General features: G+C 76.5%; 111 protein-coding genes (1 of these 111 cut by a window edge). 30 read left to right on the top strand and 81 right to left on the bottom strand.

What is annotated here, in order from left to right; translation table 11 throughout:
- The 8 genes from argF to pheS all read right to left on the bottom strand — a co-directional run.
- Positions 1 to 933, bottom strand: partial view of an ornithine carbamoyltransferase gene (argF, locus tag LY71_RS06890; protein ID WP_106276189.1) — the 5' portion only. It extends 15 nt beyond the left edge of the window; 933 of the gene's 948 nt are visible here — the first part of the coding sequence; the start codon lies at positions 931 to 933; its stop codon lies beyond the left edge, outside the window.
- Entirely contained in the window at positions 930 to 2111 is a 1182-nt protein-coding gene (locus LY71_RS06885) for an acetylornithine transaminase (RefSeq protein ID WP_106276188.1), read from the bottom strand. The genes argF and LY71_RS06885 overlap by 4 nt, the downstream gene beginning before the upstream one ends.
- The gene (argB, locus tag LY71_RS06880; RefSeq protein WP_211297179.1) at positions 2108 to 3121 is read right to left on the bottom strand and encodes an acetylglutamate kinase; all 1014 of its coding nucleotides are present in this window, start codon (positions 3119 to 3121) and stop codon (positions 2108 to 2110) included. The genes LY71_RS06885 and argB overlap by 4 nt, the downstream gene beginning before the upstream one ends.
- Complete coding sequence (argJ, locus tag LY71_RS06875; protein WP_106276187.1) at positions 3118 to 4269, bottom strand: bifunctional glutamate N-acetyltransferase/amino-acid acetyltransferase ArgJ; 1152 nt, start codon at positions 4267 to 4269, stop codon at positions 3118 to 3120. The genes argB and argJ overlap by 4 nt, the downstream gene beginning before the upstream one ends.
- Complete coding sequence (argC, locus tag LY71_RS06870; RefSeq protein WP_245887727.1) at positions 4266 to 5306, bottom strand: N-acetyl-gamma-glutamyl-phosphate reductase; 1041 nt, start codon at positions 5304 to 5306, stop codon at positions 4266 to 4268. The genes argJ and argC overlap by 4 nt, the downstream gene beginning before the upstream one ends.
- Before the next feature lie 206 nt (positions 5307 to 5512).
- The gene (locus tag LY71_RS06865; protein ID WP_106276185.1) at positions 5513 to 6325 is read right to left on the bottom strand and encodes an SDR family NAD(P)-dependent oxidoreductase; all 813 of its coding nucleotides are present in this window, start codon (positions 6323 to 6325) and stop codon (positions 5513 to 5515) included.
- On the bottom strand, positions 6325 to 8799 hold the full coding sequence (gene pheT, locus LY71_RS06860; RefSeq protein WP_106276184.1) for a phenylalanine--tRNA ligase subunit beta: 2475 nt from the start codon (positions 8797 to 8799) through the stop codon (positions 6325 to 6327). The genes LY71_RS06865 and pheT overlap by 1 nt, the downstream gene beginning before the upstream one ends.
- On the bottom strand, positions 8800 to 9867 hold the full coding sequence (gene pheS / locus LY71_RS06855; RefSeq protein WP_106276183.1) for a phenylalanine--tRNA ligase subunit alpha: 1068 nt from the start codon (positions 9865 to 9867) through the stop codon (positions 8800 to 8802).
- 141 nt (positions 9868 to 10008) lie between these two features.
- Here pheS and LY71_RS06850 point away from each other — a divergent pair, with 141 nt between their 5' ends.
- Positions 10009 to 12324 (top strand): diguanylate cyclase domain-containing protein, encoded by a 2316-nt coding sequence (locus LY71_RS06850; protein WP_281261589.1) that lies wholly within the window; start codon positions 10009 to 10011, stop codon positions 12322 to 12324.
- A gap of 25 nt (positions 12325 to 12349) precedes the next feature.
- Here LY71_RS06850 and LY71_RS06845 read toward each other — a convergent pair whose 3' ends face one another.
- The 6 genes from LY71_RS06845 to LY71_RS06820 all read right to left on the bottom strand — a co-directional run bounded on the left by LY71_RS06845 (position 12350) and on the right by LY71_RS06820 (position 16079).
- Positions 12350 to 12940, bottom strand: coding sequence for a DinB family protein (locus LY71_RS06845; protein WP_106276181.1), 591 nt, complete (start codon positions 12938 to 12940; stop codon positions 12350 to 12352).
- 17 nt (positions 12941 to 12957) lie between these two features.
- Positions 12958 to 13749 carry a TrmH family RNA methyltransferase gene (locus LY71_RS06840; protein WP_106276180.1) on the bottom strand — a complete coding sequence of 264 codons (792 nt, stop codon included), beginning with the start codon at positions 13747 to 13749 and terminating at the stop codon, positions 12958 to 12960.
- 174 nt (positions 13750 to 13923) lie between these two features.
- Positions 13924 to 14310 (bottom strand): 50S ribosomal protein L20, encoded by a 387-nt coding sequence (rplT, locus tag LY71_RS06835; RefSeq protein WP_091367035.1) that lies wholly within the window; start codon positions 14308 to 14310, stop codon positions 13924 to 13926.
- Positions 14311 to 14344: 34 nt separating this feature from the next.
- Complete coding sequence (gene rpmI, locus LY71_RS06830; protein ID WP_091110808.1) at positions 14345 to 14539, bottom strand: 50S ribosomal protein L35; 195 nt, start codon at positions 14537 to 14539, stop codon at positions 14345 to 14347.
- Positions 14540 to 14637: 98 nt separating this feature from the next.
- A complete protein-coding gene (gene infC, locus LY71_RS06825) occupies positions 14638 to 15237 on the bottom strand; it encodes a translation initiation factor IF-3 (protein ID WP_106276179.1) in 600 nt (199 codons plus the stop codon).
- A 341-nt stretch (positions 15238 to 15578) separates the two neighbouring features.
- The gene (locus LY71_RS06820; protein ID WP_106276178.1) at positions 15579 to 16079 is read right to left on the bottom strand and encodes a PH domain-containing protein; all 501 of its coding nucleotides are present in this window, start codon (positions 16077 to 16079) and stop codon (positions 15579 to 15581) included.
- A gap of 32 nt (positions 16080 to 16111) precedes the next feature.
- Between LY71_RS06820 and LY71_RS06815 the strand changes: the two genes are divergently transcribed.
- From LY71_RS06815 to LY71_RS06800, 4 genes are all read left to right on the top strand, one after another.
- Entirely contained in the window at positions 16112 to 17161 is a 1050-nt protein-coding gene (locus tag LY71_RS06815; RefSeq protein WP_211297178.1) for an MBL fold metallo-hydrolase, read from the top strand.
- A gap of 100 nt (positions 17162 to 17261) precedes the next feature.
- The gene (locus LY71_RS06810; RefSeq protein WP_106276176.1) at positions 17262 to 17969 is read left to right on the top strand and encodes a GAF and ANTAR domain-containing protein; all 708 of its coding nucleotides are present in this window, start codon (positions 17262 to 17264) and stop codon (positions 17967 to 17969) included.
- Positions 17969 to 19402 carry a PP2C family protein-serine/threonine phosphatase gene (locus tag LY71_RS06805; protein ID WP_106276175.1) on the top strand — a complete coding sequence of 478 codons (1434 nt, stop codon included), beginning with the start codon at positions 17969 to 17971 and terminating at the stop codon, positions 19400 to 19402. The genes LY71_RS06810 and LY71_RS06805 overlap by 1 nt, the downstream gene beginning before the upstream one ends.
- Positions 19403 to 19478: 76 nt before the next feature.
- Positions 19479 to 20612 (top strand): uroporphyrinogen-III synthase, encoded by a 1134-nt coding sequence (locus LY71_RS06800; protein ID WP_106276174.1) that lies wholly within the window; start codon positions 19479 to 19481, stop codon positions 20610 to 20612.
- Positions 20613 to 20718: 106 nt separating this feature from the next.
- Here LY71_RS06800 and LY71_RS06795 read toward each other — a convergent pair whose 3' ends face one another.
- Positions 20719 to 22101 (bottom strand): MFS transporter, encoded by a 1383-nt coding sequence (locus LY71_RS06795; protein WP_106276245.1) that lies wholly within the window; start codon positions 22099 to 22101, stop codon positions 20719 to 20721.
- A gap of 146 nt (positions 22102 to 22247) precedes the next feature.
- Between LY71_RS06795 and LY71_RS06790 the strand changes: the two genes are divergently transcribed.
- The 4 genes from LY71_RS06790 (at position 22248) to LY71_RS06775 (ending at position 25515) form a co-directional block, all read left to right on the top strand.
- On the top strand, positions 22248 to 23036 hold the full coding sequence (locus LY71_RS06790) for a hypothetical protein (RefSeq protein WP_106276173.1): 789 nt from the start codon (positions 22248 to 22250) through the stop codon (positions 23034 to 23036).
- Positions 23037 to 23093: 57 nt separating this feature from the next.
- Positions 23094 to 24068: a methyltransferase gene (locus LY71_RS06785; protein ID WP_106276172.1), complete on the top strand. Its 975-nt coding sequence runs from the start codon at positions 23094 to 23096 to the stop codon at positions 24066 to 24068.
- A gap of 43 nt (positions 24069 to 24111) precedes the next feature.
- A complete protein-coding gene (arr, locus tag LY71_RS06780) occupies positions 24112 to 24567 on the top strand; it encodes an NAD(+)--rifampin ADP-ribosyltransferase (protein WP_245887725.1) in 456 nt (151 codons plus the stop codon).
- A 114-nt stretch (positions 24568 to 24681) separates the two neighbouring features.
- Positions 24682 to 25515, top strand: a complete 834-nt coding sequence (locus LY71_RS06775; RefSeq protein ID WP_211297177.1) for an SCO6745 family protein — start codon at positions 24682 to 24684, stop codon at positions 25513 to 25515.
- Positions 25516 to 25633: 118 nt separating this feature from the next.
- Here the strand turns inward: LY71_RS06775 and LY71_RS06770 are convergent, their stop codons facing one another.
- Genes LY71_RS06770 through LY71_RS06760 form a run of 3 tightly spaced genes read right to left on the bottom strand, consistent with a single transcriptional unit; the run spans position 25634 to position 31082 of the window.
- Positions 25634 to 25975 carry a Rieske (2Fe-2S) protein gene (locus tag LY71_RS06770; protein WP_106276170.1) on the bottom strand — a complete coding sequence of 114 codons (342 nt, stop codon included), beginning with the start codon at positions 25973 to 25975 and terminating at the stop codon, positions 25634 to 25636.
- Entirely contained in the window at positions 25972 to 28497 is a 2526-nt protein-coding gene (nirB, locus tag LY71_RS06765; RefSeq protein ID WP_106276169.1) for a nitrite reductase large subunit NirB, read from the bottom strand. The genes LY71_RS06770 and nirB overlap by 4 nt, the downstream gene beginning before the upstream one ends.
- On the bottom strand, positions 28497 to 31082 hold the full coding sequence (locus LY71_RS06760) for a molybdopterin oxidoreductase family protein (protein ID WP_245887724.1): 2586 nt from the start codon (positions 31080 to 31082) through the stop codon (positions 28497 to 28499). Before LY71_RS06760 ends, nirB begins: the two co-directional genes overlap by 1 nt.
- 130 nt (positions 31083 to 31212) lie before the next feature.
- On the opposite strand from LY71_RS06760, the gene LY71_RS06755 reads away from it, so the two are divergent.
- Positions 31213 to 31872, top strand: coding sequence for a GNAT family N-acetyltransferase (locus LY71_RS06755; protein ID WP_106276168.1), 660 nt, complete (start codon positions 31213 to 31215; stop codon positions 31870 to 31872).
- A 3-nt stretch (positions 31873 to 31875) separates the two neighbouring features.
- Here the strand turns inward: LY71_RS06755 and arfB are convergent, their stop codons facing one another.
- Together arfB and LY71_RS06745 are read right to left on the bottom strand one after the other, a co-directional pair.
- Positions 31876 to 32316, bottom strand: a complete 441-nt coding sequence (gene arfB, locus LY71_RS06750; RefSeq protein WP_106276167.1) for an alternative ribosome rescue aminoacyl-tRNA hydrolase ArfB — start codon at positions 32314 to 32316, stop codon at positions 31876 to 31878.
- A 24-nt stretch (positions 32317 to 32340) separates the two neighbouring features.
- Complete coding sequence (locus LY71_RS06745) at positions 32341 to 33006, bottom strand: winged helix-turn-helix transcriptional regulator (protein WP_106276166.1); 666 nt, start codon at positions 33004 to 33006, stop codon at positions 32341 to 32343.
- A gap of 80 nt (positions 33007 to 33086) precedes the next feature.
- Here LY71_RS06745 and LY71_RS06740 point away from each other — a divergent pair, with 80 nt between their 5' ends.
- Positions 33087 to 33668 (top strand): dihydrofolate reductase family protein, encoded by a 582-nt coding sequence (locus LY71_RS06740; RefSeq protein ID WP_106276165.1) that lies wholly within the window; start codon positions 33087 to 33089, stop codon positions 33666 to 33668.
- A 38-nt stretch (positions 33669 to 33706) separates the two neighbouring features.
- On the opposite strand, the gene yidD is transcribed toward LY71_RS06740, so the two are convergent.
- Positions 33707 to 34201, bottom strand: a complete 495-nt coding sequence (gene yidD, locus LY71_RS24000; protein WP_245887723.1) for a membrane protein insertion efficiency factor YidD — start codon at positions 34199 to 34201, stop codon at positions 33707 to 33709.
- 52 nt (positions 34202 to 34253) lie between these two features.
- On the opposite strand from yidD, the gene mmuM reads away from it, so the two are divergent.
- Complete coding sequence (mmuM, locus tag LY71_RS06730; protein WP_245887722.1) at positions 34254 to 35177, top strand: homocysteine S-methyltransferase; 924 nt, start codon at positions 34254 to 34256, stop codon at positions 35175 to 35177.
- 78 nt (positions 35178 to 35255) lie between these two features.
- Here the strand turns inward: mmuM and LY71_RS06725 are convergent, their stop codons facing one another.
- Positions 35256 to 36113 (bottom strand): glucose 1-dehydrogenase, encoded by an 858-nt coding sequence (locus LY71_RS06725; protein ID WP_106276163.1) that lies wholly within the window; start codon positions 36111 to 36113, stop codon positions 35256 to 35258.
- Positions 36114 to 36522: 409 nt separating this feature from the next.
- On the opposite strand from LY71_RS06725, the gene LY71_RS06720 reads away from it, so the two are divergent.
- From LY71_RS06720 to LY71_RS06705, 4 genes are all read left to right on the top strand, one after another.
- On the top strand, positions 36523 to 39075 hold the full coding sequence (locus LY71_RS06720; RefSeq protein WP_106276162.1) for a DEAD/DEAH box helicase: 2553 nt from the start codon (positions 36523 to 36525) through the stop codon (positions 39073 to 39075).
- 73 nt (positions 39076 to 39148) lie between these two features.
- Positions 39149 to 39922, top strand: a complete 774-nt coding sequence (locus tag LY71_RS06715; protein WP_106276161.1) for a sulfite exporter TauE/SafE family protein — start codon at positions 39149 to 39151, stop codon at positions 39920 to 39922.
- Complete coding sequence (locus LY71_RS06710; RefSeq protein WP_106276160.1) at positions 39919 to 40683, top strand: sulfite exporter TauE/SafE family protein; 765 nt, start codon at positions 39919 to 39921, stop codon at positions 40681 to 40683. The genes LY71_RS06715 and LY71_RS06710 overlap by 4 nt, the downstream gene beginning before the upstream one ends.
- A gap of 118 nt (positions 40684 to 40801) precedes the next feature.
- Positions 40802 to 41539, top strand: coding sequence for a hypothetical protein (locus tag LY71_RS06705; RefSeq protein ID WP_425433022.1), 738 nt, complete (start codon positions 40802 to 40804; stop codon positions 41537 to 41539).
- Positions 41540 to 41555: 16 nt separating this feature from the next.
- Here the strand turns inward: LY71_RS06705 and LY71_RS06700 are convergent, their stop codons facing one another.
- The 5 genes from LY71_RS06700 to LY71_RS06680 all read right to left on the bottom strand — a co-directional run bounded on the left by LY71_RS06700 (position 41556) and on the right by LY71_RS06680 (position 46833).
- Positions 41556 to 42005, bottom strand: a complete 450-nt coding sequence (locus tag LY71_RS06700) for a hypothetical protein (protein ID WP_211297176.1) — start codon at positions 42003 to 42005, stop codon at positions 41556 to 41558.
- A 327-nt stretch (positions 42006 to 42332) separates the two neighbouring features.
- Positions 42333 to 44006 (bottom strand): alpha-amylase family protein, encoded by a 1674-nt coding sequence (locus LY71_RS06695; RefSeq protein WP_106276158.1) that lies wholly within the window; start codon positions 44004 to 44006, stop codon positions 42333 to 42335.
- A 115-nt stretch (positions 44007 to 44121) separates the two neighbouring features.
- The gene (locus tag LY71_RS06690) at positions 44122 to 45195 is read right to left on the bottom strand and encodes a TIGR03885 family FMN-dependent LLM class oxidoreductase (protein WP_106276157.1); all 1074 of its coding nucleotides are present in this window, start codon (positions 45193 to 45195) and stop codon (positions 44122 to 44124) included.
- 59 nt (positions 45196 to 45254) lie between these two features.
- Positions 45255 to 45914, bottom strand: a complete 660-nt coding sequence (locus tag LY71_RS06685; RefSeq protein ID WP_146146069.1) for an alpha/beta hydrolase — start codon at positions 45912 to 45914, stop codon at positions 45255 to 45257.
- Positions 45915 to 45918: 4 nt separating this feature from the next.
- Complete coding sequence (locus LY71_RS06680) at positions 45919 to 46833, bottom strand: MerR family transcriptional regulator (RefSeq protein WP_106276155.1); 915 nt, start codon at positions 46831 to 46833, stop codon at positions 45919 to 45921.
- Between the two features lie 101 nt (positions 46834 to 46934).
- Here LY71_RS06680 and malQ point away from each other — a divergent pair, with 101 nt between their 5' ends.
- The 3 genes from malQ (at position 46935) to LY71_RS06665 (ending at position 49501) form a co-directional block, all read left to right on the top strand.
- A complete protein-coding gene (gene malQ, locus LY71_RS06675) occupies positions 46935 to 48824 on the top strand; it encodes a 4-alpha-glucanotransferase (RefSeq protein ID WP_106276154.1) in 1890 nt (629 codons plus the stop codon).
- Positions 48825 to 48925: 101 nt separating this feature from the next.
- On the top strand, positions 48926 to 49234 hold the full coding sequence (locus tag LY71_RS06670) for a hypothetical protein (protein ID WP_245887721.1): 309 nt from the start codon (positions 48926 to 48928) through the stop codon (positions 49232 to 49234).
- Between the two features lie 63 nt (positions 49235 to 49297).
- Positions 49298 to 49501 carry a hypothetical protein gene (locus LY71_RS06665; RefSeq protein WP_106276152.1) on the top strand — a complete coding sequence of 68 codons (204 nt, stop codon included), beginning with the start codon at positions 49298 to 49300 and terminating at the stop codon, positions 49499 to 49501.
- Between the two features lie 120 nt (positions 49502 to 49621).
- Here LY71_RS06665 and LY71_RS06660 read toward each other — a convergent pair whose 3' ends face one another.
- Positions 49622 to 50872 carry an MFS transporter gene (locus tag LY71_RS06660; RefSeq protein ID WP_245887720.1) on the bottom strand — a complete coding sequence of 417 codons (1251 nt, stop codon included), beginning with the start codon at positions 50870 to 50872 and terminating at the stop codon, positions 49622 to 49624.
- A 38-nt stretch (positions 50873 to 50910) separates the two neighbouring features.
- Between LY71_RS06660 and LY71_RS06655 the strand changes: the two genes are divergently transcribed.
- The 3 genes from LY71_RS06655 to LY71_RS06645 are packed head-to-tail and all read left to right on the top strand — an operon-like array spanning position 50911 to position 52697.
- The gene (locus LY71_RS06655) at positions 50911 to 51324 is read left to right on the top strand and encodes a hypothetical protein (protein ID WP_106276151.1); all 414 of its coding nucleotides are present in this window, start codon (positions 50911 to 50913) and stop codon (positions 51322 to 51324) included.
- A 46-nt stretch (positions 51325 to 51370) separates the two neighbouring features.
- Complete coding sequence (locus LY71_RS06650; RefSeq protein WP_211297184.1) at positions 51371 to 52210, top strand: DUF998 domain-containing protein; 840 nt, start codon at positions 51371 to 51373, stop codon at positions 52208 to 52210.
- Between the two features lie 40 nt (positions 52211 to 52250).
- Entirely contained in the window at positions 52251 to 52697 is a 447-nt protein-coding gene (locus LY71_RS06645) for a pyridoxamine 5'-phosphate oxidase family protein (RefSeq protein ID WP_106276149.1), read from the top strand.
- Here the strand turns inward: LY71_RS06645 and LY71_RS06640 are convergent.
- Together LY71_RS06640 and LY71_RS06635 are read right to left on the bottom strand one after the other, a co-directional pair.
- A complete protein-coding gene (locus LY71_RS06640; RefSeq protein WP_211297175.1) occupies positions 52633 to 53658 on the bottom strand; it encodes a DMT family transporter in 1026 nt (341 codons plus the stop codon). The two genes, LY71_RS06645 and LY71_RS06640, sit on opposite strands and share 65 nt — an antisense overlap.
- A gap of 91 nt (positions 53659 to 53749) precedes the next feature.
- On the bottom strand, positions 53750 to 54514 hold the full coding sequence (locus LY71_RS06635; RefSeq protein WP_106276148.1) for an SDR family oxidoreductase: 765 nt from the start codon (positions 54512 to 54514) through the stop codon (positions 53750 to 53752).
- A gap of 88 nt (positions 54515 to 54602) precedes the next feature.
- Here LY71_RS06635 and LY71_RS06630 point away from each other — a divergent pair, with 88 nt between their 5' ends.
- Entirely contained in the window at positions 54603 to 56189 is a 1587-nt protein-coding gene (locus LY71_RS06630) for a UDP-N-acetylglucosamine 1-carboxyvinyltransferase (RefSeq protein ID WP_245887719.1), read from the top strand.
- Between the two features lie 72 nt (positions 56190 to 56261).
- Here the strand turns inward: LY71_RS06630 and LY71_RS06625 are convergent, their stop codons facing one another.
- Positions 56262 to 57020, bottom strand: coding sequence for an SDR family NAD(P)-dependent oxidoreductase (locus tag LY71_RS06625; protein ID WP_106276147.1), 759 nt, complete (start codon positions 57018 to 57020; stop codon positions 56262 to 56264).
- Between the two features lie 144 nt (positions 57021 to 57164).
- Here LY71_RS06625 and LY71_RS06620 point away from each other — a divergent pair, with 144 nt between their 5' ends.
- Positions 57165 to 58061, top strand: a complete 897-nt coding sequence (locus LY71_RS06620) for a polysaccharide deacetylase family protein (protein ID WP_106276146.1) — start codon at positions 57165 to 57167, stop codon at positions 58059 to 58061.
- A 7-nt stretch (positions 58062 to 58068) separates the two neighbouring features.
- Here the strand turns inward: LY71_RS06620 and LY71_RS06615 are convergent, their stop codons facing one another.
- From LY71_RS06615 to LY71_RS06605, 3 genes are read right to left on the bottom strand one after another with little or no spacing between them, the layout of a single operon-like run.
- The gene (locus LY71_RS06615) at positions 58069 to 59100 is read right to left on the bottom strand and encodes a heparan-alpha-glucosaminide N-acetyltransferase domain-containing protein (protein ID WP_106276145.1); all 1032 of its coding nucleotides are present in this window, start codon (positions 59098 to 59100) and stop codon (positions 58069 to 58071) included.
- Positions 59101 to 59132: 32 nt separating this feature from the next.
- The gene (locus LY71_RS06610) at positions 59133 to 59876 is read right to left on the bottom strand and encodes a DUF5995 family protein (RefSeq protein WP_106276144.1); all 744 of its coding nucleotides are present in this window, start codon (positions 59874 to 59876) and stop codon (positions 59133 to 59135) included.
- Positions 59877 to 59929: 53 nt separating this feature from the next.
- Complete coding sequence (locus tag LY71_RS06605) at positions 59930 to 61876, bottom strand: PucR family transcriptional regulator (protein WP_245887718.1); 1947 nt, start codon at positions 61874 to 61876, stop codon at positions 59930 to 59932.
- 408 nt (positions 61877 to 62284) lie between these two features.
- Here LY71_RS06605 and LY71_RS06600 point away from each other — a divergent pair, with 408 nt between their 5' ends.
- Entirely contained in the window at positions 62285 to 63130 is an 846-nt protein-coding gene (locus tag LY71_RS06600; protein WP_245887717.1) for an oxamate carbamoyltransferase subunit AllH family protein, read from the top strand.
- A 117-nt stretch (positions 63131 to 63247) separates the two neighbouring features.
- Positions 63248 to 63382 carry a hypothetical protein gene (locus tag LY71_RS24420; protein ID WP_281261588.1) on the top strand — a complete coding sequence of 45 codons (135 nt, stop codon included), beginning with the start codon at positions 63248 to 63250 and terminating at the stop codon, positions 63380 to 63382.
- Positions 63383 to 63395: 13 nt separating this feature from the next.
- On the opposite strand, the gene LY71_RS06595 is transcribed toward LY71_RS24420, so the two are convergent.
- From LY71_RS06595 to pyrR, 26 genes are all read right to left on the bottom strand, one after another.
- Positions 63396 to 63815, bottom strand: a complete 420-nt coding sequence (locus tag LY71_RS06595; RefSeq protein ID WP_106276142.1) for an SSI family serine proteinase inhibitor — start codon at positions 63813 to 63815, stop codon at positions 63396 to 63398.
- 127 nt (positions 63816 to 63942) lie between these two features.
- Positions 63943 to 64809, bottom strand: coding sequence for an ATP phosphoribosyltransferase (gene hisG, locus LY71_RS06590; RefSeq protein ID WP_106276141.1), 867 nt, complete (start codon positions 64807 to 64809; stop codon positions 63943 to 63945).
- 92 nt (positions 64810 to 64901) lie between these two features.
- The gene (locus LY71_RS06585; RefSeq protein ID WP_075015374.1) at positions 64902 to 65165 is read right to left on the bottom strand and encodes a phosphoribosyl-ATP diphosphatase; all 264 of its coding nucleotides are present in this window, start codon (positions 65163 to 65165) and stop codon (positions 64902 to 64904) included.
- Complete coding sequence (gene ribH / locus LY71_RS06580) at positions 65162 to 65689, bottom strand: 6,7-dimethyl-8-ribityllumazine synthase (RefSeq protein ID WP_106276140.1); 528 nt, start codon at positions 65687 to 65689, stop codon at positions 65162 to 65164. The genes LY71_RS06585 and ribH overlap by 4 nt, the downstream gene beginning before the upstream one ends.
- Positions 65686 to 67002: a bifunctional 3,4-dihydroxy-2-butanone-4-phosphate synthase/GTP cyclohydrolase II gene (locus LY71_RS06575; protein WP_106276139.1), complete on the bottom strand. Its 1317-nt coding sequence runs from the start codon at positions 67000 to 67002 to the stop codon at positions 65686 to 65688. Before LY71_RS06575 ends, ribH begins: the two co-directional genes overlap by 4 nt.
- Entirely contained in the window at positions 66999 to 67607 is a 609-nt protein-coding gene (locus LY71_RS06570; protein ID WP_106276138.1) for a riboflavin synthase, read from the bottom strand. The genes LY71_RS06575 and LY71_RS06570 overlap by 4 nt, the downstream gene beginning before the upstream one ends.
- 1 nt (position 67608) lies before the next feature.
- Positions 67609 to 68640: a bifunctional diaminohydroxyphosphoribosylaminopyrimidine deaminase/5-amino-6-(5-phosphoribosylamino)uracil reductase RibD gene (ribD, locus tag LY71_RS06565; RefSeq protein WP_106276137.1), complete on the bottom strand. Its 1032-nt coding sequence runs from the start codon at positions 68638 to 68640 to the stop codon at positions 67609 to 67611.
- A 20-nt stretch (positions 68641 to 68660) separates the two neighbouring features.
- Positions 68661 to 69335 (bottom strand): ribulose-phosphate 3-epimerase, encoded by a 675-nt coding sequence (gene rpe, locus LY71_RS06560; RefSeq protein WP_245887716.1) that lies wholly within the window; start codon positions 69333 to 69335, stop codon positions 68661 to 68663.
- 212 nt (positions 69336 to 69547) lie between these two features.
- Positions 69548 to 70942, bottom strand: coding sequence for an RsmB/NOP family class I SAM-dependent RNA methyltransferase (locus LY71_RS06555; protein ID WP_211297174.1), 1395 nt, complete (start codon positions 70940 to 70942; stop codon positions 69548 to 69550).
- Complete coding sequence (locus LY71_RS06550) at positions 70939 to 71916, bottom strand: methionyl-tRNA formyltransferase (RefSeq protein WP_245887715.1); 978 nt, start codon at positions 71914 to 71916, stop codon at positions 70939 to 70941. Before LY71_RS06550 ends, LY71_RS06555 begins: the two co-directional genes overlap by 4 nt.
- Positions 71865 to 72398 (bottom strand): peptide deformylase, encoded by a 534-nt coding sequence (gene def / locus LY71_RS06545; RefSeq protein ID WP_106276136.1) that lies wholly within the window; start codon positions 72396 to 72398, stop codon positions 71865 to 71867. The genes LY71_RS06550 and def overlap by 52 nt, the downstream gene beginning before the upstream one ends.
- Before the next feature lie 75 nt (positions 72399 to 72473).
- Positions 72474 to 74465, bottom strand: coding sequence for a primosomal protein N' (locus tag LY71_RS06540; RefSeq protein ID WP_245887714.1), 1992 nt, complete (start codon positions 74463 to 74465; stop codon positions 72474 to 72476).
- A 41-nt stretch (positions 74466 to 74506) separates the two neighbouring features.
- Positions 74507 to 75142 (bottom strand): transcriptional regulator, encoded by a 636-nt coding sequence (locus LY71_RS06535; protein ID WP_106276135.1) that lies wholly within the window; start codon positions 75140 to 75142, stop codon positions 74507 to 74509.
- Positions 75139 to 75528, bottom strand: coding sequence for a DNA-binding protein (locus LY71_RS06530; protein ID WP_106276134.1), 390 nt, complete (start codon positions 75526 to 75528; stop codon positions 75139 to 75141). The genes LY71_RS06535 and LY71_RS06530 overlap by 4 nt, the downstream gene beginning before the upstream one ends.
- A 50-nt stretch (positions 75529 to 75578) precedes the next feature.
- Complete coding sequence (gene metK, locus LY71_RS06525; RefSeq protein WP_106276133.1) at positions 75579 to 76775, bottom strand: methionine adenosyltransferase; 1197 nt, start codon at positions 76773 to 76775, stop codon at positions 75579 to 75581.
- A 94-nt stretch (positions 76776 to 76869) separates the two neighbouring features.
- Entirely contained in the window at positions 76870 to 78096 is a 1227-nt protein-coding gene (gene coaBC, locus LY71_RS06520; protein ID WP_106276132.1) for a bifunctional phosphopantothenoylcysteine decarboxylase/phosphopantothenate--cysteine ligase CoaBC, read from the bottom strand.
- Between the two features lie 128 nt (positions 78097 to 78224).
- A complete protein-coding gene (gene rpoZ / locus LY71_RS06515) occupies positions 78225 to 78488 on the bottom strand; it encodes a DNA-directed RNA polymerase subunit omega (RefSeq protein WP_012949163.1) in 264 nt (87 codons plus the stop codon).
- 54 nt (positions 78489 to 78542) lie between these two features.
- Positions 78543 to 79148, bottom strand: coding sequence for a guanylate kinase (gmk, locus tag LY71_RS06510; RefSeq protein WP_106276131.1), 606 nt, complete (start codon positions 79146 to 79148; stop codon positions 78543 to 78545).
- A 44-nt stretch (positions 79149 to 79192) separates the two neighbouring features.
- A complete protein-coding gene (gene mihF, locus LY71_RS06505; protein ID WP_106276130.1) occupies positions 79193 to 79549 on the bottom strand; it encodes an integration host factor, actinobacterial type in 357 nt (118 codons plus the stop codon).
- Positions 79550 to 79922: 373 nt separating this feature from the next.
- Positions 79923 to 80801, bottom strand: a complete 879-nt coding sequence (gene pyrF, locus LY71_RS06500; RefSeq protein ID WP_106276129.1) for an orotidine-5'-phosphate decarboxylase — start codon at positions 80799 to 80801, stop codon at positions 79923 to 79925.
- Positions 80798 to 82129, bottom strand: coding sequence for a beta/alpha barrel domain-containing protein (locus tag LY71_RS06495; RefSeq protein WP_245887713.1), 1332 nt, complete (start codon positions 82127 to 82129; stop codon positions 80798 to 80800). Before LY71_RS06495 ends, pyrF begins: the two co-directional genes overlap by 4 nt.
- Positions 82126 to 85419 (bottom strand): carbamoyl-phosphate synthase large subunit, encoded by a 3294-nt coding sequence (carB, locus tag LY71_RS06490; protein ID WP_106276128.1) that lies wholly within the window; start codon positions 85417 to 85419, stop codon positions 82126 to 82128. Before carB ends, LY71_RS06495 begins: the two co-directional genes overlap by 4 nt.
- Complete coding sequence (gene carA / locus LY71_RS06485) at positions 85419 to 86585, bottom strand: glutamine-hydrolyzing carbamoyl-phosphate synthase small subunit (RefSeq protein WP_106276127.1); 1167 nt, start codon at positions 86583 to 86585, stop codon at positions 85419 to 85421. Before carA ends, carB begins: the two co-directional genes overlap by 1 nt.
- Positions 86582 to 87868, bottom strand: coding sequence for a dihydroorotase (locus LY71_RS06480; protein ID WP_106276126.1), 1287 nt, complete (start codon positions 87866 to 87868; stop codon positions 86582 to 86584). Before LY71_RS06480 ends, carA begins: the two co-directional genes overlap by 4 nt.
- Entirely contained in the window at positions 87865 to 88782 is a 918-nt protein-coding gene (locus LY71_RS06475) for an aspartate carbamoyltransferase catalytic subunit (protein ID WP_106276125.1), read from the bottom strand. Before LY71_RS06475 ends, LY71_RS06480 begins: the two co-directional genes overlap by 4 nt.
- The gene (pyrR, locus tag LY71_RS06470; RefSeq protein ID WP_106276124.1) at positions 88779 to 89345 is read right to left on the bottom strand and encodes a bifunctional pyr operon transcriptional regulator/uracil phosphoribosyltransferase PyrR; all 567 of its coding nucleotides are present in this window, start codon (positions 89343 to 89345) and stop codon (positions 88779 to 88781) included. The genes LY71_RS06475 and pyrR overlap by 4 nt, the downstream gene beginning before the upstream one ends.
- 228 nt (positions 89346 to 89573) lie before the next feature.
- Between pyrR and bldD the strand changes: the two genes are divergently transcribed.
- Positions 89574 to 90113, top strand: coding sequence for a transcriptional regulator BldD (gene bldD, locus LY71_RS06465; RefSeq protein ID WP_091110675.1), 540 nt, complete (start codon positions 89574 to 89576; stop codon positions 90111 to 90113).
- Between the two features lie 194 nt (positions 90114 to 90307).
- Here bldD and LY71_RS06460 read toward each other — a convergent pair whose 3' ends face one another.
- Entirely contained in the window at positions 90308 to 90703 is a 396-nt protein-coding gene (locus tag LY71_RS06460) for a hypothetical protein (protein WP_106276123.1), read from the bottom strand.
- 128 nt (positions 90704 to 90831) lie between these two features.
- Between LY71_RS06460 and LY71_RS23350 the strand changes: the two genes are divergently transcribed.
- A complete protein-coding gene (locus LY71_RS23350; RefSeq protein ID WP_170121240.1) occupies positions 90832 to 90981 on the top strand; it encodes a hypothetical protein in 150 nt (49 codons plus the stop codon).
- A gap of 42 nt (positions 90982 to 91023) precedes the next feature.
- Here the strand turns inward: LY71_RS23350 and LY71_RS06455 are convergent, their stop codons facing one another.
- The 5 genes from LY71_RS06455 to LY71_RS06435 form a co-directional block, all read right to left on the bottom strand.
- Positions 91024 to 93753, bottom strand: coding sequence for a helix-turn-helix transcriptional regulator (locus LY71_RS06455; RefSeq protein ID WP_106276122.1), 2730 nt, complete (start codon positions 93751 to 93753; stop codon positions 91024 to 91026).
- A 201-nt stretch (positions 93754 to 93954) separates the two neighbouring features.
- Positions 93955 to 97215, bottom strand: a complete 3261-nt coding sequence (locus LY71_RS06450; protein WP_106276121.1) for a hypothetical protein — start codon at positions 97213 to 97215, stop codon at positions 93955 to 93957.
- Between the two features lie 105 nt (positions 97216 to 97320).
- On the bottom strand, positions 97321 to 97521 hold the full coding sequence (locus LY71_RS06445; protein WP_106276120.1) for a hypothetical protein: 201 nt from the start codon (positions 97519 to 97521) through the stop codon (positions 97321 to 97323).
- Positions 97522 to 97960: 439 nt separating this feature from the next.
- Positions 97961 to 98164 (bottom strand): hypothetical protein, encoded by a 204-nt coding sequence (locus LY71_RS06440; RefSeq protein WP_106276119.1) that lies wholly within the window; start codon positions 98162 to 98164, stop codon positions 97961 to 97963.
- Positions 98165 to 98495: 331 nt separating this feature from the next.
- Positions 98496 to 98699, bottom strand: coding sequence for a hypothetical protein (locus tag LY71_RS06435; protein WP_106276118.1), 204 nt, complete (start codon positions 98697 to 98699; stop codon positions 98496 to 98498).
- A gap of 507 nt (positions 98700 to 99206) precedes the next feature.
- On the opposite strand from LY71_RS06435, the gene LY71_RS06430 reads away from it, so the two are divergent.
- Positions 99207 to 99440 (top strand): hypothetical protein, encoded by a 234-nt coding sequence (locus LY71_RS06430; RefSeq protein ID WP_106276117.1) that lies wholly within the window; start codon positions 99207 to 99209, stop codon positions 99438 to 99440.
- A gap of 11 nt (positions 99441 to 99451) precedes the next feature.
- Here the strand turns inward: LY71_RS06430 and nusB are convergent, their stop codons facing one another.
- The 15 genes from nusB to LY71_RS06355 form a co-directional block, all read right to left on the bottom strand.
- Positions 99452 to 99862: a transcription antitermination factor NusB gene (nusB, locus tag LY71_RS06425; protein ID WP_106276116.1), complete on the bottom strand. Its 411-nt coding sequence runs from the start codon at positions 99860 to 99862 to the stop codon at positions 99452 to 99454.
- Between the two features lie 27 nt (positions 99863 to 99889).
- Positions 99890 to 100450 (bottom strand): elongation factor P, encoded by a 561-nt coding sequence (gene efp / locus LY71_RS06420; protein WP_106276115.1) that lies wholly within the window; start codon positions 100448 to 100450, stop codon positions 99890 to 99892.
- Complete coding sequence (locus tag LY71_RS06415) at positions 100451 to 101554, bottom strand: M24 family metallopeptidase (RefSeq protein WP_106276114.1); 1104 nt, start codon at positions 101552 to 101554, stop codon at positions 100451 to 100453.
- A complete protein-coding gene (gene aroQ / locus LY71_RS06410) occupies positions 101551 to 101985 on the bottom strand; it encodes a type II 3-dehydroquinate dehydratase (RefSeq protein ID WP_106276113.1) in 435 nt (144 codons plus the stop codon). Before aroQ ends, LY71_RS06415 begins: the two co-directional genes overlap by 4 nt.
- Complete coding sequence (gene aroB / locus LY71_RS06405; protein ID WP_106276112.1) at positions 101982 to 103043, bottom strand: 3-dehydroquinate synthase; 1062 nt, start codon at positions 103041 to 103043, stop codon at positions 101982 to 101984. The genes aroQ and aroB overlap by 4 nt, the downstream gene beginning before the upstream one ends.
- On the bottom strand, positions 103040 to 103573 hold the full coding sequence (locus LY71_RS06400) for a shikimate kinase (protein ID WP_106276111.1): 534 nt from the start codon (positions 103571 to 103573) through the stop codon (positions 103040 to 103042). The genes aroB and LY71_RS06400 overlap by 4 nt, the downstream gene beginning before the upstream one ends.
- Positions 103570 to 104748, bottom strand: coding sequence for a chorismate synthase (gene aroC / locus LY71_RS06395; RefSeq protein WP_106276110.1), 1179 nt, complete (start codon positions 104746 to 104748; stop codon positions 103570 to 103572). The genes LY71_RS06400 and aroC overlap by 4 nt, the downstream gene beginning before the upstream one ends.
- An 87-nt stretch (positions 104749 to 104835) precedes the next feature.
- On the bottom strand, positions 104836 to 105363 hold the full coding sequence (locus tag LY71_RS06390; RefSeq protein WP_245887712.1) for a prepilin peptidase: 528 nt from the start codon (positions 105361 to 105363) through the stop codon (positions 104836 to 104838).
- Positions 105364 to 105497: 134 nt separating this feature from the next.
- The gene (locus LY71_RS06385; RefSeq protein ID WP_245887711.1) at positions 105498 to 106310 is read right to left on the bottom strand and encodes a shikimate dehydrogenase; all 813 of its coding nucleotides are present in this window, start codon (positions 106308 to 106310) and stop codon (positions 105498 to 105500) included.
- A 7-nt stretch (positions 106311 to 106317) separates the two neighbouring features.
- On the bottom strand, positions 106318 to 108060 hold the full coding sequence (gene mltG / locus LY71_RS06380) for an endolytic transglycosylase MltG (RefSeq protein WP_106276108.1): 1743 nt from the start codon (positions 108058 to 108060) through the stop codon (positions 106318 to 106320).
- Complete coding sequence (ruvX, locus tag LY71_RS06375) at positions 108057 to 108716, bottom strand: Holliday junction resolvase RuvX (protein ID WP_211297173.1); 660 nt, start codon at positions 108714 to 108716, stop codon at positions 108057 to 108059. The genes mltG and ruvX overlap by 4 nt, the downstream gene beginning before the upstream one ends.
- A gap of 5 nt (positions 108717 to 108721) precedes the next feature.
- Positions 108722 to 111409 (bottom strand): alanine--tRNA ligase, encoded by a 2688-nt coding sequence (alaS, locus tag LY71_RS06370; RefSeq protein WP_106276107.1) that lies wholly within the window; start codon positions 111407 to 111409, stop codon positions 108722 to 108724.
- A 76-nt stretch (positions 111410 to 111485) separates the two neighbouring features.
- Positions 111486 to 111782 (bottom strand): hypothetical protein, encoded by a 297-nt coding sequence (locus LY71_RS06365; RefSeq protein WP_091367106.1) that lies wholly within the window; start codon positions 111780 to 111782, stop codon positions 111486 to 111488.
- Complete coding sequence (locus LY71_RS06360; RefSeq protein WP_106276106.1) at positions 111782 to 112207, bottom strand: DUF948 domain-containing protein; 426 nt, start codon at positions 112205 to 112207, stop codon at positions 111782 to 111784. Before LY71_RS06360 ends, LY71_RS06365 begins: the two co-directional genes overlap by 1 nt.
- Positions 112208 to 112281: 74 nt before the next feature.
- Entirely contained in the window at positions 112282 to 113616 is a 1335-nt protein-coding gene (locus tag LY71_RS06355; protein ID WP_106276105.1) for a replication-associated recombination protein A, read from the bottom strand.
- 35 nt (positions 113617 to 113651) lie between these two features.
- Here LY71_RS06355 and LY71_RS06350 point away from each other — a divergent pair, with 35 nt between their 5' ends.
- Positions 113652 to 114503: an aldo/keto reductase gene (locus tag LY71_RS06350; RefSeq protein ID WP_106276104.1), complete on the top strand. Its 852-nt coding sequence runs from the start codon at positions 113652 to 113654 to the stop codon at positions 114501 to 114503.
- Positions 114504 to 115343: the final 840 nt, after the last annotated feature.

Below are 115343 nucleotides of genomic sequence, written 5' to 3'. Positions count from 1 at the left end.
CAGCAGCCAGGTCAGCAGGGCCTTCTGGGCGTGCAGGCGGTTCTCCGCCTCGTCCCACACCGCGCTCTGCGGCCCGTCGATCACCGAGGCGGCGATCTCCTTGCCGCGGTAGGCCGGCAGGCAGTGCAGGACGACGGCGTCGTCGGCGGCGCGGGCGAGCGCGTCGTCGTCCACCGCGTAGGGCAGGAACGGGGCGACGCGGGCGTCGTACTCGTCCTCCTGCCCCATCGACACCCACGTGTCGGTGACCAGGACGTCGGCGCCGTCGGCGGCGGCCGCGGCGTCGGCGGTCCACAGCACCGAGCCGCCCGTCTCCGCCGCGATCTCCGCCGCCCGCTCGAGCACCGCCGGGTCGGGCTGGAACTCCTCGGGCGAGCCGATCCGCACGTGCATGCCGGCGGTCGCGCCGCCCAGCAGGTAGGAGTGCGCCATGTTGTTGGCGCCGTCGCCGAGGTAGCTCAGCGACCGCCCGGGCAGCGAGCCCGTGCGCTCGGCCACCGTCTGCAGGTCGGCGAGGATCTGGCAGGGGTGGAACTCGTCGGTGAGCGCGTTGACCACCGGCACCCGGCTGACCGCCGCCATCGCCTCGATGCGCTCCTGGCCGAAGGTGCGCCAGACGATCGCGGCGACCTGCCGGTCGAGCACCCGGGTGGTGTCCTCCACCGGCTCGCCGCGGCCGAGCTGGCTGGTGCCGGCGTCGACCACCAGCGGGTGACCGCCGAGCTCGGCGACGCCGACGGTGAAGGACACGCGGGTGCGGGTCGAGAGCTTGTCGAACAGCACCGCCACCGCCCGCGGCACGCCGTTGGGGGCGCGCAGCGGGGTGGGTGCCGCCTCGGTGTGGCGGGTGCGCTTGAGCTCGGCGGCCAGCGCGAGCACCTCGGCCTGCTCGGCGGGCGACAGGTCGTCGTCGCGCAGGAGGTGGCGGGTCACTGCCGGCCGGCCGCGTCGAGGGCGGCGGGCAGCGCGGCGACGAAGGCGTCGACCTGCGCGTCGCTGAGCACCAGCGAGGGGGCCAGCCGCAGCACGTCGGGGGCGACGGCGTTGGCGAGGAAGCCGGCCTCGCGCAGCGCGGTCTCCAGCGCCGCCGCGACCGGGGCGGTGAGGACGACGCCGAGCAGCGCGCCGCGCCCGCGGACACCGGACACCGCCGGGGAGCCGAGGCCCTCGATGCCGGCGGTGAACCGGTGCTCGAGCTCCTTGGCCCGCTCGAGCAGGCCCTCGTCGCGGATGGTGTCGAGGACGGCGAGCGCGGCCGCGGCGGCGATCGGGTTGCCGCCGAAGGTGGAGCCGTGCGAGCCGGCGGTCATCAGCTCCGCGGCGTCGCCGAAGGCGAGCGTGGCGCCGAGCGGCAGCCCGCCGCCGATCGCCTTGGCCATGGTGATCAGGTCCGGCTGCAGCCCGTCGGCCTGGGAGGCGAACCAGTGGCCGGTGCGGCCGGTGCCGGTCTGCACCTCGTCGACGGCGAACAGCGCACCGGCGGCCCGCGCGGTCTCCGCCGCCGCGCTCAGGTAGCCCGGCGGCGGGGGCTGCACGCCGCCCTCGCCGAGCATCGGCTCGAGCAGCACCATCGCCGTCCGGTCGGAGACCGCGCCGGCCAACGCGCCGGCGTCGCCGTAGGGCACGTGGCGGACGCCGCCGGGCAGCGGGGCGAACGCGGCGGCCTTACTCGGCTGGCCGGTGAGCGCGAGGGCGCCCATGGTCCGGCCGTGGAAGGCGCCCTCGGCGGTGACCACCTCGGGACGCCCGGTCAGCCGGCTGATCTTGAAGGCGGCCTCGTTGGCCTCGGCGCCGGAGTTGCAGAAGAACACCCGCCCGGGCCGGCCGGCCAGCTCCAGCAGCCGCTCGGCGAGCGTCAGGCCGGGCTCGTGCATGGCCAGGTTGGAGACGTGCCCGAGGGTCTGCGCCTGCCGGGTGATCGCCTCGACCACCCGCGGGTGGGCGTGGCCGAGGATCGTCGTCGCGATGCCGCCGAGCAGGTCGGTGTACTCGCGGCCGTCGACGTCCCAGACGGTGGCGCCCTCGCCGCGGGCGAGCGCGACCGGCGGGACCTTGTAGTTGCCCATCATCACCGCCGACCAGCGGGTGGCCAGCTCCTCGGTGCGGGTCACGGTGCCGGCTCCTCCTGGGTCGGGTCCTGCGCCGGGACGACCATCGTCCCGGTCCCCTCGGTGGTAAACATCTCCAGCAGCAGGGCGTGCGGCGTCCGGCCGTCGACGACGGTCGCCCGCTTCACCCCGCCCTCGACCGCCCGCAGGCAGGCGGCCATCTTCGGGACCATCCCGGCGTCGAGCGTCGGGAGGATCTCGGCGAGCTCGGCGGCGTCGATCTGCTGCACCAGCGAGTCGCGGTCGGGCCAGTCGGCGTAGAGGCCCTCGACGTCGGTGAGCACGACGAGCTTCACCGCGCCGAGCGCCACGGCCACCGCGGCGGCGGCGGTGTCGGCGTTGACGTTGTGCACCACGCCGTCGCGGTCGGGGGCGACGGTGGCGACCACCGGGATCTTGCCGCGCTCGAGCAGCGCGGTGACCGGCGTCGGGTCCACCGCGACCACGTCGCCGACCAGGCCGACGTCGACCGGCTCGCCGTCGACGACCGCGGCGGTGCGCTCGGCGGTGAGCAGGCCGCCGTCCTCGCCGGACAGGCCCACCGCCAGCGGGCCGTGCTGGTTGACCAGGCCGACCACCTCCGGGGTGACCTGGCCGGTGAGCACCATGCGGACCACCTCGATGGTCTCCTCGGTGGTCACCCGCAGGCCGCCGCGGAACTCGCTGGCGATGCCCAGCCGGGTGAGCATCTCGGTGATCTGCGGACCGCCGCCGTGCACGACGACGGGCAGGATGCCGCAGGTCCGCAGGAAGACCATGTCGTCGGCGAAGGCGCGGCGGCACTCGTCGTCGACCATCGCGTGGCCGCCGTACTTGATCACCACGACGTTGCCGTGGAACTCCTTGAGCCAGGGCAGCGCGCCGGTGAGGACGGCGATCCGGCGGGCGTCGCCCTCGGGGTCGTGGGTGCGCATGACCCGGCTGGTGCCGATCCGCCGCTTCGGCGGGGGCACCTCGTCGACGGCGACGTCGGGCGGGGTGGGGTCCTCGTGGGTGTCCGGGTGGGTGCTCACGTCGAGTAGGCCGAGTTCTCGTGCACGTAGGCGAGGGACAGGTCGTTGGTCCAGATCGTCGCCTGCTCGTCGCCGGCCCGGAGGTCGACGTCGATGGTGATCGCGCGGCCGGTGAGGTCGACGCCCTCGCGGGGGTCGCCGATCGCGCCGCCGCGGCAGACGGTGACGCCGTTGATGGTGACGTCGACCCGGTCGGGCTCGAAGGCGGCGTCGGTGGTGCCGATCGCGGCGAGCACCCGGCCCCAGTTCGGGTCGTTGCCGAACAGCGCGGTCTTGAGCAGGTTGTTGCGGGCGCAGGCGCGGCCGGCGGTGAGCGCGTCCTCGACGGTCGCCGCGCCGCGGACGGTGATCGCGATGTCCTTGGTCGAGCCCTCCGCGTCGGCGAGCAGCTGCATCGCCAGGTCGGTGGCCGCGGCGGTGAGCGCCTCGGTGACCTCCTCGGCGCTGGGACTGACGCCGCTGGCACCCGAGGCGAGCACGAGCACCGTGTCGTTGGTGGACAGGCAGCCGTCGGAGTCGACCCGCTCGAAGGAGACCGCGGTGGCCGCCTTCAGCGCGGACTGCAGGGTGCCGGCGTCGACCACCGCGTCGGTGGTGAGGACGACGAGCATCGTGGCCAGGCTCGGCGCGAGCATGCCGGCGCCCTTGGCCATGCCGCCGACCGTCCAGCCGTCCCGGGCCTGCACCGTCGTCTTCGGGACGCTGTCGGTGGTCATGATCGCGCGGGCGGCGTCGTCCCCGCCGTCCGCGCTGAGGGCCTCCGCCGCCGCGGTGACGCCGGCGGTCAGCTTCTCCATCGGCAGCCGGACGCCGATCAGGCCGGTGGAGGCGACGGCCACGTCGACCGCGCCGGTGCCCAGCTGCTGCGCGACGTGCTCGGCGGTGGCGTGGGTGTCGCCGAAGCCCTCGGGGCCGGTGCAGGCGTTGGCCCCGCCGGAGTTGAGCACGACCGCCCGCAGCCGGCCGGTGGACAGCACCTGCCGGCTCCACTGCACCGGCGCGGCCGGGAAGCGGTTGGTGGTGAAGACGGCGGCCGCGGCGTCGCCGGGACCGTCGTTGACGACCAGCGCGACGTCCGGCGCGCCGGAGGACTTCAGCCCCGCGGCGACGCCGGCCGCCCGGAACCCCTGCGGGGCGGTGGTGCTCACGGGGCCACCCCCACGACCGGCAGGCCGGTGGTCTCGGGCAGGCCGAGGGCGAGGTTGGCGCACTGGATCGCCGCTCCCCCGGTGCCCTTGGTCAGGTTGTCGACCGCGGCGACGACCACCAGCCGGCCGGCGTCGGGGTCGACGGCGAGCTGCAGCGCGACGGTGTTGGCGCCGAGCACCTGCGCCGTCGTCGGCCACTGGCCCTTGGGCAGCAGGTGCACGAACGGCTCGTCGGCGTAGGCCTTCTCGTAGGCGGTCCGGACGGCGGCCTCGTCGGCCCCCGCCGCCAGCGGCGCCGAGCAGGTGGCGAGGATGCCCCGGCTCATCGGCACCAGCGTCGGGGTGAAGCTGACGGTCACGTCCCGGCCGGCAGCCCGGGAGAGGTTCTGCACCATCTCCGGCGTGTGCCGGTGCACCCCGCCGACGCCGTAGGCGCTGACCGAGCCCATCACCTCGCTGCCGAGCAGGTGCGGCTTGGCGGACTTCCCCGCGCCGGAGGTGCCGCTGGCGGCCACCACGACCACCTCGGGTCCGACCAGCCCGGCGGCCAGCGCGGGGGCCAGCGCCAGGGTGACCGACGTCGGGTAGCAGCCGGGGACGGCGATCCGCCGGGCGCCGGCCAGCTGCTCGCGCTGGCCGGGGAGCTCGGGCAGACCGTAGGGCCAGGTGCCCGCGTGCTCGGAGCCGTACCACCGCGCCCAGGCGGCGGGGTCGTTGAGCCGGTGGTCGGCGCCGCAGTCGATGACCAGCGTGTCGTCGGCGAGCTGCGCGGCGACCGCGGCGGACTCGCCGTGCGGCAGCGCGAGGACGACCACGTCGTAGCCGGCGAGCAGCGCCGGGTCGCTGGGCCGGACCTCGAGGTCGGCGTAGGGCAGCAGGTGCGGCTGCAGCTCGCCCAGGCGTCGGCCGGCGCTCGAGTTGGCGTGCACCCCGGCCAGCCGGAGGTCCGGGTGCGCGGCCAGTAGCCGGCACACCTCACCCCCCGCGTACCCGGTGGCGCCGGTGACCCCGACCGTCCACGTCTGCCCTGTGCTCACGGTGCATGACCATACATGCCCATGCATGACCGTTCATCCCGGGGTCGGCGGGTGTTCCCCTGAGCATGGTCGTGCTCTGCCCCTCATGTGGGGGCAGAGCACGACCGCGCTCGGGACGACTCCCCGGCCGGGGATGGCCGCGTGCTGCACGCCTGCCTCGCTGGCAGCCGCCGCCCCGAGGAACCCCTGGCGCGGCCTGACGGCGGTCAGCCCAGCGGGTCGGTGTCGCCGTAGGGCACGAGCCGCAGCCGCCGCGCGTCGCCGGACGGCCTGGTCGCGCGCAGGGTGTCCACCGAGTCGACCCCGGCGCGGACGAACCGCCCCGACCAGTGGTCGAGCTCGCCGGCGGCGATGGCGACCACCAGGTCGACGACGTCCTCCGGCCGGGTCCACTCGGTGCGGCCCTCGTGCATCGGCATCGCGCGGGTCATCGCGGTGTCGACCACGCCCGGCGCCAGGTCGAAGGCGCGCACGCCGTGCGCGGACCCGGCCAGGTGGATCGCCTCGGTGATCCGCACCTGCGCGGTCTTGCCCGCCGAGTAGGCGCTGTAGCGCGGGTTGGCCCGCGTGCTGATCCCGCTGGCGAGGTCGACCACCCGGCCGCCGCCGGCCGCGACCATCCCGGGCAGCACGGCGCGGGCGAGCAGGAACGGCCCGCGGACCTGGCTCTCGACCACGGCCCACCACTGGTCGGGGTCGGCCTCCCACAGCGGCACCTCGGCGGCGTCGACGAGGCCGGCGTTGTTGACCAGCAGGCCGACCGGACCGAGGACGCGCGTCACCTCGGCGACGGCGGCGTCGACCGCGGCCCGGTCGGTCACGTCGGCGGGCAGCGCCAGCGTGCGGGCGCCGGTGGCCGCGGCGACGTCGTCCATCGCCGTGCGCAGCCGCTCGGCGCCCCGGGCCAGCCCGGCCACCGCGGCGCCCCGCGCCGCCAGCCCGGCGGCGACGTGCCGGCCGATGCCCGCCGACGCCCCGGTGACGAGCGCGACGAGACCGGTGAGGTCAGGCCCGGACATCACGCACCGCCACTGCGCAGCGTGATCCCCTGCATCTCGACGACGGCGACGATGCCCTCCCGCACCCGGGCCACGTCCTCGGCGGTCAGCGTGCGGTCCGGTGCGCGCAGCACCAGCGACCAGGCCAGCGAACGGGACCCGGCGGGCACCGGCGGGCCGGAGTAGACGTCGAAGAGGCGCACCGCCTCGAACAGCTCCCCCGCTCCCCCGCGCACCAGCGACTCGACGTGCGAGGCGGTGATCTCGTCGGGCACCACGAAGGCCAGGTCGAGGAAGACCGGCGGGAACGTGGAGATCCGCGGGCCGACGGGCACGGCGGCCGGCGGCAGCGCGTCGACGTCGAGCTCCATCGCCGAGGTGCGGGCCGGCAGGTCCAGCGCCGCGCACACCCGCGGGTGCAGCTCACCGGCGTACCCGACGACCCGGTCGTCCACCACCAGCTCGGCGCAGCGGCCGGGGTGCCAGGGCGCCTGCTCACCGGGGCGGACGAACAGCTGCACGCCGGCCGCCGCGGCCACCAGCCGGGCGGCCTGCACGGCGTCGGCCCACCCCGCCGGGCGGCCCGGGCCCCACCAGCCGCGCGGCTCGCGGGCACCGGTCAGCGCGACGGCGACGTGCCAGGGCTGCTCGGGCACCGCGCCGAGCAGCGCGGCGAGGGTGTCGTCGTCGGGCCGGGCGTCGACGCCGGGCAGCGGCGCGGCCGCGCGCGCCCCGCCGGTGAACACCGCCCCGTGCTCGAACAGGGCGACGTCGCGCCGGCCGCGGGCGAGGTTGCGGGCCAGGGTGGCCAGCAGTCCGGGCAGCAGCGTGGTGCGCAGCGCCGGCTCCTCCTCGCTGAGCGGGTTGCGCACGAGCAGCAGCCGGCGGCGCGGGTCGTCGTCGGGCAGGCCGAGGGCGTCCAGGGCCGGCACCCCGACGAAGGGGTAGGACGGCGCCTCCACGTGGCCGGCCTCGGCCAGTGCCCGGCCGACGGCGCGGCGGCGGCGCTGGGTCTCGGTCAGGCCGCGCCCGGGCGGGGCGGTGGGCAGCACCGAGGGGACGTCGTCGTAGCCGGCCAGCCGGACCACCTCCTCGACCAGGTCGGCCGGGTCGGTGAGGTCGGGCCGCCAGGACGGCGGGGTGACGGCGAGGCGGTCGCCGTCGGCGTCCACGGCGCAGCCGACGGCCTCCAGCAGCCCGACCACCTGCGCCGGCGGGTAGGGCACGCCGGCCACCCGGCCCGGGCGGTCGGCGTCCAGGGCGATCGACGGGCGCGGGCCGCGGGTGTCGACGTCGACCAGCGCGCCGACCACCCGGGCGCCGCCGTACTCGGCCAGCAGCTGCGCGGCGCGGGCCAGCGCGGCGACCGTCATCTCCGGGTCGACGCCGCGCTCGAAGCGGCGGGCGGCCTCGCTGGGCAGCCGGTGCCGGCGCGCGGTGCGGGCCACGCCGGTGGGCTCCCAGTGGGCGGCCTCGAGCAGCACGGCGCGGGTGCCGTCGCCGATCTCGGTGGAGGCGCCGCCCATCACCGCGGCCAGGCCGATGGGGCCGGTGTCGTCGGTGATCAGCAGGTCGTCGTCCGACAGCGTGCGGGTGCTGCCGTCGAGGGTGGTCAGCCGCTCGCCCTCGCGGGCCCGGCGGACGACGATCGGGCCGCGCACCGCGTCGCGGTCGAAGGCGTGCATCGGCTGGCCGAGCTCGAGCATCACGTAGTTGGTGACGTCGACGGCCAGCGAGATCGACCGGATGCCCGACTGGGCCAACCGGCGGCGCATCCACCACGGGCTCGGGGCCGCGGGGTCCAGGCCCTCGAGGGCGACCATGGAGAACCGGTCGCAGCGGTCGGCGTCGGCGACCGTGACCTCCCACGCCGGCTCGCCGGACCAGGCCGGCGCCGCGGCGGCGCCCGGGTCGCGCCAGGACACGCCCAGGCCGGTGCCCACCTCGCGGGCCAGGCCGCGCATCGACAGGCAGTAGCCGCGGTCGGGGGTCACCGCGAGCTCGACGACGACGTCGTCGAGGCCCACGACCGAGCGCGCGTCGGCGCCGGGCTCCGGTCCCTCGCCGCCGGTGCCGAGCACCAGGATCCCGGTGTGGTCCTCCCCGGTGCCCAGCTCGCGGGCGGAGCAGATCATCCCGTCGGAGACGTGGTCGTACGTCGTCCGCGCGGCGATCGCGAAGCCGCCGGGCAGCACCGCGCCGGGCAGCGCGACGACGACGGTGTCGTCGACGGCGAAGTTGCGGGCCCCGCAGACGATGCCGCGGGGCTCGGCCTCGCCGACGTCCACCCGGCAGTACCGGATGGGCTTCTTGAAGCCGGTGAGCTCCTCGATCTCGCGCACCCGGCCGACCACCAGCGGGCCGGTGACCTCGGCCGGGCGGTGGACCTCCTCGACCTCCAGGCCCAGGCGGACGAAGGCGGCGTCGAGCTCCTCGACGGTCGTCCCGGCGGGGACGTCGACGTACTCGGCCAGCCAGCCGACGGGGACCCGCATCTAGAGCTCCACTCCGAACGCCTCGGTGAACCGGACGTCGCCCTCGACGATGTCGCGCATGTCGCCGACGCCCGAGCGGAACTGCAGCGCCCGCTCGATGCCGACGCCGAAGGCGAAGCCGCTGTACTCCTCCGGGTCGACGCCGCAGGCCACCAGCACCCGCGGGTTGACCATCCCGCAGCCGCCCCACTCGACCCAGCGCGGGCCGTCGCGGTGCTCGGGGAACCAGACGTCGAACTCCGCCGAGGGCTCGGTGAACGGGAAGTACGACGGCCGCCAGCGGGTGACCGCCTCCGGGCCGAACAGCGACCGGGCGAGGTGGTCGAGCGTGCCGCGCAGGTGCGCCATCGTCAGCCCGCGGTCGACGGCCAGGCCCTCGACCTGGTGGAACACCGGGGTGTGCGTCGCGTCGAGCTCGTCGGTGCGGTAGACCCGCCCGGGCGCGACGACGTACACCGGCGGCGTGCGCGACAGCAGGGTGCGCGCCTGCACCGGGCTGGTGTGCGTGCGCAGCACCAGGCCGGAGTCCTCGGGGGCGACGAAGAAGGTGTCCATCATCGTGCGCGCCGGGTGGTCGCGGCCGATGTTGAGGGCGTCGAAGTTGAACCACTCCGCCTCGAGCTCGGGGCCGTCGGCGACCTCGTAGCCCATGCCGACGAACACGTCGGCGATCCGCTCCTGCAGCGTGGTCAGCGGGTGCCGGGCGCCGCGCGGGCTGCGGTCCCAGGGCAGGGTGACGTCGACCCGCTCCTCGGCCAGCGCGCGGGCGTCGCGCTCGGCCTCCAGCTCGGCCCGGCGGGCGTCGAAGGCCTCGGTGACCGCGACCCGGGCGGCGTTGACCCGCTTGCCGGCGTCGGCGCGGGCGGCCGGGGGCAGCGCGCCGAGCTCGCGGCGGGCCAGCGGGACGGGCGCGCGGTCGCCGAGGTGGGCCGGGCGGACGGCGGCCAGCGCCTCGAGGTCGGCCGCCGCCGCGAAGGCCTCCCGGGCCGCGGCGACCGCCGCGTCGAGGGCCTCGGCCGACAGGGCCGCGACCTGCTTGGGGTCGTAGGGGTCGTTGGCGCCGGACACGGGAGGCCATTCTGCCCGGCACCCGCCCCGGCCCGCCCCCGGGTTCCGGCCGGCCCGCCGATCCCGGCGGGACTGCCTCCTTCGGGGGAACCGGCACCGTCCCGGCGCGGCCACCGGCGGCCGCACGCCGAAGACAGCCGGGTGAGCTCTCCTCCCGAGGCACGGACGCCTCTCGCCGCCGACCCCGTGCTCGCCGACGCCGTCCGCGGCGTGCACAGCGTGTTCCAGCCCATCGTCGAGCTCGACACCGGCCGGGTGGTGGCCTACGAGGCGCTCGCCCGGGGCCCGGTGGGCCCGCTCGAGCGCCCGGACGCGCTGTTCGCCGCGGCCCGCGCCGCCGGCCGGCTGGCCGAGCTGGACGAGGCCTGCCGCGCCGCCGCCTTCCGCGGTGCGGTCGACGCCGCGCTCGTCGCCCCGCTCACCCTGTTCGTCAACGTCGAGCCCGAGGTGCTCGACACCGCGCCGCTGGCCGACCTGCTGGCGATCGCCGAGCGCGCCCCCGGCCGGCTGCGGGTGGTCATGGAGATCACCGAGCGGGCGCTGGCCGCCCGCCCGGCCGAGCTGCTGCGCACGGTGGAGCGGGTGCGCGAGCTGGGCTGGGCCATCGCCGTCGACGACGTCGGCGCCGAGTCGATGTCGCTGGCGTTCCTGCCGCTGCTGTGCCCCGACGTCGTCAAGCTCGACCTGCGCCTGGTGCAGGAGCGGCCCGGTCCCGCCGTCGCCGAGATCATGAACGCGGTGAACGCCTACGCCGAGCGCAGCGGCGCGGTGGTGCTCGCCGAGGGCATCGAGGACGGCGACCACCTGCGCACCGCGCTGGGCCTGGGCGCCACGCTCGGCCAGGGCTGGCTCTTCGGCCGCCCGGCGCCCGGCCCGGCGAGCGGGCTGCCGGTGGGCGAGCTCGTGCTGCCCGGCGCCGGCCGGCCCAGCGGCGCGCTCGCCGAGGAGTCCCCGTTCGCCTGCCTGCCCGACGACGTCCCGCTGCGGCGCGCGCCCAAGGCGCTGCTCATCGAGCTGTCCAAGCAGCTGGAGCGGGAGGCCGCGCGGCTGGGCGAGACCTGCGTGGTGGCCGCGACCTTCCAGGAGGCCCGCCACTTCACCGTCGCCACCACCCGGCGCTACCGCGACCTGGTCGCGCGCACCGGCTTCGTCTGCGCCCTCGGCGAGGACCTGCCGGTGGAGCCGCTGCCGGGCCTGCGCGGGGCCGCGCTGTCGCCGGAGGACCCGGTGCGCGGCGAGTGGGACGTCGCCGTGCTGTCCCCGCACTTCAGCGCCGCGCTACTCGCCCGCGACCTCGGCGACGACGGCCCCGACCTCCAGCGCACCTTCGAGTACGCGCTCACCTACGAGCGGACGACGGTGTCCCGGGCGGCGTCGTCCCTGCTGTCCCGGGTGGCGCCGCGCACCGGTCCGGCCCCCGCGACCACCCCGGCCGGAGCGGCGGCGGCCGTGCCCGCGAGCCGCCCGGCCGCCGGCCTGGCCGTCGGGACGACGAACGCCGAGGTGCTGCTGCGGCGGGCGCTGGAGGCCACGCCGAGCGGGGTCACCGTGGTGGACATGCGGCTGCCCGACCAGCCGATCGTCTACGCCAACCAGGCGTTCCGGGACCTGGCCGGGCTGCCGTCGGAGGACATCCTCGGCCGCAACTGCCGGCTGCTGCAGAGCCCCGAGACCGACCCGGCCGCCGTGGACCGCATCCGCGCCGCGGTCGCCGCCGGCGAGGCCTGCCGCGAGACGGTGCTCAACCTGCGCGGCCCCGACCGCACGCCCTGGTGGAACGAGCTGCACCTGGCGCCGGTGCACGACGCCGACGGCCGGGTGGTGCAGTACATCGGCGTGCAGGTCGACGTCACCGCGCGCGTCGAGGCCGAGCGGGCGCTGGTGCGCGAGCGCGACCGCACGTCGGCCGCGCTGGCGCGCATCCAGGAGCTGGCCTACACCGACCCACTCACCGGCCTGCTCAACCGGCGGCGCCTGGAGGAGCAGGTGGAGGCGGCGATCTGGGAGACCCGGGCCCGCGGCGACGCGCTCGGGCTGCTGTTCGTCGACCTCGACGGGTTCAAGGCGGTCAACGACCGGTTCGGCCACGCCGCCGGCGACGAGCTGCTGCAGGTGGCGGCGCGGCGGCTGCGCGACCGCGTCCGCCGCCGCGACCTGGTGGCCCGGCTGGGTGGTGACGAGTTCCTCGTGGCCCTGCCCGACCTCGCGCCGGAGACCGCGGCCGCCGAGGCCGCCCGGGTGGCCGACGAGCTCGCCGCCTCCCTCGGGCGTCCGGTGGCGCTGCGCGGCACCGAGGTCACCGTCGGCGCGAGCGTCGGGGTGAGCGTCTGCCCGGCCGACGGCGTGGTCTTCGCCGACCTGCTGCACGCCGCCGACCTGCGGATGTACGAGCGCAAGGCGCAGCGCCGGTCCCAGCGGCGGGAGGTGCCGGTCCCGGCGTCCCCGGCGCGGGGCTGACCGGCGGCCGCGCGCGGCGTCCGGCTCAGCGGCCGGCGGCCTCCCGCGCGGCCCGCTCGACCCGCTCGCGGTGGGCGGCGAAGGCCGCCGCGTCGGGCCGGGTCAGGTTGTCGCTGTCCCGGCGCAGGCCGGCGGCGCCGTCGACGCCCTCGCGCAGCACGTCGGCGTGCCCGGTGTGCCGAGCGACCTCGGCGAGCACGTGCACCAGCAGGGTGTGCAGCGTGGGCCGGCGCCGGTCCTCGGGCCACCAGGGCACCTCGCCGGTGGCGTCCAGGCCGAGCGCGGCGACCGTCGCGTCGGCGTGTGCGGTGGCCCGCGCGTACCGGCCGAGCACGTCGTCGCGGCTCTCGTCGGGGCGCGCCCACAGGTCGTCGTCGGGCCCCGCGTCGGGGTCGTCCCAGGGCATCGGCTCGGGGAACGGCCGGCCCAGGACGGCGCCGAGGTAGCCGGCCTCCACGCAGGCGAGGTGCTTGACCAGGCCGAGCAGGTTGGTGCCGGTGGGGGTCAGCGGCCGGCGGACGTCGTACTCCGCGAGCCCCTCGAGCTTCCACAGCAGCGCCTTCCGGGCGCCGGCCAGGTAGCGGTGCAGGGTGGCCTTGGCGGCGTCGTCGTCCACGCCCGTCACCCTGCCAGTCAGCCCGGGGCGAGCTGGGTGGCGTAGAGGCAGATCGCGGCGGCCGCGGCCAGGTTGAGGCTCTCGGCGCGGCCGCGCATGGGGATCCGCACCCGGGCGTCGGCGGCGGCGGCCAGCTCGGGAGGCACACCGCGGGCCTCGTTGCCGAACAGCCACAGCACCGGCCCGGCCAGCACGGCGCCCAGCTCGTCGAGGGCGGTCTCGCCGCCGCCGTCGGCGGCCAGCACGGTGACGCCGCGCTGCTGCACGCCGGCCACCAGCGGCCGGAGCGGCGCGCCGCGGACGACGTCGACGTGGAAGAGGCTGCCCGCGCTGGAGCGCACCGCCTTGCCGCCGTAGGGGTCGGCCGACCCGGCGCCGAAGACGACCGCGCCCGCTCCGCAGGCGTCGGCGGTGCGCAGCACGGTGCCGGCGTTGCCCGGGTCGGCCAGGCCGGCCAGGCCGACGGCGAGCCGCGGTGGCGCGGCCACCAGGTCGTCGGCGGGCACGTCGCGCAGCGCGCAGACGGCGACCAGGCCCTGCGGCGTCACCGTCTCCGACAGCGTGGCGGCGGCCTTCTCGGTGACCAGCCGGACTGGCACCGTCGTCCCGGCGAGCAGGTCGCGGTGCGCGGCGGCGGCGGCCTCGGTGGCGAAGACCTCCCGGACGTCCTCCGGTGCGGTCGCCAGCGCCTCGGACACCGCCTGGCGGCCCTCGGCGAGGAAGGCGCCCGCGGCGTCGCGGCCGGACCGCCGGGTGAGCCTGCGCGCCGCGGCGACCCGCCCGGACCGCTCGGTGAGCAACTCGCCCACGTCGTCCTCCCCTCGTCGTCCCCGCGAGATCGGCGCTCCCGGGGCGATCAGCGCCCCGGAGGCCACGGGACCGGCGATCTCGTCAGCTGGCGGGCGCCGCCGCACACGGCGACGCCGCCGGTGCCGGCCCTCGGGGGACCGGACACCGGCGGCGTCGGAGCGTGCCGGAACGGCTCAGGCGGCCTGCTCGCCGCCGGCCGGGGCCGCGGCGACGGCGGCGCGGGCGGTCTCCACCAGCGCGGCGAAGGCGGCCGGCTCGTTGACCGCGAGCTCGGCGAGCACGCGGCGGTCGAGCTCGATGCCGGCCAGCTTCAGGCCCTGCATGAACCGGTTGTAGGTCATGTCGTTCTGGCGCGCGGCCGCGTTGATGCGGGTGATCCACAGCTTGCGGAAGTCACCCTTGCGCACCTTGCGGTCGCGGTAGTTGTAGGTGGCCGAGTGGAGGATCTGCTCCTTGGCCTTGCGGTACAGACGCGACCGCTGGCCCCGGTAGCCGCTGGCGGCCTCGAGGACGGTCCGGCGCTTCTTCTGGGCGTTGACCGCCCGCTTCACGCGTGCCACGTGAGAGCTCCTTACTGGTTGCGGAGGCGGGGGCTCAGATGCCCAGCAGCTTCTTGACGGTCTTGGAGTCGGCGGGGCTCAGGACCTGGTCCTTCTCCAGCCGGCGCTTGCGCCGCGAGGACTTGTGCTCGAACTTGTGCTGGTTGTTCGCCTGCTCGCGCATGATCTTGCCGGTGCCCGTCACGCGCACCCGCTTGGCGGTGCCCTTGTGGGTCTTCTGCTTCGGCATGTCCTCGGTCCTCGTTGGTGTCTGTCGGCGCCGCGCGGCAGCACGGGGCTGCCGCACGGCACCGGCGGTCTGGTGGTGCGGTCCTGCGGTGTGACCGGTCAGGCCGTCGGGGTCTGCCCCTCGGCGGCGCGCTCGGCCTTGGCCTGGCGGCGGGCGCCGTCGGTCGCGGCCTGGTTCCGGTGCGGGGCGATCACCATGACCATGTTGCGGCCGTCCTGCTTCGGGTTGGACTCGACGACGCCCAGCTCGGAGACGTCGGCGGCCAGCCGCTGCAGCAGGCGGTAGCCCATCTCGGGCCGCGACTGCTCGCGACCGCGGAACATCACGGTGATCTTGACCTTGTCGCCGCCCTTGAGGAAGCGCTCGACGTGGCCCTTCTTGGTCTCGTAGTCGTGCGGGTCGATCTTCAGGCGCAGCCGCATCTCCTTGATGACGGTGAGCGCCTGGTTCCGCCGGGCCTCGCGGGCCTTCTGGGCGGACTCGTACTTGAACTTCCCGTAGTCCATCAGCTTGACGACCGGCGGACGGGCCATCGGCGCGACCTCGACGAGGTCCAGCTCGGAGTCCTGCGCCAGGCGCAGCGCCTCGCCGATCGGCACGATGCCGACCTGCTCGCCCTCGGGGCCGACCAGGCGGACCTCGGGGACGCGGATACGGTCGTTGATACGGGGCTCGGTGATGGCCTCTCCTCTGCTCATTCCACGGGAGGAGCCGCGCCCGACCGGGCACCGGGACGACGCGGGCCCCGTGAGCAGGTGCTCACAGGGCCCGTCCGCCGGTGCGGCACGGTCCCACGGGGGGCCGTGCACGTCGCGGAGAGCCGGCCGGGGCGGGCCGGGCTCTCGCGATCCGGGACCTGGGCGCCTCGACGGCGCCAGGTGGGAGCGGGCTCCTCTTGGTCAGCGGCCCGGGGCAGGGCCGCTGGATGGTGGTTCGCGCGCCTCGTGTAGCGGGGAGGCACGCCCATGCTACAGCGTCACGACGGCCCCGGTCATTCCCGGGGGTGACGTGCCTGGGCCCCGAGCAGGGCCGCGCCCTCCTAGTCGTCGTAGAGCAGGGGCGGCGGCGCGGGCTGCCGCGCCCGGGCGGCCGCGTGCAGGGCGCGCAGGCCCTCGACGGCGACCGCCGCCCGCTCGCCGTCGACGGCCTGCACCGCCACGACGGCCATCTCGTCGCCGTTGGCCAGCTCCAGGCTCGCCCAGGCGGCGCCGCGGTCGAAGCGCACCGCGCGGACGACGTCCCAGGGCAGGTCGGCGCGGCCGAGCAGGTTGCGCACCCGCACGCCGGCGGCGTCGGCGTCCACCCGGGGCCGGCCCAGCGCGAGGATCCCGGCACCGAGGAACAGGCCGAGTCCGGCCATCGCCACCTGGTCGGTGGGGCCGAAGGCGACCACCCCGGTCGACGACGACGTCAGCAGCAGGGCGACGACGGTCATCGCGGCCACCACCGCCGCGGCCACCAGCGCGCAGGCCAGCCGGAGCCGGCGCGGGACGGCGGTGACGGGGTCGGGTGCGGCGGGCGGACTGGGCACGCCCTCCATGGTCCCAGGCCGCGGCTGGCAGAGTGCGGGCCGTGGAGGTGACCGGGCACGCCCAGCGGACGGCCTGGCAGGAGCGCGCGGTGCCGCCGGTCGAGGCGGTGCGCCCGGGCCTGTGGTCGGTGCCGGTGCCGATGGGCGGGCCGCTGCGCTGGGTGAACGCCTACGTGCTCGAGCTCGCCGGGGGCGGGCTGGGCCTGGTCGACACCGGCTGGGACGCCGACGACAGCTGGGACGCGCTGCGCGCCGGGCTCGCCGCGATCGGCGGGGACGTCGCCGACGTGCGCGGCGTGCTGGTCACCCACCTGCACTTCGACCACGTCGGACTGGCGCGGCGGGTGCGCGAGGCGTCGGGCGCGTGGGTGGCGATGCACCCGGCCGACGCCACCGGGCTGCGCTCGATGACCGACTCCTCGCCGCAGGAGTCCGCCGAGCGCGAGGTCGCCTTCCTGGTCTCCCTCGGCGCCCCGGAGGACGACGCGCGCAGTGACGCCGGCACCCCCGAGCAGCGCGCCGCCTGGGGACGGCTGGTCCGGCCCGACCGGCTGCTGGAGGACGGCGACCGCGCCGACCTGCCCGGCTGGTCGCTGCGCGCCGTCCACACGCCGGGGCACACCGCCGGCCACCTGTGCTTCGCCGACGAGGCGACCGGGCTGTTCTTCGCCGGCGACCACGTGCTGCCGCGGATCAGCCCCAACATCTCCACCCACGCCGGCGGCGCGGCCGACCCGCTGCGCGACTACCTCGGGTCGCTGGAGGCGGTCGCAGGGCGGGAGGTCGAGGAGGTGCTGCCCGGCCACGAGTGGCGCTTCCGCGGGCTGGCCGAGCGCACCCGCGAGCTGCGCGCGCACCACGAGCGCCGGCTGGCCGAGCTGCTGGCCGCCGTCCGCGAGCACCCCGGCAGCACCCCGTGGGACCTGGCGGCGCACCTGACCTGGTCGCGGCCGTGGTCGGAGTACGAGCGGCGGATGCGGATCTTCGCCGTCACCGAGACCGACGCGCACGTGCGGCTGCTCGCCAGCCGCGGGCTGGTGGTCGGCGACGGCGGCACGGTGCCGCGGTGGCGCGCGGCCCACCTCCGCTGATCGGGCACTAGCCTGGAGCCGCCGGCCGGGTCCTCGAATCGACGGGGTCGCCACGGCCGTCCGCCCCGAGGTGCCCGTGCGCCACGACGCCCCCAGACCCATGCCCCTCGCCGACGAGCTGTCGGTCGTCTCCGCCCGCGTGTCGGGCCTGCTGCTCTCCGAGGAGACCGTCGCCGCCGCGCTCGGTCTCGTCAGCTCGCTGCTCCTCGAGACCGTGCCGGGGGCCACCGGCGCCGGCGTGTCGATCGTGGACCGGTCCGGCCGGCGGACGTCGGGGGCGACCGACCCGCTGGTCGAGCGCGCCGACGCGCTGCAGTACGAGCTCGACGAGGGCCCGTGCCTGGCCGCGGCCGCCGGCCGGACGCTGGTGCGCGTCGACGACCTGCGCACCGACGGCCGCTGGCCCCGCTGGGCAGCCGCGGCCACCGACCTGGGTCTGCTGTCGACCCTGAGCGCGCCCCTGGTGGCCGGGGACCGCGCGCTCGGTGCCCTCAAGGTCTACGGAGGCGGTCCGGGTGTCTTCACCGCGCACGACACGCAGGTGCTCACCCTGTCCGCGGCGCAGGCCGCCCTGCTGGTCACCCACGTGACCGCGCGCGAGCGGGCGCGACGGGCCAGCGACGACCTGCGGCGGGCGGTGGCGGCCCGCGACGTGGTGAGCACCGCGAAGGGCGTGCTCATGGCCCGGCACGGGGTCGGCGAGGAGACGGCGCTGGCCATGCTGCTGTCCCGCTCCGGAGGGGACGCCGGCACGCTGCGGCAGGCGGCCCGGGCGGTGGTCGACTCCGCCGTCCGCCGGCTGCGCTGATGACGACGGCCGAGGACCGGCGGATCCAGCTGCGCGCTGCGTTCGGTCACGCCGACCTCGGGCTCGAGCAGCTGTGGCTGCGGTACTTCGAGCTGGGCGGCGACGCCGACCTGTTCGACCTGGAGGCCTACCTCGACGGGCTGGCGACCCTGCCGGACGTCGACGGCGACCTGCTGGCCGTCGCGGTCAACGAGCGGCTCGACGAGCTCTCCGCGGCCCGCCGGGTGCCCTACTCGCGGCCGCTGCGCCCGCCGCGGCCCACCACCGGCCTGCTCGCGGCGCTGCTCCAGCTGCTGGAGGCCGCCCGCTCCGCTCCGCCCGACCGGCTGGGCGCGCTCGGCGCGCGGGCCGGCCGGGTCCTCGGTGTCGACGTCGCCGTGCACGTCGTCGACCACGAGCAGCGGTGGCTGCTCCGGCTCCCCGACGGCCGGGCGCGCACCGAGCCGGTCGCCGTCGACGGCACCCTGCCCGGCCGGGTCTTCCAGACCGGGCGGCCGCTGCCCTCGGAGTCCGGCGGCGTCCCCCGCCTGTGGGTGCCGTTGCTGGACGGCGCCGACCGGATGGGCGTGCTCGAGGTGCGGGTGGCGGAGGCCCGGGACCTCGAGGACCCCGACCTGCGGGAGCAGTGCGGGTGGCTGGCCTCGATGCTCGCCCACCTGGTCACGTCGATGGGGGTCTACGGCGACGTCCTGGAGCGCACCCGGCGCGGCCGCCCGCGGTCGCCGTCGGCCGAGCTGGTGTGGCAGCAGCTGCCGCCGCTCACCGCCGCGACCGACAGCTTCGTCCTGGCCGGGCTGCTGGAGCCGAGCGCGGACGTCGGCGGGGACGCCTTCGACTACGCGCTCGGCGAGGACGCCGTGTGGATGACCGTGCTCGACGCCATGGGCCACGGCCTCGGCGCCGGTCTGATGAGCGCCGCGAGCCTCGCCGCCGCCCGCAGCACGCGGCGGGCCGGGCGCGGCATCCACGACCAGGCCCGCGCGATCGACGAGGTGATCGAGGCCACGTTCCCCGGTAGCGCCTTCGTCACCGGGGTGCTGGCCGAGCTCGACGTCACCTCCGGGCGGCTGCGGTACGTGCGTGCCGGGCACCCGCCGCCGCTGCTGCTGCGCGACGGGCGGGTGGTCAAGGAGCTGAGCGCGGGCGGACGGGTGCCGTTCGGTCTCGAGAACGCCGGCTTCGGGGTGGCCGAGGAGGTGCTCGAGCCCGGCGACTGGCTGGTGCTCTACACCGACGGCATCACCGAGGCGCGGGACAGCGCCGGGCGGTGGTTCGGCGAGCAGCGGCTGGTCGAGTTCCTGACCCGCGCGGCCGCGGCCGGGCAGCCGCCGCCGGAGACGGTCCGCCGGCTGGTGCACGCGGTCCTCGACCACCAGGACGGCGTGCTGCAGGACGACGCGAGCATCCTCGTCGCGTCCTGGGCCGAGCGCTGAGCGTCCTGGGCGGGGCGCCGGACCTGGTGGGGCGGCTCGTCACACGCCCGCAACGACGGTCGCGGACCATGGGGGCGTGCACCCCTCCCCTGCCGTCCCCGCCCCCGACGAGGCAGCCGCCCCGGCCCCGCTGGCCGGCTACACGGTGGCCGTCACCGCCGCCCGGCGGCGCGAGGAGCTCGGCGCGCTGCTCGACCGGCGGGGTGCCCGCGTCGTCTACGCCCCGGCGATCCGGATCGTGCCGCTCGCCGACGACGCCGAGCTGGTCGCGGCCACCGAGGCGGTGCTCGCCGCGCCGGTCGACCTCGTCGTGGCCACCACCGGCGTCGGGTTCCGCGGGTGGCTGGAGGCCGCCGAGGCGTGGGACCTGCCGCTGGTGGAGCACCTGCGCGGCGCCCGGGTGCTCGCCCGCGGTCCCAAGGCGCGCGGCGCCATCCGCGGCGGCGGGCTGGTGGACGCGTGGTCGCCGGCGTCGGAGTCGTCGGCCGAGGTCCTCGAGCACCTGCTGTCCGGCGCCGAGGGGGCGCTGGCCGGGCGCCGCGTCGCCGTCCAGCTGCACGGCGACCCGCTGCCCGACTTCGTCGCCGCGCTGCGGGCCACCGGTGCCGAGGTGCTGACCGTGCCGGTGTACCGGTGGGTGCTGCCGGAGGACGTCGGGCCGCTGCGCCGGCTGGTCGGCTCGGTCGTGGCCGGGGCGGTGGACGCGGTGACCTTCACCAGCGCGCCGGCGGCGGCGAGCCTGCTGTCGGAGGCCGCCGAGCTGGGGCTGCGCGACGGCGTGGTGGCCGCGCTGTCCGGGCCGGTGCTGCCGGTGGCGGTCGGCCCGGTGACGGCGGCACCGCTGGAGGCGGCCGGGATCCGCACCGTGCAGCCCGAGCGGTCGCGGCTGGGGGCGCTGGCCCGCGAGGTGGTGGCCCGGCTGCCGGAGCGCGACCCGGTGCTGCGGGTGGGGAGCGCCGAGCTGCAGGTGCGCGGCCACGCGGCGGTGCTCGACGGCCGGCTGGTGGAGCTGCCGCCCGGCCCGATCGCGGTGCTGCGGGCGCTGGCCGCCCGCCCGGGGGTCGTCGTCGCCAAGGCCGACATGGGGCGCGGGCTGCCCGGCGGCGGGGACGCCCACGCCGTCGAGATGGCGGTGACCCGGCTGCGCGCCGCGCTCGGTCCCGGGCTGGTGGAGACGGTGGTCAAGCGCGGGTACCGGCTCGCGGTCTGACCCGCGGGGCGCGGGCGCGAGATCTGCACAGTGGTGGCCATCGCGTCCGCGATGGCCACCACCGTGCAGATCTGGCGGGAAGGTGCGGGCGGGAGGAACCCGGTCCCTACACCCCGGCCGTGCGGGCGGTCGGGCGCAGGTAGACCGCCCAGGTGACGACGACGCAGACGGCGTAGAAGGCGATGAACACCAGGTAGGCGGCGTCCCCGCTGCCGGTGGTGAGGAACGACTGGCGGAAGGCCAGGTTGACCAGCACCCCGCCGAAGGCGCCGACCGCGCCGGCGATGCCGATGAGCGCCCCGGACATCCGCAGCGCCCGCCGGTCGGCCACGGCGCCGTCCTCCCCCGCGGCGACCGCCTGCTGGGCCCGGGTGCGGAAGATCGCCGGGATCATCTTGTAGGTCGAGCCGTTGCCGAGGCCGCTGAGCACGAACAGCAGCACGAAGCCGACGACGAACAGCGGCAGCGACCCCACCTGGCTGGCGGTGAACACGACCCCGGCGCCGGCGGCCATCGCCACGAAGTTCCAGCAGGTGATCCGGGCGCCGCCGAAGCGGTCGGCCAGCGAGCCGCCGAGCGGGCGGACGAGGCTGCCCAGCAGCGGTCCCAGCCAGGTCAGCGACGCCGCGGCCAGCGGGGTGGCGAAGTCCGCGGCGAACTGGTTCTGCAGCACCTGGCCGAAGGCGAAGCCGAACCCGATGAACGAGCCGAAGGTGCCGATGTAGAGGAAGGACACCACGTAGGTGTGCGGCTCGCGGGTGGCCTCGCGCATCGCCCGCGGCTGGTTGCGCGCCGTCGTCAGGTTGTCCATGAGCAGGGCCGCGCCGACGGCGGCGACGACGATCAGCGGCAGGTAGACGAGCAGCACGACCCGTGGGTGCTCGACGCCGGCGGTGGCCAGCACCAGCAGGCCGACGAGCTGGATGACCGGGACGCCGAGGTTGCCGCCGCCGGCGTTGAGGCCCAGGGCCCAGCCCTTGAGCCGGTCGGGGTAGAAGGCGTTGATGTTGGCCATCGAGCTGGCGAAGTTGCCGCCGCCGACCCCGGCCAGGCAGGAGACGACCAGCAGCGTCGTGTAGCTGACGCCGGGCTCGAGGACGACGGCCGTGGCGATCGTCGGGACCAGCAGCAGGGCGGCGCTGACGACGGTCCAGGTGCGGCCGCCGAAGCGGGCCACGGCGAAGGTGTAGGGCAGCCGGACGAAGGCGCCCAGCGCGGTGGGCAGCGTGGTGAGCAGGAACTTGCCGGCCGGGTCGATGCCGTAGACCGACTCGGGGAGGAACAGCACGACGACCGACCACAGGCTCCAGATCGAGAAGCCGACGTGCTCGGAGAACACGGAGAAGAAGAGGTTGCGGCGGGCGACCCGCTTGCCGGTGGACTCCCAGAAGGCCGGGTCCTCCGGGCGCCAGTCGTCGATCCACCGCCCACCGCGCGGCGGGGCGGGCGCGGCGACGGCGGGCGGTGCGGTGCGCGTGGGGGCGGCCATGCGCAGCAGCGTCGCGGGCGGCGGTTTCCCCGCCGTCGCCGTCGGGAGCACCTCGTGTTCCGTTGTGCTCACCGACCCTGCCCCGCTGTGGTGAGGGTCCCGGCGCCGGGCCGACAGGACGGGCCGGGAACGACGATGATCCAGGCGTGGAGCACGTGGAGGTCGCGCCCGGGCGCGCGCTGGTGGAGTCCGGCGAGCTGGTGGCCGGCTCGATGGCGCGGTCGGCGGCCGGGCTGCTGTTCGACGGTGCGGCGGCGCGCGTGCGCCTCGACGACCGGCTCGCCGCGTGGCTGCGGCGGACGGCGACGGCGGCCGACGCCGACCTGCCCGCCCCGGTCCCGCGCCGGGGCCGCTGCCGCGCCGGTGCGGCCCTGGCCTTCGCCGCCGAGCTGTCGGTCACCCGCGCCGCGCAGGGCCGGTCGGTGCGCGCCGACGGCTTCCTCGCCCCCGGCCCGGGCGAGCGGGCGCCGGCCGACGAGCTGGCCGAGGCCGTGGTGCTGGCGGCCGCGGACACGACCGAGGAGTGGCGGGTCCGGCACCTGGGCTACCTGCTGGCCGAGGCCGCCGTCTCCCCCGACCTGGACGCCGACGTCGTGCACCGCGGGCTGCGGCTGGCCGGCGAGCTGACCGGCCGGCAGCTGGTGCTGCTGGCCGCCGTCGGCCGGCGCGAGCGGCTGCCGCTGCCGATGACGCCGGTGCCGCAGGACCCGCGCGGCTGGACGGCGTGGGGCGCGCTCGAGGACCTCACCGACCTGCAGCGCCGCGGCCTGCTCGACCCGCCGCCGGCCTCGCCCCGTCCCGGCGGCGCGGCCCTCCCCCGGCTGCGCCCGGCCGACCTGCGGCCGACCCGCCGCGGCGTGCTGGTGCACCGGCTGCTGGCGCTGGACTTCGTCCGCGACGAGGCGGTCACCGCCGCGCTGGCCGACCTCGGCTGAGCAGCCCGCGCACCGGCCCGTTGATCGGGGCTCCGGCGCGGTGCGACCATCGCGGCCGTGTCCGGCTCCGCCGCCGATCGGCTGGCCCGGCTGGCCGACGGCTACCTGGTCACCCAGCTGCTGCACACCGCCGTCGCCCTGGGCGTGCCCGACGCGCTGGCCAGGGGGCCGCGTGACGCCGTCGACCTGGCGGGCGAGCTCGGCGCGCGGCCCGGCCCGCTGCACCGGGTGCTGCGCGGGCTGGCCGCCGAGGACGTGCTCGCCGAGACCGGGGACGGCCGGTTCGCCCTGACCGACACCGGCCGGCTGCTGCGCACCGGGGTGCCCGGCTCGCTGCGCGACTGGGTGTCCACACGCGGGGAGCTGTACTTCGGCGCGGCCGCCGGGCTGCCGACGGCGGTGCGGGACGGCGGGACGCCGTACGAGACGGTCCACGGCCTCCCGTTCTTCGCGCACCTGTCGGCCGACGCGTCCCGGCTGGCGACCTTCCAGGCGGCGATGGCCGACCGGTCGGCGCGCGAGGCCGGCGCGGTCGTCGCCGCCTACGACCTGACCGGCTGCTCCTCGGTGGTGGACGTCGGCGGGGGCCGCGGGACGCTGCTGCGCACGGTCCGCGACGGCCTCCCGGGCTCCGACGTCGTGCTCTTCGACCTGCCCGAGGTCGTCGCCGACAGCGACCTCCCGGCCGTGGGCGGCGACTTCTTCGCCGAGGTCCCCGCCGGTGCCGACGCCTACCTGCTCTCCCGCGTCCTGCACGACTGGGACGACGACGCCGCGGTGCGCGTGCTGTGCACCTGCCGGGCGGCCATGCGGCCGGACTCGGTGCTGCTCGTGGTGGAGGCGGTGCTGCCCGAGCGGGCTGCCGACGACCCGGCCGCGGTGCGCATGGACCTGTACATGCTCCTGCTGCTGCACGGCCGCGAGCGCACCGCAGCCGAGTACGCCGCCCTGTGCACGGCGGCGGGGCTGCGGCTCACGCGCGACGTGCCGACCGACGCCGGCGTGCACGTGCTCGAGACGCGCCCCGCCTGAGCCCTCCCCTCGGGTCCGGGACCGGGCGGGCACCATGACCGGTGTGGACGACGGCGCCCGCGACCCGGTGACCTACGACCACTACGCCCACGTGACGGGGCCGTTCTTCCACGGGACGAGGGCCGCCCTCGCCGTGGGCGACGAGCTGGTCCCCGGCCGCGGGTCGAACTTCCAGGCCGGCCGGGTGGTGGACCACGTCTACTTCTCGGCGCTGGTCGACACCGCCGCCTGGGGAGCGGAGCTGGCGACCGCGCTGGCCGGGAGCGAGGAGCGGGGGCACGTCTACGTCGTGGAGCCCCTCGGGCCCTTCGAGGACGACCCGAACGTGACCGACAAGCGGTTCCCGGGCAACCCCACGAGGTCCTACCGCACCCGCTCGCCGCTGCGCGTCGTCGGGGAGGTCGAGGACTGGGAGGGGCACGCTTCGGAGGCGCTCGAGGGGATGCTGGCCGGCCTGGCCCGGCTGCGGGAGCAGGGCCTCGACGTCATCGAGGACTAGCGGTGGTCGTCCTCCGAGTCGCCGATCGCACCGATGAGTCGGGGCAGTCCGCGGCGTCTACGCACGAGCGTGGCGCGGGCCGCGCGTCGGCCGGCGACGGTCAGGAGCTCGCACGTGGAGGACCAGCCGATGAACCTGCTCGCTCGCCGGATGTTCGAGCTCGTCGAGCCGATCGGTGTCATCCCGTACTCGGCCGACGAACCCAACGAGGCGATGTTCGCCCTGGGGTTCACCGACTACTGGGACACCTACTTCGCCGGGCGGGCGGCACCCCTGGGGCTCGTCCCGGCGGAGGTGGTGGACGCGCTCTTCTACAACTTCGCCCCGGGCGAGGTGGCCCGCCACATCCCGGGGGTGTGGCGGACCACCACGCCGGGAGCGGCCATCGCAGCTCGCCGGTCGGGCTGCGTGAAGGCGCTGCGTCGGGTCCTCGGCGACCGCGTCGAGTCCCCCGCCTTCGCCCGCGCCGCCGACCTGCTGACCACGGCGGCGACCAGTGCCCCGGTCGAGGGCCGGCCCATGTACGCCGCGCTCCGCGCGATCCCGGTCCCCGACGACGCGGGAGCCCGCCTCTTCCACGCGGCGTCCCTCCTGCGCGAGCACCGTGGCGACGGGCACATCGCGGCCCTGATGGTCGAGGGCGTGGGCGGGCTCGAGGCCCACGTCCTCCTCGCCCTCGACACGGGCCTCCCGGCGGAGGGGTTCGGCCGCCTCCACCACCTCCCGGCAGCCCAGCTCGCCGCCGTGGTCGACGGGATGCGCGACCGCGGCCTCGTCGGGGACGACGGCTGGCTGAGCGGACGGGGTCGGGCCGTCAGGCAGCGGGTCGAGGCGCTCACCGACGACCTCGCGGCCAGGCCCTACGAGGCCCTCGAGCCCGACGAGCTCGACGAGCTCGTGGCCGCCGCCGAGCCGCTCGCCGCGCTGCTGCTCGCCGCCCAGGACTAGGACGACGTCGCTCGTGCCGGGCCGCCGGCCTGTCCGGCGTCCGCGGACACGCCGACCGCGATGTGTGCACGCGACGCGGACCAGGGAGGTCCCGGACCGCGCTGCGTGCACACGGCGCTCAGGTCTCGACGACGAGCAGCCCGTCGACCTCGCGCACCGGGTACCGCGTCACCGGGGGCACGCCGGCGGTGGAGCTGCCGTCGGTCCACCGGAAGCCGTAGAGGTGCAGCGGGCAGACCAGCACGTCGGGGTCGGTCTGCCCGTCGGCGAGCGGGCCGCCGGCGTGCGGGCAGGCGGCCTGGGTGGCGTGCAGCGAGCCGTCGCGCAGCCGGAAGACGGCGACCTGCACCCCGCCGGCGACGAACGCCCGGCCCTCCCCCGGCGGCACGTCCTCCGCGCGGCCGACCGTGTGCGCCCGGACGCCGGTGGGCGCCTCGAGCCGCGTGTCGGTGACGCTCATCGGACCGGCACCAGCGGCAGCGGGAGCAGCGGCAGCGCTGCCCGGAACTGGCCGGGGGTCGCCGGCTCGCGCCCGTCCTGGCCCCACGGGTCGGTGTAGGCGTCGATCGAGCGCTGCATGCCGGCGTCGAGGTCGGCGCCGATGCCCTCGGCGTCGTCCACCACCACCGACCGGACCCGCTCCAGTCCCACCCGCGGCACGAAGTCGTAGGTCCGCTCCAGCCAGTTCGCGTGCTCGCGGTAGTACTGCAGGAACCGGCCCACCAGCGTGAGCACCTCCTGCGGGGAGCCGACGGTGGCCAGCAGGTCGCCCTTGCGCACGGTGGCCCCGGCGGCACCGCCGACGTACACCTCCCACCGGCCGCTGCCCACGGCGACCACGCCGACGTCCTTGACGTAGGCCTCGGCGCAGTTGCGCGGGCAGCCGACCACGGCCATCTTGATCTTCGCCGGGCTCTCGATGCCCTGGAAGCGGGTCTCCAGGTCGATGCCCAGCTGGGTGGAGTCGTCGAGGCCGAAGCGGCAGAAGTCGCTGCCCACGCAGGTCTTCACCGTGCGCATGCTCTTGCCGTAGGCGTACCCCGACGGCATGCCGAGGTCGGCCCACACGGCGGGGAGGTCCTCCTTGCGGACGCCGAGCAGGTCGATCCGCTGCCCGCCGGTCACCTTGACCATCGGGACCTCGTACTTCTCGGCGACGTCGGCGATCCGCCGCAGCTGCGCCGGCGTCGTCACCCCGCCCTTCATCTGCGGGACGACGGAGAACGTGCCGTCGCGCTGGATGTTGGCGTGCACGCGGTCGTTGACGAACTCGGCGTCCTTCTCCCGGACGAGGTCGGTGCCCCAGACCGTCTTGAGCAGCGAGGCCAGGCCCATCTTCGACCGGGCGTCCTCCCTGCCGCCGGGGGCGAGCGCGGCGAACACGGCCGACACGCTGCGCAGCTCCCGCTCGCGGATCGCCGCGACCAGCGCGGGCTTGGCCAGCGGGACGCCGGGCACGTAGTACGCGGCGGCGGGGTCCTCGGCGACGTCGCCGTCGGCGGCCCACTCCACGACCTGCTTGACCAGCGCCTTGCACGAGCCGCAGCCCTTGCCGGCGCGGGTGCGGTCCATGACCGCGCCGACGCTGCCGCAGCCGTCGGCGACCGCGCCGCAGATGGCGCCCTTGGTGACCCCGTTGCAGTTGCACACCTGGGAGTCGGCCGGCAGGTCCGCGACGCCGACCTCCTCCCGGCCGTCGGAGAGGTCGACCAGCAGCCGGATGCGCTCCTCGGGCAGCGCGGTGCCGCGGTCGAAGGCCTGGGTCAGGTAGGCGACCTTGCGGGTGTCGCCGAGCAGGGTGGCGCCGACCAGCCGGTCGTCGCGCACGACCACCGACAGGTGCACGCCCCGCTTCGGCTCGGAGATGACCAGGACCTCGTCGGAGTCCCGCTCGGGGGTGCTCACGCCCATGACGGCGACGTCGACCCCGGCCACCTTGAGCTTCGTCGCCGTCCGGCTGCCGTGGTACTCCGCCGTCGGGTCGGTGCCGGTGAGCACGTCGGCGAGCACCCGCGCGTGCTCCCAGGCGGGCGCGACCAGGCCGTACACCGCGCCGCGGTGCTGGGCGCACTCGCCGATGGCGTAGACGTCGGGGTCGTCGGTGCGCAGCTGGTCGTCGACGACGACGCCGCGCTCGACCTCCAGCCCGGAGCGGACGGCGACGTCGGTGTGCGGGCGGACGCCGGCGGCGACGACGAGCAGGTCGCAGTCCAGCCGCCGGCCGTCCCTGAGCAGCACGCCCTCGACGTGCCCGTCGCCGAGCACCTCGGTGGCCAGCACGTCGAGGTGCACGGTGATGCCGAGCGACGCCACGCTGCGCTCGAGGACGGCGCCGGCCTCCCGGGAGAGCTGGGCGTTCATCAGCCAGGGCATCGCGTGCACCAGGTCGACCTCGAGCCCGTGGCCCTGCAGCGCGCGGGCGGCCTCCAGCCCCAGCAGCCCGCCGCCCAGGACGACGGCCCGCCGGCAGCAGGAGGTGGCGGCGAGCATCGCGCGGGTCTCGTCGATGGTGCGGAACCCGTACACGCCGGGCAGCAGGCCGCCGTCGTCGGTGCGCACCCCGGCCATCGGCGGGACGAAGCTGTGGCTGCCGGTGGCCAGCACCAGGTGGTCGTAGGCGGTGCTGCTGCCGTCGGCGGCGTGGACGACCTTGGCGGCGGTGTCGACCCGCTCGACCCGGACGCCGGCGCGCAGGGTGACCCCGTTGTCGGCGTACCAGTCGTGGCTGTTGAGGACGATCTCGTCCTCGGCCGTCTCCCCGGCCAGCACCGGGCTGAGCATGATCCGGTTGTAGGTGCCGTGCGGCTCGTCGCCGAACACGGTGATCCGGAACTGCTCGCCGCCGCCGCGCTCGAGCACCTCCTCGACGAGGCGGGCGCCGGCCATGCCGTTGCCCACGACGACGAGGCGGGCGCGGGGGTCGAGGTCGCCGTCCAGCGAGAGGGAGGTCAGCCCCTCCGGGCGGCCGCCCAGGACGCGCATCAGACCTCCACCAGGCCCAGGTCGACGACGAGGTCGCCGGTGACGCCCTCGGGCGCGGCGGCGTGCAGCTCGACCACGCAGCCACCGGGCAGGTCCTCGACCACCCGCAGGGGCACGTGCACGTCGCCCCTGGCGCCGATCGGGAACCAGCGCACCGGCTCGCCGTCGCGGACGAGCAGCACGTACACCAGCTCGCCGGTGGAGTTGCCGCCGCGGAAGTACAGCGCCTGGGCGGTGGCGCCGGCGGGCACCTGGTAGCGCAGCGCCGGGTCGACCGGGCCCGGCTTGGCCAGGCCCTCCCCGGTCAGCGGGAACACGCCCTGCAGGAACTTCGGGCTGCTTCTCACGGGATGGCTCCTCCTCGGGCTCCGGGACGGGTGCCGGGGTTCGGGGGACGGGGGTCGGGTGTGCGGCCGCGGCACGGGCTGGGCCGCGGCGTCCGGCGGCGGGATGCGCTCGGCGGGGCCGCCGACGCGGGTGACGGCGACCGCGCAGACCTTGAAGGCGGGCATCCGGCTGGTCGGGTCGAGCGCGGGGTCGGTGAGCGCGTTGGCGCTGGAGCCGCCGCCCCAGTGGAAGGGCACGAAGACGACGTCGGGGCGGATGGCGTCGGTGACCGCGGCGGCGAAGCGGGCGCGGCCGCGGCGGGTGGCCAGCTCGACGACGTCGTCGTGCGCGACGCCGAGCCGGCGGGCCAGGTCGGGGTGGATCTCCGCCCGCGGGGTGGGCGCGACCAGCGCCAGGCTGCGCGACCGCCGGGTCTGGGTGCCGGACTGGTACTGCGCGAGCACCCGGCCGGTGGTCAGCACGTACGGGTACTCCTCGTCGGGGGGCTCGTGGGCCTCGACGTGGTGCACGGCGACGAACCGCGCCCGGCCGTCGGGGGTGGCGAACCGCTCGGTGAACAGCCGCGGCGTCCCCGGGTGACCCGGTGCGGGACACGGCCAGAAGACGCCCTGCTCGGCGTCGATGCGGTCGTAGGTGATGCCGGAGTAGTCGGCGGTGCCCCCGGCGCTGGCCCGGCGGAGCTCGGCGAAGACGGTCTCGGGGTCGGCGGAGAAGCCCCGCACGCCGAGGCGCTCGGCCAGCTCGGCGAGCAGCTGCAGGTCGTCGCGGACGCCCTCGGGCGGGTCCAGGGCGCGCCGGCGGCGGATCACCCGGCCCTCGAGGTTGGTCATCGTCCCCGACTCCTCGGCCCACATCGCGCTGGGCAGCACGACGTCGGCGAGCTCGGCGGTCTCGGAGAGGAAGAAGTCGCTGACGGCGAGGAAGTCGAGGTCGCGCAGCCGGCTGACCACCCGGCGGGCGTCGGGCGCGGACACGGCGACGTTGGAGGCGAGCACCAGCAGCGTGCGGACACCGCCGTCGGTGCCGAGGGCGTCGAGCAGCTCGAAGGCGCTGCGGCCCGGCCGCGGCAGGTCGTCGGGGTCGACACCCCAGACCGCGGCGACGTGCGCGCGGTCGGCGGGGTCGGTGAGCCTGCGGTAGCCGGGCAGCTGGTCGGCCTTCTGCCCGTGCTCGCGGCCGCCCTGCCCGTTGCCCTGGCCGGTGACGGTGCCCCAGCCGCTGCCGGGCCGGCCGGGCAGCCCGAGGGCCAGGGCCAGGTTCAGCCACGCGGTCGCGGTGTCGGTGCCGGAGCGGTGCTGCTCGGCGCCGCGGGCGGTGAGCACGATCGCGCGCTCCGCGCGGGCGAGCGCCCGCACGACCTGCCGCTGCTGGGCCACCGGCACGCCGGTGAGCCGCTCGACCCGGTCGGGCCAGTAGCCGGCCACGGCGTCGCGGACGGCGTCGAAGCCGGTGGTGCGCGCGGCGACGTACTCCGCGTCGACCAGCCCCTCGGCGATCGCGACGTGCAGCAGCCCGTTGGCCAGCGCCAGGTCGGTGCCCGGCAGCGGCTGCAGGTGCAGGCCCGCGCCGCGGGCGGTCGCCGTCCGCCGGGGGTCGACGACGACGTGCAGCGCGCCGCGGGCCCGGCCGGCGTCGAGGTGCTGCCCCGCGGGAGGCATCGTGTCGGCGGGGTTGCTGCCCACCAGCACCACGACGTCGGCCTCGGCGACGTCGGCCAGCGGGAAGGGCAGCCCGCGGTCGAGACCGAAGGCGCGGGTGGCCGCGGCCGCCGCCGAGGACATGCAGAACCGGCCGTTGTAGTCGATCGCGCTGGTGCGCAGCGCGACGCGGGCGAACCGGCCGAACTGGTAGGCCTGCTCGTTGGTCAGCCCGCCGCCGCCGAAGCAGCCGACGGCGTCGCGGCCGTGCTCGGCCTGGGTCCGCCCGATCGCGGTCACCACCCGGTCGAGCGCCTCGTCCCAGGGAGCCTCGACCAGCGGACTGGTGCGGTCGCCGGGGACGGCGCGGACCAGCGGCCGGGTCAGCCGCTCCGGGTGGTCGAGCAGCTCGTGCGCCGACCAGCCCTTGGCGCACAGCCCACCGCGGTTGGTCGGGAAGTCCAGCGGGACCAGGGTCGCCGGCCGGTCGCCGGCGGTCACCGCCATGCCGCACTGCAGCGAGCAGTAGGGGCAGTGGGTCTCGGTGGTCCGCGTGCGGGGACCGGCCGGGACGGCACCGGGGACGACGGCTGCGGGCACGCCTGTAGAGGCTGCTGCGGCCCGGTTTCCCCGCCGCCACGACGACGTCAACCCTGCGTTCCGGTGACCTCACGGCGGGGCCGGGCCGGCGGTGCGGCCGGGCCCGGGCACCCGTGGTGTCATGGCAGCCATGAGCGAGCCGGGCAGCAGCGAGACGGGCCCGACGGTCCACATCGGCGTCCCCGTCGTCCGGCCGGCCGAGCCGCGCGACGTCCCCCGGATCGCGGCCACCCTCACCGTCTCCCTGGCCGAGTCGCGCTGGGTGCGCTGGGCGCTGCCCGTGGACGGCCGGACGCAGCGGCTGACCCGGCTGGCCGAGCTCGACGCGCACCGCGGCGTGACCACCGGCACCGCCTGGGTGAGCGAGGACGTCGACGCCGTCGCCTCGTGGGAGGCCCCGGAGGGAGCGGCCGCGCCGCTGCCGCCCGACGTCGCGACGGCGCTGGAGCGCGAGCTGCCCCGGCTGCACGCCGACCGCGCCGACGCCGTCGCCCGCACCGACGCCGCGCTCGCCGCGGCCCTGCCCGACGGGCCGCACTGGCGGCTGCGCGCGCTGGCCACCCGGCCGCGGTCGCGGCGCCGCGGGCTGGGCGGCGCGGTGCTCGAGCCGGCGCTGCGGCGCTGCGACGACGAGGGCGTGCCCGCGGTGCTGGTGGCGCCGGCCTGGGCGGTGGTGCGCTGGGCGCGGGCGCTGGGCTTCGAGGTGACGACGGCGACCCGCTCGGCCGACGGCCAGCTGCCGCTGTGGGTCGCCGTCCGGCAGCCCGGCGTCCCGATGCCGGAGGTCTGAGGGTCAGTCCCAGCCGCCGCGCCGGCGCTTGAGCTCCCCCCGGCGCTTCTTCGCCGCGATCCGCCGCTCCTGCGAGCCCCGCGTCGGCGTCGTGCGGCGGCGGGCCGGGGGCGGGGGCGCCAGCGCGGCGCGCAGCACGGCGGCCAGCCGCTCGCGGGCGGCCTGCCGGTTGCGCAGCTGCTGGCGGTGCTCGCTCGCGGCGATGGTGAGGACGCCGTCGACGAGCCGGCCGCCCAGCCGCTGCTGCAGCCTCGACCGCTGCGCCTCGCTCAGGCCCGGCAGCTCCAGGGGGGACACCGACAGCTCGACCCGCGAGTCGGCGGTGTTCACGCCCTGCCCGCCCGGTCCCGACGAGCGGGAGAACCGCCACGACAGCGCGCCGGCCGGGACGACGAGGGAGCCGGTGACCGGGAGGTCGCCGGGCGTGTCGTCGCTGGCGGGCACGGTGTCCAGTCTGGCGGTCTCGGTTCAGGCGGGCACGGGCGGGACGACGGCGGCGAGCAGCCGGCGCACCACCGCGGCGTCGCCGTCGACCCGCAGGTCGCCCGCCGCCAGCGCGGCGTCGAGGGGGCGTCGCCCGAAGGCCACGGGGCGCAGCACGGCGGCGGGTCCGGCGAGGGAGGCGTCGGCACCCGGGGCCGCGCCGCGGACCGCGCTCAGCCGCCCGTCGCCGACGGTGAGGGCGATCCGGTCGGTGCCGGCGGGTTCCTCCACCCGGAGCTCCACCCGCGCGGACCAGCCCGCGAGCCGGGCCGGGTCGACGGTGGTGCGCAGGGCCAGCACGAACGCGTCGGTGCCGAGCTCGCCCGCCGACGTCTGGACGGTGCGCGACCCCCAGCGGCCGAGCGCGAGCAGGACGTCGTCGAGCGCGCGCCCGCGGTCGGTGAGCTCGTACACCCGGCCGCCCACGGGCGGCCCGGTTCCCGACCGGGTCACGAGGCCGGCCGCCTCGAGGTCGCGCAGGCGCTGGCTGAGCACCGTGGGGCTGCTCCCCGGCAGGCCGCGGGCGAGGTCGGTGTACCGCTTGGGACCGAGCAGCAGCTCCCGGACGACGAGCAGCGCCCAGCGCTCCCCCACCACGTCGAGAGCCCGTGCGATCCCGCACGGGTCGTCGTAGCTGCGGCGGTCCGGCACGCCGCGACGGTACCCCTTGCGCTACGGATCTCCTAGTGGTTACTACTTCTTACGTAGCGACTACCGCAGAGGAGGCGGCCATGGGCACCGTCACGATCGTCGAGCACGTCAGCCTGGACGGTGTCGTGCAGGCACCGGGCGCCCCGGACGAGGACACCCGGGGCGGCTTCGCCCACGGCGGCTGGTTCGGGCCCTACGTCGACTCCGTCCTCGGCGAGGTGATGGGCCGCGGGTTGGCCGCCGAGGGCGGGATGCTGTTCGGCCGCCGCACCTACGAGTCGCTGCAGGCGGCCTGGGCCGGGACCACCGACAACCCGTTCGGCCCGGTGCTCGACGCCAAGCCGAAGTACGTCGCCTCCCGCGACACCGGCTACACGCCCACGTGGGTCAACTCGACCCTGCTCGCCGGCGACGCCGCGGACACGGTCGCCGAGCTCAAGGCCGCCACCGACCTGGACCTCACCGTGCTCGGCAGCCCCGACCTGCTGGCCACCCTGCTGCCCGCGGGCCTGGTCGACGACGCCTGGCTGACCGTCGCCCCGGTCGCGCTCGGCTGCGGGCGCACCCTGTTCCCGGCGGGAGCGCACCTGCGCTGGGAGCTCGTCGAGTCCGTGGCGACCACCACCGGCGTCGTGGCGAACCACTACCGGTTCGCGGGCTGAGTCCCGGACGCCGTCCCGCACCCGGACGGCGGGCGCGCTCAGGCGGCGGCGGGCACCGGGTCGGCGCCGCCGGTGGCGCGCGGGTGACAGCGCAGCAGCCGGCGCAGGGTGAGCCAGGTCCCGCGGCGGGCGCCGTGCCGCTGCAGCGCCTCGACGGCGTAGGCGGAGCAGGTGGGGCTGAACGCGCAGCACGGTGGCCGCCGCGGGCTGATCTCGCGCTGGTAGACGCGGACGGCGGCGACCAGCCGGTCAGCCAGGCGCGACCCGCGGGTGCCGGTGCCGGCGGCGTGCACGTGCCGCGCCGTCGTCGGCACCAGGAACAGGCCCTCGACGCCGCAGCCGATGGCGTTGGCCAGGCAGCAGCCGGTGTTGAGGAAGAGCAGGTCGCGCAGGCAGCTGCCGTCGCGGTCGTACCCCCGGCGGTAGCGGCCCGGCGGGGGCCCGTAGGCGTAGCGCGGTCCCCAGCCCGGCCGGGGCCCGTACCCGCGGCGACGACGGCGGGGACCCCAGCCACTGCTCCAGATGAACACCACGGTCCGATCCTGCGGGTCACGGCCGCCGGGTGCAGGACGGGAGGATGGGGCCGTGACCCCGCCGCTCGCCGATGCCCTCGCCGATGCCCTCGCAGATGCCCTGGCCGCCGGACCCGTCGTCCTCGACGGCGGGCTGTCCACCGAGCTGGAGGCGCGCGGGCACGACGTGTCCTCGGCGCTGTGGTCGGCCCGGCTGCTGCGCGACGAGCCCGACGCGGTGGTCGGGGCGCACGCCGCCTTCGCCGCGGCCGGCGCCCAGGTGGCGACGACGGCCAGCTACCAGGCGACCGTGGAGGGGTTCGGCGCGGCCGGCATCGGCCGGGACGAGGCGCTGGGGCTGGTGGCCCGCTCGGTGGAGCTGGCCCGCCGGGGCGCCCCCGGGAGCTGGGTGGCCGGCTCGGTGGGGCCCTACGGCGCGGCGCTGGCCGACGGGTCGGAGTACACCGGCGCCTACGCCGACCGGCTCTCGGTGGCCGACCTGCGCGCGTTCCACCGGCCGCGGATGGCCGCGCTCGCCGAGGCCGGCGCCGACGTGCTGGCCTGCGAGACCGTGCCGGCGGCCGCCGAGGCGGAGGCGCTGCTGGCCGAGGCCACCGACCTCGGCGTGCCCGTGTGGCTGTCGCTGACCACGGTCGTGGGCGCCGACGGCGTGGCCCGCACCCGGCGCGGGGAGCCGGCGGGCGAGGTGTTCGCGATGGCCCGCGGCGTCGACGTCGTGGTGGCCGTGGGGGTGAACTGCGTGCCGCCGGACGCGGTGGGCCCGTCGCTGGCGGCCGCGGCGTCGTCCGGGAAGCCGCTGGTGGCCTATCCCAACAGCGGCGAGGGCTGGGACGCCGTCGGCCGGCGGTGGACCGGGACCGGCGGGGTCGACGCCGGCGCCGTCCCGGGGTGGGTCGGCGCCGGCGCCCGGCTGGTCGGCGGCTGCTGCCGGGTGGGCCCCGCGGGCATCGCCGGGCTCGCGGCGATGATCAGGTGACCTGCAGAAGGACCTCCCTGCCCCCCACCGCTCGCGAGCTCGCGGCGGGCCCCTGCAGGGAGGCCGTCGCCTGCCCCCTCAGAGGATCGGGTTGCCGCCGGTGACGGCGACGCGGGCGCCCGAGACGTAGGACGCCTCGTCGCTGGCCAGCAGCACGTACACAGGCGCCAGCTCGGCCGGCTGCCCGGCGCGGCCCATCGGCACCTGCTGGCCGAAGCTGGCCACCTTCTCCTCGGGCATGGTCGCGGGGATCAGCGGGGTCCACACCGGTCCGGGCGCCACGCTGTTGGCCCGGATGCCCTTGTCGGCGTACATCTGCGCGAGGCTCGCCGTGAAGTTGGCGATCCCGGACTTGGTCATTGCATAGGGCGCCAGGCTGGGGCTCGGCATGTCGGAGTTCACCGACGACGAGTTGATGATCGACCCGCCCGAGGGCATGTGCGGGATCGCGTCCTTGCACAGCACGAACATCGCCGTGAGGTTGGTGGCGACGGTGTGGTCCCACTCCTCGTCGGAGACCTCGTCCAGGGTGTCGTGCGACATCTGGAAGGCGGCGTTGTTGACCAGGACGTCGACCTTGCCGAACTCCTCGACGGCCTTCGGGATGATCGTCTTGGCGTGCGCCCGGTCGGAGAGGTCACCGGCGACGAGCACGCACTTGCGGCCGGCCTCGCGCACGTACTTCGCCGTGTCCTCGGCGTCCTCGTGCTCGGAGAGGTAGGAGATGAGGACGTCGGCGCCCTCGCGGGCGAAGGCGATCGCGACCGCGCGGCCGATGCCGCTGTCGCCGCCGGTGATGACGGCGGCCTTGCCGGTGAGCTTGCCCGAGCCGCGGTAGGTCTCCTCACCGTGGTCGGGCTTGGGGTCCATCTCGCCCAGCGTCCCGGGCGGGGTCTGCTGCTGCTCGGGCTGGCTCTCGGGGCGGGGTGACGACACGGGTTCTCCTCGGGGTGGGGGCGGGCGGGCGCCGGGGTCGTCTCCCCCGGCACCGCGTCGCCGTCCCGCCTACCCGTGTCCCGCGGCGGGGAACCCGCCGTCCGTCGTCAGGACGCGCGCGGGGGCGCGGCGGCCGCCACCGGCGGCAGCTCCCAGCGCATCTCCATGTGCCGTCGGCCGGCCCGGTCGGTCACCGGCACCCAGCGGATCATCGGACGTTCCTCGACACGCATCGTCGCGCCACCTCTCGTTAACCTGCCGTTCACCTTTCCACGTGTCTTCGGCACGGGCCAGCGACTCCCCGAGGGGTCGTGACCCGATCGTGACCTCGGACGTCCGGGTGTCCCAGGCGCGGAGCCCCGGTGTCCGCCCGAGCGGCGCCCCGGCCGCCTGGCACGCTGGACGCACGATGACCGCGACCGCGCCCCTCCCCCTGCTCGACGACCCCGGCGACCTCTCGGCGCTGCGGACCCGCGGCGACGACCCCGACGAGCTGTTCACCGCCTTCGCCGCCTGGGCCGACGATGGCGGCACGCCGCTGTACCCGCACCAGGAGGAGGCGCTGATCGAGCTGGTCAGCGGCGCGAACGTCGTCCTCGCGACGCCCACCGGCTCGGGCAAGTCGCTGGTGGCCACCGGCGCGCAGTACGCCGCGCTGGCCGCCGGACGGCGCAGCTTCTACACCGCCCCGATCAAGGCGCTGGTCAGCGAGAAGTTCTTCGCCCTGTGCGGCGTCTTCGGCGCGGCCAACGTCGGCATGCTCACCGGCGACGCGAGCGTCAACGCCGGGGCGCCGGTCATCGCCTGCACCGCCGAGGTGCTGGCCAACGTGGCGCTGTGCGAGGGCGCGGACGCCGACATCGGCCTGGTCGTCATGGACGAGTTCCACTTCTACGGCGACCCCGACCGCGGCTGGGCCTGGCAGGTGCCGCTGCTGGAGCTGCCCCGCGCCCAGTTCCTGCTGATGAGCGCCACCCTCGGCAACACCGACGCGCTGCGCGAGGACCTCACCCGCCGCACCGGCCGGCCGACCGCGCTGGTCGCCGGCGCCGAGCGCCCGGTGCCACTGCACCACTACTACGCGACGACGCCGGCCCACGAGACCATCCAGGAACTGCTCGACACGCAGCAGGCGCCCGTCTACGTCGTCCACTTCACCCAGGCGCAGGCGCTGGAGCGGGCGCAGGCGCTGATGAGCGTCAACGTCTGCACCCGGGAGGAGAAGGCCGCGATCGCCGAGACGATCGGCGGTTTCCGGTTCACCTCCGCCTTCGGGACGACGCTGTCGCGGCTGGTGCGCCACGGCATCGGCGTCCACCACGCCGGGATGCTGCCCAAGTACCGGCGGCTGGTCGAGCAGCTGGCCCAGGCCGGGCTGCTCAAGGTCATCTGCGGCACCGACACCCTCGGCGTCGGCATCAACGTGCCGATCCGCACCGTGCTGTTCTCCGCGCTGTCGAAGTACGACGGCACCCGCACCCGGCTGCTCAACGCCCGGGAGTTCCACCAGATCGCCGGCCGGGCCGGCCGCGCCGGCTACGACACCGCCGGCACCGTCGTCGTCCAGGCGCCCGAGCACGAGGTGGAGAACCTCAAGCAGTTCGCCAAGGTGGCCGACGACCCGAAGAAGCGCCGCAAGCTGGTGCGCCGGAAGGCGCCCGAGGGCTCGGTGCCGTGGTCGAAGGCGACGATGGAGCGGCTGGTGGCCGCCGAGCCCGAGCCGCTGACCAGCCACATGCGGGTGACGACGGCGGTGCTGCTCGACGTCGTCGACCGGCCCGGCGACCCGGTCGCGGCGCTGCGCCGGCTGCTCACCGACAACCACGAGCCGCGCAGGCGGCAGCTCAGGCTGGTGCGCGAGGCGGTCGGCATCGCCCGCTCCCTGCTGCAGGCCGGCGTGCTCGAGCGCCTCGACGAGCCCGACCCCGACGGGCGGCGCTTCCGGCTGACGGTCGACCTGCCGCCGGACTTCGCCCTCAACCAGCAGCTGTCGACCTTCGCGCTGGCCGCCATCGAGCTGCTCGACCCCGACTCCGACACCTACGCCCTCGACGTCGTCAGCGTGGTCGAGGCGACCCTGGACGACCCTCGGCAGGTGCTCGCCGCGCAGCTGAACAAGGCCCGCGGCGAGGCCGTGGCGCAGATGAAGGCCGAGGGCATCGAGTACGACGAGCGCATCGAGCTGCTCGACGACGTCAGCTACCCCAAGCCGCTCGAGGAGCTGCTCGGGCACGCCTTCGAGGTCTACGTGCGCAGCAACCCGTGGGCCGCCGACGCGCACCTGTCGCCGAAGTCGGTCGTCCGCGAGATGTGGGAGCGGGCGATGACGTTCAAGGAGTTCGTCTCCACCTACGGCCTGACCCGCGCCGAGGGGGCGGTGCTGCGCTACCTGTCCGACGCGGTCAAGGCGCTGCGCAGCGGGGTCCCGGCGGCCGCCCGCACCGAGGAGGTCACCGACCTCGTCGAGTGGCTCGGCGAGCTGGTGCGGCAGGTGGACTCCAGCCTGCTCGACGAGTGGGAGCAGCTGACCAGCCCCGACCGACCCCTCGACGAGCCGGTCGCCGTCCCGGCCCGGGCGCGGCCGCTGACCGGCAACGAGCGGGCGTTCACCGCGATGGTGCGCAACGCGCTGTTCCAGCGGGTGCAGCTGTGGGCGCGGCGGCGCTGGTACGACCTCGGCGAGCTCGACGCCGGCTCCGGCTGGGACGCCGAGCGCTGGGGCGAGGTGGTCCGCGGCTACTTCGCCGAGCACGACGAGCTGGGCACCGGCGCCGACGCCCGCGGCCCGGCGCTGCTGGTGTGGGACCGCAGCGAGCCCGGCGTCTGGCGGGTGCGGCAGATCCTCGACGACCCGGCCGGCGACCACGACTGGGGCATCGACGCCGAGGTCGACCTGGCCGCCTCCGACGAGGCCGGCGAGCTCGTGCTGCGGGTCCTGGACGCCGGCCGCAAGGACGCCTGAGCGCCGTCCGGGCCGCCGGTGCGTGCGCGCGGTCACACCGGGGCGGTGTGCCAGGCTCGGCGGCGGTGACCGCATGACCGTGCCCGAGATGCTGGCGGTGCTCGCCGCGGGCGCGGCCGCCGGCAGCATCAACGCCGTCGTCGGGTCGGGGACGCTGGTGACCTTCCCGGTGCTGCTGGCCACCGGGCTGCCGCCGGTCACCGCCACGGTCACCAACACCCTCGGCCTGGTCCCGGGCAGCGTCAGCGGCGCCGTGGGCTACCGGCGCGAGCTCGCCGGCCAGCGCCCGCTGCTGCTGCGGCTGCTGCCGGCCTCGGTGCTCGGCGCGCTGACCGGTGCCGCGCTGCTGCTGCACCTGCCGGCGGCGGCGTTCGAGGCGGTCGTGCCCGCGCTGGTCGGGCTGGCGGTCGTGCTGGTCGCCGTCCAGCCGCTGCTCTCGCGCCGGCTGGCCGCGCGGCAGGTCGCCGGCGGCACCGCCCCGCGCGGCCTGCGCCTGGCCGGGCTGGTCGCCGCGGCCTACGCCACCGGCAGCTACGGCGGCTACTTCGCCGCCAGCCAGGGCGTGCTGCAGGTGGGCCTGTTCGGCCTGCTGCTGCCCGAGCCGCTGCAGCGGCTCAACGCGCTGAAGAACGTGCTCACCTCCGCGGTCAACGGCGTCGCCGCGCTGGCCTACGTCGTGGTCGCCACCGACCGGGTCGACTGGACGGCGGCCGCGCTGGTCGCCGGGGGCTCGGTGGTCGGCGGCACGGTGGGCGCGCGGTACGGCCGGCGGCTGCCCTCGGTGGTGCTGCGGACGGCGATCGTCGTGCTCGGCTGCGTCGCGGTCGGGGTGCTGGTGTCGCGGTGACCGTCGTCGAGGCGCTGCTGCTGGTGCTGGCCGGCGTGGGCGCGGGGCTGGCCGGCAGCGTCGCGGGGCTGGCCTCGCTGGTCAGCTACCCGGCGCTGCTGGCCACCGGGCTGCCGCCGGTGACGGCCAACGTGACCAACACCGTGGCCCTGGTGCTCACCAGCGTCGGGTCGATCAGCGCGTCCCGGCCGGAGCTGACCGGGCAGGGCCGGCGGCTGCTGCCCCTGGTCGCCGCCGCGGTCCTCGGCGGCGCGACGGGCGCCGCGCTGCTGCTGCTCACGCCGGCCGAGGCGTTCGAGCGGGCGGTGCCGGTGCTCATCGGCGGCGCCGCGCTGGCCATCCTGCTGCAGCGCCCGCCGCGGGAGCTGGCCGAGGAGGGCGCCCGCGCGCACCGGCGGCGCGACCCGTGGTGGCTGGTGGCGGGGACCGCCGTGGTCGCCGTCTACGGCGGCTACTTCGGCGCGGCCGCCGGGGTGCTGCTCCTGGCGCTGTTCCTGCTCGGCACCGGCGAGCCGCTGCCCCGGGGCAACGCGTTCAAGAACGTCACGCTGGGTGCGGCCAACGCGGTGGCCGCGGTGGGCTTCGTGCTGCTCTCCCCGGTGGCCTGGAGCGCGGCGCTGCCGCTGGCGCTGGGCTGCCTCGTCGGCGGCCGGCTCGGCCCGCGGGTGGTGCGGCGGGCGCCGCAGGGGGCGCTGCGCCGGCTGATCGCGCTGGCCGGGCTGGGGCTGGCGGTCGTGCTGGCGGTCGACGCCTACCGGTGACCTGGGTGGACCGACCGGGGACCCCGCGGGCAGGCTGTCCCCGGGTCCACCAGCCGGGACGGGACCCACGGGGACGAGGACGACGAGGACGACGAGGTCGAGGGAGCCGACGGTGACGATGAGCGACGCGGCGGGACGCTTCCTGGAGGCGCTGCGCGTGCCGGCCGAGCCCGGCGAGGACGGCCCGGAGATGGTGCCCTCGCGGCTGTGCCGCGCGTGCGCCGAGGCCGTCGGGGTGGACGGCGCCGCGCTGAGCATCCACGAAGGCGCGGGCCTGCGGACGCCGATCGGGGCCAGCGACCCGACGACCTCGCACGCCGAGCAGCTGCAGTTCACCGCCGGCGACGGCCCGTGCCTGCGCGCCCACGACACCGGCAGCGCCATCGTCTTCGACATCGAGGACATCAACCGCAACTGGCCCTCGCTGCACGCGGCCCTGCTCGGCGAGACGCCCTACCGCGCCGTCTACTCGGTGCCGCTGGCCCCGCCGCTGGGGCCGACGGTGATCGTCGACCTCTACGCCCGCGACCTGGCCACGCTCACCGCGGTGCCGCGCGACGACGTCGAGGCGGTCGTGGTGACGATGACCGAGGAGCTGGTGCGCTCCTCCGGCGCCGTGGCGAGCGACGAGAGCTCGGCCCGCTGGTGGGACTCCCCCGACGCCCGCCGCCGCAACCGGGTGTGGCAGGCCACCGGCGTGGCGACGGTCGCGCTGGGCCTCGACGTCGTCGACACCCTCGCGGTGCTGCGGGCGCACGCCTTCGCCACCGGCCGGGTGGTCGACGACGTCGCCGAGGACATCGTCTCCGGCCGGCTGGACCCGGTCGAGCTGCGCGAGCCCGTCGCCGGCGAGTGAGCCGGCGCGGGCCCGCTCAGCGGGCGGTGTAGGCGGCCAGGAACAGCACGAACGCGCTGCTGCCCAGCAGCAGCCGGGCCGGGGTCAGCCCGTTGATCAGCCCGGCGGTGGCCTCCACCCAGGCGGGGCGCACGGCGGCCTCGCGCGCGCCCCGGCGCACCAGCCGCACCTCGTCGGCCAGCAGCGCCGCGGCCGCGCCCAGCATGGTCAGCCCGACGACGAGGAAGGCCAGCGACAACCCCTCGGCGAACCCGTCGGCCCGCCCGCCGAGCACCCAGACGGCGACCAGCCCGGCGAGCAGCCCCAGCACGGCACCGGCGACCGGCGCCCACGGGCCCATGCGGGTGAGCGGGTCCCGCCGCCGCGGGCGGACCACCGGCGGCGCGGGCGGCCTGCCGCTCACCGGGCCGGTGGCGTGCGGGCCGGCGTCGTCGGCGGCCGCGGGCGCGACGGCGTGAGACGGCACCGGCGCCGTGCCGACGGCGCTCGCCCCGCTCGCTCCCGCCCCTCCGGCGGGCGCCGACCCCGGCGCGGTGGCCGGCCCGGTGGGCACGGGCGACGGCGGGCCCGGCGGCGGGACGGGCCCGGCGGCCGCGGAGGGAGCGGAGGGGGCCGGGGCGGAGGAGGCGGGGGCGGACGGCGCGGGGGCCACGGGATCGGACATCGGTGATCACGCTAGGCGCGCCCCCCGACGGACCCGACGAGGCCCCCGGGCGCGGCGGCCATCGGGGCGTGTCCCCGGCGCGGGAGCACGTGCCGTCGTCCACGCGCGACCCGACGTCACGGACGGGCGTCAGAGCAGGCGGCGGCTGTCCTCCGCGACCACCCGCAGCCAGCGGTACCCGTAGCCGTCGAGGGTCAGCTCCACCGCGCCGCCGTCCCCCACCGGGGTCGACTGGGTGACCAGCAGGTCCTCCAGGCGGTGGGAGGCGTCGCAGCCCTCGAGGGTCAGCGGCACCACCCGCGGCTCCGGGCCGAGGTTGTGCACCGCGACCACCGTGCCGTCGTCCCAGGTGGACAGGTGGGCCAGCACCTCCGGGTGCGGCTGGTCGAGGACGCGGAAGGCGCCCCAGCCGAGCTCCGGCGACTCGCGGTAGCGACGGACGAGCAGCGTGACGAAGGAGAGCATCGAGTCCTCGTCGCGGCGCTGGTCGGCGACGTTGACGAACTCGGGCGCGAAGCCGCCGTCGACCACCGGGCCGGGCAGCCGGTCGGGGTCGGCCGTGGAGAAGCCGCCGTTGGGCCCCGACGTCCACTGCATCGGCGTGCGGACGGCGAGGCGGCCCTCGGCGGAGAGGTCCTCGCCCATGCCGATCTCCTCGCCGTAGAAGAGCACCGGCGTGCCGGGGAGGCTGAACAGCAGGCTGTAGACCATGCGGACCCGTCGCGGGTCGCCGTCGAGCATCGGGGGCAGCCGGCGGCGCAGGCCGCGGCCGTAGACCTGCATCCGCTCCTCGGGCCCGAAGGCGGCGAAGACCTCCTTCCGCTCGTCCTCCGTGAGCTTGTCGAGGGTGAGCTCGTCGTGGTTGCGCACGAAGGTGGCCCACTGGCTGTCGGGGTCGACCTCGGGGCGCGAGGTGAGCGCGGTGGCGAGCGGGCCGGCGTCGCCGCGGGCCAGCGACAGGTACATCGCCTGCATGCCGACGAAGTCGAACAGCATGGTCAGTTCGTCGCCGTCGTCCCCGCCGAAGAACTCCCGCTGCTGCTCGTGCGGCAGGTTCACCTCGCCGAGCAGCACGCCGCTGCCGGTGCGCCGGCCGACGAAGGCGCGCAGCGCCCGCAGGTACTCGTGCGGGTCGGGGAAGCCCTCGCTGTCGGCGCCGCCCTCGGTCTCGAGGAAGAAGGGGACGGCGTCGACGCGGAAGCCCGACAGGCCCAGCTGCAGCCAGAAGCCCATGATCTTGGCGACCTCGTCGCGGACCCGCGGGTTGGTGACGTCGAGGTCGGGCTGCTCCTTGTAGAAGCGGTGCAGGTACCACTCCCCCGTCGGCTCGTTGAACGTCCAGACCGAGTCCTCCTGGTCGGGGAAGACCACCTGGTCGCTGGTGTCCGGCGGCTCGTCGTCGCGCCACACGTAGAAGTCGTGGAAGGGGTCGTCGCGGCTCTGCCGCGCCCGCTGGAACCACGGGTGCTGGATCGAGGTGTGGTTGACGACGAGGTCGGCGATCACCCGGATGCCGCGGTCGTTGGCCGTGCGGATGACCTCGACCAGGTCGCCGTGGGTGCCCAGCCGCGGGTCGACGCCGTAGAAGTCGGTGATGTCGTAGCCGTCGTCGCGCTCGGCGGTCGGGTAGAAGGGCATCAGCCACAGGCAGGTGACGCCGAGGCCGGCCAGGTGGTCGATGCGCTGGGCGAGGCCGGCGAAGTCACCGCACCCGTCGCCGTCCCAGTCAAGGTAGGTCTCGACGTCGAGGCAGTAGACGACCGCGGTCTTCCACCACACGTCGGCGGTGTCGGTGATCTTCACGTTCGGATCCCCTCAGCTCGGGGTGGGCGGGACGTCGAGGTGGCAGTTCTTGCCGCCGGCACGCGCGGACACGCCGGCCCGGGCGGCACCGGGTGCCCTCTCGGCGGCGGCGGGGTCAGGGCGGGGTCGGGCGGCCCTCCGGCAGCACCGTGGGCGCCCCGGGCTCGGGCTCCTGCCGCGGGCGGCGCGGCCCGCCGGGGCCGTCGAGTGCCACGGCGGGCTCGGGCCGGGTGACGCCGAGCTGCGGCAGCACGTGCTCGCCGAACGCGTCGAGGAAGGGCTTCTGCTCCTTGCCCACGTGGTGCAGGTAGACCTCGTCGAAGCCGAGCTCGACGTACTCGGCCAGCCAGGCGGCGTGCCGGCCGAGGTCCGAACTCACCCGGACGGCGCCCTCGACGGCCTCCTGCGGCGTGTACGCGCTGGCCTGCTCGAAGGCCTCCGGGCCGTCGAGGTCCCAGCACAGCGGCGGCGGGAAGGTGTTGGTGAACCACTGGTCGTAGGCGATCTGCCTCGCCCGGTCCGGGTCGGGGTCCCAGCACAGGTGCACCTGCAGCACGAGCCGGCCCTGGCCGCCGGCGTCCCGGTAGGCGCCGACGAGCTCGCGCAGCGTGTCGTGCGGCTGGTTGATGGTGATGAACCCGTCGGCCCAGTCGGCGTGCCGGCGCGCGGTCGGGACGCTCATCACCGGGCCGATGAGCGCGGGCTGCTGCTCGGGCAGCGACCAGATCCGCGCCCGCTCGACGTCGACCAGCCCGCGGTGGGTGACCTCCTCGCCGGCCAGCAGGGCGCGGATGACGTCGACGCACTCGCGCAGCCGGGCGTCGCGCACCCGCTTGGGCGGCCACGGGGTGCCGGTGATCCGCTCGTTCATCACCTGCCCGCTGCCCAGCGCCATCCAGAACCGGCCGGGGAACATCGCCGCCAGCGTCGCCGCGCCCTGGGCGATGACCGCCGGGTGGTAGCGCTGCCCCGGCGCGTTGACCACTCCGCAGGGCAGGCCGGTGGTGGCCAGCGCCGCGCCCAGCCAGGACCAGGCGAAGCCCGAGTGCCCCTGGTGGGAGTTCCAGGGCGCGAAGTGGTCGGAGCACATCGCCGCGGTGAAGCCCACCTCCTCCGCGTGCTGGACGGCGGCCAGCAGCTCGGCCGGGTGGACCTGCTCGTGCGAGTTGTGGAAGCCGATCACGGTCACCGTGCGTGCCTACCGCAGCCGGGGGCCCGCGGCCACGGGACCGGGGTGTGCCGGAACGCTCAGCGCAGCAGGGCGGCCACCCGCGCGGGGTCGGTGGCCACGGCGAGGTGGGCGCCGCGGCCGTCCCCGGCGACCGGCCAGCCACGGTCCCGGGCGGCCGCGGCGTCCCCGTCGTAGGCCGGTGACAGGTGCACGTAGCGCGCCTCGGCGGCCAGGGGCGGCACCGGGACGCCGGTCGACCACAGGTCCGCCGGTAGCCGGTGCCCCTCGGCGAGGACGGCGGCCCGCACGCCGGCGTCGGGGACCAGCCCGGCCATCGCGTCGGGGCCCCACCACGTCGTCCAGTCGGCCACCCGGCCGTCGTCGCCCACCAGCGGCGCCACCCGCTCCCGCACGCCGGCCGGCCACCGCGCCGTCCCCGCGGCCGGCGGCAGGACCGCGTCGAGCCAGACCGCCCGGCGGGCGCCGGAGGCCTCGGCGAGCAGCGGGAGCGCGATGCCCGCGCCGGAGAACCCGACGACGACGTCCGCCGGCCCCACCACCGCGGCCCAGCGCTGCGCCCACCCGGCGGCCGAGGGACGCCCGGCCGCCGGGTCCGGCACGTGCGCCCGCAGGTCGGGGACGGCGACCGTGGCCCCGCCCGCGCGCAGCCGCGCGGCGAGCGGGCCGAGCACCGCGGGGCCGAGCAGCGGCGGGTGCACGAGCAGCAGCCGGTCCACGGCCTCAGGGTGCCGCACGCAGCGCGGCGACCCACCACTCGACCGCGGGCACCGACGGCTCGAACGGCGGCCGGCCGTGGAGCACGCCGAGCAGCTGCCAGTACCGCTCGACGCGGGCGTCGGTGAAGGTGGCCAGCCGGTCGGCGAGCGCGGCGCGGCGGCCCGGGTCGTCCTCCCGGCCGTCGTCGAGCAGCTCGGCCACCAGCGCCTCCGCGGCGGGGCTGCCCGGCGGCACGCCGTCGGCGAGCGCGCCGCGGCCCAGCGTCTGGAGGCGGCCGGCGTCGACCCCGGGGTCGGGGTCCTCCGGGCCGCCACCGGCACCGGCCACCGCCATCTCGCGCACCCGCGCCGCGAACCCGTCGTCGGCGACCAGGCGGGCCAGCTCCAGCCAGGCGGCCACCTGCTCGGCGGTCGGCTCCTCGGGCAGCTCGGCGGGCAGCGAGCGCATGGGCGCGGCCAGCCCGGCGCCGGGGGCGTCGTCAGGCAGGCCGGCGAAGGCGCGGTCGACGAATGCGTCGACGATCCGCTGCCGCTCGCGGGCGGACAGCGCGGCCAGGTCGGACACGATCCTCATCTCCTCGGTCGGGGTGCCGGCGTGCACGACGGCCTGCAGCAGCGTCCGGCGCAGCCGCAGCAGGCGGATCTCGGCGTCGAGGGCGCGCACGTGCTCGGCGGCGACGTCGGCCACGGTGCGGCGGGCGGCCAGCAGCTCGCGGACGGCGGGCAGCCCGAGCCCGAGGCCGCGCAGGGTGTGCACCAGGTCCAGGCGGGCCACGGCGGCGGCGTCGTAGAGCCGGTAGCCGCCGGCCGAGCGGACCGGCGGGTCGACCAGCCCGGCGTCGGACCAGAACCGCACGGTGCGCACCGGGACGCCGAGCCGGGCGGCCACCTCGCCGATGGTCAGCAGGACCCCCTCCACGGGCCCGACCCTGCACCCTCCACCCGCTGGAGGGTCCAGACGTAAGCGGCACCACTCCGTCCCCTGCTGCGATCACCCCCTCGGCCCCGGAGGATCGAGGGGTGACACGCACCCCCGACACCGACCGGTGGGGCATCGACGCCACCTGGCTCGACGCCCTGGACGAGGAACACGAGGTCGCCCAGGCCACCATCGAGCGCCTGCGGGAGGTGATCGGCGAGCCGCCGGAGGACCTCGAGCACCGGGCGCCCATCGTCGCGCGACCCGGCGACGTCCTCGAGGTCGACGAGGCCGAGGTGACCCTCGAGGACGGCTCGACCCGGCACGTGGACGGCGAGCTGCCCGACGACTTCCCGCTGGGCTACCACTGGCTGCAGGCGCCAGGCGGGCCGCGCCGCCGGCTGGTCGTCTCGCCCGGCCGGTGCTGGCTGCCCGAGGACCGCGCCTGGGGCTGGGCGGTGCAGCTCTACGCCACCCGCAGCCGCGGCAGCTGGGGCATCGGCGACCTCGCCGACCTGCGCGCCGTCCGCGAGATGGCCGCCGACCAGGGCGCCGGCTTCGTGCTGGTCAACCCGTTGCACGCCGTCGCCCCCACGCCGCAGCAGGAGGCCAGCCCCTACCTGCCGGCCACCCGCCGCTTCCGCAACCCCCTCTACCTGCGGGTGGAGGAGGTCCCCGGCGCCGACCGCGTCGACCTCGACGGCGACGCCGGGCGCGCGCTGTCCGACGGCGAGCTGGTCGACCGCGACGCGATCTGGGCCCGCAAGCGCGAGGCGCTGCGCCGCGTCTTCGACGCCGCCGGGCGCGACGAGCCCGCCTTCCCCGAGTGGTGGTGGTTCCAGGGGCAGAAGCTGCAGGACTGGGCCACCTGGTGCGCGCTGGCCGACGTCCACGGCCCCGACTGGCACACGTGGCCCGAGGAGCTGCGCGACCCGCGCGGCGAGGCCGTCGGCCGCTTCGTCGCCGAGCACGAGCGCGACGTCGCCTTCCACGCCTGGCTGCAGTGGTGCCTGTCGCGGCAGCTCGAGCGGGCCACCGAGGGCATGACCGTCATCCAGGACCTGCCGATCGGCGTGGCCGGCGGCGGCGCCGACGCCTGGACCTGGCAGGGCGTGCTCGCCCAGGGCGCCACGGTCGGCGCCCCGCCCGACGAGTTCAACGCGCAGGGCCAGGACTGGGGCTCCCCGCCGCTGGTGCCCTGGCGCCTGCAGGAGGCGGACTACGAGCCGTTCGTCGAGTCCATCCGCGCCACCATGGCCGGCGCCGGCGGGCTGCGCATCGACCACGTCATGGGCCTGTTCCGGCTGTGGTGGGTGCCCACCGGCGGCAGCGCGGCCGACGGCGCCTACGTCCGCTACCCGGCCGAGGACCTGCTCGACATCGTCGCGCTGGAGAGCCACCGGGCGCAGGCCGTCGTCGTGGGCGAGGACCTGGGCACCGTCGAGGACGGCGTCCGCGAGGCCATGGCCGAGCACGGCATCCTCAGCTACCGGCTGCTGTGGTTCGAGGACGACGACCCCACCGAGTGGCCCGCCGAGGCGATGGCCGCGATCACCACGCACGACCTGCCCACGGTGGCCGGCCTGTGGAGCGGCGCCGACCTCGAGGAGCAGCGGCGGTACGGCACGGGCACCGACGAGGAGCTCGAGCGCGGCCGGCGGTCGCTGCTGGAGCGGCTGCCGGGCGTGCGGAGGAACGCCAGGCCGGAGACGGCGGTGAGGCGGGCGCACGAGCTGCTGGCCCGGGCGCCGTCGCTGCTGCTGTCGGCCACCCTCGACGACGCCGTCGCCGAGCGGCGCCGGCCCAACGTGCCCGGCACCACCGACCGGCCCAACTGGTCGCTGCCGCTGCCGGTGCCGGTCGAGGACCTGCCGGCGCACCCGCTGCTGCAGGAGGTGGCCCGGACGCTGGGCGAGGGCGTGACCCGTACCAGCGACCCGGAGGAGGACGCCCTCGGCGAGCAGCCCGGCGGCGAGGCCCGCACGGGGTGAGACGCACGACCGGCGTGGTCCCTCCGCGGGCCCGCGCCGGTCGCGGCTCGACAGGGCCGTCGCGTCGAACGCGTGTTCGACGGGCGTGCCAGACTGCCGGGGTGGCTGGCGGGATGCACCGGGGCAGGTCACGGCCGTCGCTGGGCGAGCGGGCCGCCGACTCCGGCGTCCGACCGGCACCCGTCCCCGGGCCGGCGGCCGACCCGCCTCCGCGGCGGGAGGACGGGACCGGCCGGCACTGCTGGGTGCACGCCCCGCCCGGCGCACCCGGCACGGTGCCCGGGCTGCTCGTCGAGTGGCGCCAGCGGCCGGAGGGCTGGCAGGGCCGCGTCGCCTACGCCGTCCCCGGACCGCACGGGCCGGTGCTCGTCGAGGCCTGGCTGCCGGCGGGCTCGCTCCAGCAGCGCTGACGGGTTTCCCCCGTCACGGGACGGCTATGGGCTCCCGTGGACACCCGACCACGGAGGACCGCGATGACCACCCCACCCGACCGCCCGACCCTCGACGACGTCATGGACACCGAGGAGTCGGCACCCAGGACGCGCCAGGAGCACGGCAAGGCCGACCCGCGGCCGAGCGACGACGCGCTGCAGCACCGCACCGAGCAGGAGCGGCAGGCCGTCGGCTCCGACGACGCCGACCCGGCCGGCGCGGAGTTCCACGCCGCCACGGACTAGGAGGAGGACCTCCCTGCCCCCCACCGCTCGCACGCTCGCGGCGGGCCCCCTGCAGGGAGGCCGTTCCGGCATGTCACCGGGCGGGCTCCGGACGGCGGTCCGGCGCCCGCCCGCGCGCGGTCAGCGGCCCGGCAGGCGGCGGCTGCGACCGAGCAGCAGCGCGAGCACCAGCGCCCCGGCAATGCCGGTGCCGGCGACGGCGGCCGCGCCCGGCCAGCCAGCGTCCGCCCACGCCCGGCCGGCCACGGTGCCGCCCACCGACGAGCCGACGTAGTACCAGAACGAGTACAGCGAGGCGGCCTGCCCGACCGGCCGCTCCCCCAGCGCCGCCCGTGCCGCCACCCACCCGCTGGCCACCCCGTGCGCGGCGAAGAAGCCCACGGTGAGCACCGCCAGCCCCGCGACGAAGACCCCCAGCGGCTCGGCCAGCGTCAGCAGCAGCCCGCCGCCGGTGAGCACGATCGCCACCGGGACGACGACCCGCCGGCCCACCCGCTCGGCGAGCGCACCGGCCACCGGGGAGCTCACCGAGCCGAGCAGGTAGGTGAGGAAGACCAGCCCGGCCAGCGCCGGCGAGAGCCCGTACGGCGGCGCCTCCAGCCGGAAGGTGCCCGCGTTGTAGACCGCGACGAAGCCGCCCATGAGCAGCGCGGCCAGCCCGTAGAGGCCCAGCAGCACCGGGTCGCCGACGCCGCGGGCCAGCTGCTGAAGCACCGGCGTCCCGCGGGGCACCGGCACGAAGCGCCGCGACGCCGGCAGCAGCAGCCAGACCGCGGCCGTGCAGGCCACCGCCAGCCCGGCGGTCGCACCGAGCGCCGCGCGCCAGCCGCCCAGGTCGGCCAGCGCCCCGGCCAGCAGCCGGCCGCTGAGGCCGCCGATCGCCGTGCCGCCGACGAACAGCCCGATGGCCCGCGAGCTCACCGAGGCGTCGAGCTCCTCCCGCAGGTAGGCCACCCCGACGGCGGGCAGCCCGGCCAGCGCGAACCCCTGCAGCACGCGCAGCACCAGCAGCGGCTCCCACGCCGGCACCAGTGCCAGGAGCACCGCCAGCACGGTGGCCGCGGCCAGCGCCGCGCGCAGGACGGCGGTGCGCCCGACGCGGTCCGACAGCGGCCCCAGCACCAGCAGGCCCACGGCGAGCCCCGCCGTCGCCCCGGAGACCGACAGCGTCGCGGCGGCCGGGGTGACGGCGAAGGCACGGGTCAGCTCGGGCAGCAGGGCCTGCGGGGCGTAGAGGACGGCGAAGACGGCCAGCCCGGCGAGGAAGACCGCCGTCGACGCGCGGCGCAGCCCCGGCTCCCCGGCGCGGTGCCCCCGCGGCAGCCGGTCCGCGCCGCTCAGCGCCGCGGACGGGGTCGGCGGTCGGGGCACGGCACGCGGCCATCGTGCCCTGCTGGTGGGATGGGCCGGTGACCCGCCTGCAGCCCGCCGACGTCGCCTGCTGGGTGGTGAAGACCGCGCGCCCGCCCTCGGCCGTCGTCCCCGGGTGGCGGCCCGGCGAGGAGCGGACGGTCAGCCGCTGCCTGTACCGGTCCTACCGGCTCGGGCTGGTCGCGCCCGGGGACCCCTGCCTGCTGTGGCTCTCCGGCCGCGACCGCCCGGGCGTGCACGCCACCGGGGTGGTCGCGGGCGAGGTCGGCGAGGACGGGAGCGGGCCGCTGGTGCACGTGCGGCTGACCCTGCTGGCCGAGCCGGTACCGCGCGCCGACCTGCTGGCCGACCCCGGGTTCGCCGACGCCGAGGTGCTCCGGGTGCCCGCCGGCGGCAACCCCTCCTACCTGAGCCCCGCCCAGCACGCCGCCCTCCTCGCCCACCTCCCCTGATCGCGGCCGGCCGGCCCGGGGGGCTGGGACCATGGGGCGTGTGCCGATGAGACGGATCGCCTGGGGCGCGCTCGCCTGGGTGCTGACCCTGCAGTTCTTCGTCGTCGAGACGGTCGTGCAGCTCCGCGCCGGGCTGCCCTACTCGCGGTCGGCCGACACCATCAGCGCCCTCGGCGACGTCACCTGGCCCGGGCACACGCTGATGAACGCCTCGTTCGTCGTGCAGGCCGGGCTCATCGGCGCCGGCGCGGTGGCGCTGCTGCCGGCGCTGCGCGGCCGGGCGGCCCGCCCCGCGGTCGCGCTGCTGGGCGCGGCCGCGCTCGGCGTCCTGCTGGTGGGCGTCTTCCCCCGGCTGACCTCGCCGAGCCTGCACACCGCCGGCGCCGCCCTGTACCTCGTCGGCGGGGCGGCCGGTCTGGTCGCGCTGGCCTACGCCGTCCGCCCGTGGTCGGAGGCGGTGGGGACGACGCTGGCGCTGCTGGGCCTGCTCGGCGCCGCGACGACGGTCTTCTACGGCGCCGGGGTGGTCGGGCTGCTCGGCGCGGGCGGCACCGAGCGGGTCGCGGCCTACGTGGTCCCGATCGGCCTGGCGCTGACCGGGCCCGCGCTGTGGCGGCTCACCCGCACCCGCGAGGAGCCCGCGACCGGCCGGCCCACCCGCCGCCAGCTGCGCGCCGCGGAGCGCGAGCGGGAGCGGGCGGCGCGGGTCCGCCGGGAGGCCGAGCGCGACGACGCCCTGCAGGCCCTCGCCCGCCGGGCCGAGCCCGCCCCGGGACGCTCCCCCGCCGCGCCGCCGCCGGCCGACCCGCACGACGACCTCGCCGACGACCACGCCGACGACGACCTCGACCCCGACGACCCCTGGGCCGGCCCCCGCCGCCGCTGACCCGGTCGCGGTCGTCCCGCGCCCCGGCCACGATGGGCGCATGACCGGACCCACGATGGAGGAGCTCTCCGCCGACGAGTGCTCCCGGCTGCTCGCCACCCAGGAGATCGGCCGGCTCGCCGTCAACGCCGAGCACCACCCGCTGGTGTTCCCGGTCAACTACGCGGTCGACGGGACGACGATCGTCATCCGCACCGCGCCGGGCACCAAGCTGGCCGCCGCCGACCACGCCAACGTCACCTTCGAGGTCGACGAGATCGACCGGCGCACCCGCAGCGGCTGGAGCGTGCTGGTCCGCGGCGTCGCCGAGGAGGTCGGTCCCGGCCACCGCGCCGACCTGGTGGCCCGCACCGAGGCCACCGGCGTGCAGCCGTGGGCACCGGGCGAGCACGGGCGGTGGCTGCGGCTGATCCCGACGTCCGTCACCGGGCGGCGGATCGTGCCCGGCGAGCTGCCGCCCGCGGTGGACCCGCGCGCCTACCTCTGAGGAAGGACCTCCGCGCCCCGGCCGCGGGGAGGCCCGCGTCGGTCCCCTGCACGGGGGCCGTCCCGGCCGCTCCCCGGGCTGCCGCCGGGCGCACCCGGCCGCGGCTGCGGGCCAGCGCCACCCCGGCCAGGCACACCGCGCCCCCGGCCACGGCCGGCGCGGGCGGCACCTCGTCGAGCAGCAGCCACGACAGCAGCACCACCAGCGGCGGCACGAGGTAGGTGGTGACGCCCAGCCGGCCCGCCGGGACCCGCGCCAGCGCGTACGCCCAGGTGCTGAAGGCCAGCGCCGTCGGCACCACGCCGAGGTAGACCGTGCCGAGGACCGACGACGCCGGGGCGACGGCCAGCTCGGCCGCCAGCGCCCCCGACCACGGCAGGCAGCACACCGCCCCGACCGCGCAGGCCGTCAGCGTCACCTGCAGCGGCGGCAGCCGGCGCAGCACCGGCTTCTGCGCCACCACGCCCACCGCGTAGGTCACCGCGGCGAGCAGGCACAGCACGACGCCGAGCACGTCGGTGCGGCCGTCCCGGCCGGCGACGCCGATGAGCAGCACCCCGGCGAAGGCGACGACCAGCCCGGCGACCAGCCGGCCGGGGAAGCCCTCGCCGAGCACCAGGCCGGCGAGCACGGCGATGAGGATCGGCCCGGTGTTGACCAGCATCGCCGTCGTCCCGGCGTCGAGGTGCTGCTCGGCGGCGTTGAGCGCGACGTTGTAGACGCCGAACCAGCCCACCCCGCACAGCACCAGCAGTGCCCACTCGCGCCGCGTCGGGGCCACCCAGCCGCGCCCCAGCGACAGCAGCGCGAGCACCGCCGTCCCGACCAGCAGCCGGCCCAGTGCCAGCGCGCCGGGCGAGAGGTCCTGCCCCACCGCGCGGATGCCGATGAACGCCGACGCCCAGGCCAGCACGGTGACGACGACGGCGGCCAGCACCGGCACGGCAGGGGAACGGGTCACACCCGGACCCTAGGGACCGCCGGCCGCCCGGTGCCGGCGGTTGCCGGACGTGGCAGCCGCGGCGCGGAGATCGGCAGGAACGGCCCGGTCCCTAGGCGGAGAGGTGCTGGCCGCGGAGGTGCTCGGCGTAGGTGCGCCGGCCGCGGGCGGCCCGCGCGGAGGGCAGCACGCTCCCCTCGCGGAAGGCGGCGCTGAGCTTGCCGGGCAGCGGGGTGGACACCACGTGGACGTTCGGCTCGCGCGCGGCCGCCCACGCCCGGGCCAGGTCGGCCGCGGACAGCGCCTCCGGCCCGCCGAACTCGACGACGTCGCCCACCGGCGGCCCGCCGGCCACCTCGGTGAGGAAGCCGGCGGCCTCGGCGACGTCGACCGGGGCGGCCTGCCAGCCCATCGGCACCGGCAGCACCGGCCCGCGGCGCGCGGTGGCCAGCATCTCGTCGATGAACGGGTGGAACTGGGTGATGCGCGCCAGCGTCACCGGGAGCCCCGAGGCCAGCAGCACCTGCTCGGCGGCGAACTTGGCGCGGTAGTAGCCGAAGGGCACCCGGTCGACGCCGACGATCGAGACGTAGACCAGGTGCTGCAGCCGGTCGCGGTCGACCGCCTGCACCAGCCGGCGGGTGCCGGCGACGTCGACCTGCCACGGGTCGCCGCGCGGGTCGCTGGCCGCGTGCACGACCAGCTCCGACCCGCCCACCGCCGCCGCCAGGTCGCGCCCGGTCGCGAGGTCGCCGCGGACCCCGCCCGGACCCGTCCCGCGACGCGACATCTGCCGCACCTGGTGCCCGGCTGCCTGCAGCGCGGGGACCAGCGCGCGGCCGAGCTGACCACTGCCTCCGGTGACCAGTACCTGCACGCCCGACAGTGTGGCCGGGACCGGTCCCTCCCGTCCGCACGGCGCGCCCTGACCGACCGATTCCTCGTGGGCGATACCGTGGCCCCCCGTGACGTCGACCGACCCGACCCTCCTCACGCCGACGGCCGATGCCCCGACGCCCAGCCCCCTGGCCGCCGGCGCGACCCGGCGGATCGGCCTGCTGGTCCGCGACGCGCGCCGGCACCGCGGGCTGACCCAGCAGCAGCTCGCCGAGCGGCTGGGCACCAGCCAGAGCGACGTGGCCCGCATCGAGCAGGGCGGGCAGAACCTGACCCTCGAGCTGCTCGGCCGGCTCTCCGACGCCCTCGACAGCGAGCTGATCAGCGTGGGACCGGCCGGCCCGACCCACCTGCGGGTGACCGGCGGGACCCCGCTGCGCGGCAGCGTCACGGTGAAGTCGTCGAAGAACGCCGCCGTCGCGCTGCTGTGCGCCTCGCTGCTCAACCGCGGCCGGACGACGCTGCGCAACGTGGCCCGCATCGTCGAGGTGGACCGCATCCTCGACGTGCTGCGCTCGATCGGCGTCTCGGCCACGTGGGACGGCGCCGGCCGCGACCTGACCCTCGTCGTCCCCGACGAGCTCGACCTCGCCGGCATCGACGCCGACGCCGCCCGCCGCACCCGCAGCATCATCATGTTCCTGGGCCCGCTGCTGCACCGGGCGCGCACCTTCCGGCTGCCCTACGCCGGCGGCTGCGACCTCGGTACCCGCACCGTCGAGCCGCACATGATCGCGCTGCGCCCCTTCGGCCTGGCGGTCGAGGCGCACGCGGGCGAGTACCACGCCGCCGTCGAGCCCCGGGCCACCGCGCGGCGCACCATCGTGCTGACCGAGCGCGGCGACACCGTCACCGAGAACGCGCTGCTGGCCGCCGCCCGCACCGACGGCACCACGGTCATCCGCAACGCCAGCTCCAACTACATGGTCCAGGACCTGTGCCTGTACCTGCAGCTGCTCGGCGTCGGCGTCGAGGGCCTCGGGACGACGACGCTGACCGTGCACGGCCGGCCGGTGCTCGACGCCGACGTCGACTACACGATCAGCGAGGACCCGGTGGAGGCGATGAGCCTGCTCACCGCGGGCATCGTCACCGGCTCGGAGCTGACCGTGCGCCGCGCCCCGGTCGAGTTCCTCGAGATCGAGCTGGCCGTGCTGGCCGAGATGGGTCTGCGGTACACGCTCTCCCCGGAGTACCGCGCCGACAACGGCCACACCCGGCTGGCCGACGTCACCATCTCGCCGTCGCAGCTCAAGGCGCCGATCGACAAGATCCACCCGATGCCGTTCCCGGGCCTCAACATCGACCACCTGCCGTTCTTCGCGGTGATCGCGGCCTCGGCCACCGGCTCGACGCTCATCCACGACTGGGTCTACGACAACCGGGCCATCCACCTGTCGGACCTGACCCGGCTGGGCGCCGACGTGCGGCTGATGGACCCGCACCGCGTGCTGGTCACCGGCCCGACCCGCTGGCGCAGCGCCGAGGTGGTCTGCCCGCCGGCGCTGCGGCCGGCCGTCTGCATCCTGCTGGCGATGCTGGCCGCGCGGGGCACCTCGGTGCTGCGCAACGTCGACATCATCGCCCGCGGCTACGAGCACCTCTACGAGCGCCTGGTCGAGATGGGCGCCTCGATCGAGGTCTTCTCCGACTGAGGAAGGACCACCCCTCCCCCCACGCCTCGCTCCGCTCGGCGCGGGCCCCTGAGGGGTGGCCGTTCCCGTACGTCACCTCTCCTGGGCGGTGGGCCGGACCAGCACCTCGTTGACCGCGACGTGCGGCGGCTGGGTGACGACGTAGACGATCGCGCGGGCGACGTCCTCGGCCTGCAGCGGCGTCATCTCGGTGTACATGCGCTGCGAGGCGGCCTTCGCGTCGGGCTGGGTGATGTGGTCGGTGAGCTCGGTGGCCACCGCGCCGGGCTCGACCAGCGAGATCCGCACGCCGCTCGTGGTCACCTCCTGGCGCAGCGACTCGCTGAAGGCGTTCACCGCCCACTTGCTGGCGTTGTAGACCCCGGCGCCCTTGCGGGCGGTGCGGCCGGCGACGCTGGAGATGTTGACCACGTCGCCCGAGCCCTGCTCGAGCATCCCGTCGATCGCGGCGTGGGTCAGGTACATCAGGCCGAGCACGTTGGTGGACAGCATCCGCCGCCAGTCCTCGACGTCGGCGCCGACGATCGTGCCGAGCAGCATCACGCCGGCGTTGTTGACCAGGACGTCGAGGCCGCCGAGCTCCTCCCGCGTGCGGCGGACGGCGTCGCGGCAGGCCGCCTCGTCGGTGACGTCGAGGTCGAGGGTCAGCACCCGCGCGCCGTCGTCCCGGAGCTTGGCCGCCAGCGCGTCGAGCCGGTCGGCACGGCGGGCGCCGATCGCGACGGCGGCCCCGGCCGCGGCGAGCGCGACGGCGGTGGCCTCGCCGATCCCCGAGGAGGCCCCGGTGACCAGGGCGACCCTCCCGTCGAGCGGCCTGGTGCTGGCGGTCATGCGGCCCTCCTCCCGGTGCCGCCCGGTGCGGCCCCCCGGCCAGCCTGCGCCCGCCCGCGCGATCCGGCAGCGCGGACCACCCGGAACGAGACCGGGCGCTCCCGGTGGTTCCCAACGCCCCCACACCGGGTCTAGGACCTCCCCATGACGACGCGACGCGGGTTCCTCCTGGGCGCCGGAGCGGGCGCCGCCGGGCTGGCGGTCGGCGCCACCGGCGGCGCGCTCGTCGCGAGCCAGGACGACGAGGTGCGGCGCCGGGCGACGGCGCACGCCGAGGAGCGCTTCTTCGAGGCCGCCGGCGCGGCGGACGAGGGCGAGGGCGTGGCCCGGCTCGGCACCCGCCGGGTCGTCTGGAACACCACGGTCTCCGAGCCGGTCGCGGCGATCACCTTCGACGACGGGCCGACGCCGGAGTACACCCCGCGGATCCTCGACGCGCTCGACCGGGCCGGCGTCACGGCGACGTTCAACGTCATGGGCTGGAACGGCGTCCACCACCCCGACGTGCTGCGCGACGTGGTGGCCGCCGGGCACGAGATCGGCAACCACACCTGGACCCACCGGGACCTCACCACGCTCACCCAGCAGGAGACCCGGGAGGAGATGGTGCGCTGCAAGGACGAGGTCGAGGCCCTGCTCGGGCAGCCGTTCACCAGCTTCCGGCCGCCCCGCGGTGAGCTGACCGGCTACGCGCTGCGCATCGCCGCCGAGCTCGGCTACGACACCTTCATCTGGTCGGTCACCCGCGGGCCGGGGGACAAGAAGGAGGTCACCGAGATCGAGGACTACATGGGGCAGACGGTCGCCGCCGGGGACGTCCTGGGCCTGCACGACGGCATCGGCCGGGGCACCTTCGACCCGCAGGCCGCCTTCGCCGTCGCGCTGGCCGAGCGGCGCGAGCTGGAGGTGCGGGCGCTGCCGTCCGCGCTGCAGCAGGTCGCCGACCGCGGCATCACCCTGGTCAGCGCCAACCGGCTGCTCGAGCGCAGCACGGCCGAGCCGGTCGGGGGCAGTCCGCCGCCGGCACCCGACGGCGAGTGAGCGGCCTTCAGACCCGCACGACCACCCCGCGGCGCAGCAGCGCGGCGCACAGCGCCCACGTCGCCACGACGGAGAGCACCGGGTAGAGCCAGGCGGACACGGCCGCCCCGGCGACCGCGGTGACCCAGCCGTCGACCGCCGGCTGCACCGCGGGCGCGAGGAGCGCGCGGAACACGACCTCGGAGAAGACGAACGCGACGATCGCCTCGGTCCCCAGCACCTCGAACGGCCGGAACGGGCGCGTCACTCCCCGCTGGTCGACCAGCCAGTGCAGCAGCGCCAGCGCCAGCAGCGCGATGCCGCCGGTGACCAGCACGAACGAGGGCGACCACAGCCGCTTGTTCACCGGCACCAGGGGCGTGAGCGCCCACCCCGCGGCTCCCAGCGCGGCACCGCCCGCGATCAGCCGGACCAGGGCCGCCCGCCCCGGGCCCGACCGCAGCGCCCGCCCGGCGAGCACGCCGAGGAAGACGGTCACCGCGCCGCCCGGGTAGGAGTGCGGCGCCTCGGCGGAGAAGCGCAGGCCGAGGGCGGCGTCCCCGGCCTGTCCCCACGACCGGTCCGGGCCGTCGCCCAGGACCACCGTGAGGAGGCACAGCCCCGCCAGCACGCCGGCGGCGACGGGCACCTGCACCGGGCGGGGCAGCCGGAGCAGCGACCAGCACAGCAGGTAGGCCCCCGCGACGTGGCCGAGGACGCCCAGCCCGGCGGTCGGTGAGCCGTACTTGGCCGTGACGACGAGCCAGCCGAGGACGGCGAGCGTCGCCACCCGGGTCAGCGCGGCCCGGGGCCGGCCGGACCGCCGGGAGAACGGCACCGAGACACCCACCACCAGGAGGAAGACCGGGAAGACGACGTCGGCGACGTGCAGCCCGTCCCACGCGACGTGCTCGAACTGGTCGGGGATCGCGGCGTTGCCGCGGTTGTCGACGAGGAGCATCCCGACGACGGCGAGCCCGCGCAGCACGTCGACCCCGCGCAGCCGGGGTCGCGGGTGCACGGCGGCCGCCTCGTCGGGGACCCCCGGTCGCGCCGCCACGTCCCCACGCTAGGACCGTGCCGCCCCGGCCCTCACCCCTCCGGCAGCTCGACGCCGAAGCCGGACACGGCCAGCCGCAGCAGCACCGGCCCGCCGCGCTGCAGGTCGGCCACCCGTGCGGCGCTGACCTCCTCCAGCTGGGCCACCCGCCGCGCGAGCGCCTCCGGGCCGGCCAGCCGCGCCTCGTGCAGGGCCATCGTGTTGGCCCAGACCTTGCGCCGCGACTCCCGCAGCAGCACCCGCGCCGCGGTCCGGTTCGCCCCGGCCATCACCCGGTCGACCACGGTCCGCCGGGAGCCCGCGGCCTGCAGGGCGACGTCCTCGTGCGCCACCCGGCCGGCCAGGACGGCGTCGATCCGCTCGTGGTCGCGGCGCCGGCTCTCGGACACCGCGGGGTCGGCGAGGTCCGCCGGCCCGATGACCCGCACCAGCGACTGCGGCAGGTCGAAGTTGATGTGCGCGTTCATGCCGAGCAGCACGTGCCCCTCGGGCCGGGTCCGGGGGTCGGTGCCGAAGGCCGCCCGCCACGGCGCCGGGGGCGACGCCGGGTCGCGGCGGTGCGCCTCGAGGGCGTCGAGGTAGAACTCCGCGAAGTCGACGTCCCAGGCGGTCACCCAGGCCGGGTCCTCGAACAGCCCCCCGTCGATCGCGGCGTCCACGGCCTCGGTGGTGCGCAGGTAGGTGCCGAGGAAGAACCGGCCGGGGTCGCCGTCGGCCTCGAGCTCATCGAGCAGCGCCCGCATCCGGCCGACGAGCTCCTCCACCGGTGCGGTCACCCCGCAGATGCTGCCCGAGCGCGGACGGCCCCGCGCTGCGGGCAGGTCCTGCGTCAGACCAGCGCGTCGTAGCCGTCGTCGGGCGGCAGGAGGCCGGAGTCGACCGGTGGCCGGTGCGGCTGGTCCAGGCCGCGCATCCGGGCCGCGTGCAGCGCCAGGAGCAGGTTCAGCCGCAGCGTGGGGTCGGTGGTGAAGGGCCCGAGCAGCCGCTCCAGCTTGCCGATGCGGTAGCGCATCGTGTTGTAGTGGAAGTGCAGCCGGCGCGCGGACTCCGCGACGTTGAGGTTGGTCTCCAGCAGCACCCGCAGCGTCTCCCGCAGGTCGGCCGAGTCGGGGTCGGAGGCGTCGGCGAGCGTGCCGAGCACCTCGTCGACGTAGGACCGCAGCTCGGTCGAGTCGGGGATGAGCGAGAGCAGCCGGAAGACGCCGAGCTGGTCGAAGTGGGTGACCGCCGTCGGCCCGTGGATCTCCTGTCCCACGCCGAGGGCCCGCTGCGCCTGCTGGTGGGCCTCCCCCAGCGCCGACAGCGACAGCGCCGGCCGGCCGATGCCGGTGGCCAGCACGCGGCCCACCCGGCGCACGCGCGCGTTGACCCGCGAGGTGACCGCGGTGACCAGCGCGGTGATGTCCTCGGGCGTGCGCTCGTCGAGCGGCAGCACCGTGACGATCTCGGTGGACAGCCCCGCCACCGCGGCACCGGACACCTCCGACTCCAGGGCCGCCCGCCAGCCGTCGGCCAGCCGGTCGAGGACGTCGAGGGCGCGGGTGGGGTCGGCCTGCGGGTCGGCGGCGGTCTCGGTGGCGGTCACCAGGACGGCGACCGGCCCGTCGAGCCGCCAGCCGAACGACCGGGTCTGCGCCAGCGCCCGCTCGGTGTGCCGCAGCGACCCGGCGACCAGCCGCCGCACCAGGTCGCCCTGGAAGCGCAGCTCGACCGAGTGCACCGCCTGCTGGCGGATGACCGACAGCGCGGAGACGACGGCGGCCCGCTCGAGCACGCCGCCGGCGCCGACCACCATCTGCCCGCTGCGGTGCACCGCGACCAGCCAGCCGTGCCGCTGGTCGCCGGCCATGATCGGGGCGACGGCGTACTCCCCCACCCCACCGGGCAGCTCGTGGTGGCCCGGGACGAGCAGGATGCCGTCGGCCGGGGACAGGTCGGCGTCGGCGAGCACGTCGGCCGGGGTGACGACGGTCTGGTCGGCGCGCACGCCCGAGACGCGGCTCGAGGGCGCCATCATCGCCAGCTCGTCCTCGGCCTCGGCGTCGAGCAGCCACAGCCAGTCGCTGATCTCGGCGACGTCGTCGGAGGGGCCCGCGGTGGTGACGATCTCCCGGTCGGGGCCCAGCCCCAGCACCGCCGCGCCCTCCAGGAACGTGGCCAGCTGCTCGGTGACCTCGGCCAGCCCGCCGCCGGAGAGGGCGACGTCGATGAACTGGTCGTGCATGCGGGCGGAGAGCACCAGGGCCTCGCCCTGCTTGCGCACCACCGCGCCGAGCACCTCGGAGACCGCCTCGTCGAGCCGGACCGTGGCCGGCAGCGCCACCACCGGCAGCGACCGCCGGTCGGCCTCGGCCAGCACCTCGCCGGGCACCGGCGGCGGCCCCTCGGTGCGCCGGTAGGCCAGCGCCGCGGTGCCCAGGTGGTCGAGGCGCTCGACCAGCGCCCGGCAGTCGGCGGGGTCGGCCGGGGGGAGCCGGGCGCCGAGCACGACCACGACGTCGGGGCCGGCGGCGGCCAGCGGGGCGGTGGGGTCGTCGACGACCATGTGCCGGACGGTCCGCTCCAGGCCCGCCCGGCCCGCGACCACCTCCGCACCGGCCAGGCGGGGCAGGCGCAGGGCCTCGTCCACCCGCAGGCCCACCCGGTCGCGCCAGCCCGAGCGGTCGTCCCGGGGCTGGCCGGAGCGGCCGCCGCCGGCCTGGTACCGGCCGCGGGGGAACGACAGCGGCGCCGTGGGGTACGACCCTGAGGCCAGGTAGGCCTCACCCTGAGTCACGACTCGCCCTCCTCGTCGGCCGCCCGATGTCTCCAGTTGCAGGAACCTGGCATGTGTGCCTGGACGGCCGCCCCCATTCTTGGCCACATTCGCCATACGAGGACGTGCGACGCGCCGCTTAGCTTCGAGACCCGGTCCGTTCCGTCCGCTGGATGGTAGGCGGTCGCCGCACCTGGCGCCCCGCCCACTCCGGCGGAGGGACCGGACCGGTCGGGGGCCCTGAGCGGAGGGTCGCCTCCGACCTGTCACGGCGAAGGGCCAGACATGCGCACGATCGACCACAACCCTCACGGCTCGGGGGCCGCCGTCCAGGGCCGTGCCGCCCGTGCCGGTCTCCCCACGATCCCCCTCCCCCGCGCGGCCCAGGACGCGGTCCGGACGGGCGCACCCGTCCGGACGCCCTCCGCGGTGCCGGCCTCGGCCAGCACGGGGGTCGCCGACCTCCTGCGCGGGCCGGTCCGCCACGCGCGCGTGCTCATGAGCGCGCCGGCCGCGGTGTACCTGCAGGTGCCCACCGAGCGCGGCAGCGACGTGGTCGGTGTGCTGACCAGCGACGCGGCGCGGCTGCCGCTGGGCTGCGTGCTGTTCCGGCCGAGCAACGGCCGCCCGCTGGTCACCGTGCCCAGCGGTGCACCCGCCGAGGTCGGCGGCGGCCGGATCGTGGTCGGCGACCTCGTCGTCCGCGCGGCGGCGTGGTGGGACCCGCGGCCCCGGCTGCCCAGCCCGCGCCCGGCGCTGCTGCCCGAGGGCGTGCGCCAGCTGCGCAACACCCTCTACGGCGAGGGCGTGCCGCACAGCGCGTTCACCCTGCCGGGCCTGCCCGGGGGTCCGGGCGGTCCGCTGGCCGCGCTGCGCGGCGCCGTCCGCCGGGCCGACCTCGACGCCGCGCTGCGCACCGCGGTGCGGCTGGTCGGCCTCGGCCCCGGCCTCACCCCGGCCGGTGACGACGTCATGGCCGGCACGATGGCCGGGCTGGTGCTGCTCGGGCACCCGGCCGCCGAGCGCTTCTCCGCCGGCGTGCACGCCCTGGCCGCCGGGCGGACCACCGAGCTCTCCCGGGCCCTGCTGCGGCACGCCGCGGCCGGGCGGGTGAGCGGCGAGTACGCGGCCGTGCTGGCCGGCCTGGTCGGTGAGCGCCCGCTGGGCCCGGCGATCGAGGGCCTGCTGGCCACCGGCTCGACCAGCGGCCGGGCCATGGCGCTGGGCCTGTGCACCGCCATCGACCTGGTCGACCGCACCCTCCGGGTGCGCTGACCCCGACCGGCGCCGGCACGACGGCGGCCCCCTCCCGGCTCGGGAGGGGGCCGCTGCCGCGTGCGGCGGTGAGTCCCGCGGCGGGTCTCGTCCTGACGGACGAGCACGGTCAGGGCCGTGGGCGCGACGGCGCTGGTGCACGTGCTGAGGAACGGGCCGGGCACCAGCAGCAGGCACGTCTGCTCCAGCGGCTCGCACCGCGACGAGCCCGACACCCCGTGGCTGGACGACCGGGCGACCAGGCCCGCATGAGCGCGCCGGCGCGTCAGTCGGGCAGCTGGTCCACGACGCCGACGGGGCCGGGCAGCAGCGGGCCCAGCGCGTCCCACTCGGCGATCCGGCAGCCGTCGGTGCGGGCGTGGTCGCGGTCCACGGGAGCCCCGCGCCAGGTGCCGGTCACCCGGGCGGTCTGCGGCCCGCCGTAGACCTCGGTGCAGGCTCGGTCGGTCGGCGGCGCGGCGAACGGGTCGTCGAGACCGGCCAGGTGCGCGCAGGCCCCGGCCGGGTCGGGGTGGTCGCCGCCCGGGACGTCGCCGCACGTCAGCGTGTACCGCTCCACCGGGCTGCCGTCGCCGCGGTCGACCTCAACGGTGAGCGCGTCACCCGCCGCCGTCGCCGGGCCGGTGGTCCCGGGCGCGGCGCCCGACCCCCGCTCCGCGCACGCGGCGCACAGCAGCACCGCCACGAGGACGAGAACCGCACTCGTGGCCCCCGTGCATGGTCCCGCCGCGAGCCCCGGTGAGGTGCTGGAACGGCCCCCTTCAGGAACCCGCGCCGAGCGTGCGAGGCGTGGGGGGAAGGGTGGTCCTTCATCAGATGCGGCAGGCGTGGATGCTGGTGACCAGGATGGCGCGGGCGCCGAGCTCCCAGAGCTCGTCCATCACCCGGTTGGTGTCGTTCTGGCGGACCATCGCCCGCACCGCCGACCAGCCCTCGGTCTGCAGCGGGCTGACCGTCGGCCCCTCGAGGCCGGGCGTCAGCGCGGTGGCCCGGGCCAGCAGCTCGTTGGGGCAGTCGTAGTCGAGCATCACGTACTGCCGGGCGACCAGGACGCCGCGCAGCCGCCGCCGCAGCTGGGCGACGGCGGGGATCTCCTCGGCGCCCTCCCGGCGGACGAGCACCGCCTCGCTGGTGAGGACCGGCTCGCCGATGATCCGCAGCCCCGCGGCGCGCAGCGTCGTCCCGGTCTCGACGACGTCGCAGACCGCGTCGGCCACGCCCAGCCGGCAGGCGGTCTCCACCGCGCCGTCGAGCTTGACCACGCCGGCCTTGATGCCGGACTCCTCGAGGAAGCGCTGCAGCAGCACCGGGTAGGCGGTGGCGATGCGCCGGCCGGCCAGCTGCTCGACGGAGTCGATGGCCGACTCCACGGGGCTGGCGAAGCGGAAGGAGGACCGGCCGAAGCCCAGCGGCATGACCTCGACGGCGCTCGGGCCCTCCCCGTCGGCGGGGGCGGTCTCGAGCATCATGTCGCGGCCGGTGATGCCGACGTCGAGGGTGCCGGAGGCGACGTAGACGGCGATGTCGCGCGGCCGCAGGTAGAAGAACTCGGTGTCACTGTCGGGGTCGTAGACGGCGAGGTCCTTGGTGCTGCGGCGCTGCCGGTAGCCGCTCTCGGCCAGCATCGCCGCCGCGGGCTCGCTCAGGGCGCCCTTGTTGGGAACGGCGACACGCAACACGGTAGGACTCCTCGGGTCGGCGGTGCAGGCTCGGCCCTCCTGCAGGGGCCCGCCGCGAGCCTGCGAGCGGTGGGGGGCAGGAGGGTCCTTTCTCAGAGGTGGGTGTAGACGTCGTCGAGGGACAGGCCGCGGGCGAGCATGAGGACCTGCACCCGGTAGAGCAGCTGGCTGATCTCCTCCGCCGTCCGCTCGGGCCCCTCGTGCTCGGCGGCCATCCACGACTCGGCGGCCTCCTCGACCACCTTCTTGCCGGCCGCGTGCACGCCGTCGCGGACGGCGGTCACGGTGCCCGACGCGGGGTCGCCGGCCGCGACCTTGCCCGACAGCTCGGCGAACAGCTCGTCGAAGGTCTTCACGCCAGCCCCTGCCCGACGGCCGGGGTGGCCTGGAAACCGGTGGTGCGCGGCGGGGGCCGCAGCGAGCGGAGGGTCAGCGCGGTGGCCAGCGCGGCGATCGCGGCCTCCCAGCCCTTGTCCTCGACCGAGCCGGGCAGTCCCGAGCGGTCGCGGGCCTGCTCCTCGGTGTCGCAGGTGAGCACGCCGTTGCCGACCGGCTTGCCGGCGTCGAGCGCGACCCGGGTCAGCCCCGCGGTGACGGCGTCGCACACGTACTCGAAGTGCGGCGTGCCGCCCCGGATGACCACCCCGAGCGCGACGACGGCGTCGTGCCGCTCCGCGAGCGCCTGGGCGACCACCGGCAGCTCCACCGCGCCGGGCGCGCGCACGACGGTGGGCCGGGGCACGCCGCTGGCGCGGGCCGCCTCGACCGCGCGGGCCAGCAGGCTGTCGGTGATCTCGGCGTGCCAGGTGGTGGCCACGATGCCCAGGGAGAGGCCCGCGGCGTCGACGGCGCCCGCCTCGGGCCGGCCGGTGCCGCTCACAGCTGCTGCTCCGTCTGCCGGAGGGGGACGTCGGTGCCGGGCACGGTGGCCGCGGCCGGGACGTCGGCGGGGCCGGACTCGGTCTCGGGCTCGATGATGTCGAGCAGGTGGCCCATCCGGTCGCGCTTGGTGCGCAGGTAGGCCAGGTTCTCGGCGGTGACGTGGCTGGGCAGCGGCACCCGGCCGGTCACCTTGAGGCCGTAGCCCTCCAGGCCCGCGCGCTTGGCCGGGTTGTTGGTCAGCAGCCGCATGGTGTGCACGCCGAGGTCGACGAGGATCTGCGCGCCGGTGCCGTAGTCGCGGGCGTCGGCGGGCAGGCCCAGGTCGAGGTTGGCGTCGACGGTGTCGGCCCCGGAGTCCTGCAGCTGGTAGGCCTGCAGCTTGTGCAGCAGGCCGATCCCCCGGCCCTCGTGCCCGCGGATGTAGAGCACGATGCCGCGGCCCTCGTGGGCGACGGCGGCCAGCGCGGCCTGCAGCTGGGGACCGCAGTCGCAGCGCAGCGACCCGAAGACGTCGCCGGTGAGGCACTCGGAGTGCACGCGCACCAGCACGTCCTCGCCGTCGCCGACGTCGCCGTAGACGAAGGCGACGTGCTCGCGCTCGTCGTAGGAGCTGCGGTAGCCGACCGCGGTGAAGGTGCCCGGCGCCAGCGGCACGGTGGCCTCGGCGACCCGCTCGACCAGCTTGTCGAACCGCTTGCGGTAGGCGATGAGGTCGGCGATGGAGATCAGGCACAGGTCGTGCTCGTCGGCGAAGACGCGCAGCTCCTCGGCGCGGGCCATGCCGGTGGGGTCCTTCTCGCTGACCAGCTCGCACAGCGTCCCCGAGGGGCGCAGGCCGGCGAGGACGGCGAGGTCGACGGCGGCCTCGGTGTGGCCGGGCCGGCGCAGCACGCCGCCGTCCTTGGCCCGCAGCGGCACGATGTGGCCGGGCCGGGCGAGGTCGGCCGAGGAGGTCTGCGCGTCGGCGAGCAGCCGGATGGTGTGCGCGCGGTCGCTGGCCGAGATGCCGGTGGTGATGCCCTCGCGGGCGTCGACGGTGACGGTGTAGGCGGTGCCCCGGCGGTCCTGGTTGACCCGGAACATCGGCGGCAGGTCGAGCCGGTCGGCGTCGGCCTCGGTGACCGAGACGCAGATGTAGCCCGAGGTGTAGCGGACCATGAACGCGACCAGCTCGGGGGTGGCCAGCTCCGAGGCGAAGATCAGGTCGCCCTCGTTCTCGCGGTCCTCGTCGTCGATGACGACGACGGGCCGGCCGGCCTTGACCGCCGCGATCGCGGTCTCGACGGAGTCCAGGCGGACGGGATCGGTCACGATCGCGCTCCCAGCAGGCGTTCCACGTACTTGGCGATCACGTCGACCTCCAGGTTGACCGGGTCTCCCGGGGCGCGTCCGCCCAGCGTGGTCTCGCGCAGGGTGGTGGGGATGAGGCTGACCTCGAACCAGGGCTCGGGGTCGTCGGCGGCGCTGAGCGCGCTGACGGTGAGGGAGACGCCGTCGACGGTGATCGAGCCCTTCTCGACGACGTAGCGGGCCAGCTCCGGGGGCAGCGCGACCCGCACGACCTCCCAGTGCTCGGCCGGGGTGCGCGCGAGCACCGTGCCGACGCCGTCGACGTGGCCCTGCACGACGTGCCCGCCCAGCCGCCCGCCCGCGGCGACGGCCCGCTCGAGGTTGACCGGGTCGCCGGCGGCCAGGGCGCCGAGGCTGCTGCGGCGCAGCGTCTCGCCCATGACGTCGGTGCTCCACTCCTGCCCGTCGCTGGCGGTCACGGTCAGGCAGACGCCGTTGACCGAGATCGAGTCGCCCAGGGCGACGTCCTCCAGCACGCGGCGCGCGCGGATGCGCAGGACCGCGGCGTCGCCGGCCTCCTCGCGCGCGGCGAGGGAGCCGACCTCCTCGACGATGCCGGTGAACACCTCAGCCCCTCCCGTCCACGTGCCCTCGGCTCCCAGTGTGACGGGTGGGCCGCAGGCGGATCTGCACGTCCCCGCCGAGGCGGGTGACGTCCCGTACCTCGAGGGCAAGCGCGCCGGCGATCGTCGGGATTCCCAGGTCCCCCACCAGCGAGGGACCGGCGCCGAGGAGCTTGGGGGCCAGGTGGACGACGGCCTCGTCGACCAGGCCGGCGCGCAGGAAGGCCGCGGCGAGCGTGGGGCCGCCCTCGAGCAGCACCCGGCGCACGCCGCGGTCGAACAGCTCGGCCAGCAGCTCGGCCGGCGACCCGGCCCGGCTGACGTGGGTGGGCGCGGCGTCGTCGAGCACCCGCGCGGTGGCCGGCACGCGGCCGCGGCGGTCGTGCACCACGCGCAGCGGCTGGCGGGCGGTGTCGCGGCCGTCGGCGTCGCGGACGGTGAGCTGCGGGTCGTCGGTCAGCACGGTCCCCGAGCCGACGAGGACGGCGTCGCAGGTGGCACGCAGCGCGTGCACCGCGGCGCGGGCGGTCGCCCCGGTGATCCAGCGGCTGGTGCCGTCGGCAGCGGCGACCCGCCCGTCGAGGGTGGCGCCGACCTTCCAGACCACCTGCGGGCGCTGCTCGCGGACGCCGGTCAGCCACGCGGCCAGCGCGCCCTCCTCGGCCTCCTGCTGCTCGACGCCGACCTCGACGTCCACCCCGGCCTCCCGCAGCCGCCGGGCGCCGCCGACGGCGAGCCGGGTGGGCTCGGGCACGGCGACGACGACCCGGGCCACGCCGGCGGCCAGCAGCGCGTCGGCGCAGGGGCCGGTGCGGCCGGTGTGCGCGCACGGCTCGAGGGTGACGACGGCGGTGCCGCCGCGGGCCCGCTCGCCGGCCTGCGCCAGCGCGTGCACCTCGGCGTGCGGGCCGCCGGGCGGGGAGGTGGCGCCCTCCCCCGCGACCGCGCCGTCGGCGTCGAGGACGACGGCGCCGACGGCCGGGTTGGGGCTGGTGGTGCCGAGGACGGACAGCCCGAGCTCGCGCGCCCGGGCCATCGCGGACTGCTCCTGCGGCGTCACCCGGCGGCCGCCGACGCGGCCTGCGCGCGGAGGGCGGCGATGGCGCGGGCGGGGTCGTCGGCGCCGTAGACGGCCGAGCCGGCCACGAAGACGTCGGCGCCCGCGGCGGCGGCCTGCTCGACGGTGTCGGCGTTGATGCCGCCGTCGACCTCGACGAACAGCCGCAGGTGGCCGGTGTCGACCAGCTGCCGTGCGCGGCGGACCTTGGGCAGCACGTCGGCGATGAACGACTGGCCGCCGAAGCCCGGCTCGACGGTCATCACCAGCAGGGTGTCGAAGTCGCGCAGGACGTCCTCGTAGTCCTCCAGCGGCGTCCCCGGCTTGATCGCCAGGCCGGCCAGCGCCCCGGCGGCGCGGATGTCGCGCGCGACGTCGCGGGGGTCGCCGGTGCAGGCCTCGGCGTGCACGGTGACGTTGCGGGCGCCCAGCTCGGCGTAGCCCGGCGCCCACCGCTCGGGCGCCTCGATCATCAGGTGGCAGTCCAGCGGCACCGGGCTGACCGCCTGGATGGCCTCGACCACGGGTCGGCCCAGGGTCAGGTTGGGCACGAAATGGGCGTCCATGACGTCGACGTGCAGCCAGTCGGCGTCGGCGACCCGGGCCACCTCGTCGGCCAGCCGGGCGAAGTCCGCGGAGAGCAGGCTGGGGGCGATCATCGGGGTGCGGGGCACGTCCGCCGAGTCTAGGTGCGGGGTGATCACCCCTCCCGGCCGCGGTCGCGCTCCCCGCGAGAGCTGCACACTCGCGCCCTTCGCGGCGCCGATGACCACGAGTGTGCAGATCTCGCGCGGGGGTGGGCGACGTGGCTGGGGAGCCGGGGCACGGCGGGGCAGGCCGGGCGACGGAGGCCGGGCGCGCGAGGCCCGGCTCCACCGCGGGCGGCTCAGCGGGTGCGGCGGAGCAGCGCCAGGAACATCGCGTCGGTGCCGTGCCGGTGCGGCCACAGCTGCGCGTAGGACCCCCGCCCGACCCCGGGCACACCGTCGAGCAGCGGGGCCACGGGCAGCAATTCGACGTCGTCCCGGGCGGCCGCGGCGTCGGCCACGGCGACGGTCTCGGCGGCGTGCGGCGAGCAGGTCACGTAGGCCACCACGCCGCCGGGCCGCACCGAGGCCAGCGCCGAGTCGAGCAGCGCCGTCTGCAGCTCCACCAGGGGGCCGACGTCGTCCGGTCCGCGCCGCCAGCGCACCTCGGGACGGCGGCGCAGCGCCCCCAGCCCGGTGCACGGCGCGTCGAGCAGCACGCGGTCGAAGGAGCCGGGCGCCCACGGCGGCTCGCGGCCGTCGGCCACCAGCACCTCGACGTCGTCCTCGCCGGCCAGCGCGCCGCGGACCAGCTCGGCACGGTGCGGCGCACGGTCGGCGGCGGTCAGGTGCACCCCGGCCGGGCGGACGGCGGCCAGCAGCCCGGCCTTGCCGCCGGGGCCGGCGCAGACGTCGAGCCAGCGCGCGTCGGGCCCCTCCAGCGGCGCCCGGGGGAGCAGCAGCGCGGCGAGCTGGCTGCCCTCGTCCTGCACCGCGGCCGCGCCCGAGCGCACCGACGGCAGCCGCCCGGGGTCTCCCCCGCCGAGGCGCACCGCGTACGGCGACCACGGCCCGGGCGTCCCGCCGGACTCCTCGGCGAGTGCGCCGCGGTCCACGTGCCGCGCGACGAGGTGCACCTCGGGGGCGGCGTCGTCGGCGAGCAGCGCGGCCTCGAGCTCGGCGTCCCCGCCGAGGGCCTCGCGCCAGGCGCTCACGATCCACTCGGGGTGGTCGGTGGCCAGCGCGAGGCGCCGGTCGCCGTCGGCGCCGAGCCGCGCCAGCCAGGCGGCGCGGTCGCCGCCGGCGGCCACCCGGCGCAGCACGGCGTTGGCCAGGCCCGAGGGGCCGGGCCCCACGATGGCGCGGGCGAGGTCGACGGTGGTGGCGACGGCGGCGTGCGCGGGCACCCGGAGGTCGAGCAGCTGGTAGGCGCCGAGCCGGAGCAGGTCGAGCAGCCGGCGGTCGAGGTCGGCCAGCGGCCGGTCGACCAGCGTGGCGAGGACGGCGTCGAGGGTGCCCTGCGCGCGCAGCGCCCCGTAGGCCAGCTGGGTGGCGAAGGCGGCGTCGCGCGGCTCGAGGTCGCGCTCGCGCAGCAGCTGCGGCAGCAGCAGGTTGGCGTAGGCCTCCCGCGCGGAGACGCCGTCGAGCACGTCGTAGGCGGTCAGCCGGGCGCCGTCGAGGGGTGCGCGGCGGGGCGGACGGCGGTCCCGCCGTCCCCCGCGGGGGCCGGCCGGGCGCCGGGGCGGGCCGCTCACGCCCCGAACCGCTCGCCGGGCGCCGGGCGCGCGCCGCGGGCCCAGTCGGGCGCCGGGTGCCGGCGCTTGCCGGCGGGCTGCACCTCGCCGAGCCGCACCGCGCCGCGGCCGGTGCCCACCACGACCCCGCTGGAGCCCACAGACACCTCGCCGGGCGCCAGGCCCGGGGACGTCGGCAGCGGCTCGACCGGGCCCAGGCGGAACCGCTCGCCGCGCCACGTCGTCCACGCGCCCGGGGCCGGGGTCACGCCGCGGACCCGCCGGTCGACGACGTGCGCCGGCAGCGCCCAGTCCACCCGGGCGTCGGCGGTCTCGATCCGCGGCGCGAGGCTGACCCCGTCGGCCGGCTGGGGCTGCGGGACGAGCGAGCCTGCGGCGATGCCGTCGAGGGTGGCCACCAGCAGCCGGGCGCCGCTGAGGGCGAGCCGGCCGAGCAGGTCGCCGGCGGTGTCGCGCGGGCCGATCGGCTCGGTGACCACGCCGAACACCGGCCCGGTGTCCAGGCCCTGCTCGAGCCGGAAGGTGCAGGCGCCGGTGACCTCGTCGCCGGCCATGACCGCGTGCTGCACCGGCGCGGCGCCGCGCCAGGCCGGCAGCAGCGAGAAGTGCAGGTTGACCCAGCCGTGCGCGGGCAGGTCGAGCGCCGCGGGCGGGACCAGCGCGCCATAGGCGACGACGGGCGCGCAGTCGACGGCGAGGCCGGCGAGCTGCTCGAGGAACTGCGGCTCCCGCGGCGAGCGCGGCTGCAGGACGGGGACGCCGGCGGCGTCGGCGCGCTCGGCGACCGGCGAGCGGCTGACCGTGCGGCCGCGGCCGGAGCGGGCGTCGGGCCGGGTGAGGACGGCGGCCACCTCGTGCCCGGAGGCCAGCAGCGCGTCCAGCGAGGGGACGGCGGCCTCCGGCGTCCCGGCGAACAGGAGCCTCAGTGGGGGCTCACCTCCACGCGCGGGACCCAGGCGCCCATGCCGGTCCACTCGGCCTCGGCCAGCGCGGCGAGGGCGGCGGCCCGCGCCTCGGGGTCGAGCCGGTCGACGAACAGCACGCCGTCGAGGTGGTCGACCTCGTGCTGCACCGCGCGGGCGAGCAGGTGCGAGCCCTCCACCCGGACCGGGTCGCCGTGCTGGTCCCAGCCGGTGGCGACGACGTGCAGGTGGCGGCGGCAGTCGAAGCGGTAGCCCGGGATGGACAGGCAGCCCTCGGGCGCCTCCTCGGTCTCCTCGCCGACGAGGTCGACCGAGGGGTTGACGAGGTGGCCGACCTCGCCGTCGACGTACCAGGTGAACACCCGCAGCCCGACGCCGATCTGCGGCGCGGCCAGCCCGGCCCCGCCGGCGGCGTGCATGGTCTCGGTCAGGTCGGTGACCAGCCGGCGCAGCTCGGCGTCGAAGTCGACGACGGGGGCGGCGGGCCTGTGCAGGACCGGGTCGCCGAGCAGCCGGATGGGGGTGACGCTCACCGGCCCAGCGTATGCGGCCCTCCTGCAGGGGCCCGCCGCGAGCCTGCGAGTGGCGGGGGGCAGGAGGGTCCTTCCTCAGACCAGCTCGAGGGGGTCGAGCTGGACGCGCACGTGCTCGCCGGCCTTCCGCGCGCTGCGCACGCCCTGCACCTCGGCCAGCGCGGTGGCCAGCGCCAGGCCCTCGCCGCGCGGCACCCGCACCAGGTAGCGCTCCCGCTCCCCCTCCTGGCCGGGGCGCGGGGGTTCGGGCACCGGACCGAGCAGGTCGGCGTCGGCGGGCAGGCGGGCGGCGGTGAGGAACTCCGCCAGCGCCGCCGGTGAGCCGGACAGCGCCGCCATCCGGGTGGCCGGCGGGAAGCCCAGCGCCCGGCGGTCGGCGAGCTCGCGCTCGGCCAGCCAGCCCGGGTCCCAGCGCACGAGGGCCTGGACGACGGGGTGGGCGGCGTCGGCGGCGACGACCACCGAGCCGTGCGGGCGCACCAGCGTGGCGGCGTTCGCCCAGCGGCGCAGCGTCTCCTCCCCCGCCCGCAGGTCCGCCCGGCCGAGCAGGGCCCACGAGTCGAGCAGCAGCGCCGCGCCGTAGCCGCCCTCGGCGACCGGCTCGGCGCCCGGGGTGGCCACCACCAGCGACGGCCCGGCCGGCACCGACGGCAGGACGCCCGACGTCCGCCCCGACACCCGCACCGGCGCGCCGGGGAACGCCCGGCCCAGCTCCTCGGCGGTGCGGGCCGCGCCGACGACGGAGGCGCGCAGCTTCGTCCCGTGGCAGTGCGGGCAGTCGAACGTGGCCGCCGGGCGGGCGCACCAGCGGCAGGCCGGCACCCGCGACGCGCCCGGCCCCGGCGTCGGGGAGATGCCCAGCGGGCCCCGGCACACCGCGCACCGGGCGGGCGCCCGGCAGCGGTCGCAGGCCAGCCCGGGCGCGTAGCCGGCGCGGGGCACCTGGACGAGCACCGGCGCGCCCTCGGCCAGCGTCGCCCGGGCCACCCGGTGGGCGAGGCTGGGCAGCCGGGCGGTGCGGGCGGCCGGATCGCGGGCCAGCTCGGAGTCCTCGCCGAGGGCCTGCACGCGGGGTGCGGCGGCGCGCAGGGTGGCCCGGTCGGCGGCCAGCTCGTGCGCCCAGCCGCTGTCGAGGAGCAGCTGCGCCTCCGCGGTGCGCGCGGTGGCCGCGACGACGGCGGCGCACGAGGCCAGGTGCGCGCGGTGCAGGAGCACGTCGCGGGCGTGCGCGTAGGGCGCGCGGGGCTCGGCGTGCAGGTCGTCGCCGTCGTCCCAGACGGCCACCAGGCCCAGGTCGGCGACCGGCGCGAACACCGCGGCGCGGGTGCCGAGCACCACCCGGGCGCTGCCGCGGACGGCGTCGAGGAAGCGCCGGTAGCGCGCGTCGGGGGCGGCGTCGGCGCGCAGCACGACGAAGGAGCCCGCCGGCAGCCGGGCGGTGGCCGCCGCCTCCAGCCGGTCGAGGTCGCGGCCGTCGGGGACGACGACGAGCGCGCCGCGCCCCCCGGACAGGGCGGCCTGGCACAGCTCGGCCAGCCGGGCCGGCCAGTCCTCGCCGGGCAGCGCCGTCCACACCGCGCGGGCCGGGCGCCCCTCGGCGACGGCGGACAGCAGGGAGGGCCCGGCCGGGTAGCGGGCGAACCCGGCCGGGTCCGGCGGCGCGGGCGGCGGCGGGGCCTCCCCCGGGGGGCGCTTCTCGGCGGCGGCCCGGCGGGGCGGGATGGCCAGCCGCAGCACGTCGGTCAGGGTGCCGGCCCAGCGCTGCGCCACCGAGCGGGCCAGCGCGGCCACCTCCGGGGTGAGCACCGGCTCCGGCGAGACCAGCTTGGCCAGCGGCGCGAGCTTCCGCCCGGAGTCGCTGGCGTCGGCCAGCTCGAGCACGACGCCGTCCACCAGCTGGCCGGCGAAGCGCACCCGCACCCGGCAGCCCGCCCGCACCTGCCCGGCCAGTTCGTCGGGGACGGCGTAGTCGAAGGGCCGGTCCAGGTGCGCGAGCGGCACGTCGACGACGACCCGCGCCACCCGCGGCGCCCCCTCGGGCGCGGGGACGGCGGGGTCGGTGGGCACGTGGTCGCACGCTACCCACCGGCTCCGACGGGACCGGGCACTCAGGCGTCGGTGCCGCGCTCGATGCCGAGGGTGGCCAGCAGGTCCTCGTGGAACTGGATCCAGACCAGGTGCAGCGAGTCGCGGTCGTGCCCGTCAACCCAGCCGCGCTCGCCGGCGTCCACCCGCCGCAGCGCCGCGGCGTAGAGGCCGGGGTAGCCGCCGAAGCGGGCCAGCAGCGCGCCCAGCTCGGCGCAGAGCCCGGCGAACTCCGCCCCGGCCGACCGCAGCGTGCGCAGCACCCGCTCGTCCCACCGCCAGTCGGTGTGGTCGTTGAACGCCATCGGGTCGAGCCGGGTGGGGTGCAGCTGCCAGTCGGTGCAGGCGGCGCCGAAGCGGCGGTTCAGCGGCCGGAAGCGGGCGTGCACGTCGGTCACGGCGTCCCGGGCGCCGAGCGCGTCGAGCTCGGCGGCGAGCCGGCGCTCCCCCTCCGCGCGGCCGGCGTCGAGCAGCGACCAGCCCTCGCTGCCGCCGAAGGCCAGCCGGCGCACCCAGCCGCGGGCCTCGGCGTCGAGCAGGGCCTCCTCGACGGCGTCCCGCGCGAGGCCGTAGCGGCCGGCGACGCGGGCGGTCGTCGGGAAGCCCAGCACCCGGACGCCGTGCAGGGCGAGGTCGGCGGGCGCGGTGGCGGTGGTCACCGCTCCTCCACCCGGCTGCTGACGCGGTCGAAGCGCTGCTGCGCCGCCTGTGGTGAGGCCAGCCCGAGCGCCGCGGAGATCCGCGACCACGAGAGCCCGGTGGCGCGCGCGGTGAGCAGGAGGCCGGCCTCGAGCTGGTCGGCCTCGGCGCGAACGGCGGGCAGCAGCGCGAGCGCGGCGAGCAGCGCGTCGTCGTCGAGGTCACCGGTCCCGGCACGCCACAGGGCGAACCGGACGAGGTCGGCCGCGGCCGGCGGCTGGGCGCCGCGCAGCCACGGCGCCCGCGGCAGCGTGCCGGCCCCCGCGTCGAGCAGGCGGGCGGCGGCGTCAGCCTCGCGCGCGGCGCGGGCCTGGTCGTCGGCAGGAGGCACGACGACCAGGCTCACACCTCAACGATCCGTTGTCAACACTCCGTTGAGATCCGTCGGCACCCGGTTCAGGCGCCGACGGCGGACCGCAGCGCCTCGACCCGGTCGGTGCGCTCCCACGGCAGCTCGACGTCGGTGCGGCCGAAGTGGCCGTAGGCGGCGGTCGGCCCGTAGATCGGCCGCAGCAGGTCCAGGTCGCGCACGATCGCGCCGGGACGCAGGTCGAACACGGTGGTGACCGCCTTCTCCAGGACGTCGTCGGCCACCGTGCCGGTGCCGTGCGTGTCGACGAACAGGCCCACCGGGTGGGCGGCGCCGATCGCGTAGGCCACCTGCACCTCGCAGCGACGGGCCAGGCCCGCGGCGACGACGTTCTTGGCCACCCAGCGCATGGCGTAGGCGCCGGAGCGGTCGACCTTCGAGGGGTCCTTGCCGGAGAACGCGCCGCCGCCGTGACGGGCCATCCCGCCGTAGGTGTCGACGATGATCTTGCGGCCGGTCAGCCCGGCATCGCCCATCGGGCCGCCGATGACGAACTTGCCGGTGGGGTTGACCAGCAGCCGGTAGCCGTCGGTGGGCAGGCCCAGGGCCTGCAGCTCGGGCTCCACGACGAGCTCCTGCACGTCGGGGGTGAGCAGCTGCTCGATGGAGATGTCCTCGGCGTGCTGCGAGGAGACGACGACGGTGTCGACGCCGACCGGCCGGTCGTCCTCGTAGACGACGGTGACCTGGGTCTTGCCGTCGGGCCGCAGGTAGGGCACCGAGCCGTCCTTGCGGACCGCCGACAGCCGGCGCGCGAGCCGGTGGGCGAGCGCGATGGGCAGCGGCATGAGCTCGGGGGTCTCGTCGGTGGCGTAGCCGAACATCAGGCCCTGGTCGCCGGCGCCCTGGCGCTCGATCTCGTCGTCGGCCGCGCCGGTGGTGCGCGCCTCGTAGGCGGTGTCCACGCCCTGGGCGATGTCGGGCGACTGCGCGCCGATGGAGACGCTCACGCCGCACGAGGCGCCGTCGAAGCCCTTGCGCGAGGAGTCGTAGCCGATGCCGAGGATGGTCCGGCGCACGACGTCGGCGATGTCGACGTAGCCGGCGGTGGTGACCTCGCCGGCGATGTGCACCTGGCCGGTGGTGATCAGCGTCTCGACGGCGACCCGGCTGCGCGGGTCCTGGTCGAGCATCTGGTCGAGGATCGCGTCGCTGATCTGGTCGGCGATCTTGTCCGGGTGGCCCTCGGTCACCGACTCGGACGTGAAGAGGCGGCGTGGCACTCGGATCTCCCTGCTTCGGCGACGTGGTCCGGCGCGCCAGGCGCGCCGTCGGGTCACGTTACCGGCGCTGCCGGGCGGGTGGCATCCGACGGGGTCAGGGCAGCCGCGGGAGGACGGTCTGCCACACCGCCGCGGCGACGGCGTCCTTGGTCCCGTGCGGGATCTCGGTGGCCGAGCCGTCGGCGGCGAGCACCACCGCGGCGTTGTCCGGCCGGCCGAACACCCCACCGCCGGAGACGTCGTTGACCACCAGCAGGTCGCACCCCTTGCGGGCCAGCTTGGCGCGGGCGTGGGCGAGCACGTCGCCGGCCTCGTCGCCGGTCTCGGCGGCGAACCCGACCACCAGCTGGCCGGGCGCCCGCTTGGTGACCAGCTCGGCGAGCACGTCGGGGTTGCGCACCAGCGGGACGGCGGCGGGCTCGCTCGCGCTGTCCTTCTTCAGCTTGGTGGCCGCGACGGTGGCCGGCCGGAAGTCGGCGACCGCGGCGGTCATGACCACCACGTCGGCTGTCACTCCCCCGCCCGACCCGGCCTCGGCGAGCACCGCCGCGCGCAGCTCCTCCGCCGTCCCGACCGGCACCACCCGGACCCCGAACGGCGCGGGCAGGTCGACGTTGGCGGCCACCAGGGTGACCTCGGCTCCCCGGCCGGCCGCGACCCGGGCCAGCGCCCAGCCCTGCCGGCCCGAGGAGCGGTTGCCCAGGTAGCGCACCGGGTCGAGGGGCTCGCGGGTGCCGCCGGCGCTGACGACGACGCGGCGGCCGGTGAGGTCGGCGCGAAGCGCGCCCGCCCCGGCGGTCAGCGCCACCTGGGCCAGTGCGGCGACGTCGTGCGGCTCGGGCAGCCGGCCGGGACCGGAGTCGGGCCCGGTGAGCCGGCCGACGGCGGGCGGCAGCACGATCGAGCCGCGGCGGCGCAGCGTGGCCACGTTGTCCTGGGTGGCCGGGTGCAGCCACATCTCGGTGTGCATCGCCGGGACGAACACCACCGGGCAGTGCGCGGTGAGCAGCGTGGCGGTGAGCAGGTCGTCGGCGCGCCCCGCGGCCGCGCGGGCGAGCAGGTCGGCCGTGGCCGGGGCGACGACGACGAGGTCGGCGGTCTGCCCGATGCGCACGTGGGCGACCTCGGGGACGTCGGACCACACGTCGGTGGTCACCGGGTGGCCCGACAGCGCCTCGAAGGTCGCCGCGCCGACGAAGTTCAGCGCGCCCGGCGTGGGGACGACGCGCACGTCGTGGCCGGCCTCGGTCAGCGCGCGCAACAGCAGCGCCGCCTTGTACGCGGCCACGCCGCCGGCCACACCCAGCACGATCCGGCTCATGGGCACGATCCTCCACACGCGACGAGGCACCCGGCTACCGCCGGGTGCCTCGTCACCGGTCCGGGTGTGGCCCCCTTGCGGGGTCCCGCCGCGAGCTCGCGAGTGGCGGGGGGCAAGGGGGTCCTGTCTCAGTTCTCGCCGGCGGTGTGGGTGAGCAGGCCCTCGTTGATCTCGCGCAGCGCGATGGAGAGCGGCTTCTCCTGCGGGGCGGTGTCGACCAGCGGGCCGACGTACTCCAGCAGGCCCTCGGAGAGCTGGCTGTAGTAGGCGTTGATCTGACGCGCGCGCTTGGCGGCGAAGATCACCAGGCCGTACTTGCTGCTGGTGCGCTCGAGCAGCTCGTCGATCGGCGGGTTGGTGATGCCCTCGGGGGCGGGTGCGACTCCGGACACGGGCGGGCGTGCTCCTCGTTCGGTCGGTGGGAGTGAGGGGCCTCGGACGGCCGGTCACTCGGAGGCGCCGACCGACCTCCCGGACGACGGCGCAGTCAGCAAGCCTACCAACTCGTCCGCGGCCCGGGTGACGTCGTCGTTGACCACCACGGCGTCGAACTCCCCCGCGGCGTCCAGCTCGGCCTGCGCGATGGCCAGCCGGCGCTCCTGCACGGCCGGCGGCTCGGAGCCGCGGCCGGCCAGCCGGCTCCGGAGCTCGGCCCAGGACGGCGGCGCCAGGAAGACCAGCTGCGCCTCCGGCGCACGGGCCCGCACCTGGCGCGCGCCCTGCAGCTCGATCTCCAGCAGGGCCGGCGCCCCGGTGGCGAGTCGCTCGCGCACCGGGGCAGCCGGCGTGCCGTAGCGGTTGCCCGCGTACTCGGCCCACTCCAGCAGGCCGTCCTCGGCGACCAGCCGGTCGAACTCGGCGCCGGTGAGGAAGTGGTAGTGCACCCCGTCGACCTCACCGGGCCGGCGGGCCCGGGTGGTGACCGACACCGACACCCACACCTCGGGGTGCCGGCGGCGGACCTCGGCGACGACGGTGCCCTTGCCGACCCCGGAGGGACCGGAGAGCACCGTCAGGCGCGCCGTGGCGGGTGGATCGGGTGCTTCGGGCAACGCGTCGTCCTCGTCGGTGCTGCGGAGGTGGGGTCGGCCCCGGCTCAGGCGGTCGAGTCGGCGGGCACCTGCTCGGCGACCACCTGCTCCCCACCGAACTCCGCCTCGAGCGCCCGGCGCTGGTTGGCGCCCAGGCCGCGGACCCGGCGGGTCGGGGAGATCTCGAGCCGCTCCATGATCTTCGCAGCCCGCGCCTTGCCGACACCGGGCAGGCTCTCCAGCACCGCGGAGACCCGCATCTTGCCGATCACCTCGTCGGTGTCCCCCTGGCGGAGGACGTCACCGACCGTCGTGCCCTTGCTCTTGAGCCGCTCGCGGAGCTCGGCGCGCGCCTTGCGGGCGGCGGCGGCCTTCTCCAGTGCGGCGGCGCGTTGTTCGGGGGACAGGTCAGGGAGAGGCATGGTGCGTCCGATCGTGTCGTCGCCGGTCGGACCGGCGTCTCTGTGCTGTGTCGCGGTGGTGCTGCCGCGGGTCCGGCCCCCGTGTGCTCGGGCCCGGCGATCAACCTAGTAACCGGGAATCCGCAGGTCACGCGCCCGGCGGCCGAGCTTTTCGCCCTCCGGACGTCCGGCGGTCACGCTCCGTCGACTGGTCGGATGACGGACGGTGAGAGTGCCTGGTCAGAGGGCTTACGAAACCAGCACGTCCGACGACCGCCCGGATCCCGACACGCCCGTGCGGTCCGGCGCGACACGCCGGACGCGTCCGGTCACGCCGCCGCCGGACGCCGTCCCGGGCGGCGGCCGGGCAGCCACCCGACGGCCGGGTCGCGCCTCACGCGGCCAGCTCCTCGGCCCAGCGGGCCGCGGCCGCCCGCAGCGCGGCCGGGTCGGGCCCGGCGGCGAGCACGTCCCGGGACACGGTGGGCACCACGGCGCCGTCCCGCCCGAACAGCCGGCGCAGGTCGGCCGCCGACCCGCCCTGCGCGCCCAGCCCGGGGGCGAGCACCGGCCCGCCGAGGCCGGTCAGGTCGACGTCGAGGTCGCGCAGCGTCGCCCCCACGACGACGCCGAAGCTGCCGGTGCCGGCGCCCCAGCGGCTCGACAGGTCGCGCACCGCGGCGGGGTCCGGCAGCGGGTCGCCGACGACCCACCCCGGGGTGTTCCAGCCGCGCACCGTGTCGACGACGACCTGCGCCACCGACCGCTCCCCCACCAGCGCGTGCTGCAGCGTGCCGGCGTCGGGGTTCGACGTGCGCGCCAGCACGAACAGCCCGCCCCCGTGCGCCCGCGCGGTGTCCACGGCCGGCTGCAGGGAGCCCGGGCCGAGGTAGGGGCTGACGGTCAGCGCGTCGACGGCGAGCGGGTGGTCGGGGCGCAGCACGTCGGCGTAGGCGTCCATCGTCGAGCCGATGTCCCCGCGCTTGGCGTCGAGCAGCACCAGCGCGCCGGCGGACCGGGCGCGGGCCACGCCGTCCTCCAGCACGGCCAGGCCGCGCGAGCCGTGCCGCTCGTAGAAGGCGCTCTGCGGCTTGAGGACGGCGACGGTGCCGGCCAGCGCGTCGACGACCGCGTCGGTGAACCGGCGCAGCCCGTCGGCGTCGTCGGGCAGGTCCCAGCGCTCGAGCAGGGGCGCGTGCGGGTCGATGCCCACGCACAGTGGCCCGCGCGCGGCGACGGCCTCGGCCAGCCGCTGCCCGAACGGCGCGCTCACCGCGGCACCGACCGCGGGAGGGTGTCGCCGAGGGCGGCGACGCAGTCGCGGGCGAGGAACGGGTCGGCGAAGGCACCCGAGGCCGACTGCACGGCGTCGGCGCCGGCCGCCCACAGCGCCTCGAACGACGCCACGTCGGTGACCCCGCCCATCGCCAGCACGTCGAAGCGGTGCCCGCCGGCCTCGCGCAGCGCGACCAGCCGGCGGGTGAGGTCGAGCGCCTGCCCGCGGACGGCCGCCCCGGACAGCCCGGCCACCGCCCGGCCGGGGAAGGTCGGCTCGCCGTCGCCGCGCACCACCCGGCCGGCCACCGTGTTGATGGCCGCGACGCCGTCGACCAGCGGCGCGAGCCCGGGGACCAGCGCGGCGAGCCGGTCCTCGTCGAGCCAGGAGATCTTGGCGACCAGGCCGGTTCGGTCGCCGAGCGCGCGGCGCACGCCCTCGACGACGGCCAGCGTGGCGCCGGCGTCCAGGCACAGCGGCGGCTTCACGCCGTCGGCCGACGCGCTCAGGGTGTTGGGGCAGGACAGGTTCAGCTCGACCACGGTCGCGCCGGCCTCCTCGGCCAGCCGCGCCGTCGCGGCGAAGTCGTCCACCAGGTCGGTGCCGTCGCCGGACCCCATGACGCTGACCAGCAGCAGCTGGTCGTCGTCGACGGCGGCCAGCGAGCGCTCGAGGTCGGCCATCCACTCCTCCGGCGCGGGCGAGGGGACGCCGAAGGAGTTGACCGTGCTCACCCGCGGGTCGCCGGGCGCCACCCAGTCCCACGGGTCGGACACCACCGCGTCGCCGGGCGGCCGCGGGGCGAAGGTCCAGTTGGGCTGCGCGTTGGGCTCGTGGGCGCGGCTGCGCACCGTCTTGTAGGTGAGCACGCTGAACCCGTTGCGGGCGTGGTAGCGCACCCACTCCTCGCCGCCGTTGAGCACGCACGCCGGCACGCCCACCGGGAAGGCGACGTCGCGGCCGAGCACCCGCCAGCGGCGGTCGCCGGCGCGCGGCCGCTCCGGCAGCCGCGGGCCGACCGGCGTCCGCAGGTTGTCGCGGTAGGAGCCCAGCAGGTCGTAGGACGGTGTGCGCACCCCGTGCGCGGCCAGCAGCCCGCCGTGGCCGGCGAAGAACAGCACGCGGGTGAGCAGCGGCAGGTCGGCGTCACCGGCCTCCCCCGCCGCCAGCCGGGCGGCCAGGCCCTCGGCGTCGGCCCGCAGCGCGCCGAGCTCCGCGGCCGGCGGCGTGGCGAACCGGGTGACGCCGGCGAGGAAGGCCGCCGGCAGGCGGTCGAGCAGCCCGCGGGCGGCCAGCTCGTCGCGCACCCGCGCGACCACGGTCACGGGCGCGGTGCCAGGCCGGCGTGGACCTCCTGCAGGCTGCGCACCCGGAGGTCGCCGCGCCGCAGCGCCTCGACGCCCTGCACCGCCGCGGCCAGCCCCTGCACCGTGGTGATGCACGGGATCCCGGCGGCGACGGCGGCCGTGCGGATCTCGTAGCCGTCCAGCCGCGGCCCGCTGTTGCCCGGCGACCCGAACGGCGTGTTGACGACGATGTCGACGTCGCCGGCCTGGATGCGCTCGACCACGTTGCCCGGGCCCTCGCTGTACTTGCCGACCACCTCGCAGGCGACCCCGTTGCGGCGCAGCACCCGCGCGGTGCCCGCGGTGGCCAGCACCCGGAAGCCGAGGTCGGCCAGCCGCTTGACCGGGAAGACGGCGGCCCGCTTGTCCCGGTTGGCCACCGACACGAACACCGACCCCGACGTCGGCAGCGAGCCGTAGGCGGCCGTCTGCGACTTGGCGAACGCGGTGCCGAAGCCGTCGTCGAGGCCCATGACCTCGCCGGTGGACTTCATCTCCGGCGACAGCACGGTGTCCACGCCGTGGCCCTCGACGGTGCGGAACCGGTGGAAGGGCAGCACCGCCTCCTTGACCGCGATCGGCGCGTCCTCGGGCAGGTCGGTGCCGTCGCCGGTGGCCGGCAGCACCCCAGCGCCGCGCAGGTCGGCGATGGACTCCCCGACGGCGATGCGGGCCGCGGCCTTGGCCAGCTGCACGGCGGTCGCCTTGGACACGAACGGCACCGTGCGGCTGGCGCGGGGGTTGGCCTCGAGCACGTACAGGACGTCGTCCTTGAGCGCGTACTGCACGTTCATCAGCCCGCGGACGCCGATGCGGGCCGCCAGCGCCTCGGTGGCGGCCCGGATCCCGGCGAGGTCGGCCGAGCCCAGGGTGATCGGCGGCAGCGCGCACGCGGAGTCGCCGGAGTGGATGCCCGCCTCCTCGATGTGCTCCATGACCCCGCCGAGGTAGAGCTCGGCGCCGTCGTAGAGCGCGTCGACGTCGATCTCGACGGCGTCCTCCAGGAACCGGTCGACCAGCACCGGGTGGGCGGGGCTGACGTCGGTGGCCTTGGCGATGTAGGCCTCGAGTGTGGCGTCGTCGTAGACGATCTCCATGCCCCGCCCGCCGAGCACGTAGGAGGGGCGCACCAGCACCGGGTAGCCGATGCCCGCGGCGATCTCCCGCGCCTCGGCGAAGGTGGTCGCGGTGCCGTGCTCCGGCGCCCGGAGGGCGGCGTCGGCGAGCACCCGGGAGAACGCGCCCCGGTCCTCGGCGTCGTCGATGGCCTCCGGCGAGGTGCCCAGCACCGGCACACCCGCGTCCTTGAGCCGCTGCGCCAGGCCCAGCGGCGTCTGCCCGCCGAGGGTGCAGACGACCCCCGCGACGGGACCGGCGGCGCGCTCGGCCTCGACCACCTCGAGGACGTCCTCGAAGGTCAGCGGCTCGAAGTAGAGCCGGTCGGCGGTGTCGTAGTCGGTGGAGACCGTCTCGGGGTTGCAGTTGACCATCACGGCCTCGTAGCCGGCGTCCTGCAGCGCCATGACCGCGTGCACGCACGAGTAGTCGAACTCGATGCCCTGCCCGATCCGGTTGGGCCCCGACCCCAGGATGAGCACGGCCGGCTTCTCGCGCGGCTCGACCTCGGTCTCCTCGTCGTAGGACGAGTAGTGGTAGGGCGTGCGCGCGGCGAACTCCGCGGCGCAGGTGTCCACGGTCTTGAACACCGGCCGGATGCCCAGCCGCCAGCGCAGGCTGCGGACGCCGTCCTCGCCGGCGAGCTCGGGCCGCAGCGCCGCCACCTGCCGGTCGGACAGCCCGTGCCGCTTGGCCCGGCGCAGCAGCTCCGGGGTGAGCGCCGGCGCGTCGCGGACCTCGGCGGCGACCTCGCGCACCAGCGCGACCTGGTCGACGAACCACGGGTCGAAGCCGCTGGCCTCGGCGACCTGCTCCACCGTGGCGCCGGCGGCCAGCGCGGCCTCGGCGGTGTAGAGCCGGCCGTCGACCGGCGTGCGCAGCGCCTCGAGCAGCTCGGCGGCCGAGCGGCCGTCGGGCTGTCCCGTCCAGAAGCCGGCCACCGTGGTCTCGGTGGACCGCATCGCCTTGCCGAGCGCCTCGGGGAAGTTGCGGCCCAGCGCCATGGCCTCGCCGACGCTCTTCATCGTGGTGGTCAGCCGCGGGTCGGCGCCGGGGAACTTCTCGAACGCGAACCGCGGGATCTTCACCACGACGTAGTCCAGCGCCGGCTCGAAGCTGGCCGGGGTGACGCCGGTGATGTCGTTGGTGATCTCGTCGAGGGTGTAGCCGATGGCCAGCTTCGCGGCGATCTTGGCGATCGGGAAGCCGGTGGCCTTCGACGCCAGCGCGCTGGACCGGGACACCCGCGGGTTCATCTCGATGACGACCAGGCGCCCGTCGGCCGGGTTGACGGCGAACTGGATGTTGCAGCCGCCGGTGTCGACGCCGACCTCGCGCAGCACCGCGATGCCCACGTCGCGCATCCGCTGGTACTCGACGTCGGTGAGCGTCATCGCCGGGGCGACGGTCACCGAGTCGCCGGTGTGCACGCCCATCGCGTCGACGTTCTCGATCGAGCAGATGACGACCACGTTGTCGCTGCGGTCGCGCATCAGCTCGAGCTCGTACTCCTTCCAGCCGAGCACCGACTCCTCGATCAGCACGGTGTGCACCGGGGAGTCGGTCAGGCCGTGCGCGGCCATCCGGCGCAGCATCGGCTCGTCGGTGGCGAACCCGGAGCCCAGGCCGCCCATGGTGAAGCTGGGCCGGATGACGACCGGGTAGCCCACCTCGGCGGCGGTCTCCAGTGCCTCCTCGACGCTGCCGCACACCCGCGAGCGGGGGGCGTCGGCGCCGATCGAGCGCACGATGTCCTTGAACATCTGCCGGTCCTCGCCGCGGTTGATCGCGTCGACGTCGGCGCCGATGAGCCGCACGCCGTAGCGCTCCAGCGTGCCGTTCTCGTACAGGCCGATCGCGATGTTGAGCGCGGTCTGCCCGCCGAGGGTGGCCAGCAGTGCGTCGGGCCGCTCCTTGGCGATCACCTGCTCGACGAACTCCGGCGTCAGCGGCTCGACGTAGGTGGCGTCGGCGACGTCGGGGTCGGTCATGATCGTCGCCGGGTTGCTGTTGACCAGGCTGACCCGCAGGCCCTCGCTGCGCAGCACGCGGCAGGCCTGGGTGCCGGAGTAGTCGAACTCGGCGGCCTGGCCGATGAGGATCGGCCCGGAGCCGATGACCAGGACGTGCGAGATGTCGGTGCGCTTGGGCATCAGGCCCTCTCCCCGGTGCTGTGCTCGACGGTGGTCGCGGGGCTGACGGCCGGGCCCCCGTCGCGGACGGACTGCATGAGGTCGACGAACCGGCCGAAGAGCGGCGCGGCGTCGTGCGGGCCGGCGGCGGACTCCGGGTGGAACTGCACGCTGAACGCCGGGGCGTCGAGGAGCCGCAGGCCCTCCACCACGTCGTCGTTGAGGCCCACGTGGCTGACCTCGACCCGCCCGTACGGGGTGTCGGTGCTGCGGTCCAGCGGCGCGTCGACGGCGAAGCCGTGGTTGTGGCTGGTCACCCGCACGGTGCCGCTGACCCGGTCGAGCACCGGCTGGTTGAGGCCCCGGTGGCCGAAGCGCAGCTTGTAGGTGCCCAGGCCCAGCGCGCGGCCGAGGATCTGGTTGCCGAAGCAGATGCCGAACAGCGGCCGGCCGGCGTCGAGCACGCCGCGCACCGCGGCCACGGCGTAGTCGGCCGCGGCCGGGTCGCCGGGTCCGTTGGACAGGAAGACGCCGTCGGGACCGTGCTCGAGCAGGTCGGCCGCCGTCGCCGTCGAGGGCAGCACGTGCGTCTCGACGCCGAGCGCGGCCAGGTGCCGCGGGGTGGCGGTCTTGATGCCCAGGTCGAGCGCGGCGATGGTGAACCGCGTCTCCCCCGCCGCCGGGACGACGTAGGGCTCCCGCGTGCTGACCTGCGGGGCGAGGTCGGCGCCGGCCATGCCCTCGGCGGCGCGGACCCGCGCGAGCAGCGCGTCGGCGTCGGCCGACTCGCTGCTGATGCCGGCGCGCATGGCACCGCGCTCGCGCAGGTGGCGGGTGAGTGCGCGGGTGTCGATGCCGCTGATGCCGACGACGCCCTGGGCGCGCAGCTCGTCGTCGAGGCTGCCGGTGGCCCGCCAGTTGGCCGGGCGGCGGGCGGGGTCGCGGACGACGAAGCCGGCGACCCACATGCGGCGGCTCTCGTCGTCCTCGACGTTGACGCCGGTGTTGCCGATGTGCGGCGCGGTCATGGTGACGATCTGGCCCGCGTAGCTCGGGTCGGTCAGCGTCTCCTGGTAGCCGGTCATGCCGGTGGCGAACACCGCCTCGCCGACCGTCGTCCCGACCGTGCCGTAGGCCTCGCCGCGGAAGGTCCGCCCGTCCTCCAGGACGAGGATCGCCTCGCTCACTCCACTGCCTTTCCGTCCAGGACGGTCGCCTCGCCCCGCAGGAACGTGGCGACCACGCGGCCGGGCAGCTCCCGGCCGGCGTAGGGGGTGTTGCGGCTGCGGCTGGCCAGCGCGGCCGGGTCGACGGTGACCCGGGCGGCGGGGTCGAGCAGCAGCAGGTTGGCCGGCTCGCCGGGGGCGATCGGCCGGCCGTGACCGTCCAGCCGGCCGATGGCCGCCGGGCGCACCGACATCCGGTCGGCGACCCCGGCCCAGTCGAGCAGGCCGGGCTCCACCAGCGTCTGGAGGACGACCGACAGCGCCTGCTCCAGCCCGAGCATGCCGGGCCGGGCGGAGGCCCACTCGCTCTCCTTGTCCTCCACCGCGTGCGGCGCGTGGTCGGTGGCGACGGCGTCGATGGTGCCGTCGGCCAGGCCGGCGCGCAGCGCGTGCACGTCCTCGTCGGTGCGCAGCGGCGGGTTGACCTTGAACACCGGGTCGTAGCTCTCGGCGCACGCCTCGGTGAGCAGCAGGTGGTGCGGGGTGACCTCGGCGGTCACCTGCACGCCGCGCGACTTGGCCCACCGCAGGATCTCCACCGACCCGGCGGTGGAGACGTGGCAGACGTGCAGCCGCGCGCCCACGTGCTGGGCCAGCAGCACGTCGCGGGCGATGACGGCCTCCTCGGCGGCGGCCGGCCAGCCGGTCAGCCCCAGCCGCGCGGAGCGGTCGCCCTCGTTCATCTGCGCGCCGACGGTGAGCCGCGGCTCCTCGGCGTGCTGGGCGACGACGCCGTCGAGGGCCTTGACGTACTCCAGCGCGCGGCGCATGAGCGCGGGGTCGGCGACGCAGTGCCCGTCGTCGGAGAACACCCGCACCCGGGCGGCGGAGTCGGCCATCGCGCCGAGCTCGGCCAGCCGCTCGCCGCGCAGCCCGACGGTCACCGCGCCCACCGGGACGACGTCGACCAGCCCGGCCTGCTGGCCCAGTCGCCACACCTGCTCGACCACGCCCGCGGTGTCGGCGACCGGGTCGGTGTTGGCCATGGCGTGCACCGCCGTGTAGCCGCCCAGCGCCGCGGCACGGCTGCCGGTCTCGACGGTCTCGGCGTCCTCGCGGCCCGGTTCGCGCAGGTGGGTGTGCAGGTCGACCAGGCCGGGCAGCGCGACCAGCCCGTCGGCGTCGACGACGGTCGCGCCGGTCGCCGACAGCCGCTCGCCGACCGCGGCGATCCGCCCGTCCTCCAGCAGCAGGTCGGCAGGGTCGCCGCCGAGGACGCGCGCCCCCTTGACGATCGTGGTCACGCGTTCCCTCCGAGCAGCAGGTACAGGACGGCCATGCGCACGCTGACGCCGTTGCCGACCTGCTCGACGATGGTCGAGCGGACCGAGTCGGCGACGTCGGCGGCGATCTCCATGCCGCGGTTCATCGGGCCGGGGTGCATGACGATCGCGTCGTCGCCCAGCGCGGCCATCCGCACGGCGTCGAGGCCGTAGCGGCGGCTGTACTCGCGGGCGCTGGGGAAGAACGAGGCGTTCATCCGCTCCAGCTGGACCCGCAGCATCATCACGACGTCGGCCTTGGGCAGCACCGCGTCGAGGTCGTAGGAGACGGTCACCGGCCAGGAGCCCACGCCGACCGGCAGCAGCGTCGGCGGGGCCACCAGGGTGACCTCGGCGCCGAGCGTGGTGAGCAGCCAGACGTTGGAGCGGGCCACCCGGCTGTGCAGCACGTCGCCTACGACGGCCACCCGGACGCCGTCGAGGCGGCCCAGCCGGCGCCGGATCGTGTACGCGTCCAGGAGCGCCTGGGTCGGGTGCTCGTGGGTGCCGTCGCCGGCGTTGACGACGCTGCCGCGGACCCAGTTCGCCAGCCGGTGCGGGGCACCGCTGGCGGAGTGGCGGACGACGATGGCGTCGCTGCCCATCGCCTCCAGCGTGAGCGCGGTGTCCTTGAGGCTCTCGCCCTTGGAGACGCTGCTGCCCTTGGCGCTGAAGTTGATCACGTCGGCGGACAGCCGCTTGGCCGCCAGCTCGAAGGAGATGCGGGTGCGGGTGGAGTCCTCGTAGAAGAGGTTGACCACGGTGCGGCCGCGCAGGGTGGGCAGCTTCTTGACCTCGCGGCCGGCCAGCGCCTGGTCGATCTGGGCGGCGGTGTCGAGGACGAGGGTGGCGTCGGCGCGGTCGAGGTCGGCCGCCTCCAGCAGGTGCCGCTTCACCCGGCTCCCTCCGTCACCAGCACCTCATCGGTGCCGTCGGTCTCGGCCAGGTGCACCCGCACCTTCTGCGCGCGCGAGGTGGGCAGGTTCTTGCCGACGTAGTCGGCGCGGATCGGCAGCTCGCGGTGGCCGCGGTCGACCAGCACCGCGAGCTGCACCGCCCGGGGCCGGCCGAGGTCGCGCAGCGCGTCCAGCGCCGCGCGCACCGAGCGGCCGGAGAACAGCACGTCGTCGACGAGGACGACCAGGCGGCCGTCGACCCCCGCCGGCGGCAGCACCGTGTCCTCCAGCGCACGGACGCCGCGCAGCCGCAGGTCGTCGCGGTAGAGGGTGATGTCGACGGTGCCGGTGTCGACGCGGGCGCCCGAGAAGGCCTCGACGCGGGCGGCGAGCCGGCGGGCCAGCGGGGCGCCGCGGGTGGGGATGCCGACGAGCACGAGGTCGGCGAGTGAGTCGCCGGCCTTCTCGATCAGCTGGTGGGCCATCCGGTCGACCACGCGGGCGACGTCGGCGGGGCCGAGCAGGACGGTGGACTCGGGCACGGGCACGGGCGAGCCGGCCATCGGGCCTCCTTCCCCGCCTCACGGGACGGGTCGTTAAAGGAGTGGGTGGACCGGGGGGAACGGTACTGCACCCGGTCGTGTGACCGTCGTCGCCCGCCGCAGTCCCGCAGGTGGGAGCGGGTGTCCCCGGTTGAGCCGAGAGGATGAGGCCGCTGTCGTCTCGTCGGATTCCCCAGTACGCTGCGTGACGACAATGACCAGATCACGACGGACAGTGAGCGGACACTCATGAGCACCGACTACTCGCGGGCCCTCGGTGCCCGGTTGCGCGCCATCCGCAACCAGCAGGGCCTCTCCCTGCAGGGTGTGGAGGACAAGTCGCACGGCCGCTGGAAAGCCGTCGTCGTCGGCTCCTACGAGCGCGGCGACCGGGCGGTGACCGTGCAGCGGCTCTCCGAGCTGGCGGTCTTCTACGGCGTGCCGGTGTCGGAGCTGCTGCCCGACCCGCGGCCGTCGTCGGCCGTGACGTCGACGACGAAGATCGTGCTGAACCTGGAGTCGCTGGGCTCGCTGCCCGCCGACGAGGCCGGCCCGCTGGCCCGCTACGCCTCGACCATCCAGGCGCAGCGCCACGACTACAACGGCAAGGTGCTGTCCATCCGCGCCGAGGACCTCAAGTCGCTGGCGATCATCTACGACATGAGCCCCGACGAGCTGACCACCCGGCTCATCGAGTGGGGCGTGCTCAACCCCGGCATGGACGGCGCCGCGCTGATGGCCGACGACGAGGACGAGGGCTGGGGCGACCGCCGCCGCGGCCCGCGCTGACGGAGGACCCCTCCGGCGGGTCACCAGGCCCGCTCCGGCTGCTGCCGGGGCGGGCCTCGCCGTGTCCGGTCCGCGCCGTCGACGGCGTGTGCACGCAGCGCGGTCGGAGCGTCCGTCCGGCGACGTCGTGTGCGCGAACCGGCCTCGTCGGGACGACGGCTGGCCCGACAGGCGCACGGTCGCGGCCGCGGTTCTCACCGCCGGTGGTGTCGCCGCCACTCCTGCAGCGGCACCCCGTCGACGAGCAGCTCGGCCCCGCCGATCTCGTCGCGCACCCGGTACAGCAGCGTCTGCTGGTCGGCGGCCAGCGCCCGCTCCCGCCGTTCGACGTCCGGGGTGACCGGCTCGCCGTCGATCTCGCGCGCCGCCAGGACCTCCCACCGAGCCGCCCAGCCGGCCAGCCGCTCGGAGAGCCCGGTGCTCAGGCCGAGACGCTCGCCGTCGAGCACGTCCACCCCGAGGACGCCTGGTGACCGGTCGACCAGCGGGAAGCCGTAGCCGTGGTCGATCTCCCCCGAGACGACGGTCGGCGGCTCACCCGGGTCCGCGTCGCCGGCACGTGGCTCCCGGGGCCGGTGTCGTCGCGCCACGGCGTCGACCGTGCCAGACGTGTCTCACCGGCAGCAACCGGACGGCTGCGGAGCGCGCGGAACTGTCGGTGGGTGCCCCTAGCGTCCGGGCTGCGCCGGTCGACGGCGCACTGACGCGAGGAGCACCCATGAGCACGACCCCGCCGGTCGCCCTGCCCGACCGTGACCTGCTGCTCGCCGTCCGCCGCCGGGAGGCGCTGCGCCGGGCACGCCGGAGGCACTCCAGCGCACGGATGGCCGCGATGCTGGCCGCGGTGGCCGCCGGCCACCGCGGCTGACCACCCGGCGACCGAGGACAGCGCCGCCGCAGGCCGGCCGGGTCAGACGGAGTGCAGCCCCGCTCTCCTGGCGCTGCGCCCGTCGGGCCGCCCTTGGGCCCGGGCCGACCGGTGACGGGGCCCGCTCGACGACAGCGCGCCCCCCAGGTCGGTCCGGCCGGTGATCCCCAGTTTGGCGTAGACGTGGGCGAGGTGCGCCTCGACCGTGCGGACGGACACCACCAGCTCGTCGGCGATGTCCTGGTTGCTCAGCCCTCGCGCCGCCAGCTGCGCCACCTGCTCCTCACGGGAGGTGAGCCCCGGCGGGAGCCGGTCGTCAGGCCCGATGACGTGCACCAGCCCGCACGCCCGGGTCAGTGTCTCCGCGCGCGACCGGGACAGGACCGCGGCGTGGCGGTTCCCCATGCGCTCGTGCGCCGCGGCCGCCTCGGCCGCAGCCCCGGCAGCGGACATCAGCACGCCGATCTCGTGGAGGCGATGGCTGACCCGGTCGAGCTCGTCGCCGGACGATCGCACGCCGGCGCGCGCCCACTGTGCCACCGCCTCCACCAGGGAGGAGTCCAGCCGCCCGGCGAGCCGCTCTGCGCGCTCGACGACCTCGCGCGCCCGGCCGAACTGCAGCGCGCTGGCCAGCAGCACCGCCTCGACGGCCGGCTGCCCCTGGTCGGCGGCGATCCCGGCCGCGTCCAGCGCCCGGGCCCCGGCGTCGGACCGCCGTCCCTCAGCAGCCGCGAGCCACGCCTCCGCCAGCCGTGCGAACGGCTGGAAGACCGTCGCCGTCGCCGTCGCCGTCGCCGTCTCCCCCTCGACCAGGGAACGTGCCGCCTCGAGGTCACCGACCTGCCCGTGGGCCGTGGCCGTCAGCGCCGTGCACAACGGGAGGAAGCCCGCCGGGTCCTGCTCCTCGAGACCGGACAGGGCCTCCTGCAGCCAGCGCAGGGCCACCCGAGGTCGCCCGGCCGCCAGCGCGGCCCAGCCGCGGTGCAGGCAGGCGATGGCGTCCCCGGCCCACTCCGGGGAGACGAGGTTGCGCCGGTACAGCTCGGCCGTCCGGCGCTCCAGCTCCTCGACCCGCCCGCCGAGGTGCAGGGACAGGACCTCCGCCTGGGCCAGCGCGACGCGCACGAAGGTCAGTTCACGGCCGGCCGGCAGGGCCTCGAGCGCCGCCCACCCGGCCCGGACGGTGCTCAGGGCGCGACCCGTCCGGCCGGTCACCGCCAGACCCGCCGCGGTGGCGGCAGCCGCCAGGGGCTCGGCGAGCCCGGTCGGCGCCGACGCGAGCACGGAGGAGCCGAGCCGCACCGCCTCCGCGGGGTCCCCGCCGAGAAAGGCCAGGACCGCCTCGGTCGCAGCGAGGACCGCCCGCCCGTCGGGCGAGGTGATCGTGGCGGTGGCGGCACGCAGCGCGGCGGCGGCGTCGTCGGCCCGTCCCTGGCCGGAGAAGAGGACGAGCACCTCGATGCTCGCCAGCCGGGCCCGGTCCTCGTCCGAGTCGGCCACCAGCACGGCCTGGTGGGCCAGCTCGGCGCTGCGCGCCGTCTGGCCCTGCCACCAGGCCGCCTCGACCAGCGCGAGGTGCGCCTGCGCCCCGCCCCCGGCGGCGATGCCGGCCCGCGCGAGCCGCTCGGCCAGCGGGAACTCCTGCCTCCCGGCGGCGCGCAGAGCGGCCGTCGCGAGGACGGCGGCATCGGGCGAGGGCAGGGCGTCGTCCAGCATCAGCGCACCGCGGCGGACCCACTCCTCGGGGGACCCGGCGGCCGCCCGGACGGCCAACCCCTGGCGGATGGTCCGCAGCACCGCCTCCGGAGCGCGACGGCGGACGACCTCGGTGAACAGCGGGTGGGCGGCCCGGACCTCGCCGTCCCGGTCGGTGTCGGCGTCGACGACCAGCCCTCGACGCTGCAGCGACGCGACGGCCTCGAAGCTGCTGAACTCGGCGACCTCGTGGACGCTGGTCGGCTCGGCGGTGGCCAGCACCTCCATCGCCCGCCACTCCTCGGGTTCGAGGTCCCCGAGCTGGGCCAGGACGATCTCCACGAGGCGCGGGGACGGGACCACGGCCCCCTCCCACCGCCACAGAGCCCGGTGGCGGTGCAGCCGCCCGGACCGCAGCCCGTCCTCCAGCAGCTCACGCAGGTACTGCGGATGGCCCTCGCTGAGCCGCCACAGCCGCTGGCAGGTCCGACTGTCGACGTCTCCCTCCAGCACTGCGGCGACCAGGCGGTTGGCGTCGTCTCGTCCCAGCGGCGCCACGTCGAGCCGAGTCGCCAGCTCGTCCTTCCACAGCTGCGAGGAGGGGTCGACACGGTGGGGCTGGGTGCGCACGGCCAGGACCAGGGTCACCCCGCCGGTCGCCGCCACCTGGTGCAGGAGCGTCACCGACAGGGGGTCGAGGAACTGGGCGTCGTCCACGCCCAGGACCGGCGCGGGTCCGGTCCGGTCCCCCGCGATGGCCTGGGCCGCCAGCTGGAGGAGCGGCAGGGGGTCGGGGGTCGCCGCCTCGATCGTCGGCAGCAGCGGCGCCAGGGCGCCGAGGGGGACGGCCGCCGCTGCGGGGGACGCCGCAGCGGCGCGGGTGGGCCGCCCGCGGTGGCGGGCCATGGTCAGCGCCTCACGCAACAGCCGCGTGCGGCCGACCCCCGCCGGTCCGGCGATCACGACGCTGCGGGCCGGGTCGGCGTCCAGCGCTGCTGCGATGGCTGCGCACTCCTCGTCCCGCCCGACGAGCGGCCACAGGATGGGCTCCATCAGCCGGAGGAGTGGGCCGACCACCTCCTGGCCGGTGCACCCGGCCGACTCCGTCCTCGTGCGGCCTCCCGGCCCGCCGACGTGTGCTCCTGGCTCATGGCTTCCCCCCGAGTCGACCGGCGCCGACACCGACGCCGACGGTAGACGTGGCACCGGCTCCACTGGACGTTCTCGTTCCTCGACACCGGACGGTGCCGGCTGCGCACCGCTCCCCCCGTCGGGTCCTCACTCCGGATCGCGCGCCGATGACGGAGTGTCCGCGGCCGGCTCGGGCGCCCACGTGAGCACGAGACACTCCGGCTCCTGCCCAATCTCCGCCGGCACGTACCGCGGTGGCAGGGCAGTCAGCAGGTCACGCAGCGCGGTGACCACGGCCGGCGACCCGGTCGACAGGCCGTCCAGCCGGGTGATCTCGATGTCGAGGTACGGCGTCCCGGCGTCCGGGCCGGCCCAACCAGGGCCCGGGGCGAGGGTCAGGTCGTGCCCGGCCGTCAGGGCCGCCAGAGCTCCCAGCACCTGCTCGTCGACCGCGCCGTCCCGCAGGGCCGCGCGGACCTCGTCAGGGGCCTCAAGCCGGGGGTTGCCCGCCAGTGAGCCGCCGTACGCCTGCCGCGCCGCGAACGCGGCGGCCGCCGCCTCCTGCGCAGCCGCCGCCCGCGCGGCGCCCTCGGCCTCGGCCTCACGCTCGCGCTCCTCGGCGTGTGCCGACCGCGTGACCACCAGCGCCGACGGCCCCGTGCCGAACCGGACCTGCGGGGTCCCCACCGCCGGGGGGACCCCCACCTCGACCGTCCACTCCGCGGTCGCCGCGGCGCCGGAGCCGGCCCGGGCCAGCCGGTCGGGTGCCACACCGTCACTGACGAGGTCGCCCCAGAGCGGTGCGGGGACGGACACGGTGCCCTGGCCCGCCTCTGGTCCTCGCAGCCAGTCGGCGAGCGCGGCATGCGGCAGTGGGACCGCCTGCCCGGGCTGGAAGAGCACGCCGACGACGACGAGCACCACGGCCGGGACGACGGCGAGCCCCCGCAGGAGGGGGTGCGGCCGCTGCGGCACGGGGACGCGCACCACGCCGTCGACGAGCACCGCCGTCAGCACGACCGTGGCGACGACACCGAGCACCGCGGCGCTGCCGGCTCCCTCCCAGGGCAGGACGGCCAGGACGAGCAGCGCCCCCGTGCCCGCGGCGGGGACGCGCATCCGCCGCACCGCGAGCGCGGTGACCACGACGATCGCCGCCACGAGCACGAGGACCGTCCGCTCGGCCGGGTCCAGCGGACGCCCTACCCGCCCCGCGGGGACCACCGCGGCGACGATCCCGACCACGGCCAGCAGGAGGGCCGCCGCAGACCACCGCAGGGCGGTCCGCCGGACGTCGTCGGGACGGCGGTGCCGAGGGGCGGTGGCGGGGAGGCGGCTGTGGCGTCCTGCGACGGCGTCCTCCCGCACCGGCCACCACGGCAGCCGGGACCAGGGCCGGGAACCCGCGGCGAGCACGACCGCCGCGCCGACGGCGAACGGCACGGCGACCAGCGGCTCGGTGACCACGCCCACGACGACCGCGAGGACGCCGGCGCCCCGGGTGGCGAGGTGGCGCGCCCGGCCCAGGACGACCAGCCCCAACGCCGTCCACGCGGCCCCGAGGACGGCCGGACCGGCCGCGGCCAGCTCGCTCACCGCCGGGCCCATGGCCGCCACGGCCGCGAGCGGCAGGACGACGGCCAGCGGCCGCAGGCGGTGCTGGAGGACGAGGCCGACCAGGCAGGCGACCAGCACGGCCGTGGCCAGCACGGACAGCTCACGCGCCGCGGCGACGGGCGTGGCCTCCTCGAAGGCGCCGCTCACAGTGGCGTAGAGGGTCAGCTGGGCGTGCGCGAGCCACTCCCCCGCCCCGACCGGCGGGCCGGTCACGCCGTGGACGGTGGCCAGTGCGGCGTCCGCCAGCGCCGTCTCCTCAGCGGTCGCCGGACGGGTGGCGGCGACCGCGGCCACCCGGGCGATCAGCGCGCAGCCGGCCGCCGCCACCGCGACCAGCGCCGCGACGCGGCGCAGGGTCGCTGCCGTGTCCGGGCTGATCCGGCTCGCGGCGCCGCGGGCGCGGCGCTTCTGCCGGACGACGTCGACCAGCATCCACAGGATCAGCACGGTGCCGACCCAGGGCAGCGCGAGGAGCAGCACCTGGAACACGCCGAGCGACGTGGTGACGACGTCGCCACCGCGAACCGCGGCGTCGAGACCCTGCAGGTAGTCCTGCAGTGACCGCCAGGCTGCGGGGATCAGCCGGGGCGCGGCGAGGAGGAACAGGACCAGCCACAGGACCAGGGTCGGGACGACCAGCAGGACCCAGAGGACCACCGTCCGGCGGGCGCGGGGCTTGAGCTCGGCCACCCTCGGGTGCACCGGCCGGCCCGGGATCGCGCTGAGCAACGCCGGCTTGACGTAGCCGAAGAGGTCGGGGACGCCCACCAGGTCGGCCAGGATGTAGTAGCCGTCCAGCCGGATGGACGGGAGGAACTGCCAGGCCGTCTCGACGTGCATCCCCACGAGGGCGAGCAGGAGCCAGGGCTCACCGGTGCGGAGGTAGACCAGGCCCAGGACGGCCAGGCTGATGGCGTCGAAGTAGACACCCCCGAGGTCGGTGCGCAGGCGCCCGACCCGGCCGAGCCGGTAGCTGTCGGTGACGTCGCTGTAGAGGGCCGGCCAGACGATGTAGATGCCCACCCCGACGTTGCCGGGGCGGGCGCCGCCGTAGCGGCAGGCGGTGACGTGGCCGAACTCGTGGATCGCCCCGGTCACCACGGTGATCCCGAGGACCACCAGCAGCAGGGACGGGCGCTCGACGACCGCCTGGACGCCGGCGACGGACTGCGCCAGTAGGTCGCCGCCGGCGATGATCGTGACGTCGACGGCCACGAAGGCGGCCACGAGGACCGTCCACACCGGCCGGGCGAACAGCGGCTGGAGGACGCGCCCGATCCGGTCGGCAACACCGGCGGGGATCACCCCGGCGCGGTAGCGCAGGGCCAGGAGGAGGTCGTTGCGGACCGGCATCGGGACGGGCGCGGAACCGACCGGCTGGGCTCCACCGGCCGCCCCGTCCGGGCTCCTCCCGTCCACGGGTGTGCCGCTGTCCGGGAGGGCGCCGGCGTCCGGGAGGGTGCCGGAGTCCGGCCCCTCCGTGCTGACGGCGACGATCCCCGCGGGGTACAGCCGCTCCTCGACGAGGAACCGCACGTCGTCCTCGGTGAGTTCCTGGCCCAGCTCGGCGTTGACCGTCTCGGCGATCCGCCGCGCGTCGCGGCCGTCGAGGGCGCAGGCCACCCCGTACAGCAGCCGGGGCAGCTGCATCGTCTGGCCGTCGACCCGCTGGATGAGGTACTTGGGCTCCTGGTAGGCCGAGTCCTGGTACTCCCCGAGCAACTCGGTGCCCGCGGTCAGCCCGTACAGGCGGTGCCCGTTCTCGGTCGCCGGAGCGAGGACCTGCGCCACGCTCGTCAACTCCGTCCCTGGGGAGGTCGTCGGGGATCCGGGCGCGCGGGCCCGGGTGTGCCAGGAGGGGCGGCCACCAGGACCGCCCCTCCCGGCACGGGGACGTCAGCCGCCGACGTTGCTGCCCGCGAGGGCGATGGCCTGGGCGACGTTGGTCTGGGTGCCGCCGAAGTTGATGTTGCCGGCGTTGACGGCGATCGCGATGGACACGTTGCCCACCTGGTTGAGGGCGACGACCCTCCCGCCGCCGCCGCGCTTCATCGTGGTGCGTGCCGGCAGCAGCTCGATCTTCTGGTCCTCGAACACGGTGTCTCCTCAGGATCGGTACTGATGTGGAGGCCACCAGGGAGGAGGATCGCCAGCGATCGCCGCCGGACCCACCCACTGGCCCCCGTGACCTGCCGATTCCGGCCGCGGTCCGGCTCGACGGCGGAAGTCTTGGCTCGTCAGGACCGGGCGACAACGGTGGGCGGCACCTATCTGGGCCCGCCCCGTTCCCCTACCCCGCGCGGCCGGGGTACGGAGGCCGGCCGGCCCGGCCACGTACCCCCTAGGCCGCCGTCACCGAGGTCTGCACCGCCGGACGGCGAGGCCACCGGCGCACGGGTCGGCGTGGTATCCGTAACGGCTGGACTCCGTTCGCCGGCACGGCACCGGGCCGGCCCGGTCCACACACGGCAGGAGGGGCGGCCGATGCCGACCGCCCCTCCCGTCGCACGCGGGACTGCGTCCCGCGCAGCCGTCATCAGCCGCCGACGAAGATGTTGCTGCCCGCGGCGGCTGCGGCCACCGCGATGTTGGCCTGGTCGCCGAAGAGGTTGACGTTGCCGACGTTGGCGGCGGCCGCGACCGCGGTGTTGCCGCTCTGGTTGATGAGGGTGAACCCGCCACCGCCGCGCTTCATCGTGGTGCGCGCCGGCAGCAGCTCGATCTTCTGGTCCTCGAACACGGTGGTCTCCTCGGGATCCGATCCGACAGGGAAGTGCCAGCGACGGGACTCCGGCCGGTTCTCACCGCGTCCCTCACCTGGCCTCGGGTCACCGCCCCCGGCCGCGGTCCGGGGACGACGCCCGGAAGTCTCGGGCGGTGCCCGACACCCCGACAACGGTGGGCGACACCTATCTCGTCTCCCCGGCGCACGGACAGGACCGCGCCCGGGCACTGCCGGCGCCCGTCGACCACCTACGTCCAGGAGGGCGGCCGCGCACGAGGAGGGGCGGCCGCGACGCGGCCGCCCCTCCGGTCTGCTGGCGTGCGAGGTGCTCGGTCGCGCGACCTCGTCAGCCGCCGATGAACACGTTGCTGCCGGCCAGCGCGACCGCGCCCGCGACGTTCAGCTGGTCGCCGCCCACGTTGACGTTGCCTGCGTTGAGGGCGACCGCCTCGGCGTAGTTGAAGCTCTGGTTGACTACGGTGACCCCGCCACCGCCGCGCTTCATCGTGGTGCGCGCCGGCAGCAGCTCGATCTTCTGGTCCTCGAACACGGTGGTCTCCTCGGGATCCGATCCGACAGGGAAGTGCCAGCGACGGGACTCCGGCCGGTTCTCACCGCGCCCCTCACCTGGCCTCGGGTCACCGCCCCCGGCCGCGGTCCGGGGACGACGCCCGGAAGTCTCGGGCGGTACCCGACACCCCGACAACGGTGGGCGACACGTATCTCGCACCGACCGGCCCCGTACTCCTGCGGTCCCGGCTACTGCTCCCGGCGCCTGCTCACCTACGGCCGTGACCGCGTCCACCGATCCTCCCCGGGGCGGTGACCAGGGCTCTTGCGCAGGCACCCGGGCCCGTGCTGCCCTCGGCGTATGGGACGCCTCGTCCGTTCCCTCGCAGCCGTGCTCGCCCCTGGGTTACTGGCGCTGGTGACCGCCTGCTCCAGTTCCTTCTCCTCGTGGAGCAGCGGTTGGGCGGGGAGCAGCTCGTCCGCCGCGAGCAGCTCCTCGCGCGTGGTGTCGTCGTCCGCGGTGGCGGGTTCTGGTCGGCTGAGTGCGGTGTCCTGCTCGGGGAGCACGTGCTCGGTCACCCTCGGCGGTGCCGGCGCCCGGGCCCACGTGCTGGCGTCGACGATCGCGTTCGGCGCCATCACCGACGGCCGGGCCACCCTGCGGGTCGGCGGCCGCGACGTGACGCTGGCCCGCGGCGACGAGGTCACCACCGACTCACTCCGGCTGGTCTGCACGGACGTCACCCGGGACACCGTGGCCCTGACGGTCGAGCGGCGCTGACCTGACCGCGGTCAGGAGGAGGTGGGCACCTCGGCGTCGAGGATGGCGCCGAGGACGCCGTTGACGTAGGCCGGCGAGTCGTCGGTCGACAGTGCCCGGGCCAGCTCCACCGCCTCGTCGATGACCACCGCGTCGGGCACGTCGTCGGCCCAGAGCAACTCGAAGACGGCCATCCGCAGGATCGCCCGGTCGACGTCGGGCAGCCGCTCGAGCGACCAGCCCCGGGCGTGCCGCCCGATCAGCTCGTCGATGCGCTCGGCGTGCGCCGCGACGCCCTCCACCAGCCGGACCGCGTGGTCGGGCACCGGCGGGGAGGGGTCGGCGATGCGCTCGCGGAGCAGCTCCACCGGGTCGGCGCCGCGCAGGTCGGCCTCGTAGAGGACGTCGACGGCGCGCTTGCGCGCCTTGGTGCGGGCAGCCATGTCAGCGGTGCGGGACCGGGGTGGGCGTCAGTTGGCGCGGCCGAGGTACCGGCCGTCGCGGGTGTCGACCTTGAGCCTGTCGCCGGTGTTGACGAACAGCGGCACGTTGATCTGCGCGCCGGTCTCCAGGGTGGCGGGCTTGGTGCCGCCGGTGGAGCGGTCGCCCTGCAGGCCCGGGTCGGTGTGCTCGACGACGAGCTCCATGGTCACCGGGAGCTCCACGTACAGCGGCGTGCCCTCGTGGACGGCGACGACGGCCTCGGTGTTCTCCAGCAGGTAGTCCGCGCCGGAGCCCACGGTGTCGGTCGGCACGTGGATCTGGTCGAACGTCTCGCCGTCCATGAAGACGAAGTCGGTGCCGTCCTTGTACAGGTACGTCATGTTCCGCTTGTCGACGGTGGCGGTCTCGACCTTGGTGCCGGCGTTGAAGGTCTTGTCGACGACCTTGCCCGAGAGCACGTTCTTCAGCGTCGTCCGGACGAACGCGCCGCCCTTGCCGGGCTTGACGTGCTGGAACTCGGTGACGGACCACAGCTGGCCGTCGAGGTTGAGGACCATGCCGTTCTTGAGGTCGTTGGTGGTAGCCATCTAGAGGACCAGCAGTTCCTTGCTCGTGAGGGTCAACAACTCGGGCGCGTCCGCCGTGACGACGAGCGTGTCCTCGATCCGGACACCGCCGTGGCCGGGGAGGTAGACCCCTGGCTCCACGGTGACGGCCATGCCGGCGGCCAGACTACCCGCGCCCAGCGGGCCGATGCCCGGCGCCTCGTGGATCTCCAGGCCCACGCCGTGCCCCAGCCCGTGGGTGAAGTGCTCGGCGTGCCCGCCGGCGGCGATGACGTCGCGCGAGGCCGCGTCGACGGCGACGACGTCGGCGCCGACCGCCAGCGCCGCCCGCCCCGCCGCCTGGGCCTCGGCCACGAGCGCGTACACCTCCCGCTGCCAGTCGGCGGCGTGCCCGAGGACCAGCGTGCGGGTCATGTCGGAGTGGTAGCCGTCGACGGTGGCGCCGAAGTCCAGCTTGAGGAGGTCGCCGCCGCGCAGCTCGGTGCCGTCGGGCCGGTGGTGCGGGATCGCCGAGTTCGCGCCGGCGGCCACGATCGTCTCGAACGACGGCGCCTCGGCGCCCAGCGCCAGCATCCGGGCGTCGAGCTCGCGGCCGACCTGCAGCTCGGTGCGCCCGGGCCGCAGCGCCCCCTCGGCGGCCAGCTCGGCCAGCGCCCGGTCGGCCACCGCGCAGGCCCGGCGCAGCGCCTCGACCTCCGTCTCGTCCTTGACCGCGCGCAGCTCCTCGACCGCCCGGCGGACGCTGACCAGCTCGGGCACCGTCGCGCCGGCGGCGGCGTCGACGAGCACCCGCTCGAGCTGGCCGAGGCCGTCGACGGTGACCTCGTGGCTCTCGTAGCCGATCCGGCCCGCGCCGCCGCGCACCGCCTCGCGGGCGAGCCCGGCCACGGTCGCCCGGTCGACGAGCAGCTCGACGTCGGGCACCTGGGTGCCGGCCTGGGTGGTGTAGCGGCCGTCGGTGCCGAAGACGTCGGCCCCGTCGCTGCGCAGCAGCAGCGCGCCGTTGGAGCCGGTGAACCCGGTCAGGTAGCGCACGTTGAGCAGGGTGGTCACGAGGACGGCGTCCAGGCCGCGCGCGGCCGCGGTCGCCCGCAGCCGCTCCCGACGCTCGGCCGCGCGACTCATCGGGCGCCCCGCGCGGCCAGGTAGCGCAGCGCCAGCTCGTAGCCCTGCACGCCCAGCCCGGCGATGACGCCGTCGGCCACCCGCGAGACGTAGGAGTGGTGCCGGAACTCCTCGCGCCGGTGGATGTTGGTGATGTGCACCTCGACGACCGGGGCGTGCACGGCGGCCAGCGCGTCGTGCAGCACCACGGAGGTGTGCGACCAGCCGCCCGGGTTGATGATGATCGGGTCGCCGGCGTCGGTGGCCTCGTGGATCCAGCCGAGCAGCTCGCCCTCGGAGTCGGTCTGGCGCACCCGCGCGGCCACGCCGAGGGTGCGCGCGGTCTCCTCGACCAGCGCGACGAGCATCGCGTACGTCGTCGTCCCGTACTTCTCCGGCTCGCGCGTCCCGAGCCGGCCGAGGTTGGCGCCGTTGAGCACCTGGACGGTCACGCTGGGTCCTCCGAGACTGCGGCCCACGCCGCGTCGAGCCAGGCCTGGTCGGGGTCGGCGAGGATGCGCGGGTTGCCCAGGCCGTCGAGGACGACGAACCGCTGCCGCCCGTCCGAGGCCTTCTTCTTGTCCCTGCGCATCACCGCCTGCAGCGCGGCCCAGTCGCCGCGGTAGCGGGTGGGCAGGCCCATCGCCGCGACGAGCGAGCGGTGCCGGTCGACCTCGGCGGGGGTCAGCAGCCCCGCCTGCCCGGCCAGCTCGGCGGCGAACACCAGCCCGACGGCGACCGCCTCGCCGTGCCGCCAGCCGAAGTCCTCGACCCGCTCGATCGCGTGCCCGAGCGTGTGCCCGTAGTTGAGGAACTCGCGCACCCCGGTGTCGTGGAGGTCCTCCCCCACGGCCGCGGCCTTCACTGCCACGCTGCGCTCGATGAGCTCCTCGGTGTCGCGGCGGCCGGTGGGGTCGGCGGTGAGCAGGTCGAGGATGCCGGCGTCGGCGATGAGGCCGCACTTGACCACCTCGGCCATGCCGGACCGGAACTCCGCCTCCGGGAGCCCGGCGAGCACGTCGGTGTCGGCGAGCACGCCGGCCGGCGGGTGGAACGCGCCGACGAGGTTCTTGCCGGCGGCGGTGTTGATGCCGGTCTTGCCGCCGACCGCGGCGTCGACCATGCCGAGCACGCTGGTGGGCACCTGCACCACGCGGACGCCGCGCAGCCAGGTGGCCGCGACGAACCCGGCGAGGTCGGTGACCGCTCCCCCGCCGACGCCCACGACGGCGTCGGAGCGGGTGAGCCCGAGCCGGCCGAGCTCGTCCCACACGCGGGCCGCGACCTCGGCGGTCTTGGCCGCCTCCCCGTCGGGGACGACGACGGCCTCGGCGGCGACCCCGGCGGTCTGCAGCGTCTCGACGGCGGCCCCGGCGAGCGCGGCCAGCGGCGGGGCGTGCACGACGGCGGCCCGCGCGGTGCCGGCCAGCAGGAGGGCGAGCTTGGCCTGCGCGCCGGGGCCGATCACGACCTCGTAGGGCTGCTCCCCGGCGACGGTCACCCGCCTCACGCGTCGGCCCCGGCGGGCAGCGCGGCCAGCACCTCGGCGACGACGTCCTGCGGGTCGCGGCCGCCGGTGGGCACCACCACGGTGGCCACCTCGGCGTAGAGCGGCGCCCGATGCTCGAGCAGGGTGCGCAGCATCGCCCGCGGGTTGACCCCGAGGATCGGGCGGTCACGGGCGAGCCCGGCGCGGCGGGCCGCCGAGGGCAGGTCGACGTCGAGGTGGACGACGGTGCCGCCGGCCCGGCCGTAGGCCACCAGCAGTGCCCGGCTGCCCGCGCTGAGCACCGCGCCGCCGCCGAGGGCCAGCACGCCGTCGTGCTCGGCCAGCGCCCGGGCCACCGCCTGCTCCTCCAGTGCGCGGAAGTGCGGCTCGCCGGAGCTGACGAACAGGTCGGCGACGGTGGTGCCGGCGGCGGCCTCGACGTCGGCGTCGGTGTCGCGGAAGGGCAGGCCCAGGGCGGCCGCGACCGCCGTCCCGACGGTGGTCTTGCCCGACGCGGGCGGGCCGACGAGGACCAGCAGCGGCGCGCTCACCGGTACGGGAGGGCGTCGAGGTAGGCCTGGGCGTTGCGGCGGGTCTCGGCCACCGAGTCGCCGCCGAACTTCTCCAGCGCGGCGTCGGCGAGGGTGAGGGCGACCATCGCCTCCATCACCACCGACCCGCGGGGCACCGCGCAGGCGTCGCTGCGCTGGTTGATGGCCACGGCGGCGTCCCCGGTGGCGACGTCGACGGTGGCCAGCGCGCGCGGCACGGTGGAGATCGGCTTCATCGCGGCGCGCACCCGCAGCACCTCGCCGTTGGTCATGCCGCCCTCGATGCCACCGGCGCGGTCGGTGACCCGCCGGAGCCGGCCGTCGGTGCTGACGATCTCGTCGTGGGCGACCGAGCCGCGGCGGCGGGCGGTCTCCAGGCCGTCGCCGACCTCGACCGCCTTGACCGACTGCACGCCCATGAGCGCGGCGGCCAGGCGGGAGTCGAGCCGGCGGTCCCAGTGCACGTGGCTGCCCAGGCCCGGCGGCAGGCCGTGGACGACGACCTCGACGACCCCGCCGAGGGTGTCGCCGTTCTTCCGGGCGTCGTCGACCTCGGCCACCATCACCTCGCTGGTGGCCGGGTCGGCGCAGCGCACCGGGTCCTCGTCGATGCGCGGGTTGTCCTGCGGGCCGGGCAGCACGCCGTCGGGGACGGTGACCGGGCCGATGCCCACGACGTGGCTGACCACCTCGACGCCCAGCGCCTGGCGGAGGAACGCCTTGGCGACCGCGCCGAGGGCGACGCGGGCGGCGGTCTCGCGGGCACTGGCGCGCTCGAGCACCGGGCGGGCGTCGTCGAAGCCGTACTTCTGCATGCCGGCGAGGTCGGCGTGGCCGGGACGCGGGCGGGTCAGCGGGGCGTTGCGCGCCTGGCCGGCGAGCACCTCCGGGTCGACCGGGTCGGCGGCCATGACCGTCTGCCACTTGGGCCACTCGGTGTTGCCGACCTGCACCGCGATCGGCCCGCCCTGGGTGAGCCCGTGCCGGACGCCGCCGGTGAGGGTGACGGTGTCCTGCTCGAAGGACATCCGGGCACCGCGGCCGTGGCCGAGACGGCGGCGGGCGAGGTCGACGTCGAGGTCGGCGGTCTGCACCTGCACGCCGGCGGGCAGCCCCTCGAGGATGGCGGTGAGCTGCTGGCCGTGCGACTCACCGGCGGTCAGCCAGCGCAACATGCCGAGGATTGTGCCAGCCGACCCTGCGGCGACCGCCCGCGGCGGGGGCCGCCACGATCAGGTCACCTGATCATCGCGCGGCGGTCCTCACCCCAGCGGGCCCTCGATCAGCAGGGCGAGGACCGCACCGAGCAGCAGCGGCGGGCCGAAGGGCAGGGCGGTGCGCCACCCGGCCCGGCGGGACGCCACCAGGACCAGCGAGACCACCGCGCCACTGAGCAGGCCGAGGAAGACGCCGGCCAGCAGCACGCCCCACCCGGCCCAGCCGAGCACCAGCCCCAGGAGCGCGAGCAGCTTGACGTCGCCGAGGCCGAGACCCGACGGGGCGGCCAGCGCGGCCAGGAGCGCGACGCCCCCGGCCGCGGCCGCGGCGAGCAGCGCCCGCAGCAGCGCCGGCCAGGTGCCGAGGACGGCGGCGTCGGCCAGCAGCGCGGCGGCGCAGACGGCGGCGGCCGGGACGGTGACCCGGTCGGGCAGCCGGTGGACGGCGAGGTCGACCTGCGCCAGGACGACGGCGGCCGCGGCGGCCCAGCCCAGCGCCAGCGTCGCCGGGCGGGCGCCGGTGAGCAGCACCGCCCCGCACAGCAGCACGGCGAGGACCACGGCGCTGAGCACGGCCCGGGCCCGGCCGGACCGCGCGGCGGGGTCCCGGGCGGCGAGGCGGACGGCGGTTCGGGCGAGCAGCGGGCCGGCCGCGGCCGCGACCAGCAGCGCGGCCGCGAGCAGGACCGCGGGCGGGACGGTCGGGGTCAGCGGGCGTCCAGCGCGGCCCGCATCGCGCCGATCGGCGCCGGCTGCCCGGTCAGCAGCTCCACCTGCACGGTGGCCTGCCAGAACAGCACCTCGATGCCGCTGATCACCGCGGTCCCGGCGGCGTGCGCCCGCTCGGCCAGCGGCGTGGGCCACGGCGCGTAGAGGACGTCGAGCAGCGTCTGCCCCGCCCGCCACTCCAACCGGGCGAGGTCGGGGTGCGCGCCGATGGGCACCGTACTGACCACCACCGGCGCCTCGACCGGCCCGGCCGCCAGCGGCGCGACGGCGGCCTCCACCCCGAGCGCGCCGAGCACCCGGACGACGTCGGCGGCGCGGTCGGGCGCCCGGACGAGGACGTCGACGTGCTCGGCGCCGAGCTCGGCCAGCGCCACGGCCGCCGCGGCCGCCGTCCCCCCGGCGCCGACGATCGCCGCGTGCGCGACCCGCTCGACGCCGCCGGTCTGCAGCGCCATGCCGACGCCGTGGACGTCGGTGTTCTCCGCCCGCCAGCCCTCGCCGGTGTGCACGAGGGTGTTGGCCGCACCGAGCAGCCGCGGCAGCGGGTCGACGGTGTCGGCGACCGCGACCGCCGCCTGCTTGCACGGCATGGTCACCGAGAACCCGCGCCACTCCGGGCCCAGGCCGGCCAGCAGCACGGGCAGGTCCTCGGGGCCGAGGTCGAGCCGGTCGTAGGTCCAGCCGGTCAGGCCGAGGGCGGCGTAGGCCGCGCGGTGCAGCAGCGGCGACAGGGAGTGCGCGACCGGGCGGCCGAGGACGGCCGCCCGGCCGGGCAGGTCCGGATCGGGCACCGGCCGGTCAGCCACCGCACCCGAGGCCGGCATCGGCGCACCGCTGCCGCGCGGCCTGGAACTGCGCGTAGTCGGCGGTGAAGAAGTGCCGGCCGTCCTCGGACTCGAGCACGTAGTAGAGGAAGTCCCCGGCGCTCGGCGCCAGCGCCGCCTCCAGGCTGGCCTCGCCCGGCGAGCTGATCGGGGTCGGCGGCAGCCCGGCCCGCGTGCGGGTGTTGTAGGGGCTGTCGGTCTGCAGGTCGGTGACGGTGAGGTCGTTGCCGTTCTTCTGCAGGCCGTACGCCAGCGTGGCGTCGATGCCGAGCGGGATGCCCTGCGCGAGCCGGTTGTAGACGACCTGCGCCACGTTCGCCCGCTCCTCGTCCAGGCGGGTCTCCGACTGGATCATCGAGGCGACGACGACCACGTCGTACACCGAGCGGCCCGACGCGGCGGCCCGCTGCTCGAGCTGCAGGTCGGTGGCGACCTCGGTGAACCGGCCGACCATGCCGCGCAGCACGTCGGTGGGGGTGTCGCCGGGCTCGACGTCGTAGGTGGCCGGGAAGAGGAAGCCCTCGAGCTGGCCGTTGGCGTAGGCCGGCAGGCCCAGCGCGGCGGTGTCGGCAGCGGCCGCCTGCACCTCCTCGACCGGCAGGCCGGTGGCCTCGGCGACCCGCTGCAGGGTGGCGCTGAGGGTGAAGCCCTCGGGCACGGTGACCCGCGAGACGAGCCGGCTCTCCGGGTCGAGCAGCAGGTCCAGCGCCGCCTGGCCGCTCATCTGCGCGCGCAGCGAGTAGACGCCGGGCTGGATGCCCATCGAGGCGGGGTCGGCCTCGGCGGCCTCCACGAACGGCTCGGCGGAGGCGATGACGTCCTGGTCGACCAGCGTGCGGGCGATGTCGCTGAGGGTGTCGCCGCCGCCGATGCGGACCTCGACGGTGCCGGTGCCCGCGCCTGCGTAGTCCTGCGCCTCGGGGTTGACCAGGCCGATGAGCGCCCGCCCGCCGAGGACGATGCCGGCGACGAGGCCGGCGAGGACCAGCAGCACGAGCACGTTGACCAGCGGGGCCCGCCGGCGGCGCCCGTTCCGCGTGCCGCGCCGGCTGCCGCCGTGGTCGTCGGCGTGCCCGGTGAGGTGGGCGGCGAGCGGGTCGTCGTGGTGCTCGTCGTGCGGGTGCCCGTCGTCGTGGTACTCGTCGTGGGACCCGTCGTCGTGCGCGTCGCGGGCGGCGGCCCGGCGGGCCCGGCGCCCGCGGCGCCGGCGTTCCTCGGGCCGGCCGCCGCCGACGACGTCGAGGCCGCCGGTGGCGTCCTCGTCGTCCCAGGGCTCGTCGTGGTCGGCGTGCGCGTCGGTGGCCCGCGGCGCCTGCGCGGGGGCGTCGACGGCCTCGATGTGCGCGGTGTCGGCGTGCCCGCCGTCGTCGATGTGCGCGGTGTCGCCCTCGGAGCGGCGGGGCAGCTTGGACCAGGCCCCCGGCGGGCGCGGCGGGAGGCCGGGCGCCGGCGACGGCGAGCGCTGCCCGCCGGGCAGCGGGCCGGTGCGGTCGTCACCGTCGCTGGGAGCGGAGTGCCGGCCGCTGAGCGACGGGGAGCGGTCGAGCAGCCCGGCCCCGCGCCCGGACTGGCCGGGCACCGGTCCCAGGGGCAGCTGCGTCGTGCGCGGGACGTCGGCGGCCCGGTTGCCGTACCAGGCGCCGGCCTGACCGGTGGCGCCGAGGACGTCGGATCCCGCGTGCCGGCCCCGCCCGTACGGCGGGACCGGACCGTTCACGAGCGCCCCCGCTGGGCGTCCAGATAGGCCTGGAGGATGACCACGGCGGCGGCCTGGTCGATCACGGGGCGCTGGGCACGGCTGTCGAGCCCGTTCGCGCGCAGGGAACTGGCTGCGGTCACGGTGGAGAGCCTCTCGTCGACGAGGTGCACGGGCACGCTGCCGATGCGCCCGGCGAGTGACCGAGAGTAGGCACGCGCCTCCCGTGCGGAGGCGCCCGACGCACCCGAGAGGTGCCTCGGCTCCCCCACGATCACCTCTGTCACCTCGTGCTCCACCACGAGCGCGGCGATCCGGTCGAGGTCGCCGCCGTCACGGCGGCGCTCGACGGTCTCCAGCGGGCTGGCCAGCGTGCCGGTCGGGTCCGACAGCGCGACGCCGATCCGCACCGTGCCGACGTCGATGCCCAGCCGCCGTCCCTGGCGGGTCCGCCGCGGGGGCAGCGGCAGACCGGCGGGCAGGCCCTGGGAGAGGTCGATCTCGGTGGTCTCGTTGGACACCGGCGGGAACCCCGCGCGCAGGTCGATCTGCTCGGTCGGGTGGTGCACCGGCTGCTGCGGCGGCGTCCGCCGCGGGCGCGACGGCGGCACCGCCGGACGGCCCTGCTGGCGCCGCTCGCTCACGTCGCCGGTCTCGTCGGGGCGCTGCTCGGGCACTCCGGTCACCTCCCTGCGGCGGTCGCGACCGCCTGTTCGCCCGCCTGGAGAGCGGCGGGGATGCCGCTGGCGTCCGTGCCGCCGCCCTGCGCGACGTCGGCCTTGCCGCCGCCGCGGCCGCCCACCAGCGGGGTGACCGTCTTCACCAGGTCCCCCGCCGAGAGACCGCGCGCCTGCGCGGCCGGGGTCAGTGCGGCGACCACAGCCACCTTGCCCCCGGCCTCCGAGGCGAGCAAGACGACACCCGGGCGCTCGCCCAGCCGCCCGCGGACGTCGAGGGCCAGGGTGCGCAGGTCGCCGCCGGCCAGCCCCGCGGGCGCGGCGGTGACGACGGCGACGCCGTCGACGTCGCGGGCGTCGGCGGCCAGCTGCCCGGCCGCCGCCTTCGTCTGGGCGGCGCGCAGCTCGGCGATCTCGCGGTCGGTCTCGCGCAGCCGGGACAGGATGCCGCCGACCCGGTCGAGCAGGCCGTCGGTGGGCGACTTGAGCAGCTCGCCGAGCTGGCGGACCAGGTCGCGCTCGCGGGCCAGGTAGCGGAAGCCCTCCAGGCCGACGACGGCCTCCACGCGGCGTGACCCCGACCCGACCGACGACTCGCCGGTCAGCGCCAGCGTGCCGATCTGCGCCGATCCCGCGACGTGCGTGCCACCACAGAGCTCGCGCGACCACGGCCCGCCGATCTCCACGACGCGCACCTGCTCGCCGTAGGTCTCGCCGAACAGCGCCAGCGCCCCGATGGCCTGCGCCTCGGGCAGCGTCATGTAGCGGGCGCTGACCCGGTGGTCGGCGCGGACGGCGGCGTTGGCGACGTCCTCGACGTCGGCGCGCTGCTGGTGGGTGAGCGCGCCCTGCCAGGCGAAGTCCAGCCGCAGGTAGCCGGGGCGGTTGTAGGAGCCGGACTGCAGCGCCTGCGGGCCGAGCACCTGGCGGAGCGCCGCGTGCACGACGTGGGTGCCCGAGTGCGCCTGGCAGGCCGACAGCCGCCACTCGCGGTCGACCTCGGCGGCCAGCTCCGCGCCCTGCGCCAGCGCCCCCTCGAGCACCCGCACCTGGTGCACGACCAGCCCCTTGACCGGGCGCTGCACGTCGAGCACCTCGGCGCGGCCGCCGTCCCAGGTCAGCGTGCCGGCGTCGGCCACCTGGCCGCCGGACTCGGCGTAGAACGGCGTGCGGTCGAGGACGACGCGCACGATCTCGCCCGCCCGGGCCTCGGCCGCGCCGCCGTCCTCGCCGTCGAGCTCGGACACGACGCCCAGCACGCGGGAGTCGGTGCGCAGGGTGTCGTAGGCCCGCCAGTCGGTGGGACCGTGCTCGGCGAGCAGCCGGCGGTAGGCCAGGACGTCGACCGAGCCGGTGCGCTTGGCGCGGGCGTCGGCGCGGGCCCGGTCGCGCTGCTGCTGCATGAGCGCGCGGAAGCCCGCCTCGTCGACGGTCACGCCCTGCTCGGCGGCCATCTCGAGGGTGACGTCGATGGGGAACCCGTAGGTGTCGTGCAGCGAGAAGGCCTGCTCGCCGGACAGCGCGGGGGTGCCGGCGGCCTTGGCCTCGCGGACGGCGGTGTCGAACAGCGCCGTCCCCGAGGACAGCGTGCGGCGGAACGCCTCCTCCTCGGCGTAGGCGACCGCGGCGATCCGGTCGAAGTCGGTGGCCAGCTCCGGGTAGCTGGCGCTCATCGCGTCGCGGGACACCGGCAGCAACTCGGGCAGCGTGGCGGTGTCGACGCCGAGCAGCCGCATGGACCGGACGGCGCGGCGCAGCAGCCGGCGCAGGATGTAGCCGCGGCCCTCGTTGCCGGGGGTGACGCCGTCGCCGATGAGCATCAGGCCGCTGCGGACGTGGTCGGCGACCACGCGCAGCCGCACGTCGGCCTCGTGGTCCTTGCCGTACGTCACCCCGGCGAGCTCGGCGCCGCGGCGCAGCACCGGGGCCACCTCGTCGATCTCGTACATGTTGTCGACGCCCTGCAGCAGGTAGGCCACCCGCTCCAGGCCCATGCCGGTGTCGATGTTCTTCTTCGGCAGCTCGCCGACGACCCGGAAGTCCTCCTTGCTCCGGACGTCGGTGAGCTCGTACTGCATGAAGACGAGGTTCCAGATCTCGAGGAACCGGTCGCCGGCGGTGTCGACCAGCGGGCCGCCGTCCGGGCCGAACTCCGGGCCGCGGTCGAAGTAGATCTCCGAGCACGGGCCACCGGGGCCGTCGGCGCCGGTGTGCCAGTAGTTGTCCTTCTTGCCCAGCCGCTGGATGCGGTCCTTCGGCAGCCCGGCGATGCGGTGCCAGGCGTCGGCGGCCTCGTCGTCGTCGAGGTAGACGGTCACCCAGATCCGGTCGGGGTCGAAGCCCAGCCCGCCGTCGGCCACCGCTCCGGTCACCAGCTCCCAGGCGTGCTGGACGGCGCCGTCCTTGAAGTAGTCGCCGAAGGAGAAGTTGCCGTTCATCTGGAAGAACGTGCCGTGCCGGGTGGTCTTGCCCACCTCCTCGATGTCGAGGGTGCGCACGCACTTCTGCACGCTGGTGGCCCGCGGGAAGGGCGCGGGCTCACGGCCGGTGAGGTACGGGATGAAGGGCACCATCCCGGCGACGGTGAACAGCAGCGAGGGGTCGGGCGAGACCAGCGAGGCGCTGGGGACGACGGTGTGGCCGCGCTGCTCGAAGTGCTGCAGGAAGCGGCGGCGGATCTCGGCGGTCTGCATCAGTGCTCGGGTCTCCTGCGGGCGGTGGCGGCGGCGCGGTCGGCGCGCGGTCGCCGGGAGGTCAGCGGTCGGCGGGTCAGGCGCCGTGCCGCCCGGTGCGCCCGGGGAGCATCCCCCCGGGCAGCTGTGCCTGGTCGCGCTCGGGCAGCGGCGCGTCGAGGCCGGTGCCGCTGCGCAGCTCCTCCTCGCGGGCCGCGGCGGCGGCGCGGACGTCGGCACCGAAGTCGCCGATGGCGTCGGCGAGGTCGCGCAGGCCCTCGGCGATCGAGGCGCCGATCCCGGCCGGCGTCATCCGCTCGGCGGCGCGGGACACCTTGCGGACGACGAGGGCGCCGATGGTGATGCCCATGGCCAGCCAGAACAGCCGGCGCATCAGGCGGCCCGCCGGGCGGCACGGCGCTCGCGGCGCGCGGTCTTGTCACGGGCGGCGGCCTCGGCGATGGCCTGGCCCTCGCGGCGCTTCCTGGTCGCGCTGCGCACGCCGTAGCTGAACGCCGCGACCTTGATCAGCGGGCTGCCGACGGTGGCGGCCACGACGCTGGTCAGGGCCGCGACGTTGCTCGACACGTTGGCCGCGTTGCCGGTGATGTCGTCGACCCGCTCGAGGTTGCTGTTGACCTGGGCGATCGTGGTCTGGGCCTGGCCCAGGATCGGCTGGCTCTGCTCGCGCACCTGCCGGATGGTCAGCGTGGTCTCGTCCAGCGTCCGCCCCAGCTTGAGCAGCGGGACGGCCAGCAGCACCACCAGCAGCACCAGCGCCAGGGCGGCGATCAGTCCGGCCCACTCTCCTGCGGACACGCGGCGTCTCCTCGTCTCGTCGTGCGACCGGTCGGCACGACCGGCGTGGTCACAGTAGTCGCGGCCCTCCGCGGTCAGCGGACGCGCCGGAGGATGGCCCGCAGCTTCGCCAGCCGCGCCCCGATCCCGGCCTCCGCGCCCCGGCCGGTGGGCCGGTAGTAGTCGCGCCCGACCAGCGCGTCGGGCGGGTACTGCTGCGGCACGATCCCCTCGGGCGCGTCGTGCGGGTACACGTAGGTCTTCCCGTGGCCGAGCTTCTCCGCCCCCGCGTAGTGCGCGTCGCGCAACCCCGGGGGCACCGGCCCGGCCAGGCCCGAGCGCACGTCGGCCACCGACTCGCCGATCGCCACGGTGACCGCGTTGGACTTCGGTGCGGTGGCCAGGTGGACGACGGCCTGCGCCAGCGGGAAGTGCCCCTCGGGCATGCCGATGAAGGCGACCGCGTCGGCCGCGGCGACCGCCGTCTGCAGCGCCGTGGGGTCGGCCATCCCGATGTCCTCGCTCGCCGCGATCACCAGCCGCCGCGCGATGAAGCGCGGGTCCTCCCCCGCCACGACCATCCGCGCCAGGTAGTGCAGCGCGGCGTCGACGTCGCTGCCGCGGATCGACTTGATCAGCGCGCTGGCGACGTCGTAGTGCGCGTCGCCCTGCCGGTCGTAGCGGACGGCGGCCTGCGCGACCGCCGTCTCCAGGGTGACGAGGTCGATCTCGGCCGCCCCGGCCGCGCGGGCGGCGCCGGCGCCGGACTCCAGCGCGGTCAGCGCCTTGCGGGCGTCGCCGCCGGCGACCCGGACCAGGTGCTCCTCGGCCTCGGCGGAGAGCGTCACCGCGCCGGCCAGGCCGCGCTCGCTGGTCAGCGCCCGGCGCAGGACCGCGCGGACGTCGTCGTCGGACAGTGGCTGCAGGGCCAGGACCAGCGAGCGCGAGAGCAGCGGGCCGACCACGGAGAAGAAGGGGTTCTCGGTGGTGGCGGCGATCAGGCTGACGATCCGGTCCTCGACGGCCGACAGCAGCGAGTCCTGCTGGGTCTTGGAGAACCGGTGCACCTCGTCGATGAACAGCACCGTGCGCCGTCCGGCGTAGGTGAGCTCCCGCTTGGCGCTCGAGATGACCGCGCGGACCTCCTTGACGCCCGCGTCGAGCGCCGACAGCTGCACGAACTGCCGCTTGGTGGCCAGCGAGATGACGTGCGCCAGCGTCGTCTTGCCGGTGCCCGGGGGGCCGTAGAGGACCAGCGACATCGGCTCGTCGGCCTCGACCAGGCGGCGCAGCGGCGCCCGGGGGCCGAGCAGGTGCGACTGGCCGACGACCTCGTCGAGCGAGTGCGGGCGCATCCGCACCGCCAGCGGCGAGCCCGGGTCGACGGCCTCGCCGCCGGCCTCCACCGGCTCGTCGAACAGGGACGTCACGGGTAGCGACGCTACCCGCGGGGCACGACAGCCCCGTGCAGCAGCGACGCATCGGAGACCGTCCCGTCAGCGCCATCGGGCTCGGGGCGATGCCCCTGTCCACCAAGACCGACCGGCCGTCCCGCGAGGACGCCGTCGCCACCGTGCACGCCGCGCTGGACGCCGGCGTCACCCTGATCGACACCGCCGACGCGTACGCCGCCGACGAGTCGGAGTTCGGGCACAACGAGTCGCTCGTGGCCGAGGCGCTGGCCTCCTACGGCGCCTCGGACGTGCTGGTGGCGACCAAGGGCGGGCACACCCGCCAGGGCAGCGACTGGCTGCTCGACGGGTCGCCGGCCCACCTGCGGCGGGCCTGCGAGGCCTCGTTGCGGCGGCTGGGCGTGGACGCCATCGGGCTCTACCAGTTCCACCGGCCCGACCCGGGCACGCCCTGGGCGGACTCGATGGGCGCCCTGCGGCAGCTCGCCGACGACGGCCTGGTGCAGATGGTGGGCATCTCCAACGCCGACGTCGCGCAGATCGACGTCGCCCGCTCGATCGTGGGCCCGGCGCTGGCGAGCGTGCAGAACCAGTTCTCGCCCGGCTGGCGCTTCTCCGCCGACGAGGTGGCGCACTGCGCGGCGCACGGGCTGGCGTTCCTCCCGTGGAGCCCGTTCGGCGGGGTGTCGGCGGCCGGGTCGCTGGACGCGACCGCGCCGGCCTTCGCGGAGGTGGCCGCGGAGCTCGGCGTCTCGGTGTACCGGGTGACGCTGGCCTGGCACCTGGCCCAGGCCGACGTCGTCGTGCCGATCCCCGGTGCCTCGCGGCCGGCGTCCATCCAGGACTCCGCCGCCGCGGCGGACCTGGAGCTGAGCGCCGAGCAGCTGGCCCGCCTCGACGGCTGACGCCCTCCGGCCGCCGAGTGGGCAGTAGCGGTCGCCGACACGGTCGAGCACGCCGGTTACAGCGGCAGCAACTGCTCACTCGGCGGCCGGTGTCCACCGGGCGCCACGCCGTCCACGGACGTCGACGCCGCGACCACCGCAGCCGCGGGCGCCCGCAGGGTCGCCGGGTGGCCCACGAACTGGCACCCGTCTACACCCGGCAGCAGGGCCGCGAGGCCGGGCTGACCCGCGCGCAGCTCCGGGACGACGGCATCCGGGTCACCCGGGGCGCCTACGTCTCGCGGTCGGTCCCCCTGTCCCTGCACACCGCGTGCCGCGCCGTCCTGCCGGTCCTGCCCGCTGGCGCTGCCTTCTCGCACCGGACCGCCGCGGGGCTCCTGGGTGCACCCGTCCGGCACGACTGGCCGCTCGAGGTCTGCCTGCCTCCGGGCGCCTACCGTCCGCGGCGGCGGAGGCTGCGGGTGCACGTGCGCGACCTGCTGCCCGCGGACCTGACCCGGCAGGAGGGGCTGCCGGTCACCGGCGGTGCGCAGACGTGGCTCGACCTGGCGGCCGTCCTCCCGGCGCCCGACCTGGTCGCGATCGGGGACGCGCTGTCGCGGGCGGGGCACCTCGACCCCGAGGGGCTGACCCACCGCCTGGCGCGGGCGGACGGCGTGCGGGGCGTCGTCCGGGCCCGGGAGTGGGCACCGCTGCTGACGGCGGAGTCGATGTCCCGCGCGGAGAGCGTCGTCCGCTGTGTGCTGATCGCGGGCGGTCTCCCTCACCCTGTACCTCAGGTCGAGATCCGCGACCGGCGCGGCCGGGTCGTCGCGCAGCGACCTGGGGTGGCCGCGGTGG

The sequence above is a fragment of the Geodermatophilus tzadiensis genome (assembly GCF_003002915.1).
In the GTDB taxonomy this organism is placed as follows: domain Bacteria; phylum Actinomycetota; class Actinomycetes; order Mycobacteriales; family Geodermatophilaceae; genus Geodermatophilus; species Geodermatophilus tzadiensis.
This window is presented reverse-complemented; position numbering and strand designations above follow the sequence as displayed.

What these genes read in the sequence shown, in the direction of transcription:
- LY71_RS06625 (WP_106276147.1), bottom strand. Translation starts at nt 57,020, where the DNA reads ATGACCGCCAGCACCAGGCCGCTCGACGGGAGGGTCGCCCTGGTCACC.
- alaS (WP_106276107.1), bottom strand. Translation starts at nt 111,409, where the DNA reads ATGCAGACCGCCGAGATCCGCCGCCGCTTCCTGCAGCACTTCGAGCAG.
- LY71_RS06665 (WP_106276152.1), top strand. Translation starts at nt 49,298, where the DNA reads ATGACCACCCCACCCGACCGCCCGACCCTCGACGACGTCATGGACACC.
- LY71_RS06415 (WP_106276114.1), bottom strand. Translation starts at nt 101,554, where the DNA reads ATGAGTCGCGCGGCCGAGCGTCGGGAGCGGCTGCGGGCGACCGCGGCC.
- LY71_RS06645 (WP_106276149.1), top strand. Translation starts at nt 52,251, where the DNA reads ATGACCGGACCCACGATGGAGGAGCTCTCCGCCGACGAGTGCTCCCGG.
- coaBC (WP_106276132.1), bottom strand. Translation starts at nt 78,096, where the DNA reads ATGAGCCGGATCGTGCTGGGTGTGGCCGGCGGCGTGGCCGCGTACAAG.
- nirB (WP_106276169.1), bottom strand. Translation starts at nt 28,497, where the DNA reads ATGCGCGTCCTGGGCGGCCGCCCGGAGGGGCTGACCTCCCTCTCGCTG.
- infC (WP_106276179.1), bottom strand. Translation starts at nt 15,237, where the DNA reads ATGAGCAGAGGAGAGGCCATCACCGAGCCCCGTATCAACGACCGTATC.
- LY71_RS06620 (WP_106276146.1), top strand. Translation starts at nt 57,165, where the DNA reads ATGACGACGCGACGCGGGTTCCTCCTGGGCGCCGGAGCGGGCGCCGCC.
- LY71_RS06865 (WP_106276185.1), bottom strand. Translation starts at nt 6,325, where the DNA reads ATGTCCGGGCCTGACCTCACCGGTCTCGTCGCGCTCGTCACCGGGGCG.
- LY71_RS06805 (WP_106276175.1), top strand. Translation starts at nt 17,969, where the DNA reads ATGACGACGGCCGAGGACCGGCGGATCCAGCTGCGCGCTGCGTTCGGT.
- mihF (WP_106276130.1), bottom strand. Translation starts at nt 79,549, where the DNA reads ATGCCTCTCCCTGACCTGTCCCCCGAACAACGCGCCGCCGCACTGGAG.
- LY71_RS06705 (WP_425433022.1), top strand. Translation starts at nt 40,802, where the DNA reads ATGAGCGACGCGGCGGGACGCTTCCTGGAGGCGCTGCGCGTGCCGGCC.
- nusB (WP_106276116.1), bottom strand. Translation starts at nt 99,862, where the DNA reads ATGGCTGCCCGCACCAAGGCGCGCAAGCGCGCCGTCGACGTCCTCTAC.
- ribD (WP_106276137.1), bottom strand. Translation starts at nt 68,640, where the DNA reads ATGGCCCGGGCGCGCGAGCTCGGGCTGTCCGTCCTCGGCACCACCAGC.
- LY71_RS06795 (WP_106276245.1), bottom strand. Translation starts at nt 22,101, where the DNA reads ATGGCCGCCCCCACGCGCACCGCACCGCCCGCCGTCGCCGCGCCCGCC.
- LY71_RS06820 (WP_106276178.1), bottom strand. Translation starts at nt 16,079, where the DNA reads ATGGAGGGCGTGCCCAGTCCGCCCGCCGCACCCGACCCCGTCACCGCC.
- LY71_RS06715 (WP_106276161.1), top strand. Translation starts at nt 39,149, where the DNA reads ATGACCGTGCCCGAGATGCTGGCGGTGCTCGCCGCGGGCGCGGCCGCC.
- LY71_RS06720 (WP_106276162.1), top strand. Translation starts at nt 36,523, where the DNA reads ATGACCGCGACCGCGCCCCTCCCCCTGCTCGACGACCCCGGCGACCTC.
- LY71_RS23350 (WP_170121240.1), top strand. Translation starts at nt 90,832, where the DNA reads ATGAGCACGACCCCGCCGGTCGCCCTGCCCGACCGTGACCTGCTGCTC.
- LY71_RS06740 (WP_106276165.1), top strand. Translation starts at nt 33,087, where the DNA reads ATGGGCACCGTCACGATCGTCGAGCACGTCAGCCTGGACGGTGTCGTG.
- efp (WP_106276115.1), bottom strand. Translation starts at nt 100,450, where the DNA reads ATGGCTACCACCAACGACCTCAAGAACGGCATGGTCCTCAACCTCGAC.
- LY71_RS06650 (WP_211297184.1), top strand. Translation starts at nt 51,371, where the DNA reads ATGAGACGGATCGCCTGGGGCGCGCTCGCCTGGGTGCTGACCCTGCAG.
- pheT (WP_106276184.1), bottom strand. Translation starts at nt 8,799, where the DNA reads ATGCGGGTCCCCGTCGGCTGGCTGGCCGAGTACGTCGACGTCCCCGCC.
- LY71_RS06755 (WP_106276168.1), top strand. Translation starts at nt 31,213, where the DNA reads ATGAGCGAGCCGGGCAGCAGCGAGACGGGCCCGACGGTCCACATCGGC.
- LY71_RS06365 (WP_091367106.1), bottom strand. Translation starts at nt 111,782, where the DNA reads ATGCGCCGGCTGTTCTGGCTGGCCATGGGCATCACCATCGGCGCCCTC.
- carB (WP_106276128.1), bottom strand. Translation starts at nt 85,419, where the DNA reads ATGCCCAAGCGCACCGACATCTCGCACGTCCTGGTCATCGGCTCCGGG.
- pyrR (WP_106276124.1), bottom strand. Translation starts at nt 89,345, where the DNA reads ATGGCCGGCTCGCCCGTGCCCGTGCCCGAGTCCACCGTCCTGCTCGGC.
- LY71_RS06770 (WP_106276170.1), bottom strand. Translation starts at nt 25,975, where the DNA reads ATGAGCGTCACCGACACGCGGCTCGAGGCGCCCACCGGCGTCCGGGCG.
- bldD (WP_091110675.1), top strand. Translation starts at nt 89,574, where the DNA reads ATGAGCACCGACTACTCGCGGGCCCTCGGTGCCCGGTTGCGCGCCATC.
- aroC (WP_106276110.1), bottom strand. Translation starts at nt 104,748, where the DNA reads ATGTTGCGCTGGCTGACCGCCGGTGAGTCGCACGGCCAGCAGCTCACC.
- LY71_RS06810 (WP_106276176.1), top strand. Translation starts at nt 17,262, where the DNA reads ATGCCCCTCGCCGACGAGCTGTCGGTCGTCTCCGCCCGCGTGTCGGGC.
- rpmI (WP_091110808.1), bottom strand. Translation starts at nt 14,539, where the DNA reads ATGCCGAAGCAGAAGACCCACAAGGGCACCGCCAAGCGGGTGCGCGTG.